This window comes from Pseudomonas sp. P4795, from assembly GCF_048822895.1.
GTDB lineage: Bacteria > Pseudomonadota > Gammaproteobacteria > Pseudomonadales > Pseudomonadaceae > Aquipseudomonas.
Genome location: NZ_JBMFBT010000010.1, coordinates 112924 through 211809, shown reverse-complemented (window position 1 = coordinate 211809; position 98886 = coordinate 112924). Strand labels below are relative to the sequence as shown.

At 57.4% G+C, this 98886-nt stretch carries 86 protein-coding genes and 6 pseudogenes (1 of these 92 only partly in view); 41 read left to right on the top strand and 51 right to left on the bottom strand.

The window, feature by feature from the left end; genetic code table 11:
- Positions 1 to 7: 7 nt before the first annotated feature.
- The 5 genes from ACOI8A_RS25145 to leuS form a co-directional block, all read right to left on the bottom strand.
- Positions 8 to 1321, bottom strand: a complete 1314-nt coding sequence (locus tag ACOI8A_RS25145) for a lytic murein transglycosylase (RefSeq protein WP_420648527.1) — start codon at positions 1319 to 1321, stop codon at positions 8 to 10.
- A 61-nt stretch (positions 1322 to 1382) separates the two neighbouring features.
- Positions 1383 to 1547 (bottom strand): alternative ribosome rescue factor ArfA, encoded by a 165-nt coding sequence (gene arfA / locus ACOI8A_RS25140; RefSeq protein ID WP_420648526.1) that lies wholly within the window; start codon positions 1545 to 1547, stop codon positions 1383 to 1385.
- Between the two features lie 111 nt (positions 1548 to 1658).
- Positions 1659 to 2696, bottom strand: coding sequence for a DNA polymerase III subunit delta (gene holA / locus ACOI8A_RS25135; protein ID WP_420648525.1), 1038 nt, complete (start codon positions 2694 to 2696; stop codon positions 1659 to 1661).
- A 39-nt stretch (positions 2697 to 2735) separates the two neighbouring features.
- Entirely contained in the window at positions 2736 to 3341 is a 606-nt protein-coding gene (gene lptE / locus ACOI8A_RS25130; protein WP_420651374.1) for an LPS assembly lipoprotein LptE, read from the bottom strand.
- Between the two features lie 87 nt (positions 3342 to 3428).
- Positions 3429 to 6035 carry a leucine--tRNA ligase gene (gene leuS, locus ACOI8A_RS25125; RefSeq protein WP_420648523.1) on the bottom strand — a complete coding sequence of 869 codons (2607 nt, stop codon included), beginning with the start codon at positions 6033 to 6035 and terminating at the stop codon, positions 3429 to 3431.
- Positions 6036 to 6289: 254 nt separating this feature from the next.
- Here leuS and ACOI8A_RS25120 point away from each other — a divergent pair, with 254 nt between their 5' ends.
- Together ACOI8A_RS25120 and ACOI8A_RS25115 are read left to right on the top strand one after the other, a co-directional pair.
- Entirely contained in the window at positions 6290 to 6613 is a 324-nt protein-coding gene (locus tag ACOI8A_RS25120) for a hypothetical protein (RefSeq protein WP_420648522.1), read from the top strand.
- Positions 6614 to 6717: 104 nt separating this feature from the next.
- Positions 6718 to 7479 carry a YdcF family protein gene (locus ACOI8A_RS25115; RefSeq protein WP_420648521.1) on the top strand — a complete coding sequence of 254 codons (762 nt, stop codon included), beginning with the start codon at positions 6718 to 6720 and terminating at the stop codon, positions 7477 to 7479.
- Positions 7480 to 7656: 177 nt separating this feature from the next.
- Here ACOI8A_RS25115 and lnt read toward each other — a convergent pair whose 3' ends face one another.
- The 5 genes from lnt to miaB all read right to left on the bottom strand — a co-directional run bounded on the left by lnt (position 7657) and on the right by miaB (position 13094).
- The gene (gene lnt / locus ACOI8A_RS25110) at positions 7657 to 9180 is read right to left on the bottom strand and encodes an apolipoprotein N-acyltransferase (protein WP_420648520.1); all 1524 of its coding nucleotides are present in this window, start codon (positions 9178 to 9180) and stop codon (positions 7657 to 7659) included.
- Between the two features lie 17 nt (positions 9181 to 9197).
- On the bottom strand, positions 9198 to 10037 hold the full coding sequence (locus tag ACOI8A_RS25105; protein ID WP_007909641.1) for an HlyC/CorC family transporter: 840 nt from the start codon (positions 10035 to 10037) through the stop codon (positions 9198 to 9200).
- 24 nt (positions 10038 to 10061) lie between these two features.
- On the bottom strand, positions 10062 to 10538 hold the full coding sequence (gene ybeY, locus ACOI8A_RS25100) for an rRNA maturation RNase YbeY (RefSeq protein ID WP_420648519.1): 477 nt from the start codon (positions 10536 to 10538) through the stop codon (positions 10062 to 10064).
- Positions 10531 to 11535, bottom strand: a complete 1005-nt coding sequence (locus ACOI8A_RS25095; protein WP_420648518.1) for a PhoH family protein — start codon at positions 11533 to 11535, stop codon at positions 10531 to 10533. The genes ybeY and ACOI8A_RS25095 overlap by 8 nt, the downstream gene beginning before the upstream one ends.
- 230 nt (positions 11536 to 11765) lie before the next feature.
- Positions 11766 to 13094, bottom strand: coding sequence for a tRNA (N6-isopentenyl adenosine(37)-C2)-methylthiotransferase MiaB (miaB, locus tag ACOI8A_RS25090; RefSeq protein WP_420648517.1), 1329 nt, complete (start codon positions 13092 to 13094; stop codon positions 11766 to 11768).
- Positions 13095 to 13228: 134 nt separating this feature from the next.
- Between miaB and ACOI8A_RS25085 the strand changes: the two genes are divergently transcribed.
- Positions 13229 to 13558: a DUF1820 family protein gene (locus ACOI8A_RS25085; RefSeq protein WP_007958692.1), complete on the top strand. Its 330-nt coding sequence runs from the start codon at positions 13229 to 13231 to the stop codon at positions 13556 to 13558.
- A 6-nt stretch (positions 13559 to 13564) separates the two neighbouring features.
- Here the strand turns inward: ACOI8A_RS25085 and ACOI8A_RS25080 are convergent, their stop codons facing one another.
- The 4 genes from ACOI8A_RS25080 to ACOI8A_RS25065 form a co-directional block, all read right to left on the bottom strand.
- A complete protein-coding gene (locus tag ACOI8A_RS25080) occupies positions 13565 to 14119 on the bottom strand; it encodes a tetratricopeptide repeat protein (protein ID WP_003228518.1) in 555 nt (184 codons plus the stop codon).
- Between the two features lie 225 nt (positions 14120 to 14344).
- Positions 14345 to 15628 (bottom strand): glutamate-1-semialdehyde 2,1-aminomutase, encoded by a 1284-nt coding sequence (gene hemL / locus ACOI8A_RS25075; protein WP_420648516.1) that lies wholly within the window; start codon positions 15626 to 15628, stop codon positions 14345 to 14347.
- 17 nt (positions 15629 to 15645) lie between these two features.
- A complete protein-coding gene (gene thiE / locus ACOI8A_RS25070; protein ID WP_420648515.1) occupies positions 15646 to 16269 on the bottom strand; it encodes a thiamine phosphate synthase in 624 nt (207 codons plus the stop codon).
- Positions 16270 to 16287: 18 nt separating this feature from the next.
- Positions 16288 to 17085 carry a hydroxymethylpyrimidine/phosphomethylpyrimidine kinase gene (locus ACOI8A_RS25065; protein WP_420648514.1) on the bottom strand — a complete coding sequence of 266 codons (798 nt, stop codon included), beginning with the start codon at positions 17083 to 17085 and terminating at the stop codon, positions 16288 to 16290.
- Between the two features lie 358 nt (positions 17086 to 17443).
- Between ACOI8A_RS25065 and ACOI8A_RS25060 the strand changes: the two genes are divergently transcribed.
- From ACOI8A_RS25060 to ACOI8A_RS25045, 4 genes are all read left to right on the top strand, one after another.
- A complete protein-coding gene (locus tag ACOI8A_RS25060; RefSeq protein WP_420648513.1) occupies positions 17444 to 19792 on the top strand; it encodes a 7TM diverse intracellular signaling domain-containing protein in 2349 nt (782 codons plus the stop codon).
- A gap of 96 nt (positions 19793 to 19888) precedes the next feature.
- Positions 19889 to 21538, top strand: coding sequence for an acyl-CoA dehydrogenase family protein (locus ACOI8A_RS25055; protein WP_420648512.1), 1650 nt, complete (start codon positions 19889 to 19891; stop codon positions 21536 to 21538).
- Positions 21539 to 21712: 174 nt separating this feature from the next.
- Complete coding sequence (gene amn / locus ACOI8A_RS25050; protein WP_420648622.1) at positions 21713 to 23212, top strand: AMP nucleosidase; 1500 nt, start codon at positions 21713 to 21715, stop codon at positions 23210 to 23212.
- A gap of 72 nt (positions 23213 to 23284) precedes the next feature.
- On the top strand, positions 23285 to 23920 hold the full coding sequence (locus ACOI8A_RS25045) for a pseudouridine synthase (RefSeq protein ID WP_420648511.1): 636 nt from the start codon (positions 23285 to 23287) through the stop codon (positions 23918 to 23920).
- Here the strand turns inward: ACOI8A_RS25045 and ACOI8A_RS25040 are convergent.
- Together ACOI8A_RS25040 and ACOI8A_RS25035 are read right to left on the bottom strand one after the other, a co-directional pair.
- Positions 23915 to 24124: a DUF2788 domain-containing protein gene (locus ACOI8A_RS25040; RefSeq protein WP_007909655.1), complete on the bottom strand. Its 210-nt coding sequence runs from the start codon at positions 24122 to 24124 to the stop codon at positions 23915 to 23917. The genes ACOI8A_RS25045 and ACOI8A_RS25040 overlap by 6 nt on opposite strands.
- A 224-nt stretch (positions 24125 to 24348) precedes the next feature.
- Complete coding sequence (locus tag ACOI8A_RS25035) at positions 24349 to 24828, bottom strand: Lrp/AsnC family transcriptional regulator (protein ID WP_042561225.1); 480 nt, start codon at positions 24826 to 24828, stop codon at positions 24349 to 24351.
- Between the two features lie 455 nt (positions 24829 to 25283).
- Between ACOI8A_RS25035 and ACOI8A_RS25030 the strand changes: the two genes are divergently transcribed.
- Entirely contained in the window at positions 25284 to 26234 is a 951-nt protein-coding gene (locus tag ACOI8A_RS25030) for a DUF6515 family protein (protein WP_420648510.1), read from the top strand.
- Here the strand turns inward: ACOI8A_RS25030 and ACOI8A_RS25025 are convergent.
- Both ACOI8A_RS25025 and ACOI8A_RS25020 read right to left on the bottom strand, forming a co-directional pair.
- Positions 26219 to 27124, bottom strand: coding sequence for a cation diffusion facilitator family transporter (locus ACOI8A_RS25025; RefSeq protein WP_420648509.1), 906 nt, complete (start codon positions 27122 to 27124; stop codon positions 26219 to 26221). The genes ACOI8A_RS25030 and ACOI8A_RS25025 overlap by 16 nt on opposite strands.
- A gap of 15 nt (positions 27125 to 27139) precedes the next feature.
- On the bottom strand, positions 27140 to 27559 hold the full coding sequence (locus tag ACOI8A_RS25020; protein WP_420648508.1) for a polyribonucleotide nucleotidyltransferase: 420 nt from the start codon (positions 27557 to 27559) through the stop codon (positions 27140 to 27142).
- A 109-nt stretch (positions 27560 to 27668) separates the two neighbouring features.
- Between ACOI8A_RS25020 and hrpB the strand changes: the two genes are divergently transcribed.
- Complete coding sequence (gene hrpB / locus ACOI8A_RS25015; protein ID WP_420648507.1) at positions 27669 to 30188, top strand: ATP-dependent helicase HrpB; 2520 nt, start codon at positions 27669 to 27671, stop codon at positions 30186 to 30188.
- Positions 30189 to 30244: 56 nt separating this feature from the next.
- Here hrpB and ACOI8A_RS25010 read toward each other — a convergent pair whose 3' ends face one another.
- Together ACOI8A_RS25010 and ACOI8A_RS25005 are read right to left on the bottom strand one after the other, a co-directional pair.
- Positions 30245 to 31324 (bottom strand): endonuclease/exonuclease/phosphatase family protein, encoded by a 1080-nt coding sequence (locus ACOI8A_RS25010; protein WP_420648506.1) that lies wholly within the window; start codon positions 31322 to 31324, stop codon positions 30245 to 30247.
- Positions 31325 to 31399: 75 nt separating this feature from the next.
- The gene (locus ACOI8A_RS25005; protein WP_420648505.1) at positions 31400 to 32074 is read right to left on the bottom strand and encodes a YciC family protein; all 675 of its coding nucleotides are present in this window, start codon (positions 32072 to 32074) and stop codon (positions 31400 to 31402) included.
- 177 nt (positions 32075 to 32251) lie between these two features.
- Here ACOI8A_RS25005 and ACOI8A_RS25000 point away from each other — a divergent pair, with 177 nt between their 5' ends.
- From ACOI8A_RS25000 to ACOI8A_RS24990, 3 genes are all read left to right on the top strand, one after another.
- On the top strand, positions 32252 to 32980 hold the full coding sequence (locus ACOI8A_RS25000) for a DUF2076 domain-containing protein (RefSeq protein ID WP_420648504.1): 729 nt from the start codon (positions 32252 to 32254) through the stop codon (positions 32978 to 32980).
- Positions 32981 to 33269: 289 nt separating this feature from the next.
- Positions 33270 to 33749: an NYN domain-containing protein gene (locus ACOI8A_RS24995; RefSeq protein WP_042561201.1), complete on the top strand. Its 480-nt coding sequence runs from the start codon at positions 33270 to 33272 to the stop codon at positions 33747 to 33749.
- Positions 33750 to 33767: 18 nt separating this feature from the next.
- A complete protein-coding gene (locus tag ACOI8A_RS24990; RefSeq protein ID WP_420648503.1) occupies positions 33768 to 34373 on the top strand; it encodes a PolC-type DNA polymerase III in 606 nt (201 codons plus the stop codon).
- Positions 34374 to 34382: 9 nt separating this feature from the next.
- On the opposite strand, the gene ACOI8A_RS24985 is transcribed toward ACOI8A_RS24990, so the two are convergent.
- Positions 34383 to 34835 carry an Lrp/AsnC family transcriptional regulator gene (locus ACOI8A_RS24985; RefSeq protein WP_420648502.1) on the bottom strand — a complete coding sequence of 151 codons (453 nt, stop codon included), beginning with the start codon at positions 34833 to 34835 and terminating at the stop codon, positions 34383 to 34385.
- 163 nt (positions 34836 to 34998) lie between these two features.
- Between ACOI8A_RS24985 and yedA the strand changes: the two genes are divergently transcribed.
- Together yedA and ACOI8A_RS24975 are read left to right on the top strand one after the other, a co-directional pair.
- Complete coding sequence (gene yedA / locus ACOI8A_RS24980; protein ID WP_420648501.1) at positions 34999 to 35937, top strand: drug/metabolite exporter YedA; 939 nt, start codon at positions 34999 to 35001, stop codon at positions 35935 to 35937.
- A gap of 65 nt (positions 35938 to 36002) precedes the next feature.
- Positions 36003 to 37337: a DEAD/DEAH box helicase gene (locus ACOI8A_RS24975; protein WP_420648500.1), complete on the top strand. Its 1335-nt coding sequence runs from the start codon at positions 36003 to 36005 to the stop codon at positions 37335 to 37337.
- A gap of 213 nt (positions 37338 to 37550) precedes the next feature.
- Here ACOI8A_RS24975 and ACOI8A_RS24970 read toward each other — a convergent pair whose 3' ends face one another.
- Positions 37551 to 38792, bottom strand: coding sequence for a TIGR03862 family flavoprotein (locus ACOI8A_RS24970; protein ID WP_420651375.1), 1242 nt, complete (start codon positions 38790 to 38792; stop codon positions 37551 to 37553).
- Here ACOI8A_RS24970 and ACOI8A_RS24965 point away from each other — a divergent pair.
- A complete protein-coding gene (locus ACOI8A_RS24965; protein ID WP_420648498.1) occupies positions 38791 to 38988 on the top strand; it encodes a hypothetical protein in 198 nt (65 codons plus the stop codon). The genes ACOI8A_RS24970 and ACOI8A_RS24965 overlap by 2 nt on opposite strands.
- Before the next feature lie 61 nt (positions 38989 to 39049).
- Here the strand turns inward: ACOI8A_RS24965 and ACOI8A_RS24960 are convergent, their stop codons facing one another.
- Positions 39050 to 39970 carry a histone deacetylase gene (locus ACOI8A_RS24960; protein WP_420648497.1) on the bottom strand — a complete coding sequence of 307 codons (921 nt, stop codon included), beginning with the start codon at positions 39968 to 39970 and terminating at the stop codon, positions 39050 to 39052.
- An 83-nt stretch (positions 39971 to 40053) separates the two neighbouring features.
- On the opposite strand from ACOI8A_RS24960, the gene ACOI8A_RS24955 reads away from it, so the two are divergent.
- The 3 genes from ACOI8A_RS24955 (at position 40054) to ACOI8A_RS24945 (ending at position 42192) form a co-directional block, all read left to right on the top strand.
- Positions 40054 to 40623 (top strand): GNAT family N-acetyltransferase, encoded by a 570-nt coding sequence (locus ACOI8A_RS24955; protein ID WP_420648496.1) that lies wholly within the window; start codon positions 40054 to 40056, stop codon positions 40621 to 40623.
- A gap of 109 nt (positions 40624 to 40732) precedes the next feature.
- Positions 40733 to 41602: an acyl-CoA thioesterase II gene (gene tesB / locus ACOI8A_RS24950; protein WP_420648495.1), complete on the top strand. Its 870-nt coding sequence runs from the start codon at positions 40733 to 40735 to the stop codon at positions 41600 to 41602.
- Positions 41599 to 42192 (top strand): HAD family hydrolase, encoded by a 594-nt coding sequence (locus ACOI8A_RS24945; RefSeq protein ID WP_420648494.1) that lies wholly within the window; start codon positions 41599 to 41601, stop codon positions 42190 to 42192. The genes tesB and ACOI8A_RS24945 overlap by 4 nt, the downstream gene beginning before the upstream one ends.
- Positions 42193 to 42347: 155 nt before the next feature.
- Here the strand turns inward: ACOI8A_RS24945 and ACOI8A_RS24940 are convergent, their stop codons facing one another.
- Positions 42348 to 43301, bottom strand: a complete 954-nt coding sequence (locus ACOI8A_RS24940) for an alpha/beta fold hydrolase (RefSeq protein ID WP_420648493.1) — start codon at positions 43299 to 43301, stop codon at positions 42348 to 42350.
- The gene (locus ACOI8A_RS24935; RefSeq protein WP_420648492.1) at positions 43302 to 44189 is read right to left on the bottom strand and encodes a neutral zinc metallopeptidase; all 888 of its coding nucleotides are present in this window, start codon (positions 44187 to 44189) and stop codon (positions 43302 to 43304) included.
- Positions 44190 to 44514: 325 nt separating this feature from the next.
- On the opposite strand from ACOI8A_RS24935, the gene ACOI8A_RS24930 reads away from it, so the two are divergent.
- Complete coding sequence (locus ACOI8A_RS24930) at positions 44515 to 45393, top strand: DMT family transporter (protein WP_420648491.1); 879 nt, start codon at positions 44515 to 44517, stop codon at positions 45391 to 45393.
- A 129-nt stretch (positions 45394 to 45522) separates the two neighbouring features.
- Here the strand turns inward: ACOI8A_RS24930 and ACOI8A_RS24925 are convergent, their stop codons facing one another.
- On the bottom strand, positions 45523 to 46860 hold the full coding sequence (locus ACOI8A_RS24925; protein WP_420648490.1) for an MFS transporter: 1338 nt from the start codon (positions 46858 to 46860) through the stop codon (positions 45523 to 45525).
- 273 nt (positions 46861 to 47133) lie between these two features.
- Between ACOI8A_RS24925 and quiC the strand changes: the two genes are divergently transcribed.
- Together quiC and ACOI8A_RS24915 are read left to right on the top strand one after the other, a co-directional pair.
- Entirely contained in the window at positions 47134 to 49035 is a 1902-nt protein-coding gene (gene quiC, locus ACOI8A_RS24920) for a 3-dehydroshikimate dehydratase QuiC (RefSeq protein WP_420651376.1), read from the top strand.
- A gap of 102 nt (positions 49036 to 49137) precedes the next feature.
- The gene (locus ACOI8A_RS24915; protein ID WP_420648488.1) at positions 49138 to 49824 is read left to right on the top strand and encodes a TetR family transcriptional regulator; all 687 of its coding nucleotides are present in this window, start codon (positions 49138 to 49140) and stop codon (positions 49822 to 49824) included.
- Positions 49825 to 49861: 37 nt separating this feature from the next.
- Here ACOI8A_RS24915 and ACOI8A_RS24910 read toward each other — a convergent pair whose 3' ends face one another.
- A complete protein-coding gene (locus ACOI8A_RS24910) occupies positions 49862 to 50716 on the bottom strand; it encodes a shikimate dehydrogenase (RefSeq protein ID WP_420648487.1) in 855 nt (284 codons plus the stop codon).
- Complete coding sequence (aroQ, locus tag ACOI8A_RS24905) at positions 50713 to 51162, bottom strand: type II 3-dehydroquinate dehydratase (RefSeq protein ID WP_420648486.1); 450 nt, start codon at positions 51160 to 51162, stop codon at positions 50713 to 50715. Before aroQ ends, ACOI8A_RS24910 begins: the two co-directional genes overlap by 4 nt.
- 293 nt (positions 51163 to 51455) lie before the next feature.
- Between aroQ and ACOI8A_RS24900 the strand changes: the two genes are divergently transcribed.
- Together ACOI8A_RS24900 and ACOI8A_RS24895 are read left to right on the top strand one after the other, a co-directional pair.
- Complete coding sequence (locus ACOI8A_RS24900; protein WP_420648485.1) at positions 51456 to 51884, top strand: DUF4160 domain-containing protein; 429 nt, start codon at positions 51456 to 51458, stop codon at positions 51882 to 51884.
- Positions 51881 to 52327 (top strand): DUF2442 domain-containing protein, encoded by a 447-nt coding sequence (locus ACOI8A_RS24895; RefSeq protein WP_420648484.1) that lies wholly within the window; start codon positions 51881 to 51883, stop codon positions 52325 to 52327. The genes ACOI8A_RS24900 and ACOI8A_RS24895 overlap by 4 nt, the downstream gene beginning before the upstream one ends.
- 53 nt (positions 52328 to 52380) lie before the next feature.
- On the opposite strand, the gene trmA is transcribed toward ACOI8A_RS24895, so the two are convergent.
- Together trmA and ACOI8A_RS24885 are read right to left on the bottom strand one after the other, a co-directional pair.
- Positions 52381 to 53460, bottom strand: a complete 1080-nt coding sequence (gene trmA / locus ACOI8A_RS24890) for a tRNA (uridine(54)-C5)-methyltransferase TrmA (RefSeq protein WP_420648483.1) — start codon at positions 53458 to 53460, stop codon at positions 52381 to 52383.
- Entirely contained in the window at positions 53457 to 54752 is a 1296-nt protein-coding gene (locus ACOI8A_RS24885) for an NCS2 family permease (RefSeq protein ID WP_420648482.1), read from the bottom strand. The genes trmA and ACOI8A_RS24885 overlap by 4 nt, the downstream gene beginning before the upstream one ends.
- A gap of 220 nt (positions 54753 to 54972) precedes the next feature.
- Here ACOI8A_RS24885 and ACOI8A_RS24880 point away from each other — a divergent pair, with 220 nt between their 5' ends.
- Both ACOI8A_RS24880 and ACOI8A_RS24875 read left to right on the top strand, forming a co-directional pair.
- On the top strand, positions 54973 to 55422 hold the full coding sequence (locus ACOI8A_RS24880) for a DUF4879 domain-containing protein (protein ID WP_420648481.1): 450 nt from the start codon (positions 54973 to 54975) through the stop codon (positions 55420 to 55422).
- A gap of 67 nt (positions 55423 to 55489) precedes the next feature.
- Positions 55490 to 56041, top strand: a complete 552-nt coding sequence (locus ACOI8A_RS24875; RefSeq protein ID WP_420648480.1) for a DJ-1 family glyoxalase III — start codon at positions 55490 to 55492, stop codon at positions 56039 to 56041.
- Positions 56042 to 56048: 7 nt separating this feature from the next.
- On the opposite strand, the gene ACOI8A_RS24870 is transcribed toward ACOI8A_RS24875, so the two are convergent.
- A complete protein-coding gene (locus ACOI8A_RS24870) occupies positions 56049 to 57287 on the bottom strand; it encodes an MFS transporter (RefSeq protein ID WP_420648479.1) in 1239 nt (412 codons plus the stop codon).
- Between the two features lie 404 nt (positions 57288 to 57691).
- Here ACOI8A_RS24870 and ACOI8A_RS24865 point away from each other — a divergent pair, with 404 nt between their 5' ends.
- The 3 genes from ACOI8A_RS24865 (at position 57692) to ACOI8A_RS24855 (ending at position 60388) form a co-directional block, all read left to right on the top strand.
- Positions 57692 to 59134: a cytochrome ubiquinol oxidase subunit I gene (locus tag ACOI8A_RS24865; protein ID WP_420648478.1), complete on the top strand. Its 1443-nt coding sequence runs from the start codon at positions 57692 to 57694 to the stop codon at positions 59132 to 59134.
- Between the two features lie 3 nt (positions 59135 to 59137).
- Positions 59138 to 60145 (top strand): cytochrome d ubiquinol oxidase subunit II, encoded by a 1008-nt coding sequence (cydB, locus tag ACOI8A_RS24860; RefSeq protein WP_420648477.1) that lies wholly within the window; start codon positions 59138 to 59140, stop codon positions 60143 to 60145.
- Between the two features lie 75 nt (positions 60146 to 60220).
- Positions 60221 to 60388: a DUF2474 domain-containing protein gene (locus ACOI8A_RS24855; RefSeq protein ID WP_420648476.1), complete on the top strand. Its 168-nt coding sequence runs from the start codon at positions 60221 to 60223 to the stop codon at positions 60386 to 60388.
- Positions 60389 to 60429: 41 nt separating this feature from the next.
- Here the strand turns inward: ACOI8A_RS24855 and ACOI8A_RS24850 are convergent, their stop codons facing one another.
- Together ACOI8A_RS24850 and ACOI8A_RS24845 are read right to left on the bottom strand one after the other, a co-directional pair.
- A complete protein-coding gene (locus ACOI8A_RS24850) occupies positions 60430 to 61554 on the bottom strand; it encodes a methyltransferase (protein WP_420648475.1) in 1125 nt (374 codons plus the stop codon).
- Positions 61555 to 61724: 170 nt separating this feature from the next.
- Entirely contained in the window at positions 61725 to 62456 is a 732-nt protein-coding gene (locus ACOI8A_RS24845; RefSeq protein ID WP_420651377.1) for a helix-turn-helix transcriptional regulator, read from the bottom strand.
- A 295-nt stretch (positions 62457 to 62751) separates the two neighbouring features.
- Between ACOI8A_RS24845 and ACOI8A_RS24840 the strand changes: the two genes are divergently transcribed.
- Positions 62752 to 63528, top strand: coding sequence for a ferredoxin--NADP reductase (locus ACOI8A_RS24840; protein WP_420648473.1), 777 nt, complete (start codon positions 62752 to 62754; stop codon positions 63526 to 63528).
- A gap of 41 nt (positions 63529 to 63569) precedes the next feature.
- On the opposite strand, the gene mscL is transcribed toward ACOI8A_RS24840, so the two are convergent.
- A complete protein-coding gene (gene mscL / locus ACOI8A_RS24835) occupies positions 63570 to 63986 on the bottom strand; it encodes a large-conductance mechanosensitive channel protein MscL (RefSeq protein ID WP_420648472.1) in 417 nt (138 codons plus the stop codon).
- Positions 63987 to 64269: 283 nt separating this feature from the next.
- Between mscL and ACOI8A_RS24830 the strand changes: the two are divergent.
- Positions 64270 to 65810 (top strand): annotated as a pseudogene (locus ACOI8A_RS24830) (catalase).
- Between the two features lie 105 nt (positions 65811 to 65915).
- Positions 65916 to 67283, top strand: coding sequence for a DNA repair protein RadA (gene radA / locus ACOI8A_RS24825; RefSeq protein ID WP_420651378.1), 1368 nt, complete (start codon positions 65916 to 65918; stop codon positions 67281 to 67283).
- 9 nt (positions 67284 to 67292) lie between these two features.
- Here the strand turns inward: radA and ACOI8A_RS24820 are convergent, their stop codons facing one another.
- On the bottom strand, positions 67293 to 67661 hold the full coding sequence (locus ACOI8A_RS24820) for a PilZ domain-containing protein (protein WP_420648469.1): 369 nt from the start codon (positions 67659 to 67661) through the stop codon (positions 67293 to 67295).
- Between the two features lie 140 nt (positions 67662 to 67801).
- On the opposite strand from ACOI8A_RS24820, the gene ACOI8A_RS24815 reads away from it, so the two are divergent.
- From ACOI8A_RS24815 to yjiA, 3 genes are all read left to right on the top strand, one after another.
- Positions 67802 to 69868: a carbon starvation CstA family protein gene (locus ACOI8A_RS24815; protein WP_420648468.1), complete on the top strand. Its 2067-nt coding sequence runs from the start codon at positions 67802 to 67804 to the stop codon at positions 69866 to 69868.
- Between the two features lie 15 nt (positions 69869 to 69883).
- Positions 69884 to 70081, top strand: a complete 198-nt coding sequence (locus ACOI8A_RS24810) for a YbdD/YjiX family protein (protein ID WP_042561171.1) — start codon at positions 69884 to 69886, stop codon at positions 70079 to 70081.
- A gap of 90 nt (positions 70082 to 70171) precedes the next feature.
- Complete coding sequence (yjiA, locus tag ACOI8A_RS24805) at positions 70172 to 71143, top strand: GTPase (protein ID WP_420648467.1); 972 nt, start codon at positions 70172 to 70174, stop codon at positions 71141 to 71143.
- Between the two features lie 116 nt (positions 71144 to 71259).
- Here the strand turns inward: yjiA and ACOI8A_RS24800 are convergent, their stop codons facing one another.
- The 6 genes from ACOI8A_RS24800 to ACOI8A_RS24775 all read right to left on the bottom strand — a co-directional run bounded on the left by ACOI8A_RS24800 (position 71260) and on the right by ACOI8A_RS24775 (position 80732).
- A complete protein-coding gene (locus ACOI8A_RS24800) occupies positions 71260 to 71970 on the bottom strand; it encodes a GntR family transcriptional regulator (RefSeq protein ID WP_420648466.1) in 711 nt (236 codons plus the stop codon).
- A 25-nt stretch (positions 71971 to 71995) separates the two neighbouring features.
- Positions 71996 to 72700, bottom strand: coding sequence for a FadR/GntR family transcriptional regulator (locus tag ACOI8A_RS24795; RefSeq protein ID WP_420648465.1), 705 nt, complete (start codon positions 72698 to 72700; stop codon positions 71996 to 71998).
- Between the two features lie 83 nt (positions 72701 to 72783).
- Entirely contained in the window at positions 72784 to 74097 is a 1314-nt protein-coding gene (locus ACOI8A_RS24790; RefSeq protein ID WP_420648464.1) for a C4-dicarboxylate transporter DctA, read from the bottom strand.
- A gap of 325 nt (positions 74098 to 74422) precedes the next feature.
- Positions 74423 to 75676 carry a serine hydroxymethyltransferase gene (gene glyA / locus ACOI8A_RS24785; RefSeq protein ID WP_420648463.1) on the bottom strand — a complete coding sequence of 418 codons (1254 nt, stop codon included), beginning with the start codon at positions 75674 to 75676 and terminating at the stop codon, positions 74423 to 74425.
- Positions 75677 to 75926: 250 nt separating this feature from the next.
- Complete coding sequence (locus tag ACOI8A_RS24780; RefSeq protein ID WP_420651379.1) at positions 75927 to 79775, bottom strand: EAL and GGDEF domain-containing protein; 3849 nt, start codon at positions 79773 to 79775, stop codon at positions 75927 to 75929.
- A gap of 735 nt (positions 79776 to 80510) precedes the next feature.
- Complete coding sequence (locus ACOI8A_RS24775; RefSeq protein WP_420651380.1) at positions 80511 to 80732, bottom strand: helix-turn-helix domain-containing protein; 222 nt, start codon at positions 80730 to 80732, stop codon at positions 80511 to 80513.
- A gap of 104 nt (positions 80733 to 80836) precedes the next feature.
- Between ACOI8A_RS24775 and ACOI8A_RS24770 the strand changes: the two are divergent.
- Together ACOI8A_RS24770 and ACOI8A_RS24765 are read left to right on the top strand one after the other, a co-directional pair.
- Positions 80837 to 81145, top strand: a pseudogene (locus ACOI8A_RS24770) (hypothetical protein); the annotation flags it as partial.
- 14 nt (positions 81146 to 81159) lie between these two features.
- Positions 81160 to 81447: pseudogene (locus tag ACOI8A_RS24765) on the top strand (helicase-related protein); the annotation flags it as partial.
- 687 nt (positions 81448 to 82134) lie between these two features.
- Here ACOI8A_RS24765 and ACOI8A_RS24760 read toward each other — a convergent pair.
- The gene (locus tag ACOI8A_RS24760; RefSeq protein ID WP_420651381.1) at positions 82135 to 82800 is read right to left on the bottom strand and encodes a hypothetical protein; all 666 of its coding nucleotides are present in this window, start codon (positions 82798 to 82800) and stop codon (positions 82135 to 82137) included.
- Positions 82757 to 83284 carry a hypothetical protein gene (locus tag ACOI8A_RS24755; RefSeq protein WP_420651382.1) on the bottom strand — a complete coding sequence of 176 codons (528 nt, stop codon included), beginning with the start codon at positions 83282 to 83284 and terminating at the stop codon, positions 82757 to 82759. The genes ACOI8A_RS24760 and ACOI8A_RS24755 overlap by 44 nt, the downstream gene beginning before the upstream one ends.
- Before the next feature lie 191 nt (positions 83285 to 83475).
- Here ACOI8A_RS24755 and ACOI8A_RS24750 point away from each other — a divergent pair.
- Positions 83476 to 83924: pseudogene (locus ACOI8A_RS24750) on the top strand (transposase); the annotation flags it as partial.
- 421 nt (positions 83925 to 84345) lie between these two features.
- On the opposite strand, the gene ACOI8A_RS24745 reads toward ACOI8A_RS24750, so the two are convergent.
- The 5 genes from ACOI8A_RS24745 to ACOI8A_RS24725 all read right to left on the bottom strand — a co-directional run bounded on the left by ACOI8A_RS24745 (position 84346) and on the right by ACOI8A_RS24725 (position 88710).
- The gene (locus ACOI8A_RS24745) at positions 84346 to 84675 is read right to left on the bottom strand and encodes a hypothetical protein (protein WP_420651383.1); all 330 of its coding nucleotides are present in this window, start codon (positions 84673 to 84675) and stop codon (positions 84346 to 84348) included.
- A 1563-nt stretch (positions 84676 to 86238) separates the two neighbouring features.
- Complete coding sequence (locus tag ACOI8A_RS24740) at positions 86239 to 86499, bottom strand: hypothetical protein (RefSeq protein ID WP_420651384.1); 261 nt, start codon at positions 86497 to 86499, stop codon at positions 86239 to 86241.
- A 681-nt stretch (positions 86500 to 87180) separates the two neighbouring features.
- Positions 87181 to 87528 carry a hypothetical protein gene (locus ACOI8A_RS24735; protein ID WP_420651385.1) on the bottom strand — a complete coding sequence of 116 codons (348 nt, stop codon included), beginning with the start codon at positions 87526 to 87528 and terminating at the stop codon, positions 87181 to 87183.
- A 401-nt stretch (positions 87529 to 87929) separates the two neighbouring features.
- Complete coding sequence (locus tag ACOI8A_RS24730; protein ID WP_420651386.1) at positions 87930 to 88142, bottom strand: helix-turn-helix domain-containing protein; 213 nt, start codon at positions 88140 to 88142, stop codon at positions 87930 to 87932.
- Positions 88143 to 88149: 7 nt separating this feature from the next.
- Positions 88150 to 88710 carry a DUF2975 domain-containing protein gene (locus ACOI8A_RS24725; protein ID WP_420651387.1) on the bottom strand — a complete coding sequence of 187 codons (561 nt, stop codon included), beginning with the start codon at positions 88708 to 88710 and terminating at the stop codon, positions 88150 to 88152.
- A gap of 195 nt (positions 88711 to 88905) precedes the next feature.
- On the opposite strand from ACOI8A_RS24725, the pseudogene ACOI8A_RS24720 reads away from it, so the two are divergent.
- Positions 88906 to 89679: pseudogene (locus ACOI8A_RS24720) on the top strand (IS5 family transposase); the annotation flags it as partial.
- Between the two features lie 620 nt (positions 89680 to 90299).
- Here the strand turns inward: ACOI8A_RS24720 and ACOI8A_RS24715 are convergent.
- Positions 90300 to 91713 (bottom strand): annotated as a pseudogene (locus tag ACOI8A_RS24715) (serralysin family metalloprotease).
- A gap of 1000 nt (positions 91714 to 92713) precedes the next feature.
- Here ACOI8A_RS24715 and ACOI8A_RS24710 point away from each other — a divergent pair.
- Both ACOI8A_RS24710 and ACOI8A_RS24705 read left to right on the top strand, forming a co-directional pair.
- Positions 92714 to 93864, top strand: a protein-coding gene (locus tag ACOI8A_RS24710; protein WP_420651388.1) for an IS3 family transposase whose coding sequence is annotated in 2 segments (ribosomal slippage) — positions 92714 to 92948 and positions 92948 to 93864 — 1152 coding nt in all. Because the reading frame shifts where the segments join, the coding sequence is not laid out codon by codon here.
- Positions 93865 to 94581: 717 nt separating this feature from the next.
- Entirely contained in the window at positions 94582 to 95286 is a 705-nt protein-coding gene (locus ACOI8A_RS24705) for a response regulator transcription factor (protein WP_420651389.1), read from the top strand.
- 351 nt (positions 95287 to 95637) lie between these two features.
- Here ACOI8A_RS24705 and ACOI8A_RS24700 read toward each other — a convergent pair whose 3' ends face one another.
- On the bottom strand, positions 95638 to 96594 hold the full coding sequence (locus tag ACOI8A_RS24700) for a hypothetical protein (protein ID WP_420651390.1): 957 nt from the start codon (positions 96592 to 96594) through the stop codon (positions 95638 to 95640).
- A gap of 80 nt (positions 96595 to 96674) precedes the next feature.
- Entirely contained in the window at positions 96675 to 97394 is a 720-nt protein-coding gene (locus ACOI8A_RS24695; protein ID WP_420651391.1) for a hypothetical protein, read from the bottom strand.
- A 787-nt stretch (positions 97395 to 98181) separates the two neighbouring features.
- Here ACOI8A_RS24695 and ACOI8A_RS24690 point away from each other — a divergent pair.
- Positions 98182 to 98886, top strand: partial view of a hypothetical protein gene (locus ACOI8A_RS24690; protein ID WP_420651392.1) — the 5' portion only. Its footprint extends 411 nt past the window's final position; 705 of the gene's 1116 nt are visible here — the first part of the coding sequence; the start codon lies at positions 98182 to 98184; its stop codon lies off the right edge, out of view.

Below are 98886 nucleotides of genomic sequence, written 5' to 3'. Positions count from 1 at the left end.
TCTTGCCTTATTGCGTACGCAGGCTTTCCAGCAACTTGTGCGTCGGATACCCATCCGCCGGCCAGCCAAGCGCCTGCTGCGCAGCGCGAATCGCCTTGCGCGTATTCGCGCCGATAATCCCGTCCGCCGTGCCGGCATCGTAATTGCGCGCACTCAACAGGTTCTGCAATTCAATACGCTCGGAGCGGCTCAGCGGCATGTCGTCTTTCGGCCACGAGCCATTGATCAGGCCGGCACCGGCGAAGCGCTCGGACAACAGACTCACCGCCAACGCATACGACGACGAATTGTTGTACTTGAGGATCGCGCGGAAGTTGTCGAGGACCAAAAACGCCGGGCCGCGATAACCGGCCGGCAGCAGCAGGGCGGCCGAGAGTTGCTCGGAACCTTGGCTGCCCCCCGGCAGAATCACGCCCAACTGCCGCCACTCAGCGACGGTTTTGCGCATCGTGCCGTCAGCCAGGGTGTAATTGAAACCGCTCGGCAACTGCACCTCGAAACCCCAGGGCTGGCCACGCTGCCAGCCCGAGCTTTGCAGGTAGTGCGCAGTCGATGCCAATGCATCGGCCGGGCTGCCCCAGATGTCGCGGCGACCGTCGCCATCGAAATCCACGGCATGGGTGTTGTAAGTGGTCGGAATGAACTGAGTCTGGCCCATGGCGCCGGCCCAGGAGCCAAGCATCTTCTCCGGGGTGATATCGCCCTGTTGCAGAATCTGCAGCGCTGCAATCAATTGCGCGTGGGCAAAGCCCGGACGCCGGCCTTCGTAAGCCAAAGTCGCCAGCGAGTTGATCACCGATTTGCTGCCCTGGAACTGGCCGAAGTTACTCTCCATGCCCCACACCGACACCAGTGCCTGACGATCGACGCCGTAGCGCTGCTCGATGCTTTGCAGAATATCGGCGTACTGCGTGAGCAGCGCCTGACCCTTGCGTACGCGCAGGGGCGACAGGGCTCCGTCGAGGTATTCCCACACCGGACGCGAGAACTCGGGTTGGCTGCGGTCGGCGCGGATCACGCTGGCGTCGAAGCTGACATCGGCGAAGGCGCGGTCGAACAGGTCGGCGCGAATCCCGGCGGCCAGAGCATCCCTGCGAAAACCGGCCTGCCATTCGGCAAATGTCTGGGAAGGTTGGAGATCGAGGTTGTCACCAGTCGGCACTACCGGCGGGATGATCGCTGGGGCCGTGGAAACGGGAACGGTCTGAAGCGGTTGTGCGTCGGCAGCGGTGGGTTTTTCCGCGCAGGCGACAAGCAGTACGAAGCTGGATGCAGCGATCAGTTGGCTGAAGGGCCAACGACGAGGAATACAAAAGGGCATGCACAGGTCCAGAAGATACGAATCAGGTGCAGACCTTAACATGAGGAGGGGGTGCTGCGCTTTAAGCGGCCAGAAAGTAAGAAGCCCCCCAGCTGTCAGACTGGAAGGCTTCGCGGCGGTAGCTGCCTTTGCCCTTGGCCGGGCGTTCCTGGCGGCTGCGGAACAGCGGCTGGGCGATGATGGATTTGGCCTTGTTCGGGCCATTTTTCGATGGCTTTTTGCTCATGAGGATTCTCTCGAGTGAGTGGGTTTTTGCGCGGGAAATGATCGGCCGATGTCAGGCGTCTGTCTAGTGGGCAGACGGCTGAGATTTGTGTAGGAAAAAAGTCAAAAGATCTTATTCGGCGGGCAATGACAGACGCTGGCCGGCCATCAACAACGCCAACCGGCTCAGACTCATCCACGGCGACCCGGCAGCCTGACCCTTGATCTGCGCATCAATGCGCTGCGCCTCGAGCAACAGTTGCGCCCAGCGTTGCGCTGTATAGCGTTGCAGGGCTTTGCTCATCAGCGGTTTGCGCTTGTCCCAGACCGGCGGTTTCGCCTGACTGAAGCACTTGTCCAGCGGTGTACCCTGGCTATATTGCAGGGCGATGTTGGCCAGCAGGCGCAACTCGCGCGCCAATGCCCAGAGAATCACCGGCGGCTCGACGCCTTCACCGCGCAGTCCTTCGAGAATGCGCAGCGCGTGAGCAGTTTCACCGTTGAGCACCGCGTCGGTCAGGCCGAACACGTCAAATCGCGCACTGTCAGCCACGGCGGCTTGCACGGTCTCGACGGTGATCTGCCCGCCTTCGGCCATTAGCTTGAGCTTTTCGATTTCCTGCGCGGCGGCGAGCAGATTGCCCTCGACCCGTGCCGCGATCAGCTCGACCGCGTCCTGACTGGCCGACAATCCGGCTTGCGACAGGCGCTGACGGATCCAGCTCGGCAACTGGTTGGCATCCACCGGCCAGATTTGCACGAACTGGGTTTGCTGACCTTCGACCAGCGCTTTGCCCCACTTGGTTTTCTGCGCACTGCCGTCGAGCTTGGGTAAGCTGATCAGCAGCAGGGTGTCTTCAGCGGGGCGTGAGCAGTATTCGATCAGCGCGGCGGCGCCTTTGTCTCCAGGCTTGCCCGAAGGCAGGCGCAGTTCCAGCAGGCGTTTTTCGGCGAACAGCGACATGCTCGCGCCAGCCATCAGCAACGCGCCCCAATCGAAACTGGCGTCGGCGGCGAATACCTGGCGTTCGTCGAAACCCTGCTGACGGGCAGCAGCGCGGATGGCGTCGGCAGCTTCCTGACACAACAGCGGATCATCGCCGCTGATGATGTAGACCGGCGCGAGAGCGCCTTGCAGGTGCTTACCGAGTTGGGCGGGAGCGAGCTTCATAAGAAACGGCGAACGGGGCGCCTGAGCGCCCCGTACGTCTTACTGCTGCGGCAGTTCGAGCGGCGACTGACGCGGGGTTTCCGCTTCAGCTTTCTGCGCCGCTTCCAGCGCATCGGCTTCTGCCTTGGCCCGGTTGTTGGCGGTTTGTTGCAACTGCTCCAACTGAACCGGCGTCAGCTGTTGCAGGCGCAGCATCATGCGTTGAACCAGCTCACGATGGATTTCGCGACGGGCGTCGTTGGCTTCCTGGTCGGAACCGACCAGGTTGTTGCCGTCGTGGATGAACACTTTCTGCACTTCAAGCTTGTCGCTCAGCAGCAGCAGATTTTTGTCACCCCGGATGTCGTAGTTCAGCACAGTATTGACCTGATACTCACCCGTACGACCGGCACCGGCATAGCTCAGAATGCGCTGGCTTTCCTGCTCATCAGCCAGAAACAGCTTGTACGGCGCGCCGGAAATCACTTTCACGCCGCTGGACTCCAGCACCTGACGCAGTTGCGTCACGGTCTCGCCGTAAGCGTTGCGCGCGCTCAGGTCGAGTTCCTTGATGCTCAGCTCGTTGGTGCCAGTGCCGCGCAGCTGGAAACCACAGGCGCTCAGCAGGACAGCGAGGCCCATCACCAGCAGATTGCGTTTGATCATCTTGTTGCTCCCCTTGAAACCATGTGGGCTGGCTCTGCAGCCCGAAAGGTTTTACTCGGCGCCAGGCAAACCTGGCGCCCGATCCAATTAGCTGGCGACGATATTGACCAGTTTCCCGGGCACTACGATCACTTTACGAATAGTCAGGCCATCGACGAAGCGCAGCACGTTCTCGTTGATACGGGCGGCGGCTTCGACTTCTTCGCGAGTGGCGGTGGCCGGCATTTCGATCTGACCGCGCAGTTTGCCGTTGACCTGGATGACCAGGGTCAGGCTGTCCTGCACCAGCGCGGATTCATCCACCACCGGCCAAACAGCGTCGATCACCGGGTCAGCGTGACCCAGTTGATTCCACAACTCATGGCTGATGTGCGGTGTGATCGGCGCCAGCAACAGTGTCACGGCTTCGAGACCTTCGTGAACCAGCGCGCGATCCTGCTCGGTCACTTGCGCGGCTTTTTCCAGCACGTTCATCAGCGTCATCACCTGGGCGATGGCGGTGTTGAATTTGTGGTTCTGGCCGACGTCGTGGCTGGCCTGCTTGATGGCCAGGTGAATCGAGCGGCGAACGGCTTTCTGCTCGTCGTTCAGGCTGGCGATATCAAGTTTGCCCGGCAGGCCTTGAGCGACGTGCGCTTGAGCCAGACGCCAGACGCGCTTGAGGAAACGGTGCGAACCTTCGACGCCGGAGTCCGACCATTCGGCGCTCATGTCTGGCGGCGAGGCGAACATCATGAACAGACGGCAGGTGTCGGCTCCGAACTGATCGATCATCGACTGTGGGTCGACGCCGTTGTTCTTCGACTTGGCCATCTTCTCGGTGCCGCCGATTTCCACTGGCAGACCGTCGGAGATCAGCTTGGCGCTGATGACCTTGGCTTTGCTGTCACGCTCTAGTTCCACGTCCGCCGGGTTGAACCAGGTGTAAGCACCGTTGGCTTCGCGACGATAGTAGGTCTCGGCGATCACCATGCCTTGGGTCAGCAGGTTCTTGAACGGCTCGTTGGAGCTGACCAGACCTTCGTCACGCATCAGCTTGTGGAAGAAGCGCGCGTAGAGCAGGTGCAGGATCGCGTGTTCGATACCGCCGATGTATTGATCCACCGGCAACCAGTGGTCAGCCGCGGATTTTTCCACCAGACCGCCTTCAAAGTGCGGCGAGGCGTAGCGGGCGTAGTACCAGGACGACTCGACAAAAGTGTCCATGGTGTCGGTTTCACGCTTGGCAGGCTGGCCGCATTTCGGGCAACTGCACTCGTAGAACTCGGGCATGCGCGCCAGCGGCGAACCGGCGCCATCCGGCACCACGTCTTCCGGCAGGACGACTGGCAGTTGATCTTCCGGCACCGGCACGTCACCGCAGGTTTCGCAGTGGATGATCGGGATCGGGCAGCCCCAGTAGCGCTGACGGCTGATGCCCCAGTCGCGCAGGCGGAACTGGGTGCGCGAGGCGCCCAGCTCTTTCTTGATCAGCGCAACTTCGATCGCGTCGAACGCGCCAGCGAAGTCGAGACCGTCGAATTCGCCGGAGTTGATCAGCGTGCCGTGCTCGCCGTAGGCGTCTTGCCATGGGGCCGGGTTGGTTTCGCCGGAGCTGGTGCGCACCACCGATTTGATCGGCAGATCGTACTTGTGGGCGAATTCGAAATCGCGCTCGTCGTGCGCCGGCACAGCCATGACCGCGCCGTCGCCGTAGTGCATCAATACGTAGTTGGCGACCCACACCGGCAGTTTCTCGCCAGTCAGCGGGTGCTCGACGAACAGGCCGGTTGGCAGGCCTTTCTTCTCTTGTGTAGCGACGTCGGCTTCAGCAACGCTGCCGCCCTTGCATTCAGCGATGAACGCTTGCAGCTCGGGATTGTTCTGAGCGGCCAGAGTGGCCAGCGGGTGTTCAGCGGCAACAGCGACATAAGTCGCGCCCATCAGGGTGTCCGGACGGGTGGTGAACACTTTGAGTGCGCCGGCTTCGCCGATGGAATCGACGTTGTACGGGAACTGCACTTCCATCCCGCGCGACTTGCCGATCCAGTTGCGCTGCATGGTCTTGACCTGTTCAGGCCAGCCAGTCAGTTCGTCGAGGCTCTCCAGGAGTTCATCCGCGTAGGCGGTGATCTTGAAGTAGTACATGGGGATTTCACGCTTTTCGATCAGCGCGCCGGAGCGCCAGCCGCGACCGTCGATCACTTGCTCGTTGGCCAGAACGGTCTGATCGACCGGGTCCCAGTTCACGGTGCCGTTTTTACGGTAGATCACGCCTTTTTCGAACAGGCGAGTGAACAGCCATTGTTCCCAGCGGTAATAATCCGGCTTGCAGGTGGTGACTTCGCGCGACCAGTCCACCGCCAGACCCAGGCTGCGCAGCTGGGTTTTCATGTAGGCGATGTTTTCGTAGGTCCACTTGGCCGGTGCCACGTTGTTCTTCATCGCGGCGTTTTCTGCCGGCATGCCGAACGCGTCCCAACCCATCGGTTGCAGAACGTTCTTGCCTTGCATGCGCTGATAGCGGGAGATCACGTCGCCGATGGTGTAGTTGCGCACGTGCCCCATGTGTAGCTTGCCGCTGGGGTAAGGGAACATCGACAGGCAGTAGAAAGTCTCCTTGCCTGGCTGTTCACTGACTTCAAAGGACTTTTGCTCGTCCCAGAACGACTGGGCGGCGGCTTCGATTTCACGGGGCTGATATTGTTCGTGCATGGCTACTTTTGTACTGGATAGGGGTGGCCTAATCCTCTTCAATGCGTCATCCGGAGCGGGCCGGGGATGCTGGAAGTGGAGTTACAGGAAGCGCCGTAGCATACATGACCGCGCTTGGCCTAGGGAAACCCTGATTGCAGGCGTTTTGGCCGGCCAAATACTGGCGAGGGCCGTTGGTCGCGGCGTACAGCCGGATTGTGCAGCGAAGCTAAGCTCTAACTGGGGAGTGATTCTTATCTTCAATGAGGTGAGGGATGGTGGAGCAACAGCAAAAAAACGTTACCAAACCCGAGTTGTATGAGCGGTTGATGGACCGTCTGGGAATGGCCCTGGATGCTGCCAAAACCGCTGGCCGGCTGCGCGATGAGCGCCCCCTGGAACTGGAATTGCGTGGCTTGAGCCCCGCCGAGTTCAAACTGGTCAAGGCCTATCTGGATCGCAGTGAACGTGAAACGCACGGATGCTTGTCGCAAGCAGTGAAGCAGCTCGATGCAGCACATTCGGCCAAGGTCATCTGGCTCAAGGACAAGGCGCCCGGCAGAGTTATTGAAAAGGTTCGTACTCTGCAGGCCAAGTAACGCATGGCAGGTCAAACAGCGGATCTTTTTCAACGGGATCCGCTCCTACCGGTTGTCGCGCTGTACTAACCCACTTAGGCTTCGGGCATCTTTGGAGATGCTCGATGCCTTTTCGTTATTTCGTTAAACAACTTCTCTTGCCGCCCGGCATTCTCTTGCTGTTGTTGCTCGCCGCCTGGTGGCTGCGACGCACACGGCCACGTCTGGCCGGGCTGTGTTTTGCTCTGGGGTTTGGCGGGTTCTTGCTGATGAGTCTGCCGGTGGTGGTGCAGTGGAGCGCCAAGATGCTGGAGCGCGAGCCGCCGCTGCCCCGGGAAGAGTGGACAACACTGGCGCAGCGCGCCGATGCGATCGTAGTGCTGGGTTCCGGGCGTGAACGTGGTGATCTGGCGTGGGGCGAGGATCAGCCGACCGGCGTCGGGCTCGAGCGCCAGCGCTATGCAGCGCGTTTGGCCAAGGCCTCGGGACTTCCGATTCTGACCAGTGGCGGTCTGCATTACGGTACGCCGCCGACGGAAGCCAAGTTGATGGCTGATTCGTTACTGGATGATTTCGGTGTGGCGGTGCGTTGGCAGGAAGGCGAAAGCCGTACGACGTGGGAGAACGCCGAACTGAGCGCGAAGATTTTGCTGCCGCAAGGGGTCAAACGGGTAGTGGTCGTCACCCAGGCCTGGCACATGCCGCGCGCGGTGTGGAGTTTCAAGCAGGCGGGATTTGAAGTTGTGCCGGCGCCGGTTGGTTTCCTCGGCACTGACAATGCCCGACCGCTCGGTGGCTGGATGCCGGAGTTCAAGTCGATCTGGCAGAGCGGGCAATTGTTGAATGAAGCAGTGGGGCAGGTCGGGTATTCGCTGTTCTACCGCTGACACACTGACCCTTTGAATGCAGGAGCCTTTGTGGTGAGGGGATTTATCCCCGTTGGGTGGCGCAGCCGCCCCAAAACCTGCACCTGCGATGTGTCAGGAGCACCGCGTGCAATGATATTGCGACTGCTGCGCAGCCGAACGGGGATAAATCCCCTCGCCACAGGGGTTGCGCCGTCTTTAGACGGTTTTCGACATCCGGCTCGCCATCAGTGCCCAGCCGAACAACACCAGACACAATACGATCAGCGGCCATGAGCGCCATTGCAGGTACGGCGTCAGGTCATGCATCGGCACGACTTCGCCGTACAGAATGCCTTGCTCGAACTGGGGGATCTGCTCGGTGATCTGCCCGAACGGGTTGATCAGTCCGGTCACGCCGTTGTTGGTGGCGCGAATCATCCAGCGTCCCGCTTCGAGCGCGCGCATCTGCGCCATCTGCAAGTGCTGTAACGGGCCGATAGAGGTGCCGAACCAGGTGTCATTGCTGATCGTCAGCAGCAAATCACTGCGCGCGGCGAGGCTGGCGGCGAATTCCGGATAGACGACTTCATAGCAGATGAACGGTGCGATCTGATAACCCTTGGCCTGCAACAGCGCCTGATCCGCCGGGCCACGGGCAAAGTCGGACATCGGCAGATCGAAGAATGCGATCAGCCCGCGCAGGATGTCCTGCAACGGTACGTATTCGCCGAACGGCACCAGTTTCTGCTTCAAGTAAGTGCCATCACCTTCGCCAAGAACCGTGATGCCGTTGAAGAAGCGTCTTTCGTGGCGGACCATTTCGCGAATCGGCACGCCGGTGATCAGCGCCGATTTACGCTCGGCGGCAAAGGTGCCCATCATGCTCAGGTAGCCCTCGGCCGACTCCTTCAGTACCGGCACGGCTGTTTCCGGCCAGATCAGCAGATCCACCGGTTTCGAGCGGAAACTCAAATCGCGGTACAGCGCCAGTTGCGCGTTCAGTTCGGCCGGGTCCCACTTCATGCTCTGCGCGACGTTGCCTTGAATAGCAGCAACCGTCAGCGGCGCGCCGGCCGGGCTGGTCCAGGCGTGGCCCTTGAGCGTAATGCCCGCGACCCACGGCCCGGCGAGCAACAACAGGCCTGCGACCACAAAACCTTTACGGCCGGTTTTCAGCAAGCGCGGCGTGTTGTAGATCAGCGCAGCGGTCAGCGCGAGCACGAACGACACCAGCCACATGCCGCCGACTGGCGCGAGTCCGGCCAATGGGCCATCGAGCTGGCTGTAACCGGAATACAGCCACGGGAAACCGGTGAGGAACCAGCCACGAAACGCTTCCTGACCCACCCACAACGCGGCAAATGCCATCGCATCGCCCAGTGGCGCTTCATTGCGGCGCAACCAGCGCGCCCAAATCCACGCGGGCAAGGCGAAGAACCAGGCAATCGCCGCCGTAAACAGCAACATCAGGAACCCGGCCAACAGCACTGAAGCGCCGCCGAAGTGGTGAATGCTGTAGTAGATCCAGCTGGTGCCGGCGCCGAACAGGCCAAAACCGAAGCACCAGCCACGGCCCAACGCCTGACGCGGGCTCAGCTCGCGCAGGCCGGCATAGAACAGGCCGACCGCCAGCAAGGCCAGCGGCCAGATATCGAACGGCGCGAGAGCGAAAGTGGTGATAGCACCGGCCGCCACGGCCAGCAGGTTACCGGGCCAGCCGGGGCGGGTTGTCCAGCGCATTTCAGTCCTTAGATTTTTTACCGGGCGATTGGGGTCAGTCGCAACAGATGAATCCGACGGCTGTCGGCGTTCAGGATGCGGAAACGATAGGCGCCGATTTCAGTGATTTCGTTGCGTTTTGGCAAGTGCCCGAACGCGCTCATCACCAGACCGCCGACCGTGTCGAACTCATCGTCGGAGAACTCGCTGTCGAAGAACTCGTTGAAGTTCTCGATCGGCGTCAGGGCCTTGATCAGGAAGTCACCGCTGGGCAGCGGCTTGATGTAGCTGTCTTCTTCGACGTCGTGCTCGTCTTCGATGTCGCCAACGATCTGTTCCAGCACGTCTTCGATGGTCACAAGGCCAGCCACACCGCCGTATTCGTCGATGACGATGGCCATGTGGTTATGGTTGGCGCGGAACTCGCGCAACAATACGTTCAGACGCTTGGACTCCGGCACGAAAGTCGCCGGGCGCAGCAGATCCTTGATGTTGAAGCTGTCGCCGTTCTCTTTGAGGATCAGCGGCAGCAGATCCTTGGCCAGCAGCACGCCCATCACGTCGTCATGGCTTTCGCCGATGACCGGATAGCGCGAGTGGGCCGAATCGACCACGGCAGGGAGAAATTCGCGGGGTGTCTGGGTCGCCTTGATGCTGATCATCTGCGAGCGCGGCACCATGATGTCGCGCACTTGCAGGTCAGCCACTTGAATGGCGCCTTCGACGATGGCCAGCGCTTCGCTGTCCAGCAGTTTGTTCTGATGTGCATCGCGCAGCAGCTCAAGCAGCTCCTGACGGTTCTTCGGCTCGTGGGCAAAAGCCTGGGTGAGTTTACCCAGCCATGACTTCTGCCCGTTGCTCGATCGATCTTCGCTCATAGCGATTACTCTGAATCCTTTGTATTAAACAGTGGGGGTTGTGTCGATTTCGTCGTCCGCGTACGGATCGGGGTAGCCCAGTTCGGCTAGCAACTCCCGTTCCAGCGCTTCCATTTCTTCGGCTTCGTCGTCATCTATATGGTCGTAACCGAGCAAATGCAAACAGCCGTGAATGACCAGATGTGCCCAGTGGGCCTTTAGTTCCTTGCCTTGCTCGGCGGCTTCGCGCTCGACCACGGCCACACAGATCACCAGATCACCGAGCAGCGGGATGTCGAGGAACTCGTCGGGCACGTCCGCCGGGAACGACAGCACGTTGGTCGCGTAATCTTTCTGGCGCCAGGTGTGATTGAGCTCGCGCGCTTCTTCCACGTCGACCAGACGGATGGTCATTTCCGAATCGGCGGTGCGCTGGCGCAGGGCCAGTTCGCACCATTGACGGAATTCGGCTTCGCTGGGCGCGGACGCTTCGGTGGCGATTTGCAGGTCAAGCTCAAGCATCGCGGCGCGTGTCCTTCGCAGGTTCATCGGCCACGCGATTTTCGAAGCGCTCATAGGCTTCGACGATGCGTTGCACCAGTGGATGGCGCACCACGTCTTTGGGCATGAAATGCGTGAAGCTGATGCCCGGCACGTCTTTCAGGACTTCGATCACATGGTGCAGGCCGGACTTGGTGCCCTTGGGCAGGTCGACCTGGGTGATGTCGCCGGTGATCACTGCCGTGGAGCCAAAACCGATGCGGGTCAAAAACATTTTCATCTGCTCGACCGTGGTGTTCTGGCTCTCATCGAGAATGATGAAGCTGTTGTTCAGCGTACGACCGCGCATGTAGGCCAGCGGTGCAACTTCGATCACCTGACGCTCGATCAACTTGGCCACGTATTCGAAGCCGAGCATCTCGTACAGCGCGTCGTAGAGCGGGCGCAGGTACGGGTCGATCTTCTGCGACAGGTCGCCAGGCAGGAAGCCGAGTTTTTCACCCGCTTCAACTGCCGGGCGCACCAGCAGGATGCGCCGGATCTGTTCGCGTTCCAGCGCGTCTACCGCACAGGCAACCGCCAGGTAGGTCTTGCCGGTACCGGCCGGGCCGATGCCGAAATTGATGTCGTTACCAAGGATTTCCTTCACATAGCGCAGCTGATTCAAGCCACGCGGGCGAATCATGCCTTTCTTGGTGCGCAGGGCGACGGAAGCTTCGGCGGGAGCGTGATTGTCCAGCTCGACCACGGCCGATTCCTGCAGGAACAGGTGCACCGTATCTGGCGACAGCTCTGAACCATTGGTTTCCCGGTACAGGCGACGAATCAGATTTTCCGCGGACGTGGTGTGCTTGGGGTCGCCGATCAGCTCGAACTGGTTTCCGCGGTTGCGGATCTCGATGGTCAGGCGCTGTTCGATCAAGCGCAAATGCTCGTCGAATTGCCCGCACAGATTGGCGAAGCGGCGAGCCTCAAAGGGCTCGAGGATAAAGCGATGTGGTTCGATGGGTGCGTTCAAGGTCGTATTTAGCCGCCCTGGGGCAATTAAGATGAAATCAAGGATAACGCCAGTGGCGTGGGTGCGAAAGCTCTTAAATAAATGAGCTCATTCTCAAGAACAGCGCAGTCCATTGTGGGAGCTGGCTTGCCAGCGATGAGGCCAGCAAGTCCAGCAAAAATGTCGCCTGTTGCACCGCTATCGCTGGCAAGCCAGCTCCCACATTTGATCTCCACTGATTTCGGAATTTGTTACTGGATCAACGAGCCGCGCAGCGAGTGCGGTTGCGCCGCGTCGATGTGCACGTCGGCGAACTGGCCGATCAGGGTCGGATTGTCGCAGCGGAAGTTGACGATACGATTATTCTCGGTGCGTCCTTGCAGCTCGCCCGGATCTTTCTTCGAGTAGTCAGTGACCAGAATGCGCTGGGTCGAACCGACCATTTGTCGGCTGATCTCGAAGCCTTGCTGATTCAAACGGTGCTGCAAGGCGTTGAGGCGTTCTTTCTTCAACGCTTCCGGCGTGTCATCGGCCAGGTCGGCGGCCGGAGTGCCCGGACGCTGGCTGTAGACGAACGAGTAGGAAAAGTCGAAGCCGACGTCTTCGATCAGCTTCATGGTCTGCTCGAAATCTTTCTCGGTCTCGCCCGGGAAGCCGACGATGAAGTCCGAACTGATGCAGATCCCCGGCACCGCCGCGCGCAGTTTGCGCAGCTTGGATTTGTACTCGAGCGCAGTGTGGTTGCGCTTCATCGCTGACAGGATCCGGTCGGAACCCGATTGCACCGGCAAGTGCAGGTGTTTGACCAGCTCCGGCACATCAGCGTGGGCCTGGATCAGGCTGTCGGAAAACTCCAGTGGATGCGAAGTGGTGTAGCGAATGCGGTCGATGCCATCGACGGCGGCCACCACGCGGATCAGCTCCGCCAGATCGGCCAGGCGCCCATCGTGGGTGGTGCCGCGATAGCCGTTGACGTTCTGCCCGAGCAGAGTCACTTCGCGTACGCCGTTTTCAGCGAGGTGGATGATCTCCGCCAGTACGTCGTCGAACGGTCGGCTGACTTCTTCGCCACGGGTGTAAGGCACCACGCAGAACGTGCAGTACTTGCTGCAACCTTCCATCACCGAGACATAGGCGCTTGGGCCGTCGATGCGCGGCTCGGGCAAGTGGTCGAATTTTTCGATTTCCGGGAACGAGACGTCGACTTGCGGCAGTTTGGTAATGCGTGCAGCGTCGATCATTTCCGGCAGGCGGTGCAGGGTCTGCGGGCCAAACACCACGTCGACATACGGGGCGCGATCACGGATCGCCGCCCCTTCCTGACTGGCCACGCAGCCGCCGACGGCAATCACCATCTCCGGGTTGGCCAGTTTCAGTTCGCGCCAGCGGCCGAGCTGGGAGTAGACCCGATCCTGGGCGCGTTCGCGGATCGAGCAGGTGTTGAGCAGAATCACGTCGGCGTCTTCGGCGCGGGCCGTCACTTCCAGGGCCTGATGTTCACCCAGCAGATCGACCATGCGCGAGCTGTCGTACTCGTTCATCTGGCAACCGTGGGTTTCGATGTAAAGCTTCTTGGCCATGGATTCGGATCGTCACGTGATTCAAAGAACCGCGCATTATAGGGAACATGTCCCCAGGTTCCTACCGCTGCGCGTCCGGCGGCTATGCTATAGTTCGCGCCCTCATTTTTATCCCCGATGTGTTTCCGCCCGCCATGACCAAACGCGAAGCTCCAATCTACAAGGTGATTTTCCTCAACCAGGGCCAGGTGTTCGAAATGTACGCCAAGCAGATCTATCAAAGCGATCTGTGGGGCTTCCTGGAAGTGGAAGAATTCGTCTTTGGCGAGCGCACTCAGGTGGTCGTCGATCCTAGCGAAGAAAAGCTCAAGGCGCAGTTCGAAGGTGTGGTGCGCAGCTTTGTGCCGATGCATTCGATTGTGCGCATCGACGAAGTGGAACGCCTCGGCACCCCGAAAATCAGCGAAGCGCGTGGCGGGGTGGGCAATGTAATGCCATTCCCGGTGCCGATGCCTGAGAAGTAGCCTGCGTCAGGGCAGCGGCGAAAACGGCGTACGGCCGTCGGCGCTCTGCAATTCCATCAGGTATTTGCGGAAAATCTGCCCGAGTACCTGGGTGGCGGTCTCGAGATCTTCGCGGGACATTTTCTCGGACACTTCGTCAGCCGTATCCAGTGCGTCTTCCGCACCGTTGACCGCCGCCATCTTCAGCACGATATACGCCTGAATGTTATTCGCCTGCACGCCTTCGCCGTGGAAGAACATGGTGCCTAGCTTGAATTGCGCCTGGGCATGGCCTTGCAGCGAGGCCTTTTCGAAATAGCTCAGGGCCTGATTGAGGTCGCGCGGCGCATTCTTGCCGTCGTAGTAGAACTCACCCAACTCGTATTGCGCCTGCGCGTCGCCTTCATCCGCAGCCTTTTGGCAGGCAGCGAGCGCCTGCGTGACGTCTTGCGGCTGAGTATTGAGGGTGCAACGACCCATCGCCGGGATCAACAACGAGTTGCCGCCTGCTTGTGCATGTGCGAGCAGGGGCTGAAGGAGCAACAGGCAGCCCAATGCAAGGGTGCGGCCGGTGCGGTTCATGAGAATCGACTTACCTCTGAAGGGCACGCGGACCCGTCGAGGGATCCAATAAGCGCGCATTATGAAATAAGCAGGGCCAACCTTACAAAGTCTTTACTCGATTTTCTGCTGCGCGGGGAATATATCGCCCACTTTAGGGGAGATTTTTGCCAGAGGCGTCGGAAAAAGGGCGGGGGTGTAGGTAAATGCTGACGCTGGCAATGGCCAACGTCAGCGGTCCGGCAATTACTTCAGTGCAGCGAAGGCGCGCTCGGCAGCATCGAGGGTGATTTTCAGCTCGGCGTCGCCGTGAGCGATCGAGGTGAAACCGGCTTCGAATGCGCTCGGTGCGAGGTACACGCCACCTTCGAGCATCAAGTGGAAGAAGCGCCCGAACAGCGCAGCGTCGCTGGCCATCACGTCTTCAAAGGTAACAATGTCGTCAGCGCCGCTGAAGTACAGACCGAACATGCCGCCAGCCTGAGTAGTCACGAACGGAATGCCCGCCGCGTCCGCGCGTTCTTGCAAACCGTCAAGCAGACGCGTGGTGTAATCGGTCAGTTCGGCGTGGAAGCCCGGACGGCTGATCAGGCGCAGAGTGGTCAGGCCAGCGGCCATGGCCAACGGGTTGCCCGACAAAGTACCTGCCTGATACACCGGACCCAGCGGCGCGATGCGTTCCATGATTGCGCGTTTGCCACCGAAGCAGCCGACCGGCATGCCGCCGCCGATGATCTTGCCGAAGGTGGTCAGGTCCGGGTTCACCCCGTAATGCGCTTGAGCGCCGCCGAGGGCAACGCGGAAACCGGTCATCACTTCGTCGAAAATCAGCACCACGCCGTGTTTGTCGCACAGGCTGCGCAGGCCTTCGAGGAAACCCGGCGCCGGTGGCACGCAGTTCATGTTGCCGGCCACAGGCTCGACGATGATGCACGCCACTTCCTGGCCGACTTCCGCGAGCATCTTTTCAACCGCGTCGATGTCGTTGAACGGCAGGGTCAGGGTGTGTTTGGCGAACGCCGCCGGTACACCGGCCGAGCTCGGCACACCTTGGGTCAGTGCACCGGAACCGGCCTTGACCAGCAGGCTGTCGGAGTGGCCGTGGTAGCAGCCTTCAAACTTGATGATGCTGTCGCGGCCGGTGTAACCACGGGCCAAACGGATCGCGCTCATGGTCGCTTCGGTGCCGGAGCTGACCATGCGCACCATTTCCATTGACGGCACCAGCGAGCAGACCAGATCGGCCATCTCGGTTTCCATCGCGGTCGGCGCGCCGTAGGACAGGCCGTGTTGCAGCTGATTGCGCACTGCGTCGAGCACTTCCGGATGGCTGTGGCCGAGGATCATCGGCCCCCAGGAACCCACGTAATCGACATAACGCTTGTCGTCTTCGTCAGTAACGTAGGCGCCTTCGGCATGTTTGAAGAACAGCGGCGTGCCGCCAACGCTCTTGAATGCGCGAACCGGCGAGTTGACGCCACCGGGAATGTGTTTCTGGGCGTTGGCAAACAGGGTTTCGGAACGAGACATGATCGGGCTCTCAAAAATCAGGATTTGAACAATTCGTTGAATGCGCGGGCGCGGCGCGTCACTTCTGCTGTGCTCTCGGCGCCGAACAGGCCATGGACCACGGCCAGCAGATCGACGCCGTGGGCCACCAGTGGCGCGGCATTGTCGAGGCTGATGCCGCCAATCGCGCAGATCGGCAGATGCAGTGTGCGTTTGGCCTCGTCGAGCAGATCGAGGCTGCAAGTCGGCGCGCCGGGTTTGGTGTTGGAGTTGAAGAAACGGCCGAAGGCGACGTAACTCGCGCCTTCCTTTGCTGCTTGTTCGGCCAGCGCAATCTGCGCGTGGCAGGTCGAACCGATGATCGCTTTCGAGCCGAGCAGGGCGCGAGTCGGCGACAGCGGGCCGTCGGTCTGCCCGAGGTGCACGCCGACGTTCAGTCTTGCGGCGAGTTCGGCGTCATCGTTGATGATCAGTTGCGTCTTGTAGCGCTCGCACAGATCGCGCAGTGCTTCGGCCTCGCGCAAGCGCCGAGCCTCGTCGCTGCTCTTGTCGCGGTATTGCAGCAGGGTGACGCCGCCTTCGAGCGCCGCCTCCACGTAAGACAGAAACTTGCCGGCCAGCAATTGGCTGTCGGTGATGGCATACAGGCCACGGAGTTTCATCAGGCACACCTCACGACGTTACGAGCAGAAATCCAGCGGCAGACGACGCGGCACGAACTGGCCTTTGCCCAGTTGTTCGGCATCGCGCAAGGTGCGCCAAGTGTAATCGAGGGCGCTGCGCACGGCGCTGGCAAGGTTTTCGCCTTGGGCCAGTCGACCGGCCAAGGCGCTGGCCAGGGTGCAACCGGACCCGTGATAGCTGCCTGGAAGACGCTGGCAATAAAAGGTTTCGCGCAGACCGTCGCGGCTGTACAGGCGATTGTGGATTTCAGTTTCGTCGCCATGCCCGCCAGTGATCAGCAGATTCTTGACGAACGGCAGGAGTTTTTCCGCGCACTCGTCGGCGGTGCCTTCCGGCAGTTCGGCGAGGATTCGCGCTTCGGGAAGATTGGGTGTGGCGATGATCGACAGCGGCAGCAGACGCTCGCGCATCGCATAGCCGACTTCGTCCTTGCCCAGACGTCCGCCACCGCCGGCACGCAGCACCGGATCGCAGACCACTGGCAGATGCGGATGCGCCGAAAGCAGCTCGACCACGGTGTCGACCATTTCCAGCGAACCGAGCATGCCCAGTTTGACCGCTGCGACTTCGGAGTCGTTGAGCACGGCATTCGCCTGCGCCAGCACCCACTCACGGTCGAGGACGCGGAAGTCCGTGACGTTGACCGTGTCTTGCACAGTCAGGGCGGTGACGGCCGGCGCCGCATGACAACCCTGCGCGAGCAGGGATTCGATATCTGCCTGCAAGCCGGCGCCACCACTGGGGTCGTGGCCGGAGAGACAGAGGACAACGGGGCGGGAGCTGTAGATATTCATGGTGCGCGAGCTTACCACCAAACATCTTTTTCGGGTGCGGACCCACAGGGCAAGATCAAAAGATCGCAGCCTGCGGCAGCTCCTACAGGAGATTGTATCGGCGCCGATAACTGTAGGAGCTGTCGAAGGCTGCGAGCTTTTCAACTGAATCTGACCGACTCAACAGCTCTAGCCCGCGCATCTGCTCTGGAACGCCCGTTCTAGAGCCTTTGTAGGAAATATTTCAATGGTGCTCAATGGCCATCAGCGGCTATGCTAGGCTGGATCCAAACCAATAACATTTGATACCGGTTGTACGTCTACTCAAAAGGAATGGGGGGCTTCCTGACACAACCGGACGAGCCACGCTGGGGCTTCAATGCGCTATTTTTTGATGTTGCTGTTGTGTTTGCCCCTTCTGGCAAACGCCGTCGAATTCGACGAATTCACCCAGAGCCTCCCGCTTGGGCGATCCCTGCAAGTGTTTGAAGACGCGAGCGGCACGGCGAGCATTGCCGACGTGCGTGCGCAAGCCGCTGCCGGCAACTTCAACGCCCACGACAAAGCCACGCTGAATGCCGGTTACTCGCGCTCGGCGTTCTGGCTGAAAATTGATCTGCATTACCGCCCGAGCAATCCCGCTGCCCAGCGCACCTGGTTGCTGGAACTGGCGTATCCGCCGCTCGATCATCTCGATCTGTACTTGCCCGACGCGAATGGCGAGTTCCGTCTGATTCGCCAGACCGGTGACGCGTTGCCGTTCGCCAGTCGCGAGATTCGCCAGAACAATTACCTGTTCGATCTGACGTTCAAGCCTGACCAGCTACAAACCGTCTATTTAAGGCTGTCCAGCGAAGGCTCGATTCAGGCGCCGGTCACTTTGTGGTCGAGCACCGCGTATCTCGAAGATCAGCCGGTGCGCCTGTACGTGCTGGGCATCATTTATGGCGTGCTGCTGGGGATGCTGGTCTACAACCTGTTCATCTACCTCAGCGTGCGCGACACCAGCTACCTGTATTACATCTTCTACATCGGCTCGTTCGGCCTCTATCAATTGTCGGTGAACGGCGCGGCGGTCGAGTATTTCTGGCCGGACAATCCGTGGTGGGCCAACGCTGCGACGCCGTTCTTTATCGGTTGCGCCGGGCTGTTCGGCAGCCAGTTCGCCCGCAGTTTCTTGCAGACCAAAATCTACAGCCCTTGGCTTGATCGCGTGCTGATCGCGCTGATCGCCTTCGGCGCCTTGGTGGTCGGTCTGTCGCTGATGACCAGTTACGCCCTAGCCCTGCGCCTGGCGACGACGCTGGCGCTGACCTTCACCGTGGTGATCTTCGCCGCCGGGATTCTCGCCTGGTGGCGCGGGCTGCGCGTGGCGCGTTACTTCATCATCGCCTGGTCGGCGTTCCTGCTCGGTGGCGTGGTCAACACGATGATGGTCCTCGGCTTGCTGCCCAACGTGTTCCTGACCATGTACGCCAGCCAGATCGGCTCGGCGATCGAAGTGGCGCTGCTGTCGCTGGCGCTGGCCGACCGCATCAACGCGATGCGCGAGCAGCAGGCGCAGACCTTGTTCGATGCTGGGCAAAAACTCGAAGTGCTCAACCAGCAACTGGCCCACAGCAACAAGCTCAAGGACGAATTCCTCGCCACCCTGACCCACGAATTGCGTACGCCGATGAACGGTGTGATCGGTTCGCTGGAACTGATGCAGACCGTGGAGATGGATTCGGAGCTGGAGCAATACCAACAGACCGCCGCCAGTTCCGCGCGGGACATGATGCGCATGGTCAACGGCATCCTCACCCTCACCGAATTGCAGGCCGGCAAGCTCAAGGTTGCATCGGGCAGCTTCAGCCTGCGCGGGGTGGTCGAGGCGCTGCGTGCGCAATTCGACGGCAACGCGGCGGCCAAGTCGCTGGACTTCAAGGTCGAGGTGCTGCCGACCCTGCCGGATCGTCTGCAGGGCGACAGCGCGAAACTCGCGCAATGCCTCGAATGCCTGCTGGATAACGCGATCAAGTTCACCCGCGTTGGCGGTCTGGCGCTGCGCGTCACCGGCAAACCGGCCGAGGGTAATCGTATGGCGCTGACGTTCGCAGTGATCGACACCGGCATCGGCTTCACCGATCTGGGCGAGGCGACCATGTATCAGCGTTTCTTCCAGCTCGACGGTTCGATGACTCGCGAATATGGCGGGTTGGGCGTCGGTCTGGCGATTTGTCGTCAATTGGTTGAATTGCTCGGCGGCAAACTCACGCACCGTTCCGAGCCTGGCAGCGGTAGCCGCTTTCAACTGGACGTGGAGTTCGAGTTACCGGTGGTGGAAGCGGCGCCCTCGATGATTCGGGACGCCGAGCGCGCGCCGCAGGATTGCACGGTGCTGCTGGTGGACGACAACAGCGTCAATCAACTGGTGATGCGCGGCATGCTGCTCAAGCTCGGCTTTCGCGTACGCACCGCTGACCACGCAGCGGCCGCGCTGGATTACTTACAGCGTGAGCCGTTCGACGCGGTGCTGATCGATTGCCAGTTGCCGAACCTCGATGGCGCCTCGTTGTGCTGCCGCATTCGTGACTTGCCGGGATGCGCGCACCTGCCGGTGTTCATGATCGCGCTGAATCCGGATCGCGAGCATTGCGCGACCGGCGCGTTGATCGATTACCTGAGCAAACCGGTGAAATTCGAAGACTTGCGCGCCGCGCTTGAGCGACGAGTGCTGTGCGTTTGATGGGGCGAAAGCGCCGTCATTTAGGCCGATATGACACTTTGATCAGCCTCGGTGCGGTGCTTAACTGAGGCTCTGGCTGACCAAAGGAGCCCCGTCATGAACCTGCATCAGTTCGCCGAAACCCACGACGTCACCAACCAGCCGCCCTCGCTGGACGGCAGCAACCTGTACCGCATCGACCTGCCGTTGCAAGAGTGGTCGCGGCGCTTCGGGGCCGGGTGGGCCGAGTCGCGCATCGATGCCTACGGCGCACTGGCCGGCGGGCCGTTGATGGAAGCCGGGTTCCTCGCCAATCAAAACAAACCGGTATTCACCAGCCACGACCGCTACGGTCATCGCATCGATCTGGTGGAATTTCATCCGGCGTATCACCAGTTGATGCGCACTGCGATCGAACATGGCCTGACTTCGCTGCCATGGACGCATCCGCAGGACGGTGCCCACGTTGCCCGCGCCTCCATGAGTTATCTGCACAGTCAGGCCGAGGCCGGTAGCGGTTGTCCGCTGACCATGACTTTCGCCAGTGTGCCGGCGCTGCGCTTGCAGCCGAATCTGGCCGAGCAGTGGCTGCCGAAAATCCTCGCCACCGAGTACGACCCGCGCAACGTTGGTATGGCGCACAAGGCCGGCGTGACCATCGGCATGGCGATGACCGAGAAACAGGGCGGCACCGATGTGCGCGCCAACACTACCAAGGCTTATCCGGTCGGCGCCAGTGGGCCGGGTCAGGCTTATGAACTGGTCGGGCACAAGTGGTTTTGCTCGGCGCCGATGTGCGATGCGTTCCTGACGCTGGCGCAGACCGACAAGGGCCTGACCTGTTTCCTGCTGCCGCGCCATCGCCCGGACGACACGCGCAATCAGTTCTACATTCAGCGTCTGAAAAACAAACTCGGCAATTGCTCGAACGCGTCCAGCGAAGTCGAATTCCGTGGCGCGCTGGCGTGGATGGTTGGCGAGGAAGGGCGCGGCGTGCCGACTATCATCGAAATGGTCGCGATGACCCGTTTCGATTGCATGGTCGGCTCCAGCGCTTTGATGCGTCAGGCGCTGACCCAGGCCAGCCACCACTGTGTGCATCGCACGGTCGGCGGCAAAATCCTCAGCGAAACACCCTTGATGCAAAACGTACTGGCGGATCTCGCGCTGGAAAGCGAAGCGGCGCTGGCGCTGAGTCTGCGCATGGGCAAGGCGCTGGATCATCTGGACGATCGCCACGAAGCGCAATTCGCCCGGCTGGTGACGGCGGTGGGTAAATACTGGATCTGCAAACGCGCGCCGGCAATGATCAACGAAGCGGCGGAATGCATGGGCGGCGCTGGCTATGTCGAAGACAGCATCCTGCCGCGCCTGTACCGCGAAGCGCCGGTCAATTCGACCTGGGAAGGCTCGGGTAACGTGCAGTGTCTGGATGTGTTGCGAGCACTGTCGAAAGAGCCGGGCGTGCTTGATGTGTTGTTCAGCGAGATGGGCGACGGGCATGGCGATAAACGCCTGGCGGCGCATATCCAGCAGTTGCAGGCGTCGTTCAAAGATACCAGTGACATTCAGTATCGGGCGCGGCAGTTGACCGAGGACATTGCCTTGGGGCTGCAAGCCAAGCTGTTGCTCGAGGCTGGGAATTCAGCGGTCAGCGATGCGTTCATCGCCAGTCGCCTGAGTGGTGGTGGCCGGGTTTATGGTGCGTTGCCGCGTGGGCTGGATGTCGAAGCCATCGTCGCCCGCTCAACCCCACAATCTTTCTGATCCAACACAATTCCCGTGTAGGAGCTGCCGAAGGCTGCGATCTTTTGATCTGTAGATTTAAAGACAAGATCAAAAGATCGCAGCCTGCGGCAGCTCCTACAGTGATTGTGGCGGCCCACATATTGTGTGGTTGCCAACATGTCACTGTTCCCGTCGCGCCACGATGCAGGCAAGATGAAGCTCTGCAAGTCAGAACACAGGAAGCTGATCGTGACCGAAGCGTTTATTGTCGTTGCAACCGCCGAACAAGCCGTGGATCGTCTGGCCGAACTGCATGAGCAGGCCACGACTGCGCTGAACTCGGCGCTCAAGCGTTACCTCAAGGATCGCGTCGAGCCGGACGCCGCGCAGCGCGCCCTGTTCCGTTATCCCGAACTGCGTCTGACCTATCATTGCCATGGCGAAGTCCCGCAGACCACCCGCGCCTACGCCAAAGTGCAGTTGCCGGGCACTTACAGCGTCACCGTCACCCATCCGAAAGCGTTCCGCAAATACCTGCTGGAACAGCTGGTGCCGTTGATGCACGACTTCACCGTCACCGTGGAGGTCGGCGTCAGCCAGCAGAACATTCCGTATCCGTACGTGGTCGAGCAGGGCGATGAACTGGCTGGCTCCGGCGTCACCGCTGCCGTGCTGGCGCGAGTGTTCCCGAGCACCGACCTGTCCGCCGCCACCGATGGTATCGCCGACGGTCTCTACGATTGGGAAAACACCGATCCCCTGCCACTGGCCTTGTTCGACGCCGCGCGGGTGGACTTCTCGCTGCGCCGACTGGTGCACTACACCGGCAGCGACTGGCGTCATGTGCAGCCGTGGATCCTGCTGACCAACTATCACCGCTACGTTGACCAGTTCATCGTCCACGGTCTGGAGCAATTGCGCAGCGACCCGCGTTTCGTACGCATGGTGTTGCCGGGCAACGTGATCATCGAGAAGGGCATGGATCACGGTGAAGCCTCGGCGATTGCCGCCGGTGTGGTCTGGCACCGTTACCAGATGCCGGCCTATCACCTGATCGCCAGCGATGGCCACGGTGTGACACTGGTCAATATCGGTGTCGGCCCGTCCAACGCCAAGAACATCACTGACCATTTGGCCGTGCTGCGTCCGCATTGCTGGCTGATGATCGGTCACTGTGGTGGCTTGCGTCAGTCGCAGACCATTGGCGACTACGTGCTGGCCCACGCCTACATGCGCCGCGACGGGATTCTCGACCGCGTGGTGCCGCCGAACATTCCGATCCCGGCACTCGCCGAAGTGCAAATGGCGCTGCAACAAGCGGCCGCCAACATCACCGGCGAGAAGGGTGACGACCTGAAAAAACGCCTGCGCACCGGCACCGTGCTGACCTACGACGACCGTAACTGGGAGTTGCGCTGGGCCCAGGAGCGACCGTTGATCAACCTGTCCCGCGCCGTCGCGGTGGACATGGAAAGCGGCACGATTGCCGCGCAGGGTTATCGCTTGCGCGTGCCGTACGGCACATTGCTTTGCGTATCGGACAAACCGCTGCACAGCGAAATCAAACTGCCGGGTTCGGCCAACGCCTTCTATGAGCGTGCGGTCAGTCAGCACTTGAAGATCGGCATTGAAGCGGTGGATCTGTTGCGCACCGAACTCAACTCGCTGCACTCGCGCAAACTGCGCAGCTTCGACGAGCCGCCGTTCCGCTAACGGTTTGTCGTGGTCATTTGGCGGTCGGGGCACTAGCATTAGCAGCCCTGATCGCTAAATGTCTTCTTTATTATGTCGCGTCCCCCACGTCCACCTTCCCGCCACCCCGGCGCGAAGCCAGCTCTTTCCGCCGCGCGCCGCGTCGCCAAAGCACCGCCGGCCGAGCCGAAGCTGATCCTGTTCAACAAACCGTTCGATGTGCTGACGCAATTCAGCGACGGCGAAGGGCGGGCGACGCTCAAGGATTACATCGACGTGCCAGGGATTTATCCGGCGGGGCGGCTGGATCGCGACAGCGAAGGTTTGCTGCTGTTGACCAATGACGGCCAGTTGCAGGCGCGGATCGCCGATCCGAAACACAAACTGGCGAAAACCTATTGGGTGCAAGTGGAAGGCGAGCCGACGGCCGAACAGTTGCAGCGTCTGCGCGATGGCGTCGAGCTGAATGACGGCATGACCTTGCCGGCCGAGGCGCGACAACTCGACGAACCCGAGCTGTGGCCACGCAACCCGCCGGTGCGCTTTCGCAAAAGCGTGCCGACCAGTTGGCTGGAATTGGTGATTCGCGAAGGGCGTAATCGTCAGGTTCGGCGGATGACGGCGGCAGTGGGTTTGCCGACTTTGCGTCTGGTGCGGGTGAGGATTGGCGACTGGAGCATCGAAGGGCTCGATCAGGGCCAGTGGAAAGAAGCGCCGCCGCGCTTATAAGGCGCCGGATTCGATCAGGCCGATCACCACACTTTTGATGATGAACGCCGCCACACCCAGGCCCAGCACGAAGAACAGAATGAACGAGCCAAAGCGCCCGGCCTTGGACTTCTTCGCCAGATCCCAGACGATGAAACCCATGAAAATAATCAGGATGCTGACCAGGCCGGTCATCATCCACTCTTCAAGTAGTGCAGGATCCATCGGGGTTCTCCGGCGCGGTTGCGGCTGAAAGGGCGGCGGGGATTATACGCCAAGCTTGAATCTCCAAGCATTGACCTGCCGCAGTCACAGATTTGAAAACCCGGTTTTGTAGGAGCTGTCGAGTGCAACGAGGCTGCGATCTTTTGATCTTGTTTTGTAAAATATCAAAGTCAAAAGATCGCAGCCTCGTTGCACTCGACAGCTCCTACAGATAGATCGCGGGATCAGCTACGCAGATGAGTCAGCGGCAATTCAGTGCTGTTCAAAACCTGGTTCAACACAAAACTCGAGCGCACGCTTGTCACCCCGTCAATTCGCGTCAAATGCCCCAGCAGCAGTTTCTGGTAGTGATCCATGTCCGGCACCACCACTTTCAGTTGATAGTCAGCATCCACGCCCGTCACCAGGCTGCATTCCAGCACCTGCGGCAACGTGCGAATCGCCGCTTCGAAATTCTCGAAACGCTCCGGCGTGTGCCGATCCATGCCGATCAGTACATAAGCCGTCAGGCTCAGACCAAGCATCTTGCGATCCAGCAGCGCGACCTGACGCGAGATGTAGCCGTCGTCTTCCAGTTGCTTGACCCGGCGCGAGCACGGCGAGGGCGACAGACCGATGCGCTCGGCCAGTTCCTGGTTGGAGATGCGGGCGTCGCGCTGCAATTCCGCCAGAATGCTCAGGTCGTAACGGTCGAGTTTGCTCATCAATCGGTCCTTTGTCGTAACTATTGCGGCGGATTATCTATCCAGGGTTAAAAATTGCGCAAGTAGTGTTTATTCGAGCAATCTTCGCAATCCTGTGTCGCAGCCTCGGGCCTATTCTTAACACCAGAATCACTGCTCGGTAACACAGTCCACGCGGCCCGCCCAATCCGGCCTGCCGCGGCCGCCACCCCCACCGGGGCTGGGCCGGCCCCCGAGCTGCACACTGCCCACAAGACGGCGTGAGGTGAGCCGACGTCATAAGCGTCGAGCCAGGACGCAATTCTCTAGAAGGGAGGCCGACGGGTCTCCCTTTTTTCTTGCGCGCGATTTGCTGCCCCGGCGCTCAATAAATAAGTTGCGTGACTGATAACCTGTAGCAGAACCCGGTATGTATTTGCCCGGTCTTAGCTACACGCCATTCTTAATCACAGGCCTGAGCCGCAGTGAGGAATTTCATGAAGTCGCGCATCTGGCAGCTGGCCGGTGTTGGTTTGCTGTGTGTGAGTGTCGGTGCGCAAGCACTTGCCGATGATCCCGAGAGCCGCAGCCCGCAGAACAACGAAATCATTCGTGGCGACAACAGCCGCCAGTTCGAGCACAACGGACAGCCGCAGCATAACGGCCAATGGCAGAACCAAAATCAGAACCAGAACCGTCCTGCGTACAATCCCGATCCGTCGCGCCAGCCGCCTCCGCCGCAATCGCCAGCCAACAGTCTGCCGATCCAGCCGCGCCCCGACGCCGTGCGCCAGACTCAGGAACCGCGCCAGGGTTACTACCGCGACGAACGTCCGCAGAACGGCCACAACCAGCAGTGGCAGACCGGCAATCGCCCCAATGACAATCACTGGGCCGGTCGTCCAGACGGTCGTGGCAACGGCTGGGGCCCTGGCCCGCAATATCGGCCGGGGCATGTGATCGACCGGTTCCAGGATCGTGACTACCGCGTGCCGTATCGCGGCCAGGATTATTTCTACTCCGGCGGCTACTGGTATCGCCCGCAAGGCCCGCGTTACATCGTGGTCCAGCCGCCGCGCGGGATTCGTACGCAGTACCTGCCGGATTACGCGCGCGAAGTGTGGATCGGCGGTTCGCTGCTGTTCCTCGCCGCCGGCTCGTATTACGCCTATCAAGAGACCACGCAGGATTACGTGGTGGTCGAGCCGCCGGTGCAGCAGCAACCGCAGCCGACCAGTAATGGCTATGACGTCGAAGCGTATCCGGCTAACGGTCAGTCGCCGCAGCAAGTGCAGCAGGACGGTTATCAGTGCTATCAGTACGCGGTGCAACAAAGCGGTTTCGATCCGCGCACCGCGACCTATCAACCGGCGCCCGAAGTGGTTCAGGCTTACCGTCAGGCGCAGGGCAGTTGCCTGAGCAGTCGCGGTTATCAGGTCAACTTCTGAGCCCGAGCGGCGTTGACCACTTCCTGCGGGTCGGCGTGCACCAGCACTTCGGCCCGTGGGTAGGCAGCGTGAATCGCATCCGCCGCTTGATCACTGATGCCGTGGGCGACTGACAGCGTCAGTTCCCCCGGCAATTCCAGGTGCAACTGCACGAACCAGTGATTGCCGGAAATCCGCGTGCGCAGATCGTGCGCGCCCAATACGCCGGGCACACCGCAAGCCAGTTCGAGCATGTGCTGGCTGACGTCCGTCGGCAGTTCTTCATCCATCAACACGGAAAAACTTTCCCGCGCGATCTGAATGGCGCTCCACAGAATGTACGCGGCGATTCCCAGACCAAACCACGCATCCAGTTGCTCGAAACCCAATCCCGCCAACACCAGCGCAATCAGAATGCTGCCGTTAAGCAACATGTCCGAACGGTAATGCAGCGAGTCCGCGCGCACGGCGTTGGAGCCAGTCTCCTTGATCACCCGATGCTGCAGCACCAGCAGCGCCGCCGTCAGGGCCAGCGAAAACACGATCACGCCGATGCTCAGCCACGGTGCGCCGAGGGGTTGCGGGTTGTTCAGTCGCTCGTAGGCCTGAAACGCAATCAGCACAGCACTGCCGCCAATGAACAGCGCCTGCGCCATGCCGGCCAGCGATTCCGCTTTGCCGTGCCCATAACGATGATCGTCGTCCGCCGGACGCAGCGCGTAATGCACCGCGAGCAGGTTGAGCACCGACGCCACGCCATCCAGCGCCGAATCGGTGAGGCCGGCGAGCATGCTCACCGAACCGCTCAGCCACCAGGCGATGGCTTTAGCGATGATCAACGTGCAGGCCACCGCCACCGAGGCGCGGGTCGCTAGCCGCAGCAGGCGGGCGTGTTTGGGGCTGGATGTCATGGGTGCATCGATTCCTTATGCGGCAGGTTGCAGGCCGTACATCGCCAGTTGCTGAGTGCTGCCCTTGTGCTGGATCAGACGCGGATCATCCAGTGGCAAGTTACGGCCCAACTCGCTTTCGAGAATCGCCTGCAACTTGAGGTTATCGACCTGACCGTCGGGGCCTATGGCTTGCTTGAGCTTGGCCGGATCGACTTGGGCGGTGTGGCCCGGTTCGAAATAGATCGCGCCAGTGGCGAAGTCCACGGCAAACGCAATCAGGCCGGGAACGATGTAGAACAACAGGCCGACGGCATCGAGCACGGCAATCGCCGGGTCAATCTTGCCGTCGATCTGCCCACGCCGGTCGGGATAGAAAATCGAACCGCACGCGGTGATTTGTGTGAGCAGGGTGGCAACCAGTACACCGCCAATCAGGCGAAAAGGTAAGCGCATGGGAAATCTCCTGAGTCATCTATTAACGAAGCGTAGTCGGGTGAAGTTAAGACCCTGACGAACGCCCGGCAGTTCGCCGTTATACTCGCGGCTCTGCTTTGGAGCCAGTATGAATTCGTTGCCGATCGATGAAGTTTTACCCGCCCTGCGTGAAGCCTTGGCGACACGCAACGAAGCCGTGCTCGAAGCACCGCCCGGCGCCGGTAAAACCACCCGCGTGCCTTTGGCCCTGCTCAATGAAGCATGGCTGAACGGGCAGACCATCCTCATGCTCGAACCACGGCGACTCGCCGCCCGCGCTGCTGCCGAACGCCTGGCCAGCGAGCTTGGGGAGAAGGTCGGCGAAACCGTCGGTTACCGCATCCGCCTCGACAGCAAGGTCGGCCCCAACACGCGCATCGAAGTGGTCACTGAGGGCATTCTCACCCGGCGTTTGCAGGACGATCCGGCGCTGGACGACGTGGGTCTGCTGATCTTCGACGAATTCCACGAACGCAGCCTCGACGCCGACCTAGCGTTGGCGCTGAGTCTGAACGGTCGCGAGCTGTTTCGCGATGAACAGCCGCTGAAGATTTTGCTGATGTCGGCCACCCTCGAAGGCGAGCGCTTGTCCGGATTGCTCGACGACGCGCCGATCCTGCGCAGCGAAGGCCGCATGTACCCGGTGACGATGCGCTGGGGCCGAGCGTTTCAGCCCGGCGAATACATCGATCAACGCGTGACGCAAACCGTGCTCGAAGCACTCAACGATGAGACCGGCAGTTTGCTGGTGTTTCTGCCGGGACAGGCGGAGATCCGTCGCGTTCATCAACAACTGGCGGATGCCATCGGCGAGAGCAGCAACGTGTTGCTGTGCCCATTGCACGGTGAACTGGATCTGAACGCACAACGCGCCGCCATCGACCCGGCGCCGCCCGGCCAGCGCAAAGTGGTACTGGCGACCAACATCGCCGAAACCAGCCTGACCATCAACGGCGTGCGCGTGGTGATCGATGCCGGACTGGCGCGGGTGCCGCGTTTCGATCCGGGCAGCGGCATGACCCGCCTCGACACCCAGCGCATCTCCAGGGCCAGCGCCACCCAGCGTGCCGGTCGCGCCGGGCGACTTGAGCCGGGCGTGTGTTATCGCTTGTGGTCGCAGGATCAACACGAACAACTGGCGGCCTATGGTAGTGCGGAAATTCTCTCGGCGGATCTGGCCGGGTTGGCACTGCAACTCGGTCGTTGGGGCGTGACGCCACAAGACTTGATCTGGCTCGATGTGCCGCCAGCCGCAGCCTACGCACAGGCGCAGGATCTGTTGCAGCGCCTCGGTGCGCTGGACGGCGAAACACTCAATCGCCACGGTCAGGCGATGGCCGAATTGCCGGCGCATCCGCGCATCGCGCATTTGCTGCTGCGCGGTCAGGCATTGGGGCTGGCGACGATGGCTTGCGACGTTGCCGCACTGCTCGGCGAACGCGATATTTTGCGTGGTGCGGGCGCGGATCTGCATAGCCGTTTGGTGCTGTTGTCCGGCGAAGAACGTGCGGCCCGTGGCGCGCAGGGCGGCGTGCAGCGTGCGCGGCAACTGGCGCGGCAATATGGCGGTTATCTGCGCGGCAAAGCCACTGAGCCGGTCAGCGATCCCGATCATCCGCGTTGGCTCGGCGCCTTGCTCGCGCTGGCCTACCCGGATCGTGTCGCTCAGCAACGGCGCGCCGGTGGCGCGGAATATCGTCTGGCCAACGGTCGCGCCGCGCTGTTCGCCGAAGCCGACAGCCTGATGAAGCAAGCATGGATCGTGATTGCCGACCTCGGCAGCCGTCAGGGCCAGCGCGAGGAACGGATTTATCTGGCGGCGGATTTTGATCCGGCACTGTTCGACTCAGTGCTCGCCGAGCAGGTGCACAGCGTCGATCAACTGGACTGGGACGAACGTGAAGGCGTATTGCGCGCCGAGCGTCAGCGCAAGGTCGGCGAACTGATCCTCAGCCGCGAACCGCTGACCGGTCTCGACGAAAATGCGCGCAGCCAAGCGCTGGTCAATCTGGTGCGGCGCAAAGGTCTGGAGCTGCTGCCGTGGACCCCGGAACTGCGCCAGTGGCAGGCGCGAGTGGCGCTGTTGCGTCAGCTGGATCTGAGCGCAAAGGGCGAGAGCCAATGGCCGGATGTCAGCGACGCGACGCTGCTGAAAACCCTCGAACACTGGCTGATGCCGTATCTGGGCAAGGTCTCGCGACTCAGCCATTTCGCCAATCTGGATCTGTCGAGTATCGTGCGCAATCTGCTGCCCTGGCCGCTGCCGCAGCAGCTCGACGAACTGGCACCGCATCATCTGAGCGTGCCATCGGGTTCCTCGATTCGTCTGGATTACAGCGAGCATCCACCGATTCTCGCGGTGCGTTTGCAGGAGTTGTTTGGCCTGGCCGAGACGCCGCGAATTGCCGGCGGGCGGCAGGTGGTGAAGTTGCATCTACTGTCACCGGCGCGGCGGCCGGTGCAGGTGACGCAGGATCTGGCCAACTTCTGGCGCAGCACTTATGCCGAAGTGAAGAAGGATTTGAAGGGGCGTTATCCGAAGCACTATTGGCCGGATGATCCGCTGGTGGCTGAGGCCACTGCACGGGCTAAACCGCGTGGCACTTGAAGATCAAAAGATCGCAGCCTCGTTGCACTCGACAGCTCCTACAGGGGGATGGGTAATCAAGGGGTGGCAGGCAGCAGGAACCGTGCAATCACCGGCAAGTGATCGGAGATGCGCAAGGTATCGTCCTGACGCACCGTCGCTTGAATGCGTTTGATCTTGGCGCTGTAGAACAGATAGTCGACGGTGCGATCCGGGCCATTCAGGCCGGGGTCGTTGGGGTAGTGCGTGAGCCAGCGTGCGCGGTCGATGCCGCTGGCCTCGTTGTTGGTCGGGATCATCGGATACTTGTCCCACAGCAGATGCAGCGCGCTGTCGGCGGAGTAGGGCGTGCGTTGTTCGGCCGGCAGGCGTCGATACTGGCCGAGCGGCAATAGATTGAAGTCGCCGCCAATCACCCACGGTGTGCCACGGCTTTCGTATTTATCGAGGACTTTGGCCACCGCCGTCACTTGCGCTTGCAGGGTGTCATCAGATTGGCTGGCGCGATCCAGATGAGTGTTGAAAACCGTCAACTGGCTGCCGTCGCTGAGTGGCAGGGTGGTCGCGAGCAAGGCGTTTTTCGGCTGGAACTGGCGACTGATGAAGTTGGATGGTTCGACCGGTAATTGCAGGCGTTCGGCGTGTTCGATGCGATAGCGACTGAGGGTCGCCAGTTGCCGGCCGACACTGCCGAAGATGTGCCGGTCAGGCACGAAATCAGCCTTCCAGTCGAAAGCGCTGACGCTGCACGGATACAGATCGGCGACCCGTTCCTGCAACAGTTTCAACTGATTCTGATAGTCGCTGGCCTTGGCCCCGTCATCGAGTTCCTGCAACAGCACCACATCGGGCTGCTCGTCGCGGATCACCCGCGCCACTTCGTCGAGGCTGAAGGCCATGTCTTCGCGGGTCGGCGCTTCATCGTCGCCCTGAGCCAGATCATTCCAGAACACATAACGTTTGCCGGCCAGGTACTGCACGTTCCACGTCATGACTTTCATGGCTTGACCTGGCATCAGCGTCGGCGGCTGGCCGGAGCAACTGATCGGCAGAGTCTCGCGGGCGTCGGGGCGCCAGGTCAGGCTGTAGATCAGCGCGCCGATCACGGCGAGGGCGAGCAATACCAGCAGCAGGGTGTAACGCAGTAGACGGGTCATGGCTCGGCTTATAGCGATACGAAAGTGGCCCCGAGCATACCCGAGTGCAGGCCGTGCGCCCAAGCGCCTGCGCAGTCAGACGGTTCCGTTTTGTTTGTCGGGCGATTCACTGATCAGCATGAACAGGCGAAACAGCACCACGCTAGTGAACAGTTGCAGGAAGCTGTGGGCGCTGTCGATGAGGATCGCGATCAACGGATTCTGCGGGTCCGGATACACCTCCAGCGTCAACCCCTTGAGCAGCCACAGCGGCGCCATCACGCACAAGATGCACACCAGGATCCGCAGAAAATGCCCACGGCTCAGGCGCAGACTTTCCTTCATCGCCTGCAACGGGCTGAAGCCGCGCAGCACCAGCAGGTATTCGCCAAATGCCAGGGTGACCATCAGCCACAGCCCCGGCAGGAAATACAGCGACAGGCCGAGCAGGATCAGCAACGTGTTCAGCGCAGTCAGCAGCGCGAAACGCGGCCACAACGTGGCGGCCATTGCCAGCAGGTCGCGGTTGCGCGGCGACTCGCCACGGCTGCGCGCATCGAGAAACAGAATCAGCGCGGCGGTGTACAGCGGATACACCAGCAGGCCGACGATGATGCTGATCGCCGAGTAGTCCTGCGACACGTCAGCGTGATCGACCACCTGCTGCAGCACCGCTTCGAAGATCACCAGCGGCAGGCACAACTGGACGATCCGGCCCAAATGGCGTTTGAAGAAATACAGAGAGTCACGCAGTACATCGAAGGCATTCATCGGTCGGATCGCAGGTCGAAAACAGTGGCTCACTTTAACCGATGATGGCTTTTGCTGCGCAAACGTAAACGTTCGGTAAAGGTCATTGAAACATCTTGTCACTGCCTCCATTACGGAAGGGCGCCTTGCTCGGATCGGGCGAGGGCAACGTTATCTCCGGCAATCTACGAGGTCGCCATGAACAGCGAAGAACAAACCCTGATCGATGGACTGTTTTCCCGGCTGCAACAGGCCGAAACGGAGGCAGCCCCGCGCGACGCCCAGGCCGAGACGCGGATCAAGGAACACCTGATGCGCCAGCCGGCGGCAGGTTATTTCATGACCCAGGCGATTCTGGTGCAAGAAGCTGCGCTCAAGAGTCTTGATGAACAGAACAAACAGCTGACCCAGCAAGTTCAACGTTTGCAGGCTGAGTTGCAATCGGCCAAAGCGCAGGGGACTGCTCCGGCGGCGAGTGGCGGCGGGTTTTTGTCGAGTATTTTTGGCGGTAATTCGCGTCCGGCTCAGAGCGCGCCAGTGTCGACGGGCGGCTGGCGTGAACCGGCACCGCAGCAGAATTTTGGTGCGGCACCTCCACAACAGAATTTCGGCGCGGCGCAGCCCAACTTTCCCGCGCCGCAAGCCGGCGGCAGCGGTTTCCTTGGTGGCGCGCTGAAAACGGCTGCGGGTGTAGCCGGTGGCGTGATGCTGGCGCAAGGCATCAGCAGCCTGTTCCATCACAACCAGCAGCCGGAAGAAATCGTTGAAGTGATCAAGGAAGAGCCGGCCCAGGTCAGCGACCAGAGCAACAACGGCTGGGGCGATGATCAGCACATGGCCAATAACGATAGCCAGGGCGGGTTCACCGACACTGACTACAGCGATGACAACTCATCGTTCTTCAGCGACGACGATTCCTTCGTCTGATCCACCCCCTTAGTCCTGACGCCGAACCTGTGGCGAGGGGATTTAGCGAAACGTCGCACCGCCCCGTTGGACTGCGCAGCAGTCCCAAAAACTGGGGCCGCTCCGCTGCCCAACGGGGCGGTGCGACGTTTCGCTAAATCCCCTCGCCACAACACCACTCGTCAGTACCACCTTAGTGCCTGCCGGTGATTATTCGCGCCACCTTCCTTCGGGCTGGCATACTGAGCGCCTTTTTCAGGCCGCCCGCGCCTGATCCCGCTCATGCGCTTGCGCGCCCAGAGGAACTCCGGTGAAAAAAATCGCAGTGTTCGCCGATGTACAGAACCTCTACTACACCGTGCGTCAGGCCTATGGTTGCCACTTCAACTATGCGGCGCTGTGGGCGGACATCAGCAAGGACGGGCAGATCGTCGAGGCCTACGCCTACGCGATCGACCGTGGTGACAGCAAGCAGCAGCAGTTTCAGCAGATCCTGCGCAACCTCGGTTTCATCGTGAAGCTCAAGCCCTACATCCAGCGCAGCGACGGTTCGGCCAAGGGCGACTGGGACGTGGGCATCACCCTCGACATCATGGACGCTGCCGATCACGTCGACGAAGTGGTACTGGCCTCCGGTGATGGCGATTTCGACATGCTGCTTGAGCGCATTATCAGCAAACACGGAGTACAAGCCGTCGCCTACGGCGTGCCAGGCCTGACCGCCAATTCGCTGATCCGCGCCGCCAGCCGTTATGTGCCGATTGAAGGCGCGCTGTTGCTCAAGAATTGATTTGGAGTTGAACCCGGTTTGGAACGCATTGCAGTCATCGACTTTGAAACCACCGGCCTCTCGCCGAACAGCAGCTGCCGGGCCACGGAAATCGCCGTGGTCATGCTGGAAAACGGCCGTATCGTCGAGCGTTACCAGAGCCTGATGAACGCTGGCGTTCGCGTCCCGGCCTTTATCGAGCAACTGACCGGCATCAGCAACGCCATGCTGCGTACCGCGCCATCCGCCGAGCAGGTGATGAACGAGGTCAACGAATTCGTCGGCTGCACACCGTTGCTCGCGCACAACGCCTCATTCGACCAGAAATTCTGGGACTTCGAACTCGGCCGCATCAAACGCACCCGCCTGCAAAACTTCGCCTGCTCGCTGCTACTCGCCCGCCGCCTGATGCCCGCCGCGCCGAACCACAAACTCGGCACCCTCACCACCTTCGCCCGCCTGCCCCACACCGGCCAGGCTCACCGGGCCATGGCCGACGCCGAAATGGCGGCCAACCTGATGGCGCATCTGGCCGACGAACTGCGACACAAGCATGGAGTGCGTGAGTTGAATCATGATTTGCTGTGCAAATTGCAGAAAGTCCCTGCGGCGAAAGTCGGCGAGCATTTGCAGCGTTACAGATGATCGTGACCCTTACTTGCCGTTACCTTCGATGTGCCCCAACGGCACGCGCTTCTCTATCGCACTCGACAACACAATCGACGTCTTGCTGAAGCCGAATTTCGCCACCCGATTGATCAGATCCTCCAGCTCGGGCATCGAACCCACTGCGGCTTTCATGATCACGCACGGATCGCCCGTCACTCGGAAGCACTCGGTCAGTTGCGGTATTTTCACCAGTTCGTCGTACACCTTCTGACTGCCGTGCTGGTTCAGGCGCAGTTCGATCACGCACTGGATCGGCAAGCCGATTTTCGACAGGTCGATGTTCGCCTGATACCCGGTGATCACGCCGCTGGCCTCAAGTTTGGCCACGCGCTCGGCGACGGCGGGGGCGGAGAGGTTCACTTTGCGCGCGAGGTCGGCGTAGGACGCACGGCCGTTTTCGAGCAAGGCGCTGAGTAGCATGCGGTCGTATTTGTCCATGATGGAATTCCCGAAAAAGCCAATCCTTCGAAATCGCGGTAAATGCCGCTGATCTCCGTGATTTCTAAAGTGTAGCGGCGTGATAAACAGGTTTTGTAACTTATTTTTGCCCGCTGGCCTTTCTAGAATAACCAATCCCCTGTCTCTGACATTCGAGCTGCCCATGTCCGCCCTGCGCCGTTTTTCCTTGCCGCTGATCGCCGCGTTTTTCGCGTTGTATGTGATTTGGGGCTCGACCTATCTGGTGATCCGTATCGGCGTCGAATACTGGCCGCCGCTGATGCTCGGTGGTGTGCGCTTCGTGATTGCCGGCAGCCTGATGTATGCGTTCCTGCGCTGGCGCGGGGTGCCGGCGCCGACGTGGGCGCAGTGGAAAGCGGCGGGGATGATCGGGATTTTGTTGCTGAGTTGCGGCAACGGCGCGGTGACCCTGGCCGAGCACAGCGGGGTGGCTTCGGGCGTTGCGGCGTTGGCGGTGGCGACGGTGCCGCTGTTTACGCTGCTGTGCGGCTATTTCTGGGGCGCGCGCAATACCCGTCTTGAATGGGCTGGAGTGGTGCTGGGCATTATCGGCATCGCCATGCTCAACATGGGTTCCAACCTGCAATCGAGTCCGTTCGGTGCGACGTTGCTGATTTTTGCCGCGGCTGCCTGGGCCTTCGGTTCGGTGTGGAGCAAACACTTGCCGCTGCCGCAGGGCGCGATGGCCAGCGCGGCGGAAATGCTCGTTGGCGGCGTGGTGCTGTTGATCGGCAGCGCGCTCAGCTGCGAACACTTGCAAGCTGTGCCGCCGCTGGAAGGCTGGCTGGCGCTGGCGTATCTGATCTTCTTCGGCTCGATCATCGCCTTCAACGCTTATATGTATCTGTTGAAAAACGTGCGACCAGCGGCGGCTACGAGTTATGCCTACGTCAATCCGGCAGTCGCGGTGTTGCTGGGGATCGTGTTTGTCGGCGAGACCATTGGTATAGAAGAAGCACTGGCGATGCTGGTGATCATCAGCGCTGTGGTGCTGATCAGTCTGCCGCAGTGGCGTCGCAAGCCGCCGCAGCCCGTGGCGACCAAGCCTGTGGCCGTGGCGGAAGAATCGACGGTGAATTAGGGTAAACTGCGCGTCATTACGCATTCGTTTTGCACAATCGCGCTGAATTTTCCTACGGTACTTCCATGACTTTCGCCTCCCTTGGCCTGATCGAACCCTTGCTGCGCTCCCTCGAGACGCTCGGCTACCAGACCCCGACGCCGGTGCAGGCGCAAGCCATTCCGGCGGTGCTGGCCGGTCGCGACCTGATGGCTGCGGCCCAGACCGGCACCGGCAAGACCGCCGGTTTCGCCTTGCCGCTGTTGCAACTGCTGAGCATGGAAGGGCCGAAAGTCGCTGCCAACTCGGCGCGCGCGCTGATCCTGGTGCCGACCCGCGAACTGGCTGAGCAGGTTCACGAAGCCGTGCGTCAGTACGCCGAGAACCTGCCGCTGCGCACCTACGCGGTGTATGGCGGCGTCAGCATCAACCCGCAAATGATGAAGCTGCGCGGCGGCGTCGATGTGCTGGTGGCCACGCCGGGTCGCTTGCTCGATCTGTACCGCCAGAAGGCACTGAAATTCAATCAGCTGCAAACCCTGGTGCTGGATGAAGCCGACCGCATGCTCGACCTCGGTTTCTCCGAAGAACTGGGCAACATCTACCGCGCGCTGCCGAAAAAACGTCAGACGCTGCTGTTCTCCGCGACCTTCTCCGATGACATCCGCTTGCTGGCCGGGCAGATGCTCAACGATCCGCTGAGCATCGAAGTCAGCCCGCGCAACGTTGCCGCCAACACCGTCAAGCAATGGGTGGTGACGGTGGACAAGAAGCGCAAGGCTGAACTGTTCGTACACCTGATGCGCAAGAGCAAATGGAAGCAAGTGCTGGTGTTCGCCAAGACACGCAACGGCGTGGATGCGCTGGTGGAAAAACTTCAGGGCCTCGGCGTGAATGCCGACGGCATCCATGGCGACAAACCGCAGGCGACCCGCCAGCGTGCGCTGGACCGTTTCAAGGCGAGTGAAGTGCAGATTCTGGTGGCGACTGATGTTGCTGCGCGGGGTCTGGACATCGAAGATCTGCCGTTGGTGGTCAACTTCGACCTGCCGATCGTGGCCGAGGATTACATCCACCGTATCGGCCGCACTGGCCGCGCGGGCGCGACTGGCGAGGCGATTTCGCTGGTGTGTGCTGACGAAGTGAACATGCTGTCGGCGATTGAAACGCTGACCCGCAGCACCTTGAAGCGCGAGATCGAGCCGGACTTTGTGCCTGAGCATCGGGTGCCGGAAACGGATGCCAGCGGTCAGGTGATCAAGAAGCCGAAGAAACCGAAAAAGCCCAAGGTTTCCGGTGGCGGCAAGCGCAATCTAGGCAAATGGGTGGACAGCGGCGATACGCCGGCGCCTGAGGTGGCGGTCAAGCCTGTGCGCAAGGTGCCGGTGTTCAATACCGGGCCGCGTAAGCGTAAGCCTTAAAGATCAAAAGCCCCTCACCCTAACCCTCCCGAAACGTCGGACCGCCCGGAGGGAGAGGGGACTGATTGGGGGATGCTTCAGAAATCCATCGACCTGACACTGCTTTCCGAATCCATAATCGACTCGGTCATTCAGGTCGATGTATGACGCCAGACACCTCGGTCGGCTCCCTCTCCTGGGGGGAGAGGGCTGGGGTGAGGGCAATGGGTACACTCAATTCCCGCGCCGTAACCACTCCAACATCCCCAACCCCGCCGCCCGCCCACTGGCAAAACACCCCGTCAGCAAATACCCGCCAGTCGGCGCTTCCCAATCGATCATTTCACCCGCGCAAAACACCCCCGGTAACGCCTTGAGCATCAACCGCTCATCCATCGCCTCGAACGTCACGCCTCCTGCGCTGCTGATCGCTTCGTCCAGCGGCCGGGTTTTCACCACCGTCAGCGGCAATGCCTTGATCGCCCGAGCCAGCAGCGCCGGGTCGGCAAACGTGGCAGCGTCAGTCAACTCACGCAACAACGCTGCTTTCACCCCATCAATTCCCAACTGACTGTGCAGATGCTTGGCCATCGAGCGCGAGCCACGCGGTTTGCTCAACGCAGCCTGAACCTTATCCACAGGTCGGCCCGGCAGCAGATCAATATGGATCGTCGCCGAGCCATGCTGATTGATCGCCTCGCGCATCGGCGCCGACAAGGCGTAAATCAGACTGCCTTCAATTCCGGTCGCGGTGATCACGCATTCACCCAGACGCGGGTTGTCGTCGTTCAAACCAATGGCGATATTTTTCAGCGGTGTGCCAGCGAATTTACTCACCAGCAATTCGCTCCAGGCCTGCACCTCGAAGCCACAATTACTCGGCTGCAACGGCGCTAGTCCTACACCGCGGTGCTCCAATGGCAACATCCACGCACCGTCGGAACCGAGCCGCGACCAACTGCCGCCGCCGAGGGCGAGCAGGGTCGCGTCGGGGTGCAGGGTTTTCTCGCCGTCCGGGCTGTCGATGCGCAGTGCGCCGCTGGCATCCCAACCGAGCCAGCGGTGGCGGGTGTGGATAACTACGCCGCTGTCGCGCAGGCGTTTGAGCCAGGCGCGCAGCAACGGCGCGGCTTTCATGTCGGTGGGGAACACGCGGCCGGAGCTGCCGATGAAGGTTTCGATGCCCAGATCGTGAATCCAGCGGCACAACGCATCGGCGTCGAACGCGCGCAACAGCGGGGCGATTTGCGGGGCGCGTTCGGCGTAGCGCGCGAGGAATGCCGGGTAGGCTTCGGAATGGGTGATGTTCATGCCGCCGACGCCAGCGAGCAGGAACTTGCGACCGACCGAGGGCATGCCGTCGTACAGATCGACCTGCACGCCGGCCTGACTCAACACTTCGGCCGCCATCAGGCCGGCGGGGCCGCCACCAATGATGGCGACGTGAGCGGAGGAGGTGGCAGGAATCTGAGTCATGACGTGCGCTGCGGTATGGCGGAATATGGCGCGCATTCTAACAGTGGAGATCCCTGTAGGAGCTGCCGCAGGCTGCGATCTTTTGACTTTGATTGTTGAAACGCAAGATCAAAAGATCGCGGCCTTCGGCAGCTCCTACACGGGTTGGTTAAAAATTAACCGCTGTGCTGTGAGCTATAGCTATCAAGGGCTGTAGTCGCTTTCACTCAGGTTATCCACAGGCCGTTCCACAGCGATTGTGGGTAACGCAGCACAACTCAATGACAACCGGATGACTGCCACACCCGTTGAGCGCTGTGATGCAGGATGCCGTGGCGGCGGGCGAGGGCCTGGCGATCCTTGCTGTAACCGCCGCCGATCACGCCAACCAGCGGGATGTCGCGGCCCAGGCAATGGCGCATCACGCTTTCATCGCGAGCAGCGACGCCGGCGTCGGTCAGTTGCAGGTAACCGAGGGCGTCGTCCTTATGCACATCGACCCCGGCGTCGTACAGCACCAGATCCGGTTGATACAGCGGCAGCAAATAGTTGAGCGCATCGTCGACGACGTTCAGGTAATCGGCATCGCCCATGCCTTTGGGCAACGGAATATCCCAGTCACTTTCCGCTTTGCGTGCAGGAAAATTCTTTTCGCAATGCAGGGAAACGGTGATCGCTTCCGGGGTGTTGTGCAGAATCCGTGCGGTGCCATCGCCCTGATGCACGTCGCAGTCGAAGATCAGCACGCGGTTGACCCTGCCGCTTTGCAGCAGGTACTGACTGATGATCGCCAGGTCATTGAAGATGCAGAAACCGGCCGGGTAGTCGTAATGCGCGTGATGAGTGCCGCCAGCCAGGTGGCAGGCCAGGCCATGTTCCAAAGCCTTTTCCGCGGCGAGCAACGAGCCACCAACTGCGCGCACCGTACGCCGCGCCAGCGCTTCGCTCCACGGCAGGCCGAGGCGCCGCTGGTCTTCGCGGGACAACTCGCCGCTCATGTAACGTTCGATATAGCTACGGTCATGGGCGAGGGCGAGGATGTCGTTCGCACACAGCTCCGGGCGCAGCAGTTGTTCGTCGCGCGTCAGGCCGCTATCCACCAGGTGATCGCGCAGCAGGCGAAACTTGTCCATCGGGAAGCGGTGATCCGCCGGAAACTCGGGGCTGTAGTCTTCGTGGTAGATCAGCGGCAACGGCATGGCAGGACTATTCACAAAGGCTGTAGGAAAGAGTGCAAAGCCTACCAGCGATGTAGACTGGCGGCATCAAGCGGAGGGGCGGGATGGAACCGATACTGGAGCTGGAAAGCGCGAGGCTGTTGCTGCGCCAATGGCAGGACGAGGATTTGCCCGAGTTTGCGGCGATGTGCGCCGATCCGCAGGTGATGCGCTACTTTCCTGCACGCTTGAGCCGACTGGAAAGCGCCGCGCTGATCGGTCGAGTGCGCGGGCATTTCTCCGAGCACGGTTACGGTTTGTGGGCGCTGGAGCGCAAGGACACCGGCCAGTTCATCGGTTTCACCGGCCTCGGCGTGGTCGGTTTCGACGCACCGTTTACACCGGCAGTGGAAATCGGCTGGCGTCTGGCCAAGGAACATTGGGGCCTGGGTTATGCCAGTGAAGCGGCGTGGACCGCTCTGCGCTGCGGCTTTGACCGGGTCGCGTTGAAGGAAGTGGTGTCGTTCACCAGTGCAACCAATCTGCCGTCGCAAAAAGTCATGCAGGCCATTGGCATGCATCACGCGCCGGACGATGATTTTGAACACCCGAAACTTGCCGTCGATCACCCGTTACGTCGGCATGTGCTGTACCGCATCACGAGGGAGCAGTGGCTACAAACCTTGCATGGATAAGCAGGCGCGGACGTTTACAATGGCCGCCATCATCATGGCGTCGGCCAGAACCTGAATCGCCCGCCGCAGCCAAGACTGCGCGGCATTGCTTTGTGTGAGGAGAGTCTGAATGAGCCAAGTGCTGGAAGATCTGGTGGATCTGCTGACCCTTGAACCGATCGAGGAAAACCTGTTCCGTGGCCGCAGTCAGGACTTGGGGTTCCGTCAGTTGTTCGGCGGCCAGGTACTCGGCCAGTCGCTGTCGGCGGCCAGTCAGACCGTTGAAGAGGCGCGGCATGTGCACTCGATGCACGGCTATTTTTTGCGTCCGGGCGACGCCAAGTTGCCGGTGGTGTACTCGGTTGATCGCGTGCGTGACGGCGGCAGTTTCAGCACGCGCCGGGTCACGGCGATCCAGAAGGGTCACCCGATTTTCACCTGCAGTGCGTCGTTTCAATACGATGAAGAAGGCTTCGAGCACCAGAGCCAGATGCCGCAAGTGGTCGGGCCGGAAAACCTGCCCTCCGAGCTGGAGTTGTTCCAGCAGCGCGCACACTTGATTCCCGAGCACATGCGCGAAAAGCTGCTGTGCCCGAAACCGATTGAAGTGCGCCCGGTCACCGAAAAAGACCCGTACAACCCGCAACCGGCTGATCCGGTCAAATACGTGTGGTTCCGCGCCGACGGCGCTCTGGCTGATTTGCCGGCGCTGCATAAATACCTGCTGGCCTACGCGTCGGACTTCGGTCTGCTGACTACGTCGATGTTGCCCCACGGCAAATCGGTCTGGCAGAAAGACATGCAGGTCGCCAGCCTCGACCACGCGCTGTGGTTCCACAATGACCTGCGCGCCGATGACTGGTTGCTCTACGCGATGGATAGTCCGTGGGCCGGCAATTCCCGTGGGTTCTCCCGTGGCAGCGTGTATAACCGCGCCGGGCAACTGGTGGCATCGGTGACGCAGGAAGGTTTGATCCGCCATCGCAAGGATTGGGCATGAGTCTGGCGGATGTGCGGTATTGGGTGTTCGACATGGACGGCACTCTGACCGTCGCGGTGCATGATTTCGCGGCGATCCGGGTGGCGTTGGCGATCCCGGCGGAGGACGACATTCTTACGCATCTGGCCGCGCTGCCTGCCGATGAAGCGGCGGCGAAACATGCGTGGCTGCTGGAACATGAGCGCGATCTGGCGTTGGGTTCCACCCCGGCGGCCGGTGCGGTGGAGCTGGTGCGCGATCTGCATCAGCGTGGTTATCGGCTCGGCATCCTGACCCGCAATGCGCGGGAGTTGGCGCATGTGACGCTTGAAGCTATCGGCCTTGCGGACTGTTTCTCGGTGGAGGACGTATTGGGCCGTGATGACGCGCCGCCAAAACCGCATCCGGGCGGATTGCTGAAATTGGCGGATGCCTGGGCGGTGCCGGCCAGTGAGATGGTGATGGTCGGCGATTACCGCTTTGATCTGGATTGCGGTCGTGCCGCTGGGGCACGGACGGTGCTGGTGAATCTGCCGGATAATCCGTGGCCGGAGCTCACGGATTGGCATGCCAGGGATTGTGTCGAGTTGCGGCGGATGCTTTTGGCTTGAGATTTTTGTGGTCTGTCAGGGCCTCATCGCTGGCAAGCCAGCTCCCACAGGATTCGGGTTGTATTCAAAATTCGTGAACGACAACAATCCCTGTGGGAGCTGCGGTGCGACGATTCGACTTGCCAGCGATAGGGCCCGATCAGCCACCACAAATGTCACTGGCCAAACAAAGCTCTCTGCCCCTCAGGCGAGGTCAACATCCCATCGCCGTCATGCCCGACCCCCGGCACTTCAATCAGCCGCTGATTGACCCCTTCCGGATGCCGGCGCAGCAGATAGCTGAAAAACAGCTTCCCGCGTTCCAGTCGATAAGCCCCTTGGGCTTTAGCGGAACAACTCTTGTCCAGCGCCGGATGCTGTGGATCAGTGTCCTGCCGGCCCAACAGGTAAATGACCTCGCGTTTCACATAACTGCTTTCAAGCTGCGCGGGCGATTGCCCACCGGCGTAGATCGGCGCATCCGCCAGACCGTACTTCCAGCGATTGAAACCTGCGCACTTGGCATGATCGAACGCCACCGGCCGCTGTTCGTTGAAGTACGCATAAGAAGATGGATTGGCCACCACATAGCGCAGCCGAATGCCGTTGGCTTTGAGCGCCGGTTGTTCACGGGCGAGCAGGGCGTAGCGCTGCACGACTTGACCACCGCCGGAATGACCGAAAATCACCACCTGTTTCACATCCGGAAACTGCTTGCGGTCGGCCAGGCGCGCGACGATTTCATCCAGCGCCGCGTAGGAACTCAGCGGATTCGGCCCGGTGGATAAGCCGCCACCCATCCATTCATTGCCGGTCCAGCGCAAAACACTGGCCGGCAACGAATACAGCGCGACGTCACTTTCATTGAGAAACTGCGGCGCGATCACCAGCGTGTTGACAGATTGCCCGGCCAGTTCGGCGGCGCTTTCGGCGCTCTTGCGATAGGTCTCGGCATTGCGCAAGCGGCCATGAATGACGATCAGCACCCGCTCGATTTTCGTCGGCGCCGGGCCGATGCCCACGGCCATTTCCCCTGCCTGCAGTTGCAGGCGCCCGGGGCTGATCGCATCAACGCCGGCCGCTTGCGCGGTGCCGACTATCACCAGTAAAGCCAACAGCCACTTATGCATTTACAGGTTTTTCGCCGCAAAGGTGTCGCACTGGCCGACCTGGCCTTGCGCGAATCCGGTTTTGAACCAGCGCACCCTTTGCGCCGACGTACCGTGGGTGAAGGAGTCCGGCACCACGCGCCCCTGACCCTGTTGTTGCAAGCGATCATCACCGATGGCGTTGGCTGCGTTCATGGCTTCCTCGATGTCACCCGGTTCCAGCCAGTTCAGGCGCTTCTGAGCATTGTTGGCCCAGACGCCGGCCAGACAATCGGCTTGCAGTTCCTGACGCACCAGCAAACCACCGTCGCCTTCCATCTGCCGACCTTGCTGACGCGCGGCCTGAATTTTCGCTGATACACCAAGCAGCGTCTGCACATGGTGGCCGACTTCGTGCGCGATCACGTAGGCCTGAGCGAAGTCGCCGGCAGCCTCGAAGCGCTGGGACATTTCCTGGAAGAACGCCATGTCCAGATAGACTTTCTGATCTGCCGGGCAATAGAACGGGCCGGTGGCCGAAGTGGCCAGACCACACGCGGAATTTACTCGGCTGCTGAACAGCACCAGCGTCGGCTCTTTGTATTGGCGACCGGCTTGCTGGAAAATCGCGCCCCAGGTGTCTTCGGTATCACCGAGGATCGAACGCACGAATTCGGCTTGTTGATCGTTGGCCGGAGGCGCCTGGCGAGTCTGCGAAGTCGGCGCTGCTTGCTGCGTGCCTTGGCCGGTGAGCTGACCGAGGATCTGCAGCGGATCCTGCCCGGTGATCCAGCCGATGCCGACAATCAGCAGGATCGCGCCCAGGCTCAGGCCTTTGCCGCCACCGAAGCGCATGCCGCCACCACCGCCCCCGCCATCACCACGGGCGTCGACGACGTTGTCACTGCGTCGGCCTTTTTTCCATAGCATGTGGGAATCCTCTGATTGTTGGTGGTGAAAAGTATTTGGTGATGAGTGTTGCTGGTGTGTGAGTGTGGCGCCAGTCCGGTCGTCCGTCTATTGCCGGGCATGGCACACTGCTCGTGCTGACGGGTAAGAACCCTGAGCGCGCAGCAAATTCCCTTGAAGCGGTTTTTTGCAGGAGTAAGCAGGCTCGCTCCCTCAGGTATTCATGGCGCAATTGAAAGTGTGCGCTGTTCGCACCGGTTCGGGATAGATGTGCGTGCTAACTTGGAAGTGAGTTGTAAATTGTCACTGAGGCTCTTTCCTCATTTCGTTTTTTCAGAGACCGCCAATGACCGTCAGCACCCCGTTATCAGGTGTCAACCAACCCTTCAAAGGGATCTTGCTGATTGTCGTCGCGACTTTTCTGTTTTCCAGCCACGACGCGTTGTCGAAATACCTCTCGGGTTTCTATCCGATCGTGATGGTGGTCTGGGCGCGGTATGTGGTGCACACGTTATTGATGGCGGGGATTTTTCTGCCGCAGTCCGGGTTGCGCGTCCTGCGCACCAAGCGCCCGTTATGGCAGTTGGCGCGGGCGTTGTGCCTGCTCGGCACCAGCCTGTTTTTCACCACGGCGCTGCTGTACATCCCGTTGGCCGAGGCCACGGCGGTCAACTTTCTTGCGCCGGTGCTGGTCACGGCGCTGTCGGTGCCGTTGCTCAAGGAGCGCGTAACGCGCGGGCAATGGATCGCGGTGATTTGCGGCTTCATCGGCGTGCTGATCATCGTCCACCCCGGCGGCGAACTGTTTACCGCCGCGATTTTGCTGCCGTTCTGCTCGGCGCTGTTCTTCTGCTTCTATCAACTGCTGACGCGCAAACTCAGCGAGATCGACAGCCCGACTACCAGTAACTTTTTCGCCGGGTTGTGCAACACGCTGGTGATGAGCGCGATTGTGCCGTTCTTCTGGCAAGTGCCGAGTTTTGGCCACGGGTTGTTGATGCTGGCGCTGGGCAGTTGCGGGATGACCGCGCATTTGTTTCTGACCCAGGCGTTCCGCCATGCGGCACCGGCGCTACTGGCACCGTTCGGTTATTGCCAGATAGTGTTTGCGGGGTTGTTGGGCTGGTTGCTGTTCGATCACACACCGACCTTGCTGACAGTGGTCGGGATCGCGGTGATCTGTTGCAGCGGACTGGCGGCAGCGTGGCAACAGAGCCGGCGCTGAAGAAACAAACCACAAACCCCTGTAGGAGCTGTCGAGTGAAACGAGGCTGCGATATTTTGATCCTGAAAAATCAAAATCAAAAGATCGCAGCGTGCCGCAGCTCCTACACGGTTAGCGCAAGCGGGAGAATTACTCGGTGATGGTAGGGATTTTGCGCGGCGCCATGAAGTACATCCAGGTCAGCGCGAGGAAGTACATCGCCGGAATCAGCGTGAACAATACGGTGTAGTTGTTATGGGTGACGGTGAGAATATGGCCGACGATCTGGGTCATGAACATCCCGCCAATCGCTGCGCACATGCCGCCGAAACCAAACACGGTGCTCATCATGTGCTTGGGCGTGTAGTCCATCACCAGGCTCCAGATGTTCGCCGTCCACGCCTGATGCGCGCCAATCGCCAGTGATATTGCAGCGACCGCCACCCACAGATTGCTCGAACCGGCCGCCATCACCACGCCGATGATGCAGCAGGCGAACAGCAACATCGACAGCAGCCGCGCCTTGATCGCGTTCATGCCGCGCCCGATCAGGAACGAAGACAGAATCCCGCCACCGACACTGCCGAAGTCAGCCGTCACGTAGATGATGATCAGCGGAATACCCATCTGGGTCACGTTGATGCCCAGGTTGTATTGCTGATTGAGAAACGGCGGCAGCCAGTACAGGTAAAACCAGAATACCGGCGCGGTCAGCGCATAGGCAATAGCGAAGGCCCAGGTGCCGCGCATGCGCAGGATTTTCGAGAATGGCACGGCGGGCTGTTCCGGTTCGGCCTCTTGCTGAATGTAATCCAGCTCCGACTGTTTAACGCTCGGGTGATCTTCCGGATTGAAATACTTCAGGCCCCAGAACAGCAGCCAGATGCCGCCAAGTGCCGCCATGCACAGGAACGCGGCTTGCCAGCCCCACACATGCAGCACCAGCGGCAACAGCATCGGGGTAAACATCGCGCCGACGTTGGTGCCGGCGTTGAAAATGCCGGTGGCCACTGCGCGTTCGCCGGCCGGGAACCACAGGCGCGTGGTTTTCACGCAGGCCGGGTAGTTCGCCGCTTCGGTCAGGCCGAGGATAAACCGGCAGACCATGAAGCCGACCGCTGAAGTCGCCAGACCGTGTGCGCCGGTGGCCAGGCTCCACAACAGTACGGCGCAGAAGAACACGCGCTTGACGCCGACCCGGTCGATCAGCCGCCCTTGCAGCACGAAACCGATGGCGTAGCCGACCTGAAACCAGAAGTTGATGTTGGCGTAATCCATCGCCGTCCAGCTCATTTCCTTGGCGAGGATGGGCTGCATGACGCCAAGAGCGGCGCGGTCGATGTAGTTCAGGGTGGTGGCGAAAAACACCAACGCCAGCATGCCCCAACGGGTCTTGCCGACGGCCATGGCGCCACGGATCTTGTCGCCGATGCCACCGGTGGCAGTGCTCATGGCCGGAGCCATGCGGGAAGTCTGTGAAGGAATCATGTGTTCCACCCGTTTTTGAATTTGTTATGTGGTGTTGTTTTCTCATTAACACTGCGACCGATGGTTCACGTCCGGACTCAATGTGGGGTCGATGGTGGGCAGTGGACGAAAAATCGTCAATTCGTCAAAACGGCTTAGTGTTCGATAATCGCACGCAAAACTAACCGGGTAGTACACTTTAAATTGCTGTGCGCAGGCATGCAGCCAATAATTTCCCCCAATGATAAAAACGGCGCAATCCACGTAGCCGACGTCTCCATCGGGAGTTGAAACATGCAGCGATCCATTGCCACCGTGTCCTTGAGCGGAACCCTGCCGGAAAAACTCGAAGCGATTGCCGCCGCCGGGTTCGACGGGGTGGAGATTTTCGAGAACGACCTCCTGTACTACGACGGCAGCCCGCGTGAAATCAAACAGATGTGCGCCGACCTCGGGATCGCCATCACGCTGTTTCAGCCGTTCCGCGATTTCGAAGGCTGCCGCCGCGATCGCCTCGCACGCAATCTGGAACGTGCTGAACGCAAATTCGACCTGATGCAGGAACTCGGCACGGACTTGGTGCTGGTGTGCAGCAACGCCTCGCCGGACAGCATTGGCGATCAACAAGTCCTCATCGATGATTTGCGACTACTGGCCGAACATGCTGGTGCCCGTGGCTTGCGTATCGGCTACGAAGCGCTGGCCTGGGGGCGTCACGTCAATACTTATCAACAGGTCTGGGACATTGTGCGTCAGGCTGATCATCCGAGCCTCGGCGTGCTGCTCGACAGTTTTCACACGCTGTCGCTCAAGGGCGATCCGCGCGCGATTGCCGAGATTCCCGGCGACAAGATCTTCTTCGTACAAATGGCCGACGCGCCGATCCTCGCCATGGACGTGCTCGAATGGAGCCGGCATTTCCGCTGCTTCCCCGGCCAGGGCGAATTCGATCTGCCTGGCTTTCTCGCGCCGATCATTCAGAGCGGTTACACCGGGCCGCTGTCGCTGGAAATCTTCAACGACGGTTTCCGCGCCGCGCCACCGCGAGCCAATGCGGCCGATGGGTTGCGTTCGCTGCTGTATCTGGAAGAGAAGACCCGCCAACGTCTGGAGCAAGATGTCCGGCCTGTGGATAACCGCGAAATCCTCTTCGAAACACCGAAGGCCAGCGAGTACAACGGCATCGAATTTCTGGAATTCGCCGTGGATGAAAGTCTCGGCGCCAAGCTGTCGAACTGGCTCGAGCGGCTGGGCTTCGTCAAGGCCGGGCAGCACCGTTCCAAGAGCGTGAGCCTGCTGCGTCAGGGCGATATCAACCTGATCCTGAACTCCGAACCTTATTCTTTCGCCAACAGTTTTTTCGAAGCTCATGGCCCGTCGCTGTGTGCCACGGCGGTGCGGGTCAAGGACAGTGCGAAAGCCCTGGCGCGTGCAGTGGCCTATAAAGGTCAGCCATATCGCGGCCTGGTCGGCCCCAATGAGTTGGAGCTGGGCGCGGTGCGTGCACCGGACGGCAGCCTGATTTATCTGGTGGACGAGGAGGCGGATGTCTACGGCACCGACTTCAATATGCTCTCGGGTGCGGTCGCAGGCGGTGGTCTTAAACGCATCGATCACATGGCCATGGCGCTGCCGGCCGACAGCCTCGACAGCTGGGTATTGTTCTATAAAAGCCTGCTGGATTTCGTCGCCGATGACGAAGTGGTACTGCCCGATCCGTACGGTCTGGTGAAGAGCCGCGCGCTGCGCAGCCGTGACAGTTCGATCCGCTTGCCGCTGAACATTTCCGAGAACCGTAACACCGCAATCTCACACGCACTGTCGAGTTATCGCGGCTCCGGGGTGCATCACATTGCCTTCGATTGCGATGACATCTTCGCGGAAGTCAGCCGGGCGAAAGAGGCCGGTGTGCCGCTGCTGGACATCCCGCTCAACTACTACGACGACCTCGCTGCACGCTTCGATTTTGATGAAGAATTCCTCAGCGAGCTGGCCTACTACAACGTGTTGTACGACCGCGATGCGCAGGGCGGCGAGCTGTTCCACGTTTACACCGAAGCGTTCGAAGGACGTTTCTTCTTCGAAATCATCCAGCGCAAGCACGGCTACGCCGGTTATGGCGCGGCCAACGTGGCGGTACGGCTGGCGGCAATGGCCAAAGCACGCAGTGGCGCAGTTCGCCAGGCGAAGTTGTAGGTATTTCGTAAACGCGGCGTTAAACACGGGCTGCGCGGCTTCCTTCACTGTGGCGCGCAGCCCATAATCGCCAGCCTGTGCAGTGATGGCCGTGAGCCCGCGATGACAATCAATTCAGAACTTTCCGCCGCCGACGCCGCACCTGCTGTAGCCGCCGTCGAGCCGCGCAAAAGTCGCAAGAACAACCCGGAAAAAACCCGCGAAAACATTCTGCAAGAGGCGATCGTCGAGTTCGTCCAGCAGGGCCTGTCCGGTGCTCGCGTCGATTCGATTGCCGAGCGCATCCACACCTCCAAACGCATGATCTATTACTACTTCGGCAGTAAGGAACAGCTGTACGTCGAGGTGCTGGAAAAGCTTTACGGCGACATCCGCACCACGGAAAACCGTCTGCACCTGGCCGAGTTGCCACCGGTGGAAGCGATCCGCCGCTTGGTGGAGTTCACCTTTGACCACCATGATCGCAACGTCGATTTCGTGCGCATCGTCAGCATCGAAAACATCCACAACGCCGAGTACGTGAAGCGTTCGGATGCGATCAAGGCAATGAACAACACGATCCTCGATTCGCTCAGCGAGATTCTGCGACGCGGTGCTGCTGAAGGCTTGTTTCGCGCCGGACTCGACGCGCTGGATGTGCATTTGTTGATCAGTTCGTTCTGCTTCTATCGCGTGTCGAACCGCCATACGCTGGGTGCGATCTTTCAGGTTGATCTGCCGGATGAAGGCATCAAGCAGCGCCATCGCGAGATGATTTGCGAGTCGGTTTTGCGCTATTTGCAGGCGTGACACGCATTGAGGGAGGCCCAGGCCTCCCTCAACGTTTTCAACCATTCATGCTATGAAAATGCGCGAGCATGCGCTGTGCATCCGGCACCACGCCGCTGAACAACTCGAACGCCTTTACCGCCTGAAACACTGCCATGTTGCCGCCGTCCAGCGTGCGGCAACCCAAGGCGCGGGCGGCGCGCAGCAACTCGGTTTCCAGCGGGAAATACACAATCTCCGCTACCCACAACTCGCGCCGCAGCAGCTCGACCGGCACTGGTGTGCCTGGCAGTTTAGCCATGCCCATTGGCGTGGTGTTCACCAAACCATCAGCCTGATTCAGCGTGCCCGGCAGATCCTGTCCGGCCACCGCGCGAGCCGCGCCGAAATGCTGGTTAAGGTTGTGCGCCAGGCTTTGCGCGCGCTCGGCGTCCACATCAAAAATGTTCAGTTGCTGTACGCCTTCGCTCAACAGCGCGTGGGCGACTGCCGCCCCGGCGCCACCTGCGCCCATCTGGACTACACGTTCGCGGGCAGCGTCTTGTAGGCCTCGGCGAAAACCTTCAGCGAATCCCAGGCAGTCGGTGTTGTGTCCTACACGTTTGCCGTCCTTGAGCACCACGGTGTTGACCGCGCCGATGCCGCGCGCTTCTGGCGACAACTCATCGAGCAGCGGCATGATCGCCTGCTTGCACGGGAAGGTGATATTCAGCCCGGTGTAGTTCATGCGCTCGGCGGCCAGCAACAGGTCGGGCAGGGCGTTGCTATCGAGTTTCAGCTGATCGAGATCGATCAACCGGTACAGGTAACGCAGGCCTTGTTCATCACCTTCGTGCTCGTGCAGCGCCGGGGTGCGGGATGCCTGAATGCCGGCGCCGATCAATCCGGCGAGTATCACGTTGGCGCGGCTCATGCGCGTCTCCCGGTCAGTCGCTGGCTGAAATGTTCCAGGGCCAGTCGATAGCCATGGCTGCCAAAACCGCACATCACCGCGGTGGCGATTGCAGAAACGAATGACTGATGGCGAAACGGTTCGCGGGCGTGGACGTTGGACAGGTGCACCTCGATCACCGGCAGTTCGCTGGCGACCAACGCGTCGCGGATCGCCACTGAGGTGTGTGTCCAGGCTGCCGGATTGATCACGATCCCGGCGCAGCGGCCACGCGCGGCGTGAATCCAGTCGAGCAGTTCGCCTTCGTGGTTGGTCTGGCGAAACTCCACCGCCAGGCCGAATTCTTCGCCGGCGCGCCCGCACAGGGCGGAGATGTCGGCCAGGGTTTCGTGGCCGTAGGTCGCCGGCTCACGGGTGCCGAGCAGGTTCAGGTTCGGGCCGTTAAGCACCAGGACGATAGGGGCCATGGGAACAAACTCCACTTATTGTTTTTGGCATCGGCCGAGTGTTTCGGCCTGTGGATATAAATTGTACTAGCCGGTTACTTTAAGCAATTGCTCAGCGGTCGGCGCTGCGTTTTGTGTTCGATGATCGAACATCACCGAGGTGGCGAAAGGATTGGTTACGGTTTTGCGCGCGGCTTTTCTGCATCCCGCACTAGGCTCGGAACCTAGCGGTCATTTCAGGCATTGGCGCCGATGGTCGGATTTGTCAGGGAACGGCAAATCGACAAACTCTTTAACCTAACGGATGGGTTAGCATGAAAGTGTGTGGTTACAAAGGATTGTCAGTAGTGATCATGTTGCGCGACGAGCACTGCCCGCCCCATGCCCATGTGGATGCCGGCGCATGGAGCGCGCGGTTCAAATTCAGCTTCTGGCACAACGGCGTCGAATTATGGGATGTGATTCCGCTGTCGCGGCGGCCGCCGGTTGCGGTACTCGAAGGGCTGCGCCAGGCGCTAAGGCAAACGGATCATCTGCGCCGCGCGCGGGGGATCTGGTGGAGTCGTTTACGTACGGCGTGCCTCGACAATCAATGGTGGGACGAGCAGGCGAACGAGGTCGCGGTACTGCGGCAAGTGACCAGCACGACGTTCAGAATCGCTTCGGCGTATTACGAACCTGAAGTGAACAAAACCCTGCTTGCGCTGGTTGGCGCTCAGGAAGGCATAGAGATCGAATTATGAAAACAGTCAAGGCCGGGTTGCAGGCGGACCGACCGGTTACGCAAAACCGCCTCGACGAGGCTGTCGATCGTGGCGGCGTGCGTCGGCGCAGCAGCTTGCAAGCCGTGTCAGTGAGCTTTCACCCGCCGTGTCTGGTGATCCATTTCGAAGACGACAGCGGTGTACTGCTGCCGGTGAATCTGTATCCGGAACTGGCTGATTTCCAGCCGGAAGATTTTGCCGGAGTGAAACTCGGTTTCGCCGGTACCGCCCTGTGCCATGACGACAAGGATCTGCAGGTTTCCATCGCCGGGATGATTTCGGCCAGTCAGCCATTGATGTCGATGGCGGCGTCGGTAATCGCCTCGCGCAATGGTCGTCAGAGCAGCACCGCCAAGGCTGAGGCCGCACGCGCCAATGGCAAGAAGGGCGGGCGCCCGCGCAAGGTTGATCCTGCATTGTGAGCGCACAAAAAAGCCGTCAATCACGACGGCTTTGTTGTGTCAGGCAGTTGCAATCAACGCCGGGTCAGCATCACGCCGGATTCCATGTGGTGCGTCCACGGGAACTGGTCGAACAGCGCACAGCTGGAAATGCGGTGCGTGTCGTGCAGTTGCGCGATGTTCGCTGCGAGGGTTTCCGGGTTGCAGGAGATGTACAGGATGTTGTCGAAGCGTCGGGTCAGCTCGCAGGTATCCGGGTCCATGCCGGCACGTGGCGGGTCGACGAACACGCTACCGAATTCGTAGCTTTTCAGGTCGATGCCGTGCAGGCGACGGAACGGACGCACTTCGTTCAGTGCTTCGGTCAACTCTTCGGCGGACAGGCGCACCAGGGTGACGTTATCCACAGCGTTTTCGCTGAGGTTGCTCAGTGCAGCGTTAACCGAAGTCTTGCTGATTTCGGTGGCCAGCACTTTGCGCACGCGGGTGGCCAATGGCAGGGTGAAATTGCCGTTGCCGCAGTACAGCTCGAGCAAATCGTCAGTACGATCGCCCAGCGCTTCGTATGCCCAGTTGAGCATCTTCTGGTTCACCGTGCCGTTGGGCTGGGTGAACGCGCCTTCCGGCTGGCGGTAGCTGAAAGTACGCCCGCCGACTTCAAGTTTTTCGACCACGTAATCCAGGCCGAGCACTTCGCGTTTGCCCTTCGAGCGACCAATGATGCTCACGCCGAGATCCGCCGCCAGTTTGCTCGCTGCCGTGTGCCAGTGCGCGTCCAGCGGACGGTGATAGCACAGCGTGATCATCGCGTCGCCAGCCAGCGTGGTCAGAAACTCCACCTGAAACAGCTTATGGCTCAGCGCTGCATTGGCCTGCCACGCGGCTTTCAATTGCGGCATCAATTGGTTGATGCGCAGGCTGGCGATCGGGAACTCTTCGATCAGGATCGGCGTGCGTTTGTCGTCTTGCGCGAACATCGCGTAGTGACGCTCACCACCTTCGCGCCACAGGCGGAATTCGGCGCGCAGGCGGAAGTTCTGCAACGGCGAGTCAAATACGGTCGGCTCGGGCGCTTCGAATGGGGCCAGCAGGTCACGCAGGCGCGTGACCTTGGCTTCAAGCTGTGCGGCGTAGGCCTGGGAATCAAAAGTCATGCGTTGAACCAACCCAACTTGATCACGAACAGAGTCGACAGAATCACCAGCGCCGGGTTGAGCTCACGGCCGCGGCCGGACAGCAGCTTGATGCCAGTCCAGGCGATGAAACCGAAAGCGATGCCGTTGGCGATGGAATAGGTGAATGGCATCGCAAGCGCGGTGACCACCACGGGCGCGGCAACGGTAATGTCGTCCCAGTCTATTTCTGCCAGGCCGGAAGTCATCAGCACGGCGACGAACAGCAGGGCTGGCGCGGTAGCGAATGCCGGAACGCTGGAGGCCAATGGCGAGAAGAACAACGCCAGCAGGAACAGAATCGCGACCACTACCGCGGTCAGGCCGGTGCGGCCGCCGGCACTCACGCCGGCTGCAGATTCGATGTAGCTGGTGGTGGTCGAGGTGCCCAGCAGCGAGCCGGCCATTGCCGCAGTACTGTCAGCGATCAGGGCGCGGCCCATCTTCGGCATGTGGCCGTCCTTGCCCATCAGGCCCGCGCGCTTGGCGACGCCGATCAAGGTGCCGGAGTTGTCGAACAGGTCGACGAACAGGAAGGCGAAAATCACGCTGACCAGACCGATGTCCAGTGCGCCTTTGATGTCCAGTTGCATGAAGGTCGGGGCCAGCGATGGCGGCATCGAGGTCACGCCGGCGAACGGAGTGAAGCCGAAAGCGATCGAGACGATGGTCACCGCGAGAATGCCGATCAGCACCGCGCCACGAACTTTCAAGGCTTCAAGGGTAACGATCAGGGCGAAACCGAGGGTAGCGAGGATCGGTGCCGGTTGTTTCAGGTCGCCGAGGCCGACCATGGTCGCCGGGTTGCTGACCACGATCCCGGCGTTGTGCAGGGCGATCAGCGCCAGGAACAGGCCGATACCGGCGGCAATCGCCGAACGCAGCGGCAGCGGGATGCTGTTGATGATCCATTCACGGATGCGAAAGATCGACAGCAGGAAGAAGCACACCGCCGAAATGAACACCGCGCCCAGCGCCACTTGCCAGGTGTGGCCCATGTGCAGCACCACGGTGTAAGTGAAGAAAGCATTCAGGCCCATGCCCGGCGCGAGGGCGATCGGGTAGTTGGCGATCAGGCCCATGACCGTCGAGCCAATGGCGGCTGCCAGACAGGTAGCGACGAACACCGCACCTTTGTCCATGCCGGTCTCGCCGAGAATGCTCGGGTTGACGAACAGAATGTAGGCCATGGCCAAGAAGGTCGTGACGCCCGCCAGAATCTCGGTGCGCACGTTGGTGTTGTGTGCCTTGAGTTGAAACAGCCTTTCCAGCATGTCTGCTCCCCGTGGCGCGCGTGGCGCCGTGAATGTGTCGACCTCAACAGCAAAGCACAGACCGTCGGATGCGCCTGGGATTTTTGCTGGGCCGGAAAAAGCCGCGCATCATACCAGCAGCGTGAGCAATTGGGCGGATGTTGGAGGCGATCGTCGGCGAAGTTTTGCCTCAGCGGCAAGTGCGCCATACTGCGCGCTGATTTTTCGGGGGATCGATTGCATGAACAAGGGTTGGATGAAGGCTTGCGGGCTGATGATATCGCTGCTGAGCGGGATGCCGGCAGCATTTGCGGCGTCGGCACCGCCGCTGTCAGAGGTCAAAGTGATCAAGGTGCAATCGGCCTCCTGCGGGCTGGAAGACATTAGCGACGGTCAGGCGCAGACCGGTTGCAATCACGGCGGGTCGAGCATCAAGGTGTATGTGCTGGAAATCGGCTACGGACAGAATCAACCGCAAGCCACACTGGATGGTTTTGAAGTCAACGGCAGCCGCAGCCCGGTCTGTGCCTTCGATAACGGCAATCTGACCGAGTGCTCGCCGGGCCGCAAAACCGTCGGCTCTCTATATAGCTTCGATCTGGCGGGCAAGCAGCAGGGCACGTTTACCTTCAGCAACACCTCGATCAACGCCCCGCGCAACACGTTGTCTACCCAGCTTTACATCAAGTAACGCCTCGCACCAAACGGTGCGCGGCAAAGCTGACTACGCTTTAAAGATCACTCAGCGGATAGCGCCCATGACCTTTAGAGCTCTGATCACCCTCGCCGAGGGCATCGATGATCTGCAAAGCGTGACCCTGATCGACGTGTTGCGCCGCGCCGGCATCGAAGTGCTGGCGGCGAGCATCGAAGGCCGACGCATGCTGACTTGCGCCCGCGGTACCCGAATCACCGCCGATGGCATGCTGGTCGATGTGCTGGCGCAGACGTTCGACCTGATCGTCCTGCCCGGCGGTGCCGTCGGCGCGCAACACTTGGCGGCGCATCAGCCTCTGCAACAATTGCTCAAGGATCAAGCCAGCGCCGGCCGACTGTTCGCCGCCATCGCCGAAACCCCGGCCGTGGCCCTGCAAGCCTTCGGCGTACTGCGCCAACGGCGCATGACCTGCTTGCCGAGCGCGAGCCATCAACTGTCCGGTTGTACGTTTGTTGATCAGTCAGTGGTGGTCGACGGCAACTGCATCACCGCCCAAGGCTCGGGCGCCGCGCTGGCATTTGCGCTGACGCTGGTCGAGCAACTGTCGGGTAAAGCCGTCAGAGCGAAAGTGGCGGGGGAGTTGTTGGCCTGAATGACGCTCAGACCTTCACCTCTTCCACCGCCACATGCATCCGGTCGCGATTGGCCAGCGTCGGGAACAGCTTGATCCACGTGCCCGTGACCAGCAGCGTGCCGATCCCGCCCATGACTACCGCCGGCACAGTGCCGAACCAATGGGCGGTGACGCCGGATTCGAATTCGCCCAGCTGGTTCGAGGCGCCTATGAACAGGCCGTTGACCGCGCTGACGCGGCCACGCATTTCGTCCGGGGTTTCCAGTTGCACGAAGGAGGCGCGGATGACCATGCTGATCATGTCCGCCGCGCCGAGCACCACCAGCACCGCCAGCGAAAACCAGAACGAAGTCGACAGACCGAAGGCAATGGTCGCGACGCCGAATATGCCGACTGCGGTAAACATCACCCGGCCAACGTTGCGCTCCACGGCAAATCGCGCCAGATACAGTGACATCAGCAACGCGCCGACCGCTGGTGCCGAGCGCAGCAGGCCCAGGCCCCACGGCCCGGTCAACAGAATGTCTTTGGCGAACACCGGCAACAGCGCCGTGGCGCCGCCGAGCAGCACTGCGAACAGATCCAGCGAAATTGCCCCGAGGATGTCCGGTCGGCTGCGGATGAAGCGAATCCCGGCCAGCAAGGAATCCAGCGTGGCTTTGCCTTTATTCAGCGGCGTCTGCCGCGCGGGCAGGTTGAGCATCAGGGTGCAGGCGATTACATACAGAATGACGGTCGGCCCGTAGACCCAGACGCTGCCGAACGCATAGAGCAAACCGCCGAGGGCCGGCGCGACGATGGTTGCTGATTGCTGCGCGGACTGCGCCGCCGCGACCGCTCGTGGAAACAGCGCCGTGGGCACGATGCTCGGCAACAGGGCTTGGGTGGTCGGCATTTCAAACGAACGCGCGGCGCCAAGCAGAAACGCGAGGATGAAGATCATTTCCCGCGTGACATGATCAGTAGCGCTGCCAATCGCCAGCGCCAGGGCGATCAACGCCTGCAACGACTGGCAGATCGCCGCGACCCTGCGTCGGTCATAGCGGTCGGCCACATGCCCGGTGTGCAGCATGAACAGCACGCGCGGGGCAAATTCCACCAATCCCACCAGCCCCAGATCGAGTACGTTGCCGGTCAGTTGGTAGAGATTCCAACCGATCGCCACCGTCAGCATTTGAAAACCGCTGGCAGTAAAAACGCGGGCCATCCAGAACGCCAGGAACGGACGATGGTGACGTAGCAGCAAAGGCTCTTGGCTGGGCATCTGAGGGCGATTCTTGAGCGAGGGGAATGCCGAGACTATCACCAGAATGTAACGAGAAGTTGCCATGCACAAAAATTTAGTTAGCTAGACACCGATATTTCCGCGCCCGCACGGCAATCTTCCGAACAATGTATTGCAGAGCATTGCCGAAGCTATGAGGCAACCTGTCACGCGGCAAACGACCACAGTAACCGCCGGCAAAAATGGGACTACTCTTTCAACGTTGATTGATCCAGATCAAGGCCCTTAACGGAATTGATCCGGCGGCCAAATGGCCAGACTCCCTGCGTTGCGATGCCTGTAAAAAAAAGAACGAATACAAATTCGCCGCACTCCATATCCGTGGGGGCAGTGGGTGCAGGCCACAAGCCTTGCAGCCGGTATTACCTGACAGAGGAAGACTTATGTTCGGTTTAGAGGCACTAGATCTCGCCCGAATTCAGTTCGCATTCACCATCTCGTTCCACATCCTGTTCCCGGCCATCACCATCGGCCTGGCGAGTTACCTGGCAGTGCTCGAGGGGTTGTGGCTGAAGACGCACAACGACACCTACCGCGACCTCTACCATTTCTGGTCGAAGATCTTTGCCGTCAACTTCGGCATGGGCGTGGTTTCCGGTCTGGTCATGGCCTATCAGTTCGGCACCAACTGGAGCCGCTTCTCGGACTTCGCAGGTTCCGTGACCGGGCCGCTGCTGACCTATGAAGTGCTCACGGCATTCTTCCTCGAGGCCGGCTTCCTGGGGGTAATGTTGTTCGGCTGGAACAAGGTCGGACGCAAGCTGCACTTCTTCGCCACGGTCATGGTCGCCGTCGGCACGCTGATCTCGACGTTCTGGATTCTCGCCTCCAACAGCTGGATGCAGACGCCGCAGGGCTTCGAAATCGTCAACGGTCAGGTGATTCCGACCGACTGGTTCGCGATCATCTTCAACCCGTCATTCCCGTACCGTCTGGCACACATGGCCACGGCAGCGTTCGTGGCGACGGCGTTCTTCGTTGGTTCATCGGCGGCCTGGCACTTGCTGCGCGGCAAGGACAACCCGGCGATTCGCACGATGCTGTCGATGGCGATGTGGATGGCGCTGATCGTCGCGCCGATCCAGGCAGTGATCGGTGACTTCCACGGTCTCAATACGCTCAAGCATCAGCCGGCAAAAATCGCCGCGATTGAAGGCCACTGGGAAAACCACGGTGACGAGCCGACGCCGCTGATCCTGTTCGGCTGGCCGGACATGAAAGAAGAGCGCACCAAGTTTGCCGTGGAAATTCCGTACCTCGGCAGTCTGATCCTGACGCACTCGCTGGACAAACAAGTCCCGGCGCTCAAGGAGTTTCCGCCGGAAGACCGGCCGAATTCGACCATCGTGTTCTGGTCGTTCCGGATCATGGTCGGCCTGGGCTTCCTGATGATCTTCACCGGTTTGTGGAGTTTGTGGCTGCGTAAACGCGACAAGCTGTATACCTCGCGACCGTTCCTGTATCTGACGTTGTGGATGGGGCCGTCCGGTCTGATCGCGATCCTCGCCGGCTGGTTCACTACCGAAATCGGTCGTCAGCCGTGGGTGGTCTACGGGCTGATGCGCACGGCGGATGCGTCTTCCAATCACAGCTTCTTGCAGATGAGCATCACGCTGATCATGTTTGTGGTGGTGTACTTCGCGCTGTTCGGTGCCGGTCTCGGTTACATGATGCGTCTGGTGCGCAAAGGGCCGAAGATCGACGAAGGCAAGGAGACCACTGACGGTGGTCCAGGCCAGCAACGCACCCCGGCGCGTCCGTTGTCCGCTGCTGACGACGATGACACCGAGGCTGACAACACCCGCAGCCTGACCAAGGAGATTTGAATCATGGGTATCGATCTTCCGCTGATCTGGGCCGTGATCATCATCTTCGGCATCATGATGTACGTGGTCATGGACGGCTTCGACCTCGGTATCGGGATTCTCTTCCCGTTCATCCCGGGCAAAGTCGACCGTGACGTAATGATGAACACCGTCGCCCCGGTCTGGGACGGCAACGAAACCTGGCTGGTACTGGGTGGCGCGGCGTTGTTTGGGGCATTCCCGCTGGCGTATTCGGTGGTGCTCTCGGCGTTGTACCTACCGCTGATCTTCATGCTGATCGGGCTGATTTTTCGCGGAGTGGCGTTCGAGTTCCGCTTCAAGGCCAAGGACGACAAGCGTCACCTGTGGGACAAGGCGTTCATCGGCGGTTCGGTGGCGGCAACGTTCTTTCAGGGGGTGGCGCTCGGGGCGTTCATCGACGGCTTTCCAGTGGTCAATCGGCAATACGCCGGCGGTTCGCTGGACTGGCTGACGCCATTCACCCTGTTCTGCGGCGCCGCGCTGGTGGTGGCGTACGCCTTGCTCGGCTGCACCTGGCTGATCATGAAAACCGAGGGCAAGCTGCAGGAACAGATGCACAACCTCGCGCGCCCACTGGCCTTCGTGCTGCTGGCGGTGATCGGTGTCGTCAGTATCTGGACGCCGCTGGCGCACACGGACATCGCTGCGCGCTGGTTCACGCTGCCGAATCTGTTCTGGTTCCTGCCGGTGCCGATCCTGGTGCTGGTGACAATGTATGGCTTGATCCGAGCAGTAGCGCGAAATGCCAACTACACGCCGTTCCTGCTGACGCTGGTGCTGATCTTCCTTGGCTACAGCGGACTGGGCATCAGCCTGTGGCCGAACATCGTGCCGCCGTCGATCTCGATCTGGGACGCCGCCGCACCGCCGCAAAGCCAGGGCTTCATGCTGGTCGGCACGCTGTTCATCATCCCGTTCATCCTGGGTTATACCTTCTGGAGCTACTACGTGTTCCGCGGCAAGGTCACCCACGAAGACGGTTATCACTAGAGTTGAATTGTGGGAGCGGGTTCGCCCGCGATGGCGTCGGTTGCGGCGCCATCGATCTACTGAGGATCAAAGCAAATGAACGGCAAACATTCCCTGCACGACATTGAAGAAGCCGAAAAAAAGCCGCTGTGGCAGCGGCTCGGATGGTTGGCGATGATCTGGGTCGGCAGCGTCGGCGCACTTTTCATCGTTGCGAGCCTGATGCGCATGTTCATGAATGCCGCGGGCTTGAGTACGCACTGAAGCAAAAAAAACCTCCGTCTGGAGGTTTTTTTATGCACTGACTATTTGCGTGCTTTGAGAATCACGAATTTCGGTGTGGTCGCCACTTGCTCGACACCGCGGAACAGCCGCGCCAGTTTGGTGTGATAACCCAGGTGACGGTTGCCGACAATGTACAGCGCACCGCCGACCACCAGCGCCTCGCGGGCCTGCTGGAACATGCGCCAGGCGAGGAAGTCACCAACTACCTGTTGTTGATGGAACGGCGGATTGCACAGCACCACGTCCAGCGACTGCGGCTCTTGCCCGGCCAATCCGTCCCCGGCGCGCACAATCACCTCACGCTCACCCAGCGCTACGCGCCAGTTTTCGGAGGCGGATTGCACCGCCATGAACGATTCGTCTACCAACGTATATTGCGCATCCGGGTTTTGCAGAGCGCTGGCGATGGCCAGCACGCCATTGCCGCAGCCGAGGTCGGCGACGCGGGCGGCGCCAAGGTTTTTCGGCAAATGCGGAAGAAACGCGCGAGTGCCGATATCCAGGCCTTCGCGACAGAACACGTTGGCGTGATTAAGCAGTTCGATTGCTGGTTCGTCGAGGTTGTAGCGGGTCGGATACGGCGAGACGGCTGGCGCTTTGGCTTCAGGTGTGGCGATCAGCAATCGCGCCTTCTTCACCGCCAGCGATGCTTGTACCGGGCCGATGTAACGTTCCAGCAGATCACCGGCGGCGCGCGGCAAATGCTTGACCATCGCCGCCGCGACCACTTGCGCGCCGGGTGCCAGTTGCCCTTGCAGGCGAATCAATTGTTCTTCCAGCAGCGCCAGGGTTTTCGGCACGCGGATCAGCACCCGGTCGAACGGGCCATTCAATGTTTCGCTTGCTGCGATGCCTTGTATGGCATCGAATGCATGGCCATTGCGCAGCAGGTTCTTTTCCAGCCCCTGAAAGGCCAGAAACGAGTCGCCGCTGCTGCTCACCTGAACCTTGCCTGCCAGGCTGATGGCCAGAGCGCCGAAACTGTCGTTGAGCACCAGCACCCGCGTATCTGCAGCCGGCTGTTGCTCGGCCAGATGGTTGAGCAGGTATTCATCGGCCGCATCGAAAGCTTGCAGCGGTTCATTCTGCTGGTCGGGCTGGCGGATCAGGTCGAGTTGGGCGAAGGGTGTATCTAGCAAAGGCATGGGGCGGGACTCTGGATAATCAACGGGTGTCCAGCAGCCTCTGGGGCGGCAGAACCATCCGAGTGGACTGCAACGTAAAAGATCACGCCATCACTCAGGAAGGTTGCAGATGTTACGTTTTTTTGGCCCGCATTACCCGGCCGTTTTGCGCTGATTCGCCACGGGCTCTACTAGATAACCCCCAGTTTCGAGGCGGCCATCACGGCAGACATCTTGTTGCAGACGTTCAACTTCTGGATCGTCCTAGCCACATGATATTGCACGGTACGTTCAGTCACGGCAAGAATCTTGCCAATTTCGTAAGCGGTCTTGCCCATCGCGCAGAATCGCAGAATCTCTACCTCGCGCTTGGTCAACCGCACTAGGGGAATCTTTGCTGACCGGGGAGGAAGGGTACGGGCAAACAGCTCACTCAAATGGCTGGTCACGTAAAACAGGCATCCGAAGTGTTCGTACAGTTCAATCTGGCTCACTTCGCGGTGGGGCCGCACCACGCTGAGCATGCAGCACAGGCCGCTTTCCTCGTGATGGAATGACTGCGACCAGCCAAATTGCAGGCCTTGATCCAGCAGTGCGTCCCATAAGTGGGGCGTTTTAGAAAAAGCTTCCTGGCTCCACACGATGGGCAGCATGGATTGATTGCAATGCGCCCTTATCGGGTTGTTTTCGCAATAACTGTCGTCAATCAGCCGGTTCCATCCGAGAGGGAAGTTATTGATATGAAAAGCATTGAACGACGAATCCTGATGTTGGGAAGTGACTGAAACTCCGCAGTAATTGAAGCCGATGTTTTTCGCGAATGTCGCCAGAATCGGGTAGAGCGAATCGATTCCCTTCGCGCGGGTCAGCTGCTTTAGCTGCAACTCCTTCCATTGTTCCATTGTTCCATTGTTCCATTTCATTAGATCTCCTGATTGTCTCGCGGGGTTGCCGTGCTTGGATCCAATTGCCCGGCACGAAGACGAGTGTAGGATGCTTCCTACAAAATGTTTGAACTTTTTTGTTCTTGAACAGTATCGAAATCTGGAATATCGGAACTTAGTGCAGACGGTCGTTATATTTAGCTAATCATTCAATACAACTTATGTACGGGATGGTTAAAGATTTTTTGATACTAGTGAAAGGCCACTACTGTTTGTCGGTGGTTTAATGGTCGGCACTGCGCGAGACTGCAGTTATTGTTGATGGAGTGACGTAATGACCGCCAGTGCAGAGAAATTCACTCAACAGACGCTGCTTGATGTACAGCCGCTAACCGCGAGTCTGTTCACCTTGCGCACCACGCGCGACCCGGGATTCCGCTTTCGTGCAGGGCAGTTCGCGCGCCTCGGCGTAACTCGCGAGGATGGCAGCACCGTGTGGCGCGCCTATTCGATGGTGTCTTCACCCTTCGACGAGTTTCTCGAGTTTTTTTCCATCGTGGTTCCGGGCGGGGAGTTCACCAGCGAGCTGAGCCGGTTGAAAGTCGACGATACCTTGCTGGTCGAGCGCCAGGCCTTCGGCTATCTGACGCTGGATCGCTTCGTCGATGGTCGCGACCTGTGGTTGTTATCCACTGGCACAGGGGTCGCGCCCTTCCTGTCGATTCTCCAGGATTTTGAAGTCTGGGAGAAATTCGAGCGGATCATTCTGGTTTACAGCGTGCGCGAGGCGCGGGAGCTGGCTTATCTGCAACTGATTGCCGAGCTTACGCAGCGCGATTATCTGGCCGAACATGCGCACAAACTGCAATTCATCCCGACGGTTACCCGTGAGCTTCATCCCGGTGCACTGAACGGGCGGATCACTACGCTGCTCGAGAACGGCGAACTGGAGCGTACTGCCGGGTTGCAGCTGACCGCCGTGCATTCGCGGGTGATGCTCTGTGGCAATCCACAGATGATCGATGACACCCGGGCGCTGCTCAAACAGCGCGGCATGAATCTGAGCCTGAGCCGGCGACCCGGACAGGTAGCGGTAGAAAATTACTGGTAAAAAAAACGGCGCCCCGCAGGCGCCGTTTTCTCTTGCACGGGTCACTCGACCCGAGTGTTCTGCGCCTTGAGCAGATCACGGATCTCACCCAGCAGTTCTTCTTCTTTGGTCGGCACTGGTGGCAAGGTCGGGGCCACAGCTTCTTCGCGCTTGAGGCGATTGATGGCTTTGACGCCCATGAAAATCGCGAAGGCGACGATCACGAAGTCGAGCACGGTCTGCAGGAATTTGCCGTATGCCATCACCACGGCAGGGATATCACCTTGGGCCGCCTTGAGTGTGATGACCAGATCGCTGAAGTCGACCCCGCCGATCAGCAGCCCGATTGGCGGCATGATCACATCGCCGACAAATGACGAAACGATCTTGCCGAACGCCGCGCCGATGATGATACCGACGGCCATGTCGACCACATTGCCTTTGACCGCGAAGGCCTTGAACTCGCTAAGCACGCCCATAGTTATTTCCTTGTTACAGATGAGTTTGGTGTACGCAGTGTAAATCAGCAAAACGCGTCCTGCGCGCAACACCTTCTTACAAAGCACTTTTTATCGACACATCAATCCGCAATTAGTTTGCAAAGTGCCAGCAATCGCGCGCGAAATACTCCGTAAAGCGCTGATCTGGAAGCTATTTTTATCAATCGTCGGGTTGTGAACTTTCTATTTATGTTCTGCGAGCGTGAGCTCTAGCCTCTGTTGGGCGCACCTGGATGCGCTCAATAAAACAGAGGAATCTGATATGAACTCGACTCTTGGGCTGGGAGCTTGCTCCTACGGTCGTACGCTCGGCGTGCTCGCCGCCAGCTTGCTGACCCTCTCCGTGAACGCTGAACCTCTGACCCGCGATAATGGTGCGGCCGTCGGTGATAACCAGAACTCGCAAACCGCCGGCCCTAACGGCCCGGTGCTGCTGCAGGACGTGCAACTGATCCAGAAACTGCAGCGCTTCGACCGCGAACGCATCCCCGAGCGTGTGGTTCACGCGCGCGGGACGGGCGCCCACGGCAGCTTCACCGCAACCAATGACCTGAGCGACCTGAGTAAAGCCAAGGTATTCGCTGTCGGTCAGGTCACTCCAGTGTTCGTGCGCTTTCCGCCGTTGTACACGGCAACCACTCCCCGGAAACCCTGCGTGATCCGCGAGGGTTTGCCACCAAGTTCTACACCGCTGATGGCAACTGGGATCTGGTAGGCAACAATTTTCCGACGTTCTTCATCCGTGATGCGATCAAGTTTCCGGACATGGTGCATGCCTTCAAACCCGATCCGCGAACTAACCTCGACGATGATTCGCGCCGTTTTGACTTCTTCTCTCACGTGCCGGAAGCCACTCGCACTTTGACCGAGCTGTACTCCAACTCGGGAACGCCAGCCAGTTACCGGGAAATGGATGGCAACAGTGTGCATGCGTATAAGTTGATAAACGCCAAAGGCGAAGTCACTTATGTCAAGTTTCACTGGAAGAGTCAGCAGGGAATTAAAAACCTGACTCCAAAACAAGTTTCAGAGGTTCAAGGAAAAGATTACAGCCATATGACCAATGACTTGGTGACGAACATTAACCAAGGCAATTTCCCTAAGTGGGACTTGTACATCCAGGCGATAAAACCGCAAGACTTGTCCAAGTTTGATTTCGATCCATTGGACGCCACCAAGATATGGCCGGGTATACCTGAGCGTAAAGTTGGACAAATGGTGTTGAACCGTAATCCGGCGAATGTATTCCAGGAAACCGAGCAAGTCGCCATGGCGCCATCGAATGTCGTGCCGGGCATCGAGCCTTCGGAAGATCGTTTGTTGCAAGGGCGGATTTTCTCCTACGCGGATACGCAGATGTATCGTTTGGGTGCCAATGCGCTGCAACTGCCAGTCAACGCGCCTAAAGTCGCCGTCAACAATGGCAATCAGGATGGCGCGATGAACGCTGGCGCCAGCACCTCTGGCGTGAACTACCAGCCAAGTCGCCTGCAACCGCGCGAAGAAACGCAAAGTGCCCGCTACAGTCAGTTGGCGCTGCAAGGCAGCACCCAACAGGCGAAGATCCAGCGCGAGCAGAACTTCAAGCAGGCCGGGGATCTGTATCGCTCGTTCAGCAAAAGCGAACGTCAGGATCTGATCGACAGCTTCGGTGGCTCGCTGGCGGGGGCCGATGACGAGAGCAAGCACATCATTCTGTCCTTCCTTTATAAGGCCGATCCGGAATACGGCAGCGGTGTGACCAAGGTCGCCAAAGGTGATCTCAGTCGCGTCGAGGCGCTGGCAGCCAAACTGGTCGACTGAAAAATCGGGGTCTGAGTCAGACCCCAATTCATCCATAAGTCCAGAGTTGCGCCGCACTGATCCACGACAGCTGCGTTATCATCGGCGTTTTTGTCGGGGGTTCTCATGGCCAAGGCCAAGCGCATGTATGGCTGCACCGAGTGCGGCGCAACCTTTCCCAAGTGGGCCGGCCAGTGCGGCGAATGCGGCGCCTGGAATAGCCTGACCGAAACCATGGTCGAGAGTGGCGGCGCAGCAGCGCCGAGCGGGCGCACCGGTTGGACCGGGCAGCAGGCGCAGATCAAGACGCTCGCTGAAGTCAGCGTCGAAGAAATCCCGCGTTTTTCCACAGCCTCCAGTGAGCTGGATCGGGTACTCGGCGGCGGACTGGTGGACGGCTCGGTGGTGTTGATCGGCGGCGACCCCGGCATCGGCAAATCGACGATTCTGTTGCAGACCCTGTGCAACCTCGCCAAAACCATGCCGGCGCTGTACGTCACCGGCGAAGAATCCCAGCAGCAAGTCGCCATGCGTGCCCGTCGTCTCGGGTTGCCGCAGGACAAACTGCGCGTCATGACCGAAACCTGCATCGAAACCATCATCGCCACCGCCCGCCTGGAAAAGCCCAAGGTGATGGTGATCGACTCGATCCAGACGATCTTCACCGAACAACTGCAATCGGCACCGGGTGGCGTGTCGCAAGTGCGCGAAAGCGCAGCGTTGCTGGTGCGCTACGCGAAGCAGAGCGGCACAGCGATTTTCCTGGTTGGTCACGTCACCAAGGAAGGCGCCTTGGCCGGGCCGCGCGTGCTGGAACACATGGTCGATACTGTGCTGTATTTCGAGGGCGAGTCAGATGGCCGCTTGCGTTTGTTGCGCGCGGTGAAGAACCGTTTCGGCGCGGTCAACGAATTGGGCGTGTTCGGCATGACCGACAAAGGCCTGAAAGAAGTCTCCAACCCTTCGGCGATTTTTCTCACACGTGCTCAGGAAGAAGTCCCGGGCAGCGTGGTGATGGCGACGTGGGAAGGCACGCGGCCGATGCTGGTCGAAGTGCAGGCGTTGGTCGATGACAGTCATCTGGCCAATCCGCGCCGAGTCACCTTGGGCCTGGATCAAAATCGTCTGGCGATGTTGCTGGCGGTGTTGCATCGCCACGGCGGGATTCCGACTCACGATCAGGACGTGTTTCTTAACGTGGTCGGCGGCGTGAAGGTGCTGGAAACGGCGTCTGACTTGGCATTGATGGCAGCGGTGATGTCGAGCCTGCGTAACCGGCCGTTGCCGCACGATCTGTTGGTCTTCGGCGAGGTCGGCCTGTCCGGCGAAGTGCGCCCGGTGCCTAGCGGTCAGGAACGCTTGAAAGAAGCCGCCAAACACGGCTTCAAACGCGCCATCGTGCCCAAGGGCAACGCACCGAAGGAAGCGCCGCCGGGTCTGACGATCATCGCCGTGACCCGTCTGGAGCAGGCGCTGGATTCGTTGTTCGAGTAACGCGCCGCGCTACACCTCGATCAATGCGCCCAATTCCCGCTCGAGCTCCTGCGGATCGCCCAGATTGAACTCGATCAGGCGCCGCAGGCGTTCAATCGATTCAAGGCTGATGTGCTTGCTGACGAAGCCGAGCTGACCATGGTCATCGTGGGTCAGCAGCACGTCCATCTTGATTCCGACCTCGTCGTTGAGATGGATGTCGACCAGAAAATGCCAATCCGGATTGCCCAGCCATGGCTCGGGCTTCTCGATCAACAGCCCCTTGAGGGACAAGTCGATCAGCTTGACCGTCCAGATGAATTCTCCCTGACTCAATTCGGTCCGGGCATCGAACGCGATACGTTTGAAGCGGCGACGCTCTGCTGGGTGCTCGCTCATGGCGCTATCCTCACGAAGGTCTGCTGACTATAGACCAACCTTTGAACCGTCTAGACCAATGTCGGGGTATGGCCTTTGGCGCCAGTAGCGCTAAACTCGGGGTGGCTATCTTTCTTGTCCACCCTGGCTGGAATAAAAAAATGAAAAATAATAATAGCCTGCTACGCCACTTACCCTGGCTGCTGCTGGCAATCGTAGGAGCGTGCGCCCTGGGCGTAGTGGCATTGCGCCGAGGCGAGGCGATCAACGCCTTGTGGATTGTGGTCGCCGCCGTGGCCATTTATCTGGTTGCGTACCGCTATTACAGTCTGTTCATCGCTAACCATGTGATGCAACTCGATCCGCGTCGGGCCACCCCCGCCGTGCTCAACAACGACGGTCTGGACTACGTTCCGACCAACAAACACATTCTGTTCGGTCACCACTTCGCGGCAATTGCCGGCGCAGGGCCTTTGGTTGGCCCGGTTCTGGCGGCGCAGATGGGTTATCTGCCCGGTACCCTGTGGCTGATTGCCGGCGTGGTGCTGGCGGGTGCGGTGCAGGACTTCATGGTGCTGTTCATGTCGACCCGGCGCAATGGCCGCTCCCTGGGCGACATGGTGCGTGAAGAAATGGGCCGTGTGCCCGGCACCATCGCGCTGTTTGGCTGCTTCCTGATCATGATCATCATCCTTGCGGTGCTGGCGCTGATCGTGGTCAAAGCTCTGGCCGAAAGTCCGTGGGGCATCTTTACGGTGATGGCGACCATCCCGATCGCGATGTTCATGGGCATTTACATGCGCTACATCCGTCCGGGTCGTATCGGTGAAATCTCGGTGGTCGGCGTGTTGCTGCTGCTGGGTTCGATCTGGCTGGGCGGGCAGATTGCTGCCGATCCGGTCTGGGCCAAGGCGTTCACCTTCACCGGCGTACAGATTACCTGGATGCTGGTCGGTTACGGTTTCGTGGCCGCTTCGTTGCCGGTGTGGCTGATTCTGGCGCCGCGTGACTACCTCTCCACATTCCTCAAGATCGGTACCATCGTCGCTCTGGCGATCGGCATCCTGGTGACCATGCCCGAGCTGAAAATGCCCGCGCTGACCCAGTTCGTCGACGGCACTGGTCCGGTATGGAAGGGCGGTCTGTTCCCGTTCCTGTTCATCACCATCGCTTGCGGTGCGGTCTCGGGTTTCCATGCGCTGATCTCTTCCGGCACCACGCCGAAGCTGCTGGATAACGAAACCAACGCACGTTACATCGGTTACGGCGGCATGCTGATGGAGTCGTTCGTGGCGATCATGGCCATGGTCGCCGCGTCGGTGATCGAGCCAGGCGTGTACTTCGCCATGAACAGCCCGGCGGCAGTCGTCGGCAGTGATGTGGTGTCGGTTGCGCAAGTGGTCAGCAGTTGGGGCTTCGCGATCACGCCTGAGGCGTTGCAAGCCGTGGCGCATGACATCGGCGAAACCACCATTCTGGCGCGTGCCGGTGGTGCGCCGACGCTTGCGGTCGGTATCGCGCAGATCCTGCACAGTGTACTGCCGGGTGAAAACACCATGGCGTTCTGGTACCACTTCGCGATCCTGTTCGAGGCGCTGTTCATCCTCACCGCAGTAGACGCCGGTACCCGTGCCGGACGCTTCATGCTGCAGGATCTGCTCGGCTCCTTCGTTCCGGCCCTCAAGCGTACCGAATCCTGGACCGCCAACCTGATCGCCACTGCCGGTTGTGTGGCGATGTGGGGCTGGTTGCTGTATCAGGGCGTGATCGATCCACTGGGTGGCATCAATACCTTGTGGCCACTGTTCGGTATCTCCAACCAGATGCTGGCCGGTATCGCGCTGATGCTTGCAACGGTTGTGCTGATCAAAATGAAGCGTCAGCGCTACATTTGGGTCACCTTGTTGCCAGCCACCTGGCTGCTGATCTGCACCACGACTGCAGGCTTCATCAAGCTGTTCGACGCCAACCCGGCGATCGGCTTCCTGTCGCTGGCCAAGAAGTACAGCGATGCGCTGGCCAATGGTCAGGTGCTCGCTCCGGCGAAAAGCGTCGAGCAGATGCAGCACGTGATCTTCAACGCTTACACCAACGCAACGCTGACGGCGCTGTTCCTGTTCGTGGTATTCAGCATCCTGTTCTATGCGCTGAAGGTAGGCATCGCCGCCTGGGGCAAAAAAGAGCGTACGGATAAAGAATCGCCATTCCAGGCGCTGCCGGATGCGTAACCAGAGGATTGCAGCATGTTCAATGACCTGAGTCGCCTCGGTAAATACCTCGGTCAGGCCGCGCGCCTGATGGTCGGCATGCCCGACTACGACACCTACGTCGAGCATATGCAGAACAAACACCCGGACAAACCGGTGATGAGCTACGAGATGTTCTTCAGGGAACGTCAAGAGGCGCGTTACGGTGGCAAGGGTGGGCCGAAGTGCTGTTGATCTGACAGCCTGAAGCCGATGCAATCCCCCTGTGGGAGCTAGCCTGCTAGCTCCCACATTTGTTTTGTGTTTTTAAAAGGAGATCGTGTTTTGTCCTCTCCCATCCCGGTCACGGTGCTCAGCGGTTTCCTCGGCGCCGGCAAGACCACATTGTTACGCCACCTGCTCAAAGCCGAGCACGGCCTGAAAATCGCCGTGATCGAAAACGAATTCAGTGACGCCGGCATCGACACCCAGTTACTCGGTGATGAGCCGGTGCAAGTCATGACCCTGGCCAATGGCTGCGTGTGCTGCACCATTCACACCGATCTGACCAAAGCGCTCTATCTGCTGCTCGAACGTCTGGACAGCGGCGAAATTGCCTTCGACCGTCTGGTGATCGAATGCACCGGGCTGGCCGATCCGGCGCCAGTCGCGCAAACCTTTTTCATCGATGAAGAGCTGCGCGAGCGTTACCTGCTCGACGGCATCATCACCTTGGTCGACGCGGCCCACGCCGATGTACATCTGACCCAGACCATCGCCCAGGCACAGATCGGTTTCGCCGACCGCTTGCTGGTGAGCAAAACCGATCTGGTGGATGAGGCTGCGTTTACCGCGCTCAGCGAACGCCTGACCCGCATCAATCGTCGCGCGCCAATCCGCGTGGTCGAGCACGGCAACATTGATCTGGCCGAGCTGCTGGATGTGCGCGGCTTCAACCTGAATGCCGATCTCGGCGGCGGCCTGAGTCTGCGTCCGGTGAGCAAAGCGCCTTCCATCGACCGCATTTCCAGCCTCGTGCTGCGCACCGATCAGCCGCTGGATATCGATCAGCTCAGCGAGTTCATGAACGAGCTGCTGGAAGAGCACGGCAAACAACTGCTGCGCTACAAAGGCGTGCTGAACATTGCGGGTGAGGATCGGCGGTTGGTGTTTCAGGGCGTGTTGAAACTCTACGGTTTCGACTGGGACACTGAATGGGCCGAGGGTGAGGCGCGGGAAAGTGTGATCGTGTTTATTGCTGATGATTTGCCGGAAGAGAAGATTCGGGCGGGGTTTGCCAAGGTGGCTGCGGCCTGATGTTTCTTCGGTGTCAGTGATGGACCTATCGCTAGCAGGCTAGCTCCCACAGTGGACTGCATGCTGTCAGTTGGAATGCAGTTCCCTGTGGGAGCTAGCCTGCTAGCGATGGCGATTCAAGCAACAACACAACCCTCAAGGGATGAACTCAAGAGAGTCTGCTCAAGATGATCCAGATGTTGATTCATCAGCATCATGGCTGTCGCCGCATCCCTGCGCTCCACCGCCTCGACAATTGCCAAATGTTCCTGCCACGCGCAACAGCCGTGCGTACTTTCAGCTGAGCGCGCAATCGCCAGAGACGTCAACGGCACCAATGTAGAAAGAAAATGCGCCAACGGTGCATTCCCCGCCATTTGCGCCAATTGCAGATGAAACTCCCCAGACAAGCGAATCGCCGCACCACGCCGATCCTGTTCCACCGCCGCGCGCTCACGCTCGATCAGCGCCCGCAAGCGTTGCACACCCTCGGGCCGCGCATACTGGCAGGCCAGTCGCACCAGCGTGCTTTCGGTCAGGCGCCGCGCGTGCAGTGCCTGACGCGTGTGCTCAAGATCCAGCGCGGCCACTTTCGGTCGATGATTGACCCGCAAAACGATGATCTGCTGATGCGCCAACTGCGTCAGCACTCGGCGCACATCCGCACGGCTGACCCCGAACATCTGCTTCAGGCTGTCTTCAGTAAAGCGACTCGCCGGATCAATCCGCTGTTCGAGAATCGCATCAAACAGCCGTGGATACAGATCATCCGCCGGTGCATCAAAACGAGAGAAGGGCAGGGCAGCCGAGTTCCGGCGATCGTGCAACGGTGTGGCAAGACTGTTCATGGCCTGTCTCCAGTGCATGGCGGGTTCAGCTACCGAGGTTGTCGTCCGGGATGTTCAGTTCGATGCCCATCCGCTGGCCTTCACGCAAAATGTGCCGGCGCATTTCGGCGCTGGCCTGGGCGCTGTTCTTGCTGCGGATCGCGCGCACCACGGCTTCGTTTTCTTCCAGCCGCTCGGCCAGATGCTCAGGTGAATTACGCAGCACCTCGGCGCTTTGCTTGAGGGCGTTGCTGGTCTGTTGCACCACGCTCTGGAAAATCGGGTTCGAGGTCAGGGTGAACAGTTCTTCGTGAAAGGCGATGTAAGCGCTGACTCCCGCCTCGCTGTCGCCGGCTTCAAGGGCTTCGCGCATGTCCATCAGGGTCAGGCGCAATTGCCCGACTTCCTTGCTGCTGATCGACTGCGCGACCAGTCCGACGATGAACGGCTCCAGCGTGTAGCGCAGCTGCAGCACGTCTTCGAGGCTGGCGCCGGCCACTGCGCTGTCGTGGCTTTGACTGTCATTGAGTTGCGCGTCGAGTACCACCACGCCTTTGCCCGGCATTGAGCGGACCAGGCCAAGGGTCTCCAGCACGATCACCGCTTCGCGCAGGCTCGGGCGGCTGATGCCCAGTTGTTCGGCCAGTTCGCGCTGGCCCGGCAGCATTTCGCCGGAGCGCCATTGACCACGGGCGAGGGCGGCCCGGAGTTTTTCCACGACTGAGTTGACGACGGTTGAGGTGGTAATCACTTGTCTTGCTCCATGGGCCTGCGGGGTTACCGCAGACGAAGATCAAAAGATCGCAGCCTGCGGCAGCTCCTACAGGGTTGAAATCAGAACTCTTGCTGGTGCGCAGGAGTCGCTGTTTTACGCGGTTGAAAGGTATAGCCGTGCTGTCCGTCGAGTACCTTGTTCGCCCGCTGCACGTCGATGTCCTTTTCCCAGCGGGCGATGGCCACGGTGGCGACGCAGTTGCCGATCAGATTGGTCAGCGCGCGGCCGATGCCCATGAACCAGTCCACTGCCAGCACCAACACCAGACCGACCACCGGGATTGCCGGAATCGCCGTCAGCGTCGCTGCGAGAATCACCAACGCCGAACCGGGAATGCCGTGCGCGCCTTTCGAGGTAATCAGTGACACCAGCAGAATCGTCAGCAGATCAGTCATGGCCAGCGGCGTACCGGTGGCGTTGGCGATGAACACGATGGCCAGCGTCAGGTAGATCGAAAAACCGTCGAGGTTGAACGAGTAGCCGGTAGGAATCACCAGCCCGACCGTCGAGCTGCCGATGCCGAGGTGTTCGAGTTTGCGCATGATCTGTGGCAGTACGGCATCCGACGATGCGGTGCCCATCACGATCAGCAATTCCTCACGCAGGTACTTGAGCAGCGGCCACATACGCAGGCCGGACAAACGCATCACCAGACCGAGAATCAACGACACGAACGCCACGCAGGTCAGGTAGAACAAGCCGACCAGACTGCCCAGATGTTGCAGCGAGTCGAGGCCATATTTGCTGGTGGTGAAGGCGATGGCGCCGAATACGCCAATCGGCGCCAGACGCACGATCATGCCCATGATGCGGAAGATCACATGGCTCAATTCGTTGATCAGCCGCGAAATCCCCGAAGCGGCTTCGCCGACCAGATTAAGTGCGCTGCCGAACAGCACCGAAAACAGCAGCACTTGCAGAATGTTGTTGTCGGCAAAGGCGCCGATCACCGAGGTCGGAATCAGGTCCATCAGAAATTGCGTGGTGGTATGCATGTGCTGACCGCGCTGGGCAATGTCGCCCATGTCCGCAACTGACAGTTGCTCCAGATGGATATTCGCGCCGCTGCCGATCCCGGTGCTGAAGGCGAATACCAGGCCGATCACCAGCGCGATGGTGGTCAACACTTCAAAGTAGATCACCGATTTGAGGCCAATGCGTCCGACCTTCTTCAGATCGCCCGCGCCGCTGATGCCGCTGACCACTACGCAGAACACGATCAGGCCGATGAGCATCTTAATCAGTTTGATGAACCCGTCGCCAAGCGGTTTGAGCTGGGCCGAGTATTCAGGAAGGGTCAGCCCGCAGACGATGCCGAGCACCAGTCCGAGAACCACTTGAAGGAAGATTGAACGCGAGCACCATCTGAGCATGGGAGGAATCCTGGTCGGTGTCCTGGTTGCCGTACGCTGCGCGTATCAGATTCAGGACTTAATTATTGTGGTCTTACCGGTATGTCCAGTGCGGGTGCAGTCTAGGCTTGGTTTTTTCGGGATGACAAGTGAAAATCACAAAATTGGCATGACCGGTCTGACCAGTGGCCGAAGATCAAAAGATCGCAGCCTTCGGCAGCTCCTACAGGAGGTACGCGTTCCAAATGTAGGAGCTGCCGGAGGCTGCGATCTTTTGGTCTTTACGACAGGCGAAAAAAAACCGGCCATCACTGGCCGGTTTCATGCTGCAGATTTAACGTCGCAATTACGCGCCGTATACCGGCAGTTTCTTGCAGATGGCTTTGACTTTCTCACGAACGGCGTCGATCACCGCTTCGTTGTTCAGGTCTGCCAGGATGTCGCAGATCCAGCCGGCCAGCTCTTTGCACTCTGCTTCCTTGAAGCCACGAGTGGTCACGGCCGGGGTGCCGAAGCGCAGGCCGGAGGTGACGAACGGCGAACGTGGATCGTTAGGCACAGAGTTCTTGTTCACGGTGATGAAAGCTTTGCCCAGAGCGGCGTCAGCATCTTTACCGGAGATTTCCTGCTTGATCAGCGACAGCAGGAACAGGTGGTTTTCAGTACCGCCGGAAACCACGTCGAAACCGCGCTCGATGAATACGCTGGCCATCGCCTGGGCGTTTTTCACCACTTGTTGCTGGTAAGTCTTGAACTCAGGCTGCAGGGCTTCTTTGAAGCAGATCGCTTTAGCGGCGATCACGTGCTCCAGCGGACCACCCTGGGCGCCCGGGAATACGGCGGAGTTGAGCTTCTTCTCGATGTCGGCGTTGGCCTTGGCGAGGATCAGGCCACCACGAGGACCGCGCAGGGTCTTGTGAGTGGTGGTGGTCACGACGTCAGCGTATGGAACCGGGTTCGGGTAGACGCCAGCAGCGACCAGACCGGCCACGTGCGCCATGTCAACGAACAGGTACGCGCCAACCTTGTCAGCGATTTCGCGGAAGCGTGGGAAGTCGAGGATCTGCGAGTAGGCAGAGAAACCGGCCACGATCATTTTCGGCTTGTGCTCAACCGCCAGACGCTCGACTTCGTCGTAGTCGATCAGGCCGTTGGCGTCGATGCCGTACTGCACGGCGTTGTACAGCTTGCCGGAGGAGGAAACGCTGGCGCCGTGGGTCAGGTGACCGCCGTGGGCCAGGCTCATGCCCAGGATGGTGTCACCGGCCGACAGCAGAGCCAGGTAAACGGCGCTGTTGGCTTGCGAACCGGCGTGTGGCTGAACGTTGGCGTAATCAGCGCCGAACAGTTCTTTGGCGCGGTCGATGGCCAGCTGCTCAACGATGTCGACGTATTCGCAACCACCGTAGTAGCGCTTGCCCGGGTAGCCTTCGGCGTATTTGTTGGTCAGAACCGAGCCTTGAGCCTCCATCACCGCTGGGCTGGTGTAGTTTTCCGAAGCGATCAGCTCAATGTGTTCTTCCTGGCGCTGAGCTTCTTGCTCCATGGCGGCAAAAAGATCGGCGTCGTACTTGGCAATAGTCAAATCACGGCTGAACATGGCGGTCCTCAAGGATCGGGGGCAGAAAAGGGGGCATTCTAACCCAATGGGTTTTGGAAGGCATATGAAAGGACATCATGTCGCAGACAAGTGGCTTTCATGACCGGATATGCGGTCTCAGTGCTGGCCTCATCGCTGGCAAGCCAGCTCCCACAATGTCTGTGTTTCAGCCAAAGAATATTGATCCACAGCAAGTCCCCTGTGGGAGCTGGCTTGCCAGCGATGAGGCCAGCAGCTTCCCCACAAAACTTCAATCAAACATGAACAACGCATCATTACTGAACTGCGCCTCGAACCGGCTCGCCGGCATCGGCCGTCCGAACAGATAACCCTGCACCTCATCGCAACCGTGTTCGCGCAGGAAATCCAGCTGCTCATGGGTTTCCACGCCCTCGGCGATCACCGCCAGATTCAGGCTGTGGGCCATGGCGATGATCGCGCGGGCAATCTGCGCATCCTGTTCGCCAGACGGCAGGCCATCAACGAAAGTGCGGTCGATTTTCAGCACGTCGATCGGGAATTGCTTCAGGTAGTTCAGCGATGAATAACCGGTGCCGAAGTCATCGACCGCGATGCTCAGGCCGAGATTTTTCAGGCCGGCGAGAATCTGCATCGCCTCGCTGACTTCGCGCATCAGGATACTTTCGGTCAGTTCCAGTTCCAGACACGCCGGTGGCAACCCGGTTTCGCGCAAGATCGTGGCGATCCGCGTGCCGAGCTGGCCGTCGGAGAACTGCCGCGCCGAGATGTTCACCGAGACCTTCGGCACGCGTACGCGATTCTGGTGCCAGGTCTTCAGTTGCCGGCAGGCCTCGCTGATCACCCAGTCGCCGACGTCCACCACCAGCCCGAGTTCTTCGAGTACCGGAATGAAATCCCCCGGTGGCACCAGTCCACGACGCGGATGACGCCAGCGCAACAGGGCTTCCGCGCCGGTCAGGCGTTTGCCGTCGCCGCTGAATTGCGGCTGGTAATACAGCACGAATTCGTCCTGCTCCAGGGCGTGGCGCAAGTCGCTTTCCAGTTCCAGACGCTCGAGGGCGCTGGCGTTCATGTCGGCCTGATAGAACTGGAAGTTGTTTTTGCCGCGCTCCTTGGCGTGGTACATCGCGGTGTCGGCGTTCTTCATCAACTGGCTGAGTTCGTTGCCGTCCTGCGGACTCAAGGCGATGCCGATACTCGCGGTGACGAAGAATTCGCGGCCCTCCAGCACGAACGGTTTCACCAGGCTCGCGAGAATCTGCTCGGCCACATGAATCGCCCGGTTCAGCGCCAGTTCGCGGCTGGCGCGATGCTGCAGCAGCAGTGTGAATTCGTCGCCGCCCATGCGCGCCACGGTGTCGTCATCGTCGACGCAGCCGAGCAGGCGCGTGGCCATTTCCTTGAGCATGCGGTCGCCGGCAGCGTGGCCGAGGGAGTCGTTGATCGGCTTGAAGCGGTCAAGGTCGAGGAACATCAGCACCACCCACGACTTCTGCCGTTCGGCCGATTGCAGCGCCGTGTGCAGACGATCCTGGAACAGCGTGCGGTTGGGCAAATGCGTCAGCGCGTCGTAATAGGCGAGGCGGTGGATGCGTTGTTCGCTGGCCTTGCGCTCGCTGATGTCGCTGAAGAAGCACACGTAACTGGCCAGATCGCCTTCGTCGTCGAGCACTGCGGTAATGCCGACCCAGGCCGGGTAATGCTCGCCGTTACGCCGCTTGAGCCAGACTTCACCTTCCCAGGTGCTGTGTTGATGCAATTGTTTGAGCACGTAGCGCAGATGTGCGTCCTGCTGCTCGTCGACGGTGAGCATGTTTGGCAACTGGTCGAGCACTTCGCTGACCGCGTAGCCGCTGACCCGACTGAAGGCTTCGTTGGCCTGCACGATGTAACCGGCCGGATCGGTGATCAGGATCGCCGAAGTCGAATGCTCGAAAACCGTGGCGGCCATGCGCAGGTCTTTCTCGGCGCGGCGCTGCTGGCTGATGTCGCGGCCGACACCGAGCACGCCTTCGAACGCACCTTGTTCATCCCAGACCAGCACCAGACGCAATTCAATCGGGATCTTGCGGCCATCGGCCTTGAGGCAATCGAACAGGAACAGTTGCGTCTGTACCTGATCGCGCAACAGCGCCAGTTGATCAGGCTTGTCCAGCGCTTTGCTGACGCGATCCATCAGCTGATAGATGCCGCTCAGTTGCTGCGGGTTGGCGATGGTCGATTGCCAGCCATTCTGGAAAATCCACTCGACGTCATAACCCAGCACCGCTTGCACCGAAGGGCTGACGTAGTTCAGCGAGAGCTTGCTGTCGGTGGAGAAAATCACGTCGCTGATACTTTCCGCGAGCATGCGGTAGCGCTGCTCGCTGTCGCGCAGGGACTCACTGGCCTCAATCTGCTCGGTAATGTCCTTGGCCACACCGATGATGCGCGTGACCTGATCCTGTTTGTCGCGAGCCAGTGCCTGCTCGCGAATGTCGAAACGTCGCCACTCGCCGTCGCGATGGCGGAAGCGCAACTGGCACTGCAACAACTGGCTGTAACCGGCATGGCGCTGCATCTGGCGCGAGCGATGGTAGTAATCGGCGTCTTCCGGGTGCAGGAGAATTTCCCAGAAGTACTCGCCCATCTGATGCAGTTCGGTGCGGTTGTAACCGAGCGTCTGGCCGAGGTGGTGGTTGCTGAAAATCATCCGCTGGCTGATCACGTCCTGCACATACAGATGATCCGGCACGGTGCGTACCACGTCCGACCAGAACCCTTCGCGCTCCAGCAGCGACAGTTCGATCAGCTTGCGGCTGGTGATGTCGTTGATGCTGAGGATCACCGCGCGATAGTCGTGACGCTCTTGCGGCAGTCGCAGCACCAGCCATAGATGCTGGTCGCGACCGTTGATGTCCGGCAGTTTTATTTCCAGTTCCAGCTGCTTTTGCTGCTGGAGTACCGCGTCAAGCACTTGATTGCCGATCGCGCATTGACTGTGCGGCTGACCGTCGATCAGCAATTGCCACGCGTGGTCGCAGGAATTGACGTTGAGCAGTTGCAACGCCACCTGATTGACCTCGGTGATGCGCAGTTCCTGGAGCAATTGCTGGCGCTGTTGCGGCTGATCGAGCCAGGCCTTGAGCTGGTCGCTGGTCTGCAACTGCGCCTTGTCGAAGGCCTGCTTGAGCCCCGACAGGTCGAGCACGCACAGCGCGACGCCGGTGCCGTCGAAAATGTCCTGATAACGCCGCCGACCTTCATGCAACTGACGCTGACGGCGGCGCATGTTCAGCAGTGCGATGAATGGCAGCAGCGAGAACGCCAGACCGAGCAGGCATTTGCCGATGAACGCCGGCAGCAATTGTTCGAGCACATGCTGGCGGTCGAACAGACCACGCAACTGCCAGTCGCTGCTGCTCAGCGGTACGGTCAGCACGCTGTTGGCCATGTCGTCCGGGGTCAGCGTGCTGGTCTTCGCCGATGGCAGGCCTTCGTCGCGGCTGATGATCTGATGGTTGATGCGGTTTTCCACCAGCCACAGCGGACGGATGCCGGTTTCCGCCTGTTTGGTCAGCGAGGCGAAGAAGGTCGGGGTCAGGCGCAGCGCCCAGTAACCGCGCGAACTGCCGCTGGCCTGATGCAGCAACAGATGCACCTCTGAGCCGTCGTCGGCGTTGCTGAAGTAATGCGCCTGTGCGCGACTGCGCCTTACCAGTTCGCTGAGGTAATCGGCATCGTGGCTGTTCGCGTCGCTGTCGCTGAGGACTTTGCCGGAGGGCGTTAGTAACGCCAGGCTGCGCAGATCCGGCAGCGATTGCTGCAGTTTGCGCAGCAGAGCCTGTTGTTCGTCGGCGGTTTGCGGTTGTTCGAGGATCGGCAGCAGATTCAGGGCGATCTGCGCGTTCAGCGCCATGTTCAGGCTGACTTGCGCGGCGAGGTCGGCGGTGTAGTCGATGGTGTACTGACGCTGATTTTTCTCGGTTTCGCGCAGTTGATCGAGCAACTGCCAGAACAGCAGGGCCAGCAACAACAGGACCAATGTCGCCAGTGCGCCCTTTAATGTTCCGCGCAGGGGCGAGCCATTCGCAGGCTGAGGTGCGCTCACGGAAACGGGCGGCGTGACATTCGACAAGCTGTAATCCTGCGGTCTGGCTGGACTGGCGCGACGTGCACTATAAGCCGGACGCCCAAAGGGCGGCTAGCATGCCTTGAGTTGTGGCGAAGTGCCAGCCCCGCTCGGCTGGACTGCCACCGGTCATTAAGGTAGCTTTGCCGGTTACGCGGGAGCGTTCCAGCTCCTAGAATCAGACTTTTTCAGCGCGCACGCATTGATGACCATCAAGTGAACGACGCGCACGGTCTGGCCGGGCTTCGCCTGCGCTCCATCATTCATCTGTCACTGACCCAAGGTTCTCCATGGCTCAATACTCCAATCTGAGCTATTGTTTTTTAGTCACGCTTTAGCGCCAATGGCGAGCCCAGCCAATCATTGGCTTCCCCCTCGGGTCTAGCGTTTCTACTAACTCAATTCAACGTCAAAGCATGATTTTTAGTCACTTTTATTGAGGTCGGATCAAATTTCGACTCCGAAGGCTAACTTTTTGCAATTTTGCCGATGATCATCGCCGCGGGGTTTTAAGTCACTGGGTGAGTTGACCCTTTGCGTAGGCCAGGGTATCGCCCCCGCCACGAGGGCTGGAGCGCGGTGATTTCTGAATAGGTGATGTGGAGTGACCGGTCTGCTCAACCCAAGTCAGAACGGAAATGATTTCGCGGAAATCTCAGATACCCGGACTTCTTCAAAGTCACGGCGGCAAGCGGCTCAGCGAGGCTAACCTTGTTGAGCATTTCTAATCAGTGGCTCGGATTAGATTTCAGACGGCGTTGGAAGAAGGCTTGAAGGGTCGCATGCGAGCTCGCATGCGATGCGGTATAGCTTCTCGATAGTGATATTGACTTCGCCACGCTCGATCCGCCCAACGTAACTACGGTCGATATTGCACGCCAGCGCCAATGCATCTTGGGATATCCGGCAGACCTTTCTCTGCATTCGAATGCGTTTCCCTAACGCTTTCGCCAACTTATCCATGACCGTCTCAATTCAACTCGAGGCGGCACTATCGTGCGTTTGCGGACATACGAGCCACGGATTATAATCCGCATTTACTCTGCGTTAACTCTTCTGGTGCCTCGATGAAATTAGCCTCATTTAGCTTCGACAGGCGACTCTATGAGCTGCTTCAGGAGCAAGGCCGTAAAGCGTTTACGACCCGGGAACTGCGCGATGCCTACGCAGCTCGTCTGGATAGCATCAATTTTCGTATCGGAGATGTGCGTCGCTACGTGTATGAGCAGATCCGCCGATTAGTGCGCGTGGGCTGGATAGAGCTGGATGAAAATCGCCGTGTACGAGGGCAGGTTTACCATCTGAGGCCGATTCTGGCACATCTGCAGCTGGAACTGATCGATAAGGGGTTTGAGAACAGTCTTACGACTGTTGGGGGGAGCTTGAGGAGGATGCGCAGCAGGTGATCAATGACTTCAGGCGTAGCGCCTGCCGCTGGATTGTTGCGGTAGGAATGATCAGCGAAGGCACCGATATTCCCCGATTGCAAGTCTGCTGCTATCTCAGCCGTATCCGCACTGAACTGCACTATCGGCAAGTGTTGGGGCGGGTGCTGCGACGCACGGGTGAACCAGATGAACAGGCTTGGCTATTCATGCTGGCGGAGCCGACTCTACAGAGGTTTGCGGAACGGATTGCGAATGATCTTCCGGAAGATTTGGCGGTTTTGAAAGATGTGTGCGTAATTGCATGGACTTGACCACCCATTTGCATTCGACTTGACCAGTCATTTGCACGGGATGTGACCAGCTAACTGGGTGGCGATGAACGGTTGAATCCACAGCCGATGGCTGCTAGTCGTCACCGGCAGCGGTCGGCCAAGAGCAGACATTCGTTTAAAGAGGTTCAGTTGTCTGGTCGCGTTATTTCGAAAATGTAATGGGATGAATCTGCGTTCCAACGCTCCCCGAGCAGCTTGGTAGAAACAGGCCGTTTTATGAACGTTGACATTAATCCTACCAGCGTCCCCTTTAGCTAGGATTCGATCGCACGAGATCCAGCACGAAAACGGCGACTGTTCCTTCTCGTGCAGACCTGCTCTTCGCGACAAGCATATTTTTCAGTTCATCAACAGTTGTGGGGAGGGTTTCGTGTCTACCTGGACTCTTCAGCCTCTTGGTTGTTTGTTTTTGTTCTCCAAACCAGAGAACGAGATAAATACCACAGCCTTCCGCTCGCCAGTCTGGAGTGTAAAGAGCATCAAGCTGTTTATCTGAACCTGTCCAGAGCTCGGAGTGCCACTGCCCTTTAATCTCAATCGGAATACGAAGTGTTCCAGCGGAGCAAGTGATATCAACTTCCTTGTCCCCGGCAATATGCGTTTCCGGATCGAAAGCAAAACCCGACGATCCTTGACGGAGTAGACCTAGAAGGTGATCACGACATCGCTCCTCAACGAAAGGATTTTTTTGTCGTCATAAAATCCGCGCCAAGATTCAGCATCGTCGCTCCTTATTTTAGTTTGAGCGATGGCGAGCTCCTCAAGTACAAGAGTTTGTAGATCACTAATGGACACAGGGGCAAGATTTCGTGTGATCGCGTCAACAGCAGCAAGCGTGGGAGGAACATAGGTAGCTTCAACGCGGATGCGTTTCTGCTCAGCGATGATAATCTTGAGCTCTTCAGAGTACCCATCGACAGGTGCGTCCCTTAATCGAACTAATGCATCGATTGCATCATCGCTGGTGTCGTTGCCAAGGCGGCGGATCAGTTGGACGATGAAACCGCTTGCATCCCAAGGATTTGAATTCCCTGACGAAGTACCGCTTGGGCGATGCACCATTGGCCAAAGCGATCGGAACGTAGCGATGATCCACTCACTCTGCGCAGCAGTGAGAAGGACATTGACGTCCTCGTTGCTTTGGTTGCTGATCAGATGGCGTATGTGCCATAGCAGTTCGGGTTGAATCAGCACAGAGCTAAGCTGCATTACGCTCACAGGGAAATCAACAATAACGCCGATCGCAACCCAAGTGCGACGACGTTCTTCATCCGTCGATGGGGTTGAGCCGATTAAAGAGCGCAACAACATCCGCGTCGGACGCTATAAAGCCGGTCGATCGTTCGCTGAGCCGCCATGATTGCTGGATTGGATTGTGATCACTGGGCAGTTCTAAAAGCACTAGTTTCTGAACGGACTGGCGCAAACTGTCGTCGCTCTGAATAAGCTCGTGCATTTTCTTATGGGCATCACGTTGATATCCATCACGGCTATGAAATGGCTCTAGCCAAGACCAAAGTTGTGGGGCTGTGACACCACCAGCCTCTACGGTTCGAACGATTAGATGATAAGCAAGATCGGTCAACGCATCGTTTCCAAGGCGCTCATCGCCCTTACCTAGGCTCTTAGCTGCTAAAGCTAAGATATCAAGGACATCTGCTATTTGACCGTCAGGAAGATGCTTTTCCAAATGCATCAATACTCCAACGGTATTGCTACCGCTGTTTGCATAAGCAACCACGAGGGCAACAATCAATTTGGCATCAAATTGCTCGAAGCCGACTTCATCGGCCAATTCAATTGGCAGCCTGACAGAAAGCTCATCTCCATAACTACTCAATGTGTGAAGAACGATTGGCCAAACAGTATCTTCATCTACCTCGACGAGAATTTCGCCTGCAATTTTCCTACACGCAAAAAATGCCTGGGTGAAAACTTCCGCAATTGTCTAATCTCCGAATCGTAGAGATCGTAGCGGGGGCGATCATGAAGCGAATTATTGATGGTGAGGCTCTGACGCAAGACACCTTGCTGCCGGAGTGTCTGGGCGGTTACGTAGCCGAAGAAAATCCAGTGCGCGTGGTTGATGTTTTCGTCGATGATCTCGACCTGGGCGCATTTGATTTTGAGGGCGTCGATCCTGCAGCAACTGGTCGTCTGGCCGATCACCCTGCGGTGTTGCTAAAGATCTATATCTACGGCTATCTTAATCGGATTCAGTCTAGCCACCTACTTGAGAGTGAGGCGAGCGAAACGTCGAGTTGATGGGGCGAACGGACGTCTAGCTCCGGACTTCAAAATCATTACCGACTTTCTAAAGAACAGCGGCAAAGCCATTCGAAGCGTATGCCGCCAGTTCGTAGTTTTTTCGCAACCTCAATCTCTTTTCTCAGTCGATCATCGCCATCGACGGCAGCAAATTCAAAGCCGTCGACCTGCACGGATTTTCATCGCCAGCCGATTCGGCTGATCCAACCGCGCCTCAGTACTCGGTTGGAAAGGTAATTTGCCTATGGCTGTATTTCTCGTCAGCCTGATCACCGGGTACGCGATTCCAAAAAACCAGCATCTTTACTACTCAAGCCGCTGCGCTAATCGCTACATCGTTGTTGAGCGCTGTTAGCTGCAAACCTGGTGAGTTTTAGATCTGCTGTCCAAAGTTATGCGTAGAGCCAGCTCGTAATTGTTCGCCATCGATTACACGTTTTGCTTTGGGCCAAGCTCACGATACGGTGCTTCCCAAGGATCTGATTCAACAGGCATTCACTGTAGTAAGCGGCTAGCGCAAGTTCTACGGTAAGCCGCTATTGATTAATCGCTTGACCAGCTTTCTGCGCACTAACGCAGCGTCATGTACTATTTAGGTGGTTGTTTTGTGGTTTTACTGAATCGCGTTTTTGTTCTTGATCCCGATTTAATCTGTGAATCAGATTTATAGTAGTAAACAACATCATCGTTAGGCCAGTAAAGGCTCACTATCGAATTTGCTGGAAGATTTGCTTTCCATATGTATGGCTGTACTGTAACTTCTGCGAGACCCGCCGCGTCCACTGTATAGGCCGACCAAGCGATATCACCTGGCTGTTGAGTCACACCTGGGTTGGGGTGCTCGCCCGAAGAGACAGTCAAGTTAGGTTCTTCATCTGCTCGATTTCCAGCTGTATCTTCAACCTGAATTTTGTCCATCATTAACTCCTAAATCCATTCTGGATAAAAACCAATTGCGCGCTGATATAGCGTCGATAAAAGCGCCGCTGCTAAAAGTGCAGGAGCGCGGCCTATGATTTTGGCATTTTATTTCTCCATTTTCATGTCCCTAATCACTGTATTTGCATCAATAATTAATCTTACTTGCAAGCAAGTAAATGTATAATTTGAGCGCCTTGCAATGACTGGACAGGATTCCCGAGATATCATATTTTCACACGCGGTTAGATGCATTTTCTCGCGGTAGAAATTTACTTACCTGTGCGAACTTCAATACCTACGCACTCTACACTGCTACGAGGTTTCGCCTTCAGAACAGCGATAAGTTAATAAATAATAGTGCCCCATGACATTTTTTTCAAAATGTGAATGCGCTGAAAGGTTGTTCATTCTAGCTGGGCCGGAAAGTCAAATAGATAGGGCCTCATGGTAATATCATACAGAAATGTTTTTCTGAAAGAGTGTGACGTATATTTTCGATAGTCGAGTTTCGAATGTCCGTTTTCTAGGTAAATTAACGGGCCTATGAAGTGGTTTGATAGGGAAACGAAATTCAGGCCATTCATAAATCACTCTCCATGTGGCGATGTTCATGCGTAGCGAGCAAGCCTGGTAATTAGCTAAGCAGATGCCGAGCAGTTGTCAAGAAAAATGGAGATAATTTGATGACACGGTAATTGGTCCTCACTCGATTCGGGCTGGATGCTTATCACGTAGGGGCATAAGCGCTAATGAGATATATGAATTCTGAATTATCCGGCTATTGGACAGTCAATACTCGTTCTAAGGTAGCCATACAATCAAAGGTCAAAATGGTATTGTCTCGCGGAGCACTCCAGGACTGGCAAACCACGACGGTTCTCGCACGGGATTTTTTTAAACTTCCACGCGTTTATAAAGATGTACCGAATAAAAACTATAAACTCTAATAAGAATCGAACAATCACTCCTACCTAACGCGTTTTCCCCAATCGAGTAACTATCAAACAACCCAACAGACATTGTAATTGGACTCAAAACGACAGTCGTAAAAGAGAATCTTTTGATTTACAAAAATCTATTTCTAGCACGTCGATCAGATATGCGAGCGACGAGTACTGAAAGGGTGCATTAACCTATTAAGCTCATTGCCACCGAACAACGAAATTTCTTTGAAGTGATTTAGGCAGATAATTGTGGATACTTCCCTCAAATATTCTAGGGGTTATCGACGGAGTCAGTGTAATAAATGGTGAAAGTGATGAATTCTCGCTCACGCATGGTGACGATGAAGGTCACTCTGTCCGGCACGTAGAATAATCCTTAAAATGGACCTAGTGAGTTTTTCGCCAAGTATCGCCAGTTCGGTATGTGATCCTTGTAACAGATGCCTTTCAATATGCGGGCGATCATTCTGGCATTCCAGCTGCTAAATCTGTCTGGACGGAGAAGAGCCTGCAATAGCCAAGTGGCTAACATTGAAAGGAGGATGCCGCTTAGCAACAATCGCCACGACTTGGGTGTCAGCCACTCACCGAAGGGTACACGCGATTGGCTGGCATGCTAATGGTCGGTAAGCAGCGTCAGCATGCCCACGACGACGGTGATCACCACGGGATCCCGTTCTACCGTGAGAGCCGCAGTGTCTATGCGGATTTTGTAGCGTAAATACATGATGGTCCTAACGACCAGTGTCCGGGCAAGACCACTGAAAAGTTCGGCAAGTCCAAAATACGTTGGAGCAGCTTTATAGTGTGCAAAGCAGTCGAAAGCGAGTGAGGCAATCGATGTAAGATTAAACGGATAACACTGCTCTATCGGCATCTGTACATCCTGTCACGAGGCCATGGAAGGTATTGTCGGTACAAGGAAGTGGCACTTCCAAATTTATCGCGGAGCTACGGATGTCGCACGGATGGGCTCTGGCCGCCGGGGCAGTATGCAATATGCTTATACCCCATAGTCAGTGCTTCCAAACCGCGGAATCGTAAGGAGGCCTAGTGATATGCGGCATTTTGAATGACCCAGTGGCGGACAAGGACGCGAAGGTGCTAAATCATCGCCAGCATCAGCAAGGTGCAGTCGATTATACAAAGCCGTTTTGATAATCCAATTTCAAGCTCGCTGCTGCCCGCGTTCAATACCGGACCTCTTGCGAAACGAAAGCGATATTTAAGGCCATTATAGGAAAGCGAGGATTTGCCCATCTAGTCTCATTCGATCGGACCAGCTATTTGCATCGAACTTAATCACTGCGTTTCTTGTTTCTGAACGACAGCGACGCAACGGAACGGTAAAATCTACACAGCGTGTATCTGCCTTTAAGCGTCATACGCGTAGGAATGCACATTTCAATACGAGCTGCAAATGACTTCCATTGGTTCGTTGTTGGAAACTCCCGACGTCTAGGTTGACGGTAATAGAACCTCGTTTCCTTTCAAATAGGCTCTCGGGAAACAATGACCAATTAACCTTGGGAAGAAGCAATGGTCATTTCGTCAATACTCAGGCCAGGCGGAGCTTTTCGCGATCAAGGCCACCTGCTTTCTTCCATGATTCGAAGCGATGGGATGCCGCGCCGAAACTGATCTCCAACTCAGCACCAACGGCATAACGACTTTTTCCGGCATCAAAAAGCCGATAGCACACCTCGACGCCTCTGTTGGATAGTTTTCCGCTCTCAAGCTTATTCGCTGGGTCACGAGGATCGATCTCCGGGCCATCGGAAGGGTTATTTTTGGGAGCCAATAGAGATTTTAGGTTGGCAAATCCGGTCATCACCCGTTCCATTCCTGCGGTGATGTTGTCGATAGCTTCACCAACAGCCTTTGGATCGTCGTGGTTCATATTCATTTTTTTTTGCTCTGTAAGTAGGTAGTCAGCTTAAGGAAGGTTATGTATAGACGATCAGCAGGCTACCGACAATGCCTATTTGTAGTCTACCTACAGAAAGAAATATTCCGCACCTTTAGAGGAAGGATAGGATCCTTGCCTTTGAGGGTTTTTTGCCTACTTGGAAAAAAATACAATTTGCGTTTGGAGATTCTATTGCGGGGGAAATTGAAAACAACGCCTAGTGAAGTGCCTTTTTCGGAGGGAAACGGCCAACGAGTTGGCCGTACAGTTGGGGTACAGTGGAATAGAGCCTGTCTCAGAACGCGATGAACTGTAGGAAATATGAATGTTCTAACACATTTATAAATCGCACTGCGATTGCGCATACGTAGAGCCAGATTGCGTTAAGGTACCTACTTTTACTCAACGTCGCGAACGTGGATCAATAAATCGCCCGGCTGGCATTTCAATTCCTTACAGATAGAGTCCAGTGTCGACAAGCGCAAGCCCTTGACCTTACCTTGCTTCAGGAGGGATAAATTCGCTTCGGTTATGCCGATGGCGGCGGCAAGATCTTTTGATTTAGCTTTACGCAAGGCGAGCATCACATCTAGCTGAATAACAATTGACATATAAATCTCAAACAAAAGTTCGGTTTTCTGAATTTATTTCACTAGCATGCCAAAGAATATGCGCAATTATTGAAATACACGCCGCTAAAAACAACGCAACAAAACTTGGCGCCATAATGCTTAATGAAATCATTCGCTGACCGACCGGCTCTGTCATCGTGACCCATACGCTGAGCAAGGGCTCACACATAAGGTCGAGCAAAACCCATATTCCCACCGCCTTTCCAACACTGCCTAAACTTCGTGCCGCATCACTTGAAAAATATTCACCTCGCGCATAGCTCTTGAACAGTCGGCGCAAATGCCCCAGACCTATAGCGAGCGCTACTAACGGGATGCTTGACAATACTATGCCCCCAAGGGTTTGCCACCAAGGAAACATTTGTGCTTTATCGGCTATATTTGAAAGTTGGCGATCGGTCAATGCAAAACCGAGCCCCCATCCATTTTTACCGGCAATGACGGGAAATAGCCAAAGCGCAGCGTTAAACACCAGCATCACTACGATTAGCACGAGTGTAACGGCGGCCATTCGCTGGCTGAATCGTGCAAGATTGTTTGATGTCATGAGGAATCCTTTCAAAGGTGAATGTGAGACGAAATGTAGAGCATAAATTGTCGCCCTGCAATAATTTATTTTCGTAGAGCAATAATTACGTGGATTCGAAAGCTATTGATTCACTTTGAGCCCATCGCTTTAAGGATGGGCTGTTGGCACCCGCATGAACGTAGGACACTTATCAGTCGACGTTCTACCGCCTGCGGTCGTCCGGCTTATCTATTGATGGCGATGCTGCGTGTACATTGATGCAGAACTGGTTTGGTTACAGCGATCCAGTAATGGAGGACGTACTGTACGAGACCACGACCCTTCGGCAGTTCGCCGGCCTGAGTCTAAAACGTATTCCGGCATCTTGGCTGTGATCAATGGCTATCGGGGTGACCGAGGTTTGTCGTTGCACCAAGGCACTATTGTCGATGCCGCGCTGATCAATGCGCCCAGCTCGACCAAGAACAAGGAGGGTAAACGCGACCCGGAAATGCACCAGACGAAGAAGGGCAACCAGTATTACTTCGGCGCGAAAGCACACATTGGCACCGACTATGAATCGGGGTTACTACACAGCGTGGTGGTCACGGCGGCTAATGTCACGGACGGCTCCCAGGTCGACAAACTACTGCACGGCGAAGAGAACGTGGTGTGTGCCGCTGGTGGTTACACCGGAGTCAAGACGCGTCCAGAGTATGACGGTCGCCAGGTCATCTGGCAGATCGCAGCCCGTCGCAGCACTTATAAGAACATGGCAAACGCAGCGTTTTGTACAAAGTCATCCGCAAAATCGAGAAAGCCCAGGCTCAGGTACGGGCGAAGGTCGAGCATCCGTTCAGGGTGATCAAGCGCCAGTTCGGTTATGTGAAAGTGCGCTTCCGTGGCCTGGCCAAATACACCGTGCAACTGGTGACGCTATTCGCGCGGTCGAATCTTTGGATGGCCCGCCGACATTTACAGAGCCATGTAGGACAGGGTGCGCTTTAAATGTGGGGAATAGCCGCCGCGAGGTGCTCGCACCGGCTAAAAAGACAGGAATGAGTGAGTGATCTCAGCGTTTTGGATCGACTCTCCATTTTCAAAATCGTCGGTGGCGAAGTCAACCAGAAACACATGGCTACTTCAAACCATCCCTAGATATTGCATTAGGGGATTTGCCTGCGTTTAGTCAATTTGATGTTGTCATCTTCATTTCGAATCCTCAAAACCTCTGACATGGTCACACTAAATTTTATTTCGCTTTGATCGAAAGAAATGCCTATTACGGTGACAAGGATTTCGCCATCGATTATCAAAGCAGTATTAAGGGTGCGGGATAGTACCAGCATTACAAGTTCCGAAATCGCTTAGCAACAAGTAGGAAAACTAGCAGCAATTAAGTCAAGTTGATCAACTTAAATCTAAATTGGCTAGCACTATTTTTAATAAATTTGTCTTGTGATTTTTTATAGTACAAATCCCTAAAAACAATCAAAAATTATTGCTGAAAAATATAGCCATAAAGTTTCTGGCAAATCCAGTCTAATATTTCGCCATTTTTAGAAAACACGATTGGACAGAAGATCCGCCCTGCTTGGCTATAAGACGGATCTTTCTGCATTTTTGGCTTAAGCTATGATATCAGTTACAGAAGCTTGACCAACGGTGCCTGTGGCAAAGTTTGCCCCCCCTTGTGCCATCAAAGTCTATATATAGGCAAGTTTGATTCGTCTCAGCGTAGTAGGCAAGGATTGCATCGCCTGCATGGCCGGTGAAGCCATTAACGAAGTTTAATGTAGCGCTGCCTGATGCAAACTCAGCTAGGCCCGACAGATCGATTTTATCCTTCCCGCTGGTGAAATCCATGATCCAGTCGGGCGCGGTGTAGAGGGAATCATTGGCAGTACCAAACACAAATGTATCTGCCCCCGCTCCACCCAACAATTCATCGCCACCACCTCCGCCAAATATAATGTCATTGCCGGCTCCCCCTTCCAGCAAGTTGTCTATTGCATTCCCGACCAGTAGATCATTCCCGGCCCCTCCGATCGCCGCTTCCATTGTGACACCTTGGGCGATCGAGATGTTCCCCATCAAGCCGCCAACATTCGAAATCTAGCCTTCATTGAGATCAATTTTCTGATCTTGCGTGAAACCGGAGAAGTCTAATGTATCGAAACCGCCCCCATCCCATACTGCGAATACCACTTTAGAAGCAGACGAGGTCGCGCTATAAAAATCTCGATCAGCGGTAGAGTTAAAACCGTATACAGTATCCTCAGCGCGCGTATCCATGTTAGCCCCGTAGAGTCGTTGCAAAGCAGCAATATCGTCCATTAAGGGCGCAGAGGCATAAACACCGTTAAAATTCTGGTGAGTATTGCTCTCGCTCCAGTAACTCATCACGCTGTATCCACGCGTGTCTTGCGCATATGTGACGTCGTTATAGGTAGGATTGCCGGTTCCTGCGTTGTAGTCGCCAGGATGAACAAGGCCCAATGTGTGGCCGATTTCGTGAGTCAGTGTCTGTCGGCCATAGTTGTTTAGACTTGGCGTTTTGTTCTGCGTATAGCTGTCGTCGGTAAAGTACCAAGAGGTGCCATCGTAGCCTGCACCAGAGCCCGGCAGGTAAGCGAACGCCGCCGCACCATTCTGGCCGGCGCTGTAATTGCCGAAGGTCATGTGACCGTCTCCGCCGAAAGTCTTCTCGGTGAAGGTAACGTTGGCAACATCCGACCAGGATTGCATAGCTAGTACGGCCTGTGCTTTCTGCTGGGTGTTGAATTGACTGAATCCGGAGATGCCATGTTTATTCATGGTGCTCGAAGATGCCGAGGTGAGGAAGGTGTAGGTAAGGTCAATCTTGCCGTTTCCATCAGCGTCTCTGTAAGCGGCATGACCGCGCAGCAGCTGGGTGGCTGCTTGATTCACGGTGTAGGACGGTTTGCCATTAATCAGTTCAGAGCCACCGCGGTCGTATAAATGGCTAAATGTATCGACCAGACTATAAGCCGAACTGACCTCACCTAACGAGTTAACCATCTTTTTTTTCAGTTTTATCTGTGACATTGCTAACATCCTTATTTTTAGTCATCGTGCGATAGGCACGAGCACACTACGAAATCGTCCTTTCACTTGCCTGTTTAAAGGCTAAACATTATTGCCACGACGGAAGCAATACAACTAATTAATTTTTCAATAAGTGTTCGCCAAATGTCTTACAAAGCCTCTCACGATAATAGATTTTTGGTCTCTAGCGCCACGAGTACGCGTTATCTGAGCTTCTAAAGCTCAAAGAACTCAAGATTGTGACTCATTTTAGCCGTAGACGGCTACGCACTACAGGAGTGGCTACGACAGGTTAGTATGGTACCGCGCAGCACTTACGAGCTCGTCCCCCCTCAGGTCAATTCGGCGTAGGCATCAACATCCCGATAAAGCTCACGCAAAAAAGTGGGTAAAAACCTGGAATCACTTCAGGCATCAAGAGGAAACCAAAAAAATTTACATTTTGTTGCTACGATATATGTATTGGGATTCGGATTGGCAATGTGAATATTTATGCCTCCCCTATATCTGGAATCAAGTCCCATAAAAAGACTGAGCTAGTAGAATCTTCAGTATAAACAAACCAAAGTTATTCTGCACTGAAAGACGGTGGGGCCGAACAATTTTTACCCGCAAGCATTATTTGCTGACGAGTACTGACCTGATAAATCATATATTACAAAATTAGTCGACTCATCATTATTAATATAATGACTACCATACTGTTTCTCTATAACTCCTTTCGCAAAGGAATTTTTAAGCATATAACGTTGTAGCTATTAACAGCTTTCGTTTTACGTTCCTAAGTTTTTCCCTGAAATCACCACGATATGTTTTGGAGCGTAGTACTCTTCTAAATAAAAACAAGCATCGTGCAGGGAACACGCAGCATTTTGAAAAGACCTGATGAAAGCATCCATTAGGGGAGCTACTGAATCGCCCCTAGTTTCGTAGACACCTCCAAGCCTTAAAATGAGGCCCATTAGGAGGTGCCATGAGCAACCAGCGTTATCCCGAAGAATTCAAAATCCAGGCGGTCAACCAAGTGACCGAAAAGCAGCTTCCTGTCTCGGAGGTGGCTGCGCGATTGGGTGTGTCCGTGCACGGCATCTATGGCTGGATTAAGCGCTACACCAAGCCCCTGGAGCAGCGCGTCCAGGAGGACGATCAGAGTGCTGAGCTTCGACGTCTACGTGCTGAGCTAAAACGGGTGACGGAGGAGCGAGACATCTTAAAAAAGGCCGCCGCGTACTTTGCCAAGGAGTGCGGCTGAAGTACGCCTTTATCAAGCAGCTTGCGGGTGACTACTCCATTCGACGGCTTTGCCTGACGCTGAAGGTTCATCCCAGCGGCTACTACGCGTGGCTATCCGAACCAAAGTCTGCACGAGCCAAGGACGATCAACGACTGCTCGGCTTGATCAAGCACTCCTGGCTGGAAAGCGGTGGTGTTTATGGCTATCGCAAGATCCATGATGACCTGCGCGAGGTTGGCGAGAACTGTGGTCGTCATCGGGTGGCTAGGCTGATGCGCCTTGAAGGTTTGCGTTCTCAGACTGGGTATCGGCGGCGACCAGGAAAGTCTGGCGGCAAACCAGCGGTTGCCTCACCAAACTTACTGAAGCGCCAGTTCGATGTCAGAGAACCCAACAAAGTCTGGGTCACCGACATCACCTACATCCGAACCTATGAAGGCTGGCTGTATTTGGCCGTGGTGCTCGATCTGTTTTCGCGCCAGGTCGTTGGCTGGTCAATGAAGTCACAAATGACCAGCGACTTGGCCATTGATGCACTGCTGATGGCCGTGTGGAGGCGTAAACCAAAGCAGGAGGTAATGGTTCACTCTGATCAGGGCAGCCAGTACAGCAGCTCTGATTGGCGCAGTTTTCTAAAGGCCAACAACCTGGTCGCCAGCATGAGCCGTCGAGGTAACTGCCACGACTACGCCGTAGCTGAGAGTTTTTTCCAGCTGCTGAAACGGGAACGGATCAAGAGAAAAATCTACACCACACGGCAGGATGCTCGTGGTGATGTGTTCGATTACATCGAGATGTTTTACAACTCGAAGCGTCGTCATGGTTTCAACAATCAGCTGTCACCGGTAGAGTTTGAAAAGCGTTACACAGCGAGCCTGGAGAGTGTCTAGAAAACCCGGGGCGATTCACTACATAATTCGGAAAAAACGTACTCTAAGAAAAAAATCGTACCCAAAGGACCGCTTTTTAGCACGTTGGGAATTCTCCAGCAGCCACTATATTGGTTTTGTCTTGAGGAGGGATGGCGGGGAAAGCTCGTTATGCATTTGACCGCATAATTTCATGTGGTTACACGGCCAAAGGCTCATGAAGCGCCGAGTTCTTGCAGTTTACTCAAGCCCGAGACGGAAAAATTCTGGGAACCTTACAGCACATAGCTCTCAAAAGCGGTGGCGGGATAACAACATCGATGAAAAATGTGAGTGGAGTCGTTGAAGGTGAGGGTCTGAGCCTTACGTATCCCTATTTGGCATTAATGGCGAACAGCCTTGGCCTCACAAAAAACACTCATGTACAAGTAGAGCCAACGCTTTGTATACGTACCTATGCGTCAGAGGCTAACGCTCTTGTTATGCCTGCGCTAAAAGATCAGCCGCGCAATGGGTGGATTTTGGTAATACTCCACAAAAGTTATATTTATCGCAAATTGAGCTAGCGTCTATTGTCGCAAAACTTTGTATAAAGCTTGTTAGTAATGCGAACACCATCACAATCATGGTTAATCTAATGCTCTGCAGCGCGCCGAGTTTATGACGGATCTTCACCGACGTGATAGTGTAGCCACCAACCCTACTAAAATAAGACGACTGAAACACGGACGTTTTAAAATGAAAAATGCTGCTCTACAATTAATAAGACCTACGATACACCCCCTACTTCATTCTAAAATAACGGTGGGTATTCGCCAGTTAGCGTCGTGCGAGAATTATATCATATACATAAAAAGCCCACTCCCGATATCCACACCCACGATATATGTAACAGATAACCTCGCTTACACTCAAAAATGGAAGCATGACACAGGTATTGAAGAAATATACGAACTACTAGATGCTTCTATAACTACGCAAGAAATAACAACATGGGTCAAAAAGAAACATACAGCGCTTTTCGATTTTGCTTCGCCTGCAATTACAGGATGCCAGATCGGAAGCGTTGTAATATACAATTATAGTTTTTACAGTGGGTATAAACTGTACGTATGCATTCCACTAGCGAAAACCCCAGAACAAAACATCGAAGCAAACGAAATATATAATGCTCTTTATCCACATTGCAACAGTCTGTTCAAGTTTTTGTCAAGGCAATATAACTTAAAAGCGTTGGCTGAAAAAACAATACAAGAACTCACGCGCAAAGAGCTCAATATACTAAGGCTGGTAGCTGAAGGCTATAACGCAGAGCAAATCGCGTCGCGCGTCTTTGTTAGCAAAGCAACGGTCTATTTTCATATAAAACAAAGCACAAAAAAAATGAATTGTTGCAATAAAACCCAAGCCATCGCTAAAGCGGCAATATTAGGGTTACTTTGAGTATTGTTATAGCTACAAGCGTTGACAAAGGCTGCATACGCTAGAACTTTTATTAAAGACTTGAACGATCAAATGGGCGGCACTAAAGACAATCCAAATCAAGCAATGCACTAGCAATTAAAGCAAACAGAAATTATCAAGTCAGCGAGGCGGCTTGTATTGAGTAGAAAATATAGGCTAAGGAGATTGCTGGAAAATTGATTAATTACTTGCGGTTACGGTTGCCCATATCCGCAAGCATAAAGTTTTATATATGAAATTTTCACAATACTCTAATTTAATGCTCGGTTAGAATATTCTTAAGCTTCAACAATTTATTAAGGTGCCTTATAAAATATTCTGCTGAGACCTTCAACTAAGAAAGCTGAAGGCTGCCTCCACATCCGACGCATCAGTTTTTTTCAGTTGTTCCAAAACTCTTTCTTTCCAAACGTTCCACGTTTGCGCGTCAAAATGAGCGGAAACACCCTGCCCGACCACATCGCTTTTGTTTGAAAAAAAACTTACTAGAAAAAAATCACCACTACTTTCTTTTTTATCGGCATAAGCGCCCATGAAACCGATGGTTAGAAAACCTTGCTGTCTAACTACGGGAGTGATTTGGGTGTTTCTGGTGTTTTCATTTTTGAATTTATAATCCCACGTCAGCTTCAATGCTTCCCTGGCGATGACGTCATTCTTTTTTCCATTTTCTCCTACGGCAGGTTGGTCTGCAGTAATAAATTTGTCGAAAAAGTTTTTAACTAGTTTAATTGCGACACTTTCGGGAAAAATGATAGTTGCAACCGAGTCAAACACCTCTGTTAGTTTAAAAGAGCCACCCGCACTTGAGGTTTTGTAAATCGATGCATAATTGCTAACTGGGACTAACCATGGTACTAGATTGTTTACGACATATTTCATCACAGAAGAGTAATACACTGTTGTGGATTTATTATCTAGCTTGCACTCTAGTAATCCTTTGTCAATATCAGCGGCAGTCCATGGTTTGTCAGAATGAAAAACTGCCATCCAACCTTTTTCGTTAGCAACGCTTTTCGCAAAATTGTCCGTGACGTGATTTACGAATTTTTCACTTTTAATCACCATTAGCCTTTCACTATCGTCAAGTTCTATCGACGGTGACAAAAAGTCATTTACAGCAAAAAGCTTCTTCAGCGCGTCGTCGCTTTCATCTTTTGAATAACCGGGCGACAACTTCACCTTTTCAAGACGCTCTGAAATAGACAATGACCGTAAGTTGCTCTGTTTTGCCATATCAAATGCAAATTCTAGTATTTCTTGATCGGCTGTTTTTTGATTATTCATATCTATTATCCTTGATGTGTGTTAGATAGATTCCACTGGATTAATCCCTTATTACGCTACGCATCAAGCTCAGATGCGCTTTAGAGGAAGTCGAAAATTTGCATATTATTCATATCGGTTTTACTTGTTGCATTAACACCTTTGCTCTCCCATACGTCGTCATAGTAATCATAAACTATGAATTGAAATTTAACTTGTACGTCGAGTTTCGCTCCTAAAAAATTATTTTTAAGTTTTAACATCCAGCCAGCCTCTTTACTGTTGATGCCCAGTGATATGATCGAACCATTTAATACCCCATGACTCCTTACTATAGGCATCAATATGGTGTTTGCTGTCCTGTTATCTTCAGTTGCATGTGAAAAAAAACTATTAAGCATAGACTGAGCTCCAGTTCGTTCCTTTAACAAGATAATAAACTCGAGCAATTTTTTTATATGTAACGAAATTGCAGTTTCCTTATCGGCGAGAGCGGAAATAAGCATCAAGAAATCTGCATTTTTTATCTCTGCGGAAATAGTAGTTTCCGAGCGCTGAATGTTTCTAATCCACGGAGTGTTTCCAATGGCTTGCCTCCAAATCTTACGGTAGGTCAGCCATTCATCGTCTGTTAATTCTGCAATCGCATCAAATTTGGTTGGTGACCATCCATTATCATAAGCGTAATCATAAGCGCGGTTTTTCAGCCATCTTGTCGTTTTTAACGCCATTTCAGTACTCGGATCATCGGCAGTCAGAGCTGAAATGATATTACTATCTGAGAATACTTTGTTTTCTTTGAAAGGAGCTCTACTGGTCATATATTCACCTCTAATTCAACAAGTTGCCTAGCCGAAGTGACACGCAACGATGTACTTAAGTCTTGCACTGCCTAACTGATCTTTAACAATAGTAGATCGACGGCGAAATCCCGCGCCCCTACGGGCGCGCTGAAATCTAAGCTTTCCTTAATAACAGCGGGCAGCATGTTCGAAAATTGATAACTCAGTTCTTAAATTTAACAATATGCCTCGGCTGGATCAGCTAATTTAGGATGCAGCACCTTAAAAAAGCAGTACTCGCAGTAACGACCCGGCCGGGTATGGAGTGGAAGTCTAGTTGTAGGTAAAGGATTGTCAAATTTAAATGCTATCGACATTTTAAATGTTGTCGCACTGGCCACGCCATACCAAGATATGCAGGTTTAAACTATCCATTTTAATAGTTTTTACTCATTGGCTTATTGAATAAGATAATGGCCCGGTAGCGAAGAACCTAAAAACTGGTCTGGTCTTTGCGAAAACAGTGCAGGTGACGGTGATGTCGGCCATCATGGCGCCAATAAGTGGTCTATTAGAAAATCGCGACGTACAGTCAATTGAAATACAAATGGTTTTTGAAAAAAACGTTTTTTTACAATTAAAAAGTTGGCCGCGTTATTTGCCTTTTTCGCAATCAATTCTATATTCATTCCACTAGCGCAGTTCTGAGCAGAAAAAACCCAACAAAAAGGCAAAATCACGGTGACTAATATTTTCGAATAAAAAATAAAAATATCACTAACCCCGACGCAAAAATTGCGAAATTTACGAACATTGGAGTTTTTAAATGGATATTAAAGCTAAAAGTAACGACGGAACAGCGATGGATGCTTTACCTTCAATGTCAGCGCAGGAGATATCAACGCGACTACGTATCCTTGCGCATTCCGGAATTCTTGCGCAACAAGGCGCGTTGGTATTGCTTTCACAGGTCTCTATAGATTCTTTTTTTACTGAAAGTGGCTTGGACGCTATCCCCCTAGCGGCAACACAAAAATTATTCAAGCTTAGTGCCAAGCTTTATCTCGATGAATTTCAAGCCGGTTGGATAAATCTTATTCCTCCTGCGTTAACTTCATGTTCAATCATAGGTTCAGTCGCAGACCAGTTACGACCCCCTATCGATGTAACCGAACTGCGCCAAACTTTAATAGACTGTTTTGACGTGATATTAGTCGAGATCAGCGCTAACGCTGATAAAGCACTTGTCAATAAAGAGTCGTATAAAAGTTATGTCAAAAAAATTGATGAGTCATATTTGGCTTTTGCCAAGGAAGTTGATGTTCGTATCAATGACTTGTCTGGAAGCAGCGGTGTAATAAAAGCTACAAAGAAAGAAATTGAAGATCTAAAAAAAGATTTAATGTTACAGCTAGATAATATAATGAAAAATGCGCAAGACATTGGTGAACTCATTCAAAAAATGGTGCCCGGCATTATAACTACTTTTATGCCTGGTAAGTTAGAATCTGCGACTGACAGTAGCCAGCAG

Bases quoted from the DNA above. Each gene is read 5' to 3' on its own strand.
- ACOI8A_RS25145 (WP_420648527.1), bottom strand. From the start codon at position 1,321: ATGCCCTTTTGTATTCCTCGTCGTTGGCCCTTCAGCCAACTGATCGCT.
- arfA (WP_420648526.1), bottom strand. From the start codon at position 1,547: ATGAGCAAAAAGCCATCGAAAAATGGCCCGAACAAGGCCAAATCCATC.
- holA (WP_420648525.1), bottom strand. From the start codon at position 2,696: ATGAAGCTCGCTCCCGCCCAACTCGGTAAGCACCTGCAAGGCGCTCTC.
- lptE (WP_420651374.1), bottom strand. From the start codon at position 3,341: ATGATCAAACGCAATCTGCTGGTGATGGGCCTCGCTGTCCTGCTGAGC.
- leuS (WP_420648523.1), bottom strand. From the start codon at position 6,035: ATGCACGAACAATATCAGCCCCGTGAAATCGAAGCCGCCGCCCAGTCG.
- ACOI8A_RS25120 (WP_420648522.1), top strand. From the start codon at position 6,290: ATGGTGGAGCAACAGCAAAAAAACGTTACCAAACCCGAGTTGTATGAG.
- ACOI8A_RS25115 (WP_420648521.1), top strand. From the start codon at position 6,718: ATGCCTTTTCGTTATTTCGTTAAACAACTTCTCTTGCCGCCCGGCATT.
- lnt (WP_420648520.1), bottom strand. From the start codon at position 9,180: ATGCGCTGGACAACCCGCCCCGGCTGGCCCGGTAACCTGCTGGCCGTG.
- ACOI8A_RS25105 (WP_007909641.1), bottom strand. From the start codon at position 10,037: ATGAGCGAAGATCGATCGAGCAACGGGCAGAAGTCATGGCTGGGTAAA.
- ybeY (WP_420648519.1), bottom strand. From the start codon at position 10,538: ATGCTTGAGCTTGACCTGCAAATCGCCACCGAAGCGTCCGCGCCCAGC.
- miaB (WP_420648517.1), bottom strand. From the start codon at position 13,094: ATGGCCAAGAAGCTTTACATCGAAACCCACGGTTGCCAGATGAACGAG.
- ACOI8A_RS25085 (WP_007958692.1), top strand. From the start codon at position 13,229: ATGACCAAACGCGAAGCTCCAATCTACAAGGTGATTTTCCTCAACCAG.
- ACOI8A_RS25080 (WP_003228518.1), bottom strand. From the start codon at position 14,119: ATGAACCGCACCGGCCGCACCCTTGCATTGGGCTGCCTGTTGCTCCTT.
- hemL (WP_420648516.1), bottom strand. From the start codon at position 15,628: ATGTCTCGTTCCGAAACCCTGTTTGCCAACGCCCAGAAACACATTCCC.
- thiE (WP_420648515.1), bottom strand. From the start codon at position 16,269: ATGAAACTCCGTGGCCTGTATGCCATCACCGACAGCCAATTGCTGGCC.
- ACOI8A_RS25065 (WP_420648514.1), bottom strand. From the start codon at position 17,085: ATGAATATCTACAGCTCCCGCCCCGTTGTCCTCTGTCTCTCCGGCCAC.
- ACOI8A_RS25060 (WP_420648513.1), top strand. From the start codon at position 17,444: ATGCGCTATTTTTTGATGTTGCTGTTGTGTTTGCCCCTTCTGGCAAAC.
- ACOI8A_RS25055 (WP_420648512.1), top strand. From the start codon at position 19,889: ATGAACCTGCATCAGTTCGCCGAAACCCACGACGTCACCAACCAGCCG.
- amn (WP_420648622.1), top strand. From the start codon at position 21,713: ATGAAGCTCTGCAAGTCAGAACACAGGAAGCTGATCGTGACCGAAGCG.
- ACOI8A_RS25045 (WP_420648511.1), top strand. From the start codon at position 23,285: ATGTCGCGTCCCCCACGTCCACCTTCCCGCCACCCCGGCGCGAAGCCA.
- ACOI8A_RS25040 (WP_007909655.1), bottom strand. From the start codon at position 24,124: ATGGATCCTGCACTACTTGAAGAGTGGATGATGACCGGCCTGGTCAGC.
- ACOI8A_RS25035 (WP_042561225.1), bottom strand. From the start codon at position 24,828: ATGAGCAAACTCGACCGTTACGACCTGAGCATTCTGGCGGAATTGCAG.
- ACOI8A_RS25030 (WP_420648510.1), top strand. From the start codon at position 25,284: ATGAAGTCGCGCATCTGGCAGCTGGCCGGTGTTGGTTTGCTGTGTGTG.
- ACOI8A_RS25025 (WP_420648509.1), bottom strand. From the start codon at position 27,124: ATGACATCCAGCCCCAAACACGCCCGCCTGCTGCGGCTAGCGACCCGC.
- ACOI8A_RS25020 (WP_420648508.1), bottom strand. From the start codon at position 27,559: ATGCGCTTACCTTTTCGCCTGATTGGCGGTGTACTGGTTGCCACCCTG.
- hrpB (WP_420648507.1), top strand. From the start codon at position 27,669: ATGAATTCGTTGCCGATCGATGAAGTTTTACCCGCCCTGCGTGAAGCC.
- ACOI8A_RS25010 (WP_420648506.1), bottom strand. From the start codon at position 31,324: ATGACCCGTCTACTGCGTTACACCCTGCTGCTGGTATTGCTCGCCCTC.
- ACOI8A_RS25005 (WP_420648505.1), bottom strand. From the start codon at position 32,074: ATGAATGCCTTCGATGTACTGCGTGACTCTCTGTATTTCTTCAAACGC.
- ACOI8A_RS25000 (WP_420648504.1), top strand. From the start codon at position 32,252: ATGAACAGCGAAGAACAAACCCTGATCGATGGACTGTTTTCCCGGCTG.
- ACOI8A_RS24985 (WP_420648502.1), bottom strand. From the start codon at position 34,835: ATGGACAAATACGACCGCATGCTACTCAGCGCCTTGCTCGAAAACGGC.
- yedA (WP_420648501.1), top strand. From the start codon at position 34,999: ATGTCCGCCCTGCGCCGTTTTTCCTTGCCGCTGATCGCCGCGTTTTTC.
- ACOI8A_RS24975 (WP_420648500.1), top strand. From the start codon at position 36,003: ATGACTTTCGCCTCCCTTGGCCTGATCGAACCCTTGCTGCGCTCCCTC.
- ACOI8A_RS24965 (WP_420648498.1), top strand. From the start codon at position 38,791: ATGACGTGCGCTGCGGTATGGCGGAATATGGCGCGCATTCTAACAGTG.
- ACOI8A_RS24970 (WP_420651375.1), bottom strand. From the start codon at position 38,792: ATGACTCAGATTCCTGCCACCTCCTCCGCTCACGTCGCCATCATTGGT.
- ACOI8A_RS24960 (WP_420648497.1), bottom strand. From the start codon at position 39,970: ATGCCGTTGCCGCTGATCTACCACGAAGACTACAGCCCCGAGTTTCCG.
- ACOI8A_RS24955 (WP_420648496.1), top strand. From the start codon at position 40,054: ATGGAACCGATACTGGAGCTGGAAAGCGCGAGGCTGTTGCTGCGCCAA.
- tesB (WP_420648495.1), top strand. From the start codon at position 40,733: ATGAGCCAAGTGCTGGAAGATCTGGTGGATCTGCTGACCCTTGAACCG.
- ACOI8A_RS24945 (WP_420648494.1), top strand. From the start codon at position 41,599: ATGAGTCTGGCGGATGTGCGGTATTGGGTGTTCGACATGGACGGCACT.
- ACOI8A_RS24940 (WP_420648493.1), bottom strand. From the start codon at position 43,301: ATGCATAAGTGGCTGTTGGCTTTACTGGTGATAGTCGGCACCGCGCAA.
- ACOI8A_RS24935 (WP_420648492.1), bottom strand. From the start codon at position 44,189: ATGCTATGGAAAAAAGGCCGACGCAGTGACAACGTCGTCGACGCCCGT.
- ACOI8A_RS24930 (WP_420648491.1), top strand. From the start codon at position 44,515: ATGACCGTCAGCACCCCGTTATCAGGTGTCAACCAACCCTTCAAAGGG.
- ACOI8A_RS24925 (WP_420648490.1), bottom strand. From the start codon at position 46,860: ATGATTCCTTCACAGACTTCCCGCATGGCTCCGGCCATGAGCACTGCC.
- quiC (WP_420651376.1), top strand. From the start codon at position 47,134: ATGCAGCGATCCATTGCCACCGTGTCCTTGAGCGGAACCCTGCCGGAA.
- ACOI8A_RS24915 (WP_420648488.1), top strand. From the start codon at position 49,138: ATGACAATCAATTCAGAACTTTCCGCCGCCGACGCCGCACCTGCTGTA.
- ACOI8A_RS24910 (WP_420648487.1), bottom strand. From the start codon at position 50,716: ATGAGCCGCGCCAACGTGATACTCGCCGGATTGATCGGCGCCGGCATT.
- aroQ (WP_420648486.1), bottom strand. From the start codon at position 51,162: ATGGCCCCTATCGTCCTGGTGCTTAACGGCCCGAACCTGAACCTGCTC.
- ACOI8A_RS24900 (WP_420648485.1), top strand. From the start codon at position 51,456: ATGAAAGTGTGTGGTTACAAAGGATTGTCAGTAGTGATCATGTTGCGC.
- ACOI8A_RS24895 (WP_420648484.1), top strand. From the start codon at position 51,881: ATGAAAACAGTCAAGGCCGGGTTGCAGGCGGACCGACCGGTTACGCAA.
- trmA (WP_420648483.1), bottom strand. From the start codon at position 53,460: ATGACTTTTGATTCCCAGGCCTACGCCGCACAGCTTGAAGCCAAGGTC.
- ACOI8A_RS24885 (WP_420648482.1), bottom strand. From the start codon at position 54,752: ATGCTGGAAAGGCTGTTTCAACTCAAGGCACACAACACCAACGTGCGC.
- ACOI8A_RS24880 (WP_420648481.1), top strand. From the start codon at position 54,973: ATGAACAAGGGTTGGATGAAGGCTTGCGGGCTGATGATATCGCTGCTG.
- ACOI8A_RS24875 (WP_420648480.1), top strand. From the start codon at position 55,490: ATGACCTTTAGAGCTCTGATCACCCTCGCCGAGGGCATCGATGATCTG.
- ACOI8A_RS24870 (WP_420648479.1), bottom strand. From the start codon at position 57,287: ATGCCCAGCCAAGAGCCTTTGCTGCTACGTCACCATCGTCCGTTCCTG.
- ACOI8A_RS24865 (WP_420648478.1), top strand. From the start codon at position 57,692: ATGTTCGGTTTAGAGGCACTAGATCTCGCCCGAATTCAGTTCGCATTC.
- cydB (WP_420648477.1), top strand. From the start codon at position 59,138: ATGGGTATCGATCTTCCGCTGATCTGGGCCGTGATCATCATCTTCGGC.
- ACOI8A_RS24855 (WP_420648476.1), top strand. From the start codon at position 60,221: ATGAACGGCAAACATTCCCTGCACGACATTGAAGAAGCCGAAAAAAAG.
- ACOI8A_RS24850 (WP_420648475.1), bottom strand. From the start codon at position 61,554: ATGCCTTTGCTAGATACACCCTTCGCCCAACTCGACCTGATCCGCCAG.
- ACOI8A_RS24845 (WP_420651377.1), bottom strand. From the start codon at position 62,456: ATGAAATGGAACAATGGAACAATGGAACAATGGAAGGAGTTGCAGCTA.
- ACOI8A_RS24840 (WP_420648473.1), top strand. From the start codon at position 62,752: ATGACCGCCAGTGCAGAGAAATTCACTCAACAGACGCTGCTTGATGTA.
- mscL (WP_420648472.1), bottom strand. From the start codon at position 63,986: ATGGGCGTGCTTAGCGAGTTCAAGGCCTTCGCGGTCAAAGGCAATGTG.
- radA (WP_420651378.1), top strand. From the start codon at position 65,916: ATGGCCAAGGCCAAGCGCATGTATGGCTGCACCGAGTGCGGCGCAACC.
- ACOI8A_RS24820 (WP_420648469.1), bottom strand. From the start codon at position 67,661: ATGAGCGAGCACCCAGCAGAGCGTCGCCGCTTCAAACGTATCGCGTTC.
- ACOI8A_RS24815 (WP_420648468.1), top strand. From the start codon at position 67,802: ATGAAAAATAATAATAGCCTGCTACGCCACTTACCCTGGCTGCTGCTG.
- ACOI8A_RS24810 (WP_042561171.1), top strand. From the start codon at position 69,884: ATGTTCAATGACCTGAGTCGCCTCGGTAAATACCTCGGTCAGGCCGCG.
- ACOI8A_RS24800 (WP_420648466.1), bottom strand. From the start codon at position 71,970: ATGAACAGTCTTGCCACACCGTTGCACGATCGCCGGAACTCGGCTGCC.
- ACOI8A_RS24790 (WP_420648464.1), bottom strand. From the start codon at position 74,097: ATGCTCAGATGGTGCTCGCGTTCAATCTTCCTTCAAGTGGTTCTCGGA.
- glyA (WP_420648463.1), bottom strand. From the start codon at position 75,676: ATGTTCAGCCGTGATTTGACTATTGCCAAGTACGACGCCGATCTTTTT.
- ACOI8A_RS24775 (WP_420651380.1), bottom strand. From the start codon at position 80,732: ATGGATAAGTTGGCGAAAGCGTTAGGGAAACGCATTCGAATGCAGAGA.
- ACOI8A_RS24760 (WP_420651381.1), bottom strand. From the start codon at position 82,800: ATGTTGTTGCGCTCTTTAATCGGCTCAACCCCATCGACGGATGAAGAA.
- ACOI8A_RS24745 (WP_420651383.1), bottom strand. From the start codon at position 84,675: ATGGACAAAATTCAGGTTGAAGATACAGCTGGAAATCGAGCAGATGAA.
- ACOI8A_RS24740 (WP_420651384.1), bottom strand. From the start codon at position 86,499: ATGCCGATAGAGCAGTGTTATCCGTTTAATCTTACATCGATTGCCTCA.
- ACOI8A_RS24735 (WP_420651385.1), bottom strand. From the start codon at position 87,528: ATGAATATGAACCACGACGATCCAAAGGCTGTTGGTGAAGCTATCGAC.
- ACOI8A_RS24730 (WP_420651386.1), bottom strand. From the start codon at position 88,142: ATGTCAATTGTTATTCAGCTAGATGTGATGCTCGCCTTGCGTAAAGCT.
- ACOI8A_RS24725 (WP_420651387.1), bottom strand. From the start codon at position 88,710: ATGACATCAAACAATCTTGCACGATTCAGCCAGCGAATGGCCGCCGTT.
- ACOI8A_RS24705 (WP_420651389.1), top strand. From the start codon at position 94,582: ATGAAAAATGCTGCTCTACAATTAATAAGACCTACGATACACCCCCTA.
- ACOI8A_RS24700 (WP_420651390.1), bottom strand. From the start codon at position 96,594: ATGAATAATCAAAAAACAGCCGATCAAGAAATACTAGAATTTGCATTT.
- ACOI8A_RS24695 (WP_420651391.1), bottom strand. From the start codon at position 97,394: ATGACCAGTAGAGCTCCTTTCAAAGAAAACAAAGTATTCTCAGATAGT.